Origin of the sequence: Burkholderia sp. D-99, from assembly GCF_011605345.1 — a bacterium.
Classification (GTDB): domain Bacteria; phylum Pseudomonadota; class Gammaproteobacteria; order Burkholderiales; family Burkholderiaceae; genus Burkholderia.
In genome coordinates this window covers 1-115097 of sequence record NZ_JAAOXM010000005.1, presented here as the reverse complement: position 1 = coordinate 115097, position 115097 = coordinate 1, and the positions used below count along the sequence as shown (strand labels likewise).

Genomic DNA, 115097 nt, shown 5'->3' with positions numbered 1-115097 from the left:
AAGTACGCCTCGTCGCGGTATCCGTAAGCCCGGCGGTTGATGACCTTGATGGTGTCGTTGATGCCTTCGACGACGCTGGTATTGAGCGGATGGCGGCAGCGAGTCACGATTCCGTGCCAGTATTCATGCAAGCGCTCGGCAAACCTTTGCAGGGCGGCAATCCCGCTTTGCCGAGCCTGTTCGAACCATTGCCCCCAGGCTTTTTCCGCCCTGGCTGGCTTTCGGTAGAACCAGAGCCGCTTGAGTTCGTCGCACAGCACTTGGACGCAAAGCAGCGATTGATTGGCGGCCGGCAGTTCCTTCAGGTGCGCGGCCTGCTCGGGCTTCAGGTTGGGGCGGTTGCGTAGCAACAGCCAGCGGCTGGACTTCAGAACCTTCCGCGCCGGCTTGTCGTGCCGGAGTTGATTGGCCTGATCCACCCGCGCTCGGTCGATCGCTTCGCGCCCGTCGATGAACCTTCAGTACGCGGGCCTGGTTCGATACCACCCCCGCGTACTGCGTCTTCCATCGGTAATACGTCTGCTCGGAGATTCCCGGTTGCCGAACCCGATCCGCCACTGACATGCCCGGCTCGGCCTGCTTGAGCACGGCCATGATCTGCTCCACCGAGTATTGCTCGCGTTTCATCGCCAACCTCCCGTTCCTGTCGGGAAAATTGCCTCCGAAACATTAACGCTCGAGTGTGCCCAGGATTTCCGGAGCAGATCAATCGCCACCAACGGCCCCCCACCCCAATCAATCGTCCGGCGTGCAGACCCGAATCCGGTGGCCATCCGGGTCCAGCGCGACGAAGGTCCGGCCAAACACTGCGTTCGCCGGCTGCTGCTCGATCGTCACGCCGATTTCGCGCCACGCGTCATGCAATGCATCGACCTCGGCGGCGTCCTTGACGATGAACGCCAGTTCGGTGCGCTGCCCGGTGCCGGCGCTGACGAAATCCGGCGCCTGCGTGGACCACAGACCGAGCGTCAGTCCGTTGTCGAAGCCGAACGCCACATAGGTCGGAAACTGCGCGAACGGCGCCTTCCCGACCAGTTTCTCGTAGAACCGGGTGCTTTCGGCCGGATCCTTGACATAGAGCAAGATCAGATTAGGTGTAGGCATCGCATGACTCTCCTGTTTGAGGGTTGAACACTGATCAACGCCAGACGAGCTTACGACACGCTCGCGTCAATTTCTGGCAGCATCAAACCTTTTCGGAGGCATGCCGATGGCCCGATCCGAACGTTTGCTCGCGCTGTTGCAGGCGCTGCGATGCCACCGTCAACCGGTCAGCGGCCAGGCGCTCGCGGACGAACTCGGCGTCAGCGTTCGCACCATCTACCGCGACATCGCGAGCCTGCAGTCGCAGGGCGCGTCGATCGACGCGGCCGCGGGCATGGGGTACGTGCTGCGCTCCGGCTACATCCTGCCGCCGCTGATGTTCTCGGAGGATGAAATTGAAGCGCTCGTGCTGGGATCACGCTGGGTCAGCAAGCGCGCGGACGCACAGCTCGCGTCCGCCGCGACGAACGCGATCGCGAAGATCGCCGCGGTGATTCCCGACGCACTGCGCGATTCGCTCGATTCGAACGCGCTGCTGGTCGGCCCGCGCGACGCGAAGTCCGACGAAGCCATCGACATGGCCGCGATCCGCCGCGCGATCCGGCTCGAGCACAAGCTGTCGTTCCACTACACCGACGGCCACGGCGAGCAGTCGCTGCGCACGGTGTGGCCGATCGCGCTCGGGTTCTTCGAGGACGGACGCATTCTCGTCGCGTGGTGCGAGCGGCGGATGGATTTCCGTCACTTCCGCACCGACCGGATGACCGACCTCGCGTCGCTCGGCCAGCGCTACCCGCGCCGCAAGCAGACGCTGCTCGCCACCTGGCGCAAGACGGTTGCCCACACCGAGACTGCTCGCCGCTGACAGAATCTGACAGTCCCCGTCACTATGATCGAGACTCGACATTGACGAGGAGGACCATGATGAGCCACGCCGAATTCGATTCGTTCTTTGCGGTGCGCACGAAAGCAGCAGAAGCCTATGTCAGCGGCAATCCCGAGCCGCTCGACAAGCTGGTGGTCAAACAGGGGGACGCGACCTTCCACAGCCCGCGCGGCGACAGCCTGTCGGGCGCGGCCGAGGTGGGCGCGCGCTATATCAGCGACGCGCAGATCTTCCAGCCGGGCGGCAAGAGCCGCCTCGACATCCTGCAGCAAGTGACGGACAACGAACTGTCCTTCTGGACCGGCTACCAGGTCGTCACCGTCCAGCTGAAGGGACAGCAACATCCGGTCGACATGCGGATCCGCGTCACCGAAGTGTTCCGCCGGACCGGCGACGACTGGAAGCTCGTGCACCGCCACGCGGACGTGCCGCCCGCGCCGGGTGGCAGCGCCTGAGCCTAGCCGTCGGGCAAGTCGGTCGCGCGGGGTAGCCGGGTCCATTCGAGCAGGCGCAGCCGGCGGTCGCCCGTCAGCGACCGCCCGTAGAGCTTGAGCGTCGCGCCGCTCAGCTCGATGCGCCTGACCTGCTCCGTGCCGATCCACGACGCGTCGGGTGCGATGGTGATCCGGTGCACGACCTCGTCGCCATCGCAGCGCCAGGTGCCCGCATAGCTCATGTAGCGTGGCACCGCCGCCGCGCCGGGCTCGCCGTTCGCCTGTCCCATCATCGCGACCGACATGTAGCCGTCCGGGTCGTACACCAGCAGGCCCGTCGGCGCGTCGCCGAGCGGACCGGGGCTGACCCCGTCCGCCTCGACGGTGACGAAGGCGGCAAGCCGCCACGCGCCGGCAAGCCGTGCGTCCATCGTGTCCGCCGTCATGCGGGCACCCCGCTGCGCGGCTCGACGCGATGACCTGCGCCGCCGAGCATCCGTTCGAGCGCGTTCGCGCCGACCTCATGCGGCGAACCCGCCTGAATCGCGCTGGCGGCATCGAGCCGCGCCAGCTGCGCGACGTCGAGCGCGATCGACAGGCTGTCCAGGCACGCGTCGAGCTGCACGCAACTGCGCGGCCCCAGCACCGGCACGAAGCCCGTCCGGCACGCGCGCGCGCGCGCCAGCGTCCACGCAAGCGCGACCTGCGCCGGCGCGTGCCCACTCTCGCTCGCGATCGCGAGCACCGTATCGAGAATGCCGGTGCGCTGCGCGCTGTCCTCGAACCGGATGACGCGGCCGCCCCAGTCCGTGAGGCGACCCTTCCGGTCCTGCCGGTATTTCGCGGTCAGCAGCCCGCCGCCGAGCGGCGACCAGCTCGCTACACCGATCCCGAGGCTCGCCGCCATCGGCAGCAGTTCGCGTTCGGCCGAACGCTCGACGAGACTGTACTCGGTCTGGATCGCGGCGACCGGCGCCCAGCCGCGCAGGTCCGCGATCGCGGCGGCCCGCGACACACGCCACGCGGGAAAATTGGACAGGCCGATATACAGCACCTTGCCCGCGCGGACCAATGCGTCGAATGCGTAAAGGATCTCCTCGACCGGCGTGACGCCGTCCGGGAAATGCACCCAGTACAGATCCAGGTAATCGGTCCGCAACCGCTTGAGGCTCGCCTCGACCGCGCGCGTCATGGTCTTCGCGCTGTTGCCGGTATCGAGCGCGTGCGGCGCCGGCGACGCGCCGTAGCCGAACTTCGACCCGACGACGAACAGGTCCCGCCGCCCCGTCAGGAACTCGCCGACGATCGACTCGGCCTCGCCGTACTGATAGCAATCCGCCGTGTCGATGAAGGTGCCGTTCGCGTCGGCGAAACGCTCGAGCATCGCGAGTGCGTCGGCGCGTGACGCGCCCCCGCCCCAGGATGTGCCGAAATTGGCCGTGCCCAGCGCGCACTCGGAAACGCGCAGGCCGGTCCGCGCCCCCAATGTCGTATGACGCATGCGATGACTCCGGTTCAGGGTCTTGGCCTGTCTGTCTAGGTAGGAATGCCGGCGCGCTTGATCGCGGGGTAGACGATGCCGAGTGCGCGCATCTGCTGGTACGGATTCATGAATTCCCGTTCGAGCTTGATCTTGCCGTTCTCGAACAGGAAAGAATGAATGAAGTGGTTGACGTAGCGGCCCGGCGGATAGCCGGGGAACAGGATCTGCCCCTCGCCGTCGCACTCCACCCAGAACCGGTTCGGATCCTGGGTCTCGTAAATCTCGACATTCGTCCACTCCCAGTCCGGAAAGCACTTCAGCGACCATTCGCCGTGCGCCTTGAGGCCTTCGTGACCGTGCGACGCGACGGGCTCCAGCGTGTCGTTGGTCCACAGGCCGGCGCTGCCGTCCGGCGCGAACAGCTGATAACGCGTGAGGCGCCCTTCGCCCTTGCGGCTCATGTAGTCCTCGACCACCTGACGGTTGCGGCGGCGCAGTTCGGCGTCGCGTTCGAATTGTCCGGCGTCGGTCTGGATGTCGCTCATGGTGGGATCCTTCTAGTTGAGGTGAGAGGAATGGGCAGCCGGCGCGGACGCGCCGTTCGCGGCGCTTGCCACCAGCGCGACGATGTCGTCGACGCGTCGCGCCTCGTGAAAGCGCCGCAGGTCGAACTTGATCTGGAACGTCGCCTCCAGGCTGAGCAGCGCGTTCAGCGAATTGAAGCTGTCCCACGCGTGGGCCGCCAGCACCGGGTTGGCCTGCAACGCCGCCTCCGGCTGATTCAGGATTTCGCTCAGCACGCGCAACACGGCTGGCTCGAACGATACGGCTTCACTCATGCGGACACCTCGTGGTCGGAAAGGATGTGGATCCATGCTGGCGTCGGCGCGAACGCGCCCGACAGCGGCAAGGCGAAACAATCGTCACGGCTGGGCGCGAATCCGCAGGTGGGCCAGAGTTCGGCCGCCACCGCGTTGCGGGGCGACGCCACGTAACGTCCCTCGAGCGTGTGCGCACCGGCCTCGCGGGCGCGCGCGGCGAGCCAGCCGACGATCGCGACTTCGATGCTCCGGCCCAGCACGCGGCAGCTCAGCACGAAATTCGTGACACGCCAGGCCGACGCGTCGCGCGTCCCCCACACGGCGCCGACGATGCCGTCGTCACCGAACCGGTCCCGCGCGCTGAACGAATAGACGAAGTGGCCGGGATCGTTCGCCATCTGTTCGAGCTGCGCGTCGTCGTGGCGCTCGCCCGTCAGGTTGAACTGGTTGGTACGCGCCGAGAGCTGCGCGATCCGCGCGATCGTGAAGCGTTCCGCAGCCTTCGGCACGAGCTGAATGCCGAGCGCATGCAGATAGTCGTCGCGCGACGCGAAGCCGTTCGAATACTGCTGGCGGTCGCTGCGCGCGCGATACAGCGCCGGCCGGTTGCGATCCGTGTCGGTCAATGCGAGGCTGTCGAACCACCCGCCGCCCAGGAGCGTATCGGCGAGCAGCGCCGGATCGCAGTCGGCGGCGACGAGCGCCACCTCGGGCCATTGCGCGGCGACCTCGCCTCGCTCGAACGCCGAGTCGTCCATGAACACGAACGCATCGGGCGCAAGGTCGAGCGTCTCGCCGATCGCGTGCAGGCCCTGCGATTTCGGCGCCCAGTTCACCGCGCTCGCCGAGAAGTCGCCCGGCCGCAGCACCATCTCGGGATGCGACGCCAGCACGTCGTCGACCAGCGCCGCATCGTTCTTGCTGAGCAGGGCCAGCACGACGCCCTGGCTGCGCAGGCGCGCCGCCGCGGTCTGCAGCGCGCGATAGCCGCTGCCCGGATACAGGCGGCCCAGTTCGATCCGCTCGGCGCCCAGCTCGCCGACCACGCCGCCCCACAGCGTATTGTCGAGATCGAGTCCCAGCCCCTTGCGCGACAAGCCGAGCCGCGCCTGCACGTAGCGCCGGACTTCGTTCGCATGCAGCAGCAGCGCGTCGTCGCTGAACGACAGATGCCCGTAGTGCATCAGGCGCGCGTCGCGCAGCGGCTTCGCCGCGTTCGCCAGCAGGCTGACCAGATCGATCACCGCGACCCGCTCGCTGTCCTCCGCGAGCCCGAGGATCGCAGCGTTGACCAGGCACCACGCGCGGCTGAGCGCCGTGCGCGCACGCCAGCTGATGACGCTGTTGCGCAGCGTGTCGGGAAGCGGCAGCGTGTGCAGCACGAACGTGGCGCGCGACGCATCGGTCAGCGCGAGCACCTGCGCGCGCAGCGTGTCCGCGCGCGACGCCAGATGCGCGGCCAGCCCGTCGGCGTCCGCCGGATTCCAGTCCTCCGGCATGAAGTACGCCTCGTCGATCAGGCAGGTCACGAGATCGGGATCGCTACCGTCGAGACGGCCCGTCGCGAGCGCCATCTCGAAGCCGCCATACGGATTGACGTGCACGCGCGCCTGCACGCCGATCCCGGCCAGCCGCGCGGCCAGCAGGTGCGGATAGTTGCCGGTCGTGCAATTGGCCAGCACGGTCACGTCGATCGTCTTCGGCCGCGGGCCGCCCGCGGGCAACCCGGCGACGAGCTTGCCGGCCGCGATCGCGCGCAGCGCGTCGGTCACGCCGAGCAGCGCCGCGCGCGTCGGCGCGTCCGGCGGCTCGCCCCGCATCGCCGCGTCGCGCAACGCCGCCATCCAGTCTGTCGAAACGTTCATCGTTTCCCCTTGTCGCGCCGTCACGCGCGCAGCAGCGTGCAGCACCAGTGCATGCCGGTTGACATGCCGCACATCGCGACGATGTCGCCGTCGCGAATCTCCCCTCGCTCGACGTGTTGCCCAAGCGACACCAGATGGTCGGCCGCGCCCATGTGACCGAGCACGCCCGCGAATGCGAAATTGGTGCGTTCGACCGGCACGCCGATCTGCTTGCCGAGCGCCTCGATCGCGCCGGGCCGCGCGTCGTTGATGTAGATCAGGTGATCGACGTCGCGCCGCGTCAGCCCGCTCCGCGCGCAGGCCGCATCGACGGTCTCGGTCAACCAGTCGTTGCGGTGGTCGAGGAAGACCTTCAGGCGCGACGCGTCATTCTTGAAATGACGATGCACGCTCTCGTAGCCGGACTCGTTCCGGCTCGACCAGCCCGCGGGCGGCACCGGCGTCTTCGTGCCGCCGTACTCGCCGCGGAACAGGTCGCAGTACTCGGGCAGCGTGAAGTGCTCGGTCGCGAGCCATTGGCAGCGGGCATGGCCGCGCTGCAGGACGGCCGCGACCGCGCCGTCGCTATGCACGCAGTTGTTGATGTTCATCCGGTTGCGGTGATGCTCGCCGACCCGGTTGACCACCACGAACAGCGCCCTGTCCACCTCCGGTTGCAGCGCGAACGCCCCCGCGATCATGCCGAACGGGCGCAGGCCGGCGCTGCAGCCCTCGTTGTTGAACACGAGCGTCTGCGTCCGTTCGAGGTCGAGCATGCGCGCGAGCGCCGCCGCGGAATCCCAGTACATGTACTCGGGCATTTCCGCCGACCCGAGCACCACGAGATCGAGATCCGACGCGCGCAACGACGCCCGCTCGAGCGCCTGCCGTGCCGCGCGTGCGGCGAAATCGAGCGCGAACTCGTCGTGACGCGCGCGGCGATAGGTCGTGCATCCCCACTGCAGCACGCGCTCCGGATCGGTCACGTAGTCCGCCGCCGTCTCAGCGACGCTGGTTTCCTCGCCGAACGCGTAGCCGAACGCGCGGATCCCGAACCCGGCGCCGGCGGCGCTCATGCGACCTCCCCGGCGAGCGCGCCGTGCGCGACGGTCGCATCCGCCGCGCGCCAGCGCAGCAACTCTCCGCGCGCGACGATCGTCGCGCTGCCCGACACCTGGATCGAATCGACACCGGCGGACGAGCCGTCGACCCGGGCGGACATGATCGACAGACGGCCCATTTCCACGCCCTGCCAGATCTCGATGGCCTGCCCGAACCCGATCAGCCCGTGACGGATCAGGTGCCACGCGAGCGGCCCGGCCGCCGAGCCCGTCGCGGCATCCTCGGCGACGCCGTACGCCGGGGAAAACATCCGCATCCGCCAGTGCCCGCCGCTGCCGGCGAAGCAGTTCGCCGCCATGTCCGGCAACGTGGCGAGAATCCGCAGGTCCGGCTTGACAGCCGACAGCGCGTCGATGTCCGGCAGGCCGACGAACACGTGGCGCGGTCCGTTCCGGTACAGCTCGACGGGCAACGTCGACGACGCGAGGCCGAGCCCTTCGAGCAGGGTTTGCGCATGCTCGTACGGTTCCCAGGTGGGAATCGGCTGCTGCATCGTGGCCGAGCGGATCCGGCCGTCGTCGGTGCGCTCGAACGCGAACGGCACGGTACCCATCGCGGTCTCCATCCGGAGCACCGGCTGAGCATGGGTCTCACCCAGCACGATCGCGGTGCCGAGCGTCGGATGGCCGGCGAACGGCAATTCGTTGACGGGCGTGAAGATGCGCACGTGGACATCGCCGTCCGCTTTCGGCGGAAAGACGAAGGTGGTCTCCGAGAGATTGGTTTCACGCGCGATGCGCTGCATGTCGGTCGCGTCGAGCCCGGACGCATCGACGAACACCGCGACCGGATTACCTTCCAGCGGCCGATCGGTGAACACATCGGCAATGACATATCGACTCGTCTTCATCTGTGCTCCGCGTCAGGGTTGAAGTCTGCGGCTGGTCCAGCCGTTGGCCGTCGCGTCGTAGCGCAGCCGGTTGTGAAGCTGATCGGGCGATGCCTGCCAGAACTCGATGATCGTCGGGCGCAGCGCGTAGCCCAGCCAGCCGACCGGCCGCGGAAACGGCATGCCGGCATCGATGAGGCGCTGCGCCTTGGCGCGCAGTGCCTGCTCGTCGTCGAGCGTCTCGCTCTGCAGCGACACGCTCGACATCGGGTACGTGACGGGCGAGCGCTTCGCCCACAGCGCGTCGGATGCCTCGATCGAGATGGAACCGATCGGCCCGGACACGACGATCTGCTGCTTCGTCTCGCGCCAGTACAGCACGCCGCTTGCCCAGCCGAACGCGGCGATCTCCCGCCCCTTCTGGCTGCCCGCGTGCGTGGTGAACAGGAGTCCGTCAGGACCGACGTCCAGCACCTGGACCATGCGCGTCGACGCGTGGCCTTCCGCGCCCGTCGTGGCGAGCGCCATCGCGCCCGGCTCCAGCACGCCGCTCGCCCTGGCCGAGTCGAGCCACGCACGCAGGACCGGGATGGGCTCGTGCGGCGGATCCTGGAAAATGGCACCGTCCGGCTGGGACGCGGGGGTATCGAGTCGTTGATTCATGAAAGAGTCGTCCTCATGCTGATCGCTTCGGTCAAGACTCCGAACAGACGCGGCAGCGTCTGCCGGAAATAAAAGTGGCCGCCGGGCAGGCTGTGATGCGCGAACGGCGCAGTCGTATGCGCACGCCATGCCGGCATCTCGAACTGCTCCGCGTCGCCCGCCAGCGCGGTGATCGGACAGTCGAGCGGCGCGTGCTCGGCTGGCCGATAGGTGACGAAGATCTCCAGGTCCGCGCGCAGTACCGACAGGCTCTGCCGCAGCAGCGCCGGGTTCTGCCGGATCATGTCCGGCAGCGGCCCCCAGCGCCCCTCGATCCAGGCCTGCAACGCGTCGTCGTCGAGCGTATGCACGTCCTGCACCGTGTCGATCCGCGGCGGTGCCGGCGCGGACGACACGAACAGGTGCATCGGCGCGGGCATGCCGGCCGCGTGCAGCGCGCGGGCCACCTCGAACGCCATCAGCGCGCCGAGGCTGTGGCCGAAGAACGCGAACGGCGGTTCGAACGACACGTGCTCGACGATCTGCCGCACGGCCTCGTCCATTCGGCGCAACGGGGCTTCGAGCGCGCGTGCGCCATGCCCGGGCAACTGCAGCGCGATGCAGCGCAGCGACGCCGGCGTCCATCGCGCATACTCGCCAGGCGCGCTGCCCGCGTGCCCGAAACAGTAGAGCCGCGCGCCGTCGGCGGGCCCGCCCGCCGGCGAGACGAGCCAGCGCCCGGCGCGGCGTCCGGCGACATCCTTTGCGTCCGTCATTTGCGTACCTCGGCGTCGGCCAGCCGGACCAGCTCCGCGAGCTGGCGCGGCGTCTCGGCGTCGTAGAGCGCGAGCGGATCGAGCGTGACCTGGAACAGTGCGGCGATGCGCTCGAACAGGGTCGCCGCGATCAACGAATCGCCGCCCAGATCGAAGAAGCTGTCGTCCGCGCCGACCGCTTCCATGCCGAGAATCTCCGCGTACAGCCGCGCCAGGTCCGCTTCGAAATCCCGCGCCGGTGCGTGGGCGTCGGCCGTGCTCGCGGCGACGGCCGGCGCGGGGATGGGCGCGGGGATAGGCGCAGGCGTCGCGGCCCGCGCTTCGTCCGCGTCGACCAGGTAGCGCGCCCGCTGGAACGGATAGGGCGGCAGCAGCACCCGCCGCCGCGCCGCGCCGTGCACGCCGCGCCAATCGACCGGCAGCCCCGCACACCACACGCGCCCCAACCGCACCAGCAGCTGCGGCGGTGCCGCCGCCACCGCCGCGTCGGCACGCGCGCCGTCGTCGGCGGGCGCACCCACGACGTCGATGGACACCACGCCCTGAGTGCCGTCCTCCGACGCGCGCACATCGGGCAGGCCATACGCGCACCACGACCAATGATGCGCATCCACCCGTTCGCCGGGTTCGAAGACCCGGTCGTGCCCGGCGAACGACAGGCGGGTGCGCGTCGGCGCGGGATGGATGTCGCCGAGCCTCGCGTCGAACGCCGCCGGCCCTGCGCCGCTCGCCTCGATCAGCGCGACCGCCTGCGCGACGGACAGCACGCCCGCGCACACCGCCGCGGCCCACGCGCCCGCACGCTCGCCGACGATCGTGTCGGGCTTGACGCCCCACGCCTCCAGCATCCCGGCCACCGCGTGCTGGACCGCGAAGCAGCGCAGTTCCGGCGAAGTCTCGCGACCCGACGGCAGGCAGGCGTCGACCGCCTCGCGCAGCGACGGCTCATACGCGAACAGACGCGCCGTCTCGGCCTCGTCGAGCGAGCCGGGAAACCGCAGCACCACGTGCGGCGACACAGCGGGCACGGCCTCGCCACCGCCCGCCCCGGCACACACCGCGGTGAGCGCGGCAAGCGCGTCCTCGCGATCGCGCGCGACCACGAAGGTGCGCAGTGCGAGTGCCCGGCGGCCGGTCTGCAGCGTCCACGCGACATCCGCGAGCGAGGCGGACGGATGCGCGTGCAGGTAATCGATCAGCCGGTCGGTCGCCTGTTCGAGCGCGCGCGGCTGCTCCGCCGATACCACCAGCAATTGCCACGGATGCCCGGGCGGCGACGCCGGCTGCGGCGGCGCTTCTTCGAGCACCACGTGCGCGTTGGTGCCGCCGATGCCGAACGAACTGACGCCCGCGCGGCGCGGCTGCGAGGTGCGCGGCCAGTCCTCTGCCCGCGTCGCGACGCGAAATGGCGTGGCGGCGAAATCGATGTGCGGATTCGGCTGCTCGAAATGCAAGCTGGGCGGGATCCGGCCGTGCGAGAGCGCGAGCGCGGTCTTGATCAGGCCCGCCATGCCCGCCGCGACATCCGCGTGTCCGATGTTGCTTTTCACGGACCCGATCGAGCAATAGCCGCTCGCGTCGGTGTGCTCGCGAAACGCGCGGGTCAGCGCCGACAGTTCGATCGGGTCGCCGAGCGCGGTGGCCGTGCCGTGCGCCTCGACATAGCCGAGCGACGCGGCGCTGACGCCGGCCGTGCGCAGCGCGTCCCGGATCACGCGCGCTTGCCCGTCCACGCTGGGCGCGGTGAAGCCGATCCGCCCCGCGCCGTCGTTGTCGACCGCACTGCCGCGCACAACCGCGTAAATCACATCGCCGTCGGTCAGCGCGTCGTCGAGCCGCTTGAGCAGCACGACGCCCACGCCGTCGGTGCCGACCGTGCCGTCGGCGGACGCGTCGAAACTCCGGCACACGCCCTGCTTCGAAATCACGCCGCCCGGCGTGTACGGGGTGAGCTTCGACGGCACGTGCACCGACGCTGCGCCGGCGAGCGCCATGTCGCAGTCGTCGGCCAGGAGCCCCTGGATCGCGACGTGCAGCGCGACGAGCGACGACGCGCAGGCGGCCTGGACGGCGATCGACGGACCGCGCAGATTCAGCTTGTAGGCGACCCGCGCGGCCATGTACTCGGGTGCGTTGCCGAGCAGGATTTCCCAGTCGCCCACGGGTGGCAGGCGATGCAGCTGGGACCGCACGACCTGCGCATAACCCGTGTCCGCGCCGCTTGCGTAGACGCCGATCCGCCCGGCGTAGCGGTCAGGATCGTAGCCGCCGCCTTCCAGCGCCTCCACAGCGCATTCGAGAAACACGCGGTGCTGCGGGCTCAAGAGACGCGCTTCACGCTGCGACACGCGGAAATACTCGGCGTCGAACCACTCGGGCCGATCGAGCAGGCCGTGCGCGAGCACGTCGTCGCCGTCGCCCGGATAACGGGTGATCGTGTCCCGGCCCTGGATCAGGTTGTCCCAGAACGCCGCCACGCCGTCCGCGCCGGGAAAGCGGCACGACATCCCGATGATCGCGACGTGTTCGCGGGTGCGCTCAGCCGGCGTGGTCATGGGCGGGCTCCTGGGGAATCTGGTCGACGTGACGCGCGAGCGCGCGCACGGTCGGGTGCGAGAACATGTCCAGCAAGGCCACCGACTTGCCCAGACGGCGCGCGATATGCTCGCCCACCACCGACAGCAGGATCGAATGGCCGCCGAGGTCGAAGAAATTGTCCTGCGCGCGCACCTCGGGCACTTCGAGCACCTCGCGCCAGATCTCGGCGATCACGGTCTCGGTGCTCGGTGACGCCGGGTTGCCCGTTTCCGGGACGGGTGACGGCATGGCTGTGCCCATGCGGGATGAGTCTTGCCCCATACAGTTCTCCGGTTGATCCTGCTGCGCGACGCCGGCGGCCCGCTCACGCCGGCGGGATGTTGTAGTTGAGCCTGAATACGTTGCGCGGATCGCGCTCGCGCTTGAGCGCGCGCAACCGCGCGAAATCCGCCGCGTCGAACGCGCTGCCGACCAGTTCGACGCTGCTCTCGTGGCCATAGATGAAATTGAGCGAGCGGCCGAGCGCGCGCGGCCGCAGCGCGTCGTAAAACGGCTGGTGGCGCGCGGCCGCAGCCGGCGCGTCGGCCGCGCCGACGGGCGACAGCACCCGCGCGACATAGCGCGCGCCGCGATGCCCGACCGCGTTCGCGACCTGCGGTGCGCGTCCCGCCGCGCCGCCGAGATGGCGGATGTCCACCACGCACATCGGCCAACCGGGCGGCGCGGCGACCTCGGCCGCCGCCCGCAGGATCGCGTGATCGAGGTCGTCGATCAGCAGGTTGTTGCCGTAGTACGCATGCGGCATCGGTGGATCGTCGTAGATGCCGCCCGCTTCAAGAAACGAACGCTCGCGCACCGTGTCGATCAGGCGTGTGCCCAGCGCCCTGAACGGCGCCACCAGCTGCTCGCCGACGGCCGGCGGCGCGCCGCACGCGAAGCGGACATGCGCGACGAAGCGGCCGCGCAGGGGCGCGGCGAAGGCCGCCAGGTCCGGATAGGCGCACAACCCGACGGACGCGGTCATCTCCTCTGGCGCCGTGCGGGTCCAGTCGGCGAAGCACGCGAGCACGTCGTCGATGTACGCGGTATCGAAAACCATCCCGCCGCCGAACAGCGTCGCGCGCGGCACGAGCGCGACCTCCATGCGCGTGACGACGCCGAAATTGGCGCCCGCGCCGCACACCGCCCAGAACAGCTCGGGGTCGTCCGTCGCGCTGATCCGCCGCAGCTCGCCGTCCGCGGTCACGAGCTCGACCCATCTGACGTGATCGGCCGTATATCCGTACTGGCGCGCCAGGATGCCCATCCCGCCGCCCAGCGTGTAGCCGATCGCCCCCACGTCGGGCGCCGAGCCGCTGAGCGGCGCGAGTCCGTGCGGCACCGCCGCGGCGATCACCTGTTCCCAGCGCGCACCCGCGTCGATCTGCGCGGTCCGCGCGAGCGGATCGATGACCACACCGCTCATGCGCGCCGTGTTGATCAGCACGCCGCGTTCCGTAGTTCGCGGCCGGCCGTGTCCGGTCGCCTGCACCCCGACCGGCAGGTCGTCGCGCAGCGCCTGAAGGACGCCATCGCGCACTTGCGCCGCGTGCGTCGCGCAGGCGATCAGCGCCGGCCGGTAATGGAAGCCCGTCTGGAACCCGGCCATCGCTTCGACGAACGCCTTGCTGCCCGGCACGAGAAACGTGCTTGGGTTCCGCTCGTCCTGAAGCGCGCTTGCCGATTGCAGTGGTTCACTCATGTCGTCGCTCCGAGGTGCGCGGCGCGCGCGGCGTCAGCCGCGGATCACCGTCTTCGCCCGCATCAGGAAATCCGCCAGGTAGCCGTCGTGCGGCATGCCGGTGCCGGTCCAGTAGGTCGGGTGATCGCCGATATGGACATTGCTGATCGTGGGTTCCTCGACCAGCGCGTCGATCAGGCTCGCATCGTCTGTCAGCACGGTCAGCACCAGCGTGTCGCGCAGCGGCGCGAGGCCGTCTTCACGTGACCACGGTGCGATCCACACGCACGGGAACGGCAACTCCGTACCCATCGCCTCCGCGTTCGGATCGTCGAGCTGATGCACGGCCGGTCGCAGCACGGCGCTGCCGTCGCCGAGGTCGTGGAGCAGGTCCTTGCCGCCCAGCCACGCGTGCGCGCCGGCGGCTTTCGCCTCGACGTGCTTCGCGAGCGTACGCGCGGCGCCCAGCGGCTGTACCGGCAACGCCGCGTGCTCGTGCTCGGGCGGCAGGTTTGGCAGCGTCGACAGCCGTTCGGCGAGCGCGCGCGCGAGCGGCGTCGGGTCGCCCTCGACCAGCACGGCCGTCGCGTTCACGCAGCCGGTGCCGCCGTGGTGGCTGATCGAATCGACGATCAGGTCCAGGTGCGCGTGCCAGTCGACGTTCGCCGTGACGAGGATCTTCGAGCGCCCGGGCCGCAGCGACAGGACCTTCGGATCGTTGGCGTACTGACGGATGATCTCGTCGCTGCCGTAGGCCAGGTCCGCGCCGCGCAGCATCGCCTGCGCGGCGTCGTGCTCCGACGGCAGCAGCATCACCTGGTCGTTGCCGAAACCTGCCTCGCGCAGTGCGGCGACCAGCCGGAACGGCGTGAACGGTTCGCGCCGCGACGGCCGAATCGCCACGCGATAGCCGAACGCCAGCGCTTCCGGCCAGATCGTGTGCGTGCCCGGATGATTACCGGCGGCGTGCACCGACAGCACGTTGCCGCGCCGCGCCCAGACGCCGCGCCCCGTGCGCGTGAGCGGATGGCGCCAGTCGATCACGGCGCCCGCCGGGCGCGCATGCTCGATGCTCGCGAAGATCTGCGCGGTACGCTGCGCGAGCACCTGCGTTGCAGCCCGCACCACCGGCGCGGGAATGCCGCCCACCCGGCTCACGAGCCGCTCGTGCTCCGCGATCGACAAACCGCCCGGCGTTCCCGTCGCGAACAGCGCGCCGGCCTGCGCGATCGCACGCACCCGCGCGTCGACCGGCATCGGCGCGGCCTTGCGCAGGCTCGTCATCGCCCAGCCGACCATCACCGGCGGCACGATGCCCAGGTCGGCCACCACGTCGCCGGACACATCCTCGATCGCGAGGTGCTGCTGCGCGCCATACAGTCCGTCCGGCCCCATCGGCGACAGCATCGGCCGAACGGCGGTCAAGGTTTGGGTTGCGGTTTCCAGCATCAGTAAACCCCTTCGATCACGGCTTCGCTCTCGAAGCGCGCGACGGGCGCGATGTTTGCGACTGCGTCGCCGATCCGGCCGTGGCGCGGCGCGATACGGGTCGCGAGATCGCGCTCGAGATTGTTCGGCAGAAACATCGCCCGGCTGACATGGGTCGTCACCACACGTCCGCGTTCGCCATACGGCACCGGCTCGCGCGTGTCCGGATCGACGACCGCGAACGTCACGTAAGGCGCGCTGGTGTCGAACACGCAGGTATCCGAATCATCGTGATTCGCGCGCTCGCCGGCGACCCCGAGAATCATCGTGTTGCCGTAGTGCCCGTAGAGCTTGAGCGACGGGAAGATGCTGTGCTGATACAGCGCCCGCGTCTCCGGGTCGAGCTGCGTGCCGCCCCAGCGAATCGCCCGCACCTTGCGATTGACCAGCTCGATCAGCTCCTCCCGGCGCACGACCCGCTCCAGCAGCGGCGGCGTGATCGTCAGCACGCCGATGTCCTGCGTCTTGAGGATATCGGCCGCCTGATCGACGACGTGCTCCGCGTAGGCATCCGCCTCCGCGCCCTTGCCGGCCGCGATCAGCTTCTTGACCCAACGCGGATCGACGTCCAGCGTCAGCCCGCGCACGCCGTAGGTCGTCGCCGATTCCTGAAACAGCCGTCCGACGAAATGCGGCCCCGACGGCGTGAAGCCCAGCCAGTTGGTGCCGCGCGGAAACGCGTGCTCGGCCAGATTCGCGTTACTCCACGCGACCATGTAATCGAGCCACTCGCGCATGCACACCACGCGCTTCGGCTTGCCGGTCGTGCCGCCGCTCTCGAAGATGCCCGCCAGGTCCGGTCGGTCGCCATAGCCGCGCGGAATCAGGTCCTCGACGGGCGTCGTGCGCCATTCGCTCGCGACGTCGGGAAAGCGGCGCAGGTCCGCGAAGCCACGCACGTCGTGCAACGGATCGAAATCGAGGCTGCGCGCGCGCTTGAGCCAGAACGGCGTCCCGGTCCGTTCGCTGAAATGCCACTGCATCGCGGCGCGCACCAGCTCGTCGGGATCGGGCGAAAACGCCGTCGACAGCGCGAGTACGTCGTGTGCCATCAGCGTGTCTCCTTCGTGGCCGCTTCGGCCAGCCAGTGAAGCGTCCGGTTCTGTTCGACCAGCGCCTCGACGTCGAACGTCACGCGCGTGCTCGGCGGGTAGCCGATCAGCTCCAGCGCGCGATTCGGCGGCAGCGGCTGACGGATTGCGTCGGGCGAATCCCACAGCACCACCGCACCCCACAGGTTGTTCGCGGGATCCGAGATCCAGGCCTTCGAGCGCATGCCCTGGATCGCCTCCCACGGCGCAACACCTTCCTCCTTCAGGTATTCGCGCAGCGATTCGATGGTCTGACTCGATTGATCCAGGTTCCACCAGCTGATCGTCGCTTTCATTTGACAAGTATCCTTTTCAGGTTCGCGCTCAAGATGTCCACACCGCGCTGGGTCAGCAGCGACTCCGCATGGAACTGGATCGACGAGAAGTACCGGCCGCGCAGCCCATGCACCTCGCCCGACTCGACATCCCGGCAAACCGAGATCGGCGTGCCGTCCGCCAGCGCGAACACGTCGTGGTCGCACTTTGCCGAATAGGTGTTGTAGAAGCCGACCCGTTCGCGGTCGCCGAAATAGTCGATCTCGCGCTGCACACCCTGATTGGGGATCGCGCGCTGCGCGATCTCGAGTCCCAGCTCCAGGCACAGGATCTGGTGGCTCAGGCAGACCGCGAAAAACGGGATCTGCTTGCGCAGCAGATGACCGATCGTGCTGCGCATGTTCGCGATGCGCCGGTCCTGCGTGCTTCGCGGGTCGCCCGGCCCCGGCCCCATCACGACCAGGTCCCAGTCGCGCTCGAACGCGTCGCGCTCCTCGCAACCGCGGGTCGTCACGTCGAGACCGACGGCCGACAGCTGCTGGGACAGCATCGCGGTGAACGCATCCTCCGCATCGATCATCAACACCTGGCGGCCGCACAATTCCGGATCCGGGCGAATCCGCTCTTCGGCGCCGGCCAGCCAGAACCCGGAGATCCCTTCATTGCGCTGGTTCAGCGCCGCGCAGACGCGCGACTCCTCACCGAGCCGCTGCCGGCCGCCCTGGCCGAGCGCGGCCAGGAGTGCCATCGCCTTGGCGCGGGTCTCCGACGCCTCCGAGCGCGGATCGGAATGTCGGACGATCGTCGACCCGACGCCGATGCGTGCACGGCCGTGCGCGTCGATGTCGGCGGTGCGGATCTGGATCGCCGAGTCGATCGAGAAGCGCGCGTCGGCGTCCCGGCCGATCAGTGCCACGACGCCACCGTAGTAGCCCCGACCCGCGGGCTCGTGCTTCGCGATCACGCGGCAGGCGTTCTCGATCGGACTGCCGGTGACGGTCGGGGCGAACAGCGTGTGCAGCAGGATCTCGCGCGGATCGCTCGACGTATGCCCTTCGATGAAATACTCCGTGTGCGCGAGCCGCGACATTTCCTTCAGATACGGACCGATGACCCTGCCGCCCTGCGGGCAGAAGTGCGCCATCATCTTCAGTTCCTCGTCCACGACCATGTACAGCTCGTCCTTCTCCTTCGGGTCGGACAGGAACGCCATCACGCCGTCGAGCGTCGGGCCCGACGCCGGGTAACGGTAGGTGCCGCTGATCGGATTCATCGTGACGACGCCGCCGCGCAGGCTGATGTGCCGCTCGGGGCTCGCGCCGATGAAGGTGCGGTCGCCCGTGTGCACGATGAAGGTCCAATGCGCGCCGACCTCCTGCTCCACCAGCCGGCGAAACGCGGCCAGCGCCACCCGCGTCGAGTAGCCGCTCAGCTCGGTGACGAACGTGCGCCGGATCACGAAGTTCGAGCCCTCGCCGCGCCCGATCTCGTCGGCGATGACCTCGCGCACGATCGCCGCGTACGCGTCGTCGTCGATGTCGAATTCGCCGTGCCCGGGGACGACCGCCGCGTCCGGCAGGCGCTTGAGCGCCTCGACGACATCGACGTGCTCGCGCCGCCGGACCGTCATGGCTCGCAGGCGTTCGCCGTCGTCGCGGCACGCGAAGCGGCGCTCGCGCAGTTGGCAGTACGGTACGAGCAACAGCACCTCGTCCCCGGCGTCCCCGCCATCCGGCAGCGGGACCGACGCAAGGGTCTCGTACTGTTTCAGGTCGCCCGCCAGCACGTCGAGCGTCCCGCTGCAGTCGGGATCCGAACGCAGCAGCAACGCGAACGCGCCGTGGTTCGCATGGCCGGACACGATGTCGTCTAGCAGCGATGAGTTCACGCGATGACCTCCCCGGTGGTGAGCACGACCGCGCAGCAACTGGCCGCGTAACGAAGCGCCATCAGATGGCGGTCGAGCGAGAAATCCGCGATCGCGTCGGCAACCAGGAAGGTCTCGATGTCATTCGAATAGGATTCGATCACCGTCGTCAGCACGCCAATGTGCGCATAGACACCGCAGACGATCAGCTGGTCACGCCCCGCGTCGCGCATGCGCTGCAAGAGATTCGACTTGAAGAACGCGCTGTAGCGCCACTTGGTCAAAACCCAGTCGTCCGGCTCGGGCGTCAGGCCGTCCACGATGTTGCGATCCTCGGGCGCCACCTGCATGCCGGGGCCCCAGAAGTCGTTCAACAGGCCCCGCTGCTCCTGGGTCATCCCGCCTGGCTGCGCGGTATAGGCGATCGGCACGCCGGCCGCACGACAGTGGCGGAGAATGGCCGCCGCGTTGTCGACCAGCGCGGCGCCGGCGCCCGCCGACGGAATCCGGTGGACAAAGAAGCGCTGCAGGTCGTGCAGCAGCAGCACGGCGCGGCGCGGATCGATCCGCCATTGCGCGATATTGACCGGCAACTGCGACGCAACCGGCATCGCATACGATTCGATCACGGGAATCCCGGGCCGGCTTGCCTGCCCCGCGAGCGGCGCATCCGCCTTCGCGGCCGCGGCCTTGGGCCGCGCGGCGGCCAGCGCCTCCAGGTACTGCGCCAGCGCGTCGAGCCGGGCGCCGTCGGGCGCCGCGCGATCCGATGCGTCGCCCGCGTCGCGGCGTCCGTGCGTATCGACGCGCGCGCCGACGGGCCGCGCGCCCAACATCTGCTCGATACGCGCCTCGACCGCCTCGACCAGGCCCTCGGGCACGCGCCGGACGAACGCGTCGGAAGACGGTGCGATCACGATCACCGGCGCCGGGTCGTGCGCGGCGCGCGCGGAGGGATCGAGCAGCTTCGACAGCGCGTCCAGCCCGTTTTGTGCGCGCGCCTCCCATGTCGCCAGCGTGTCGCGGCCGCGCACCCCGGCCCGCGTGCCGTAGATGTTGCAGAATCCCGACTCGCGCAGCATCTGTTCCTCGACCAGCGCGATGTCGAAACCGTTCGCTTCCAGCGTCGCACAGATACGCTCCCGTGCCGGGGCCGCCTGCCCGTGCACCTCGACGACGATTTGCCGGACCTTCGCCCAGTCGTGCGCATCGATGCCGTCGAAAATCGCCTCCTCGCACTTTTCCGCGTCGATCTTGAGCAGGTCGATGTGGTCGATACCCAGCTCGCGAATCACGCTGGAAAGTGAACGCAGCTTGCAGTCGTAGGTCTGCTGCTCGAACCGGTGTTCGAGCAACGCATCGACATACCCGCTGACATCGCGGCCACGCAACCGATCATCGGCAGCGAGTTCGTTCGACACGATGGCCCTGAGCGCCGCGCGGTCCGCGTCGTCGGCATGGAATCCGGAGAACACCGACGATTGCGGATAGAACGTGAAGGTCGCGTCGCGGTCGGCCTCCGCCACGCCGGCCTCGATCGCGGTCGCGCCGGGCGCGTGACGTTCGAGATTGGCGCGCAGCGCGCGGAAAGTCACCGGAGACGGCTCGAACGCATAGATCCTCGCCCCCTCGCAATGCCGGCTGACGAACAGCGAGAACATGCCGATGTTGGCGCCGATGTCGAACACGACGTCGCCATCGTGCAGTTCGATGCCGTTCTTCAGGTAGGTCTGTTCGACAAAGATCTCGTTGTACAGGTAGCGGCTCTCGTACGCCTTCAGATGCGCGATCTCCATTCCGTTCGGCAATCTGTAGTACTCAAGGTCGCCGGCATCCGAAGTCGGCCGGGGCGCCTCGGCGCGCAGCGGCGCGACGTCGACCAGGTCCTCGACGCGCACCAGCACGAAGCGATGCGCGCGATCGCCCGCATCCTGTCCGTCGTGCTCCGCGCGAAGCGCATCGAACGCCGCGCCGAGCGGCGCGACGACGACCTCCCGGTGCGCGCCGGCGCGCGCGGCGTCGGCCAGGAGCCGGGTTTGCAGGAGGTCATGGTCGAAGTTCGAACAGATGACCCAGTGTTCTTTCTCGGCAATTGAGGCTGTCACGTCTGTCTCCGATTGCTGCGCCACGCGCTTGAATACCGCGGACAGGGTCCGCACGATTCATCGGGCATACGGGGGTACCGGGCGGCGTGGATGCGCCGCCCCGTAATTCGTCGATCCGCTCGGCGTGCTTGCGTGCGCGCCTGCTTCAAGTCGCGATCAATCGTGTGTTCGATCCGATCGCGCTCCGCGTTATGCGGATCGCATGTGGGTGAGCCAACAACGACTTCATCATTGCATGACGACCTCGTCGCGTGCGCAGCGCCGCGCCGACCACACTATGAATTTCGATAGGGGGTGGTCATGCACGGCCGCGTACGCGCACATTTCGACGCGTCGTCACATGCATGACATCCGCTTGATTCATCGCGTCGCTCCATCGCGATGCGTGTCTTGTTTCTCCTGTAGCCATTGATAGGTAGACGCGAATGCGAGACGCCCCCGTATGCACGAATGGCTGGCACAGTGCGGAACTGCCATTCCGGAACCGATGCTCGTACAGCCCGTCAGGTGTGCGTATCTTTAGGTAAATCGTCGAGGAGCGCAGCATGGATATGTGGTCGCCTGAGAGAAAGAGCGCAATTCGTCTTCCCGCCCCCGCCGAGATAGCCGCCGCGCTTCCCGACTTGTCGCGCGCGCGCGCCGTGGTCGAACGTGGGCGCAGGGCCATCGAGGCCATACTCGACGGACGCGACACGCGCCTTGTCGTCGTGGTCGGGCCTTGCTCCATTCACGACCCGCGCGCCGCGCTGGAGTACGCGGCGCATCTCGCGCAGGCACGCACGCGTTTCTGCAACCATCTGGAAATCGTGATGCGCGCCTACTTCGAGAAGCCGCGCACGACCGTCGGCTGGAAAGGCTTGATCAACGATCCGCATCTCGACGGCAGTTGCCGGATAGAGATCGGCCTCACGGTCGCGCGCGCGCTGCTGAACGAAATAAATCTGCTGGGCGTGCCGACGGCGACCGAATTCCTGGACCCGTTTACGCCGGTCTATCTGTCCGATCTGGTTGCGTGGGCAGCCATCGGCGCGCGCACCACCGAGTCGCAGACGCACCGGGAGCTTGCGTCGGGCCTGCCCATGCCGGTCGGCTTCAAGAACGGCACGGACGGGAACGTCCAGATCGCCGTGGATGCAATCATCGCCGCGGCGCGCGCGCATCACTTCATGTCGATCGATGCGCACGGCGCGGTCAGTACCGTCTCGTCGCGCGGCAATCCGTACGGACACGTGGTGCTGCGAGGCGGAAAACAACCCAACTTCGATACCGCGAACATCCGCGAGGTGCACGCGCTGCTGTCGAGCGCCAACGTGAAACCGCGTCTGTTCGTCGATGCGAGCCATGGGAACAGCCGGCGCCAGTACCGCAATCAGATCCCGGTCTGCGAGGACATCGCCATGCAGATCGCGTCCGGCAGTCGGCATATCGCAGGCGTGATGATCGAATCGCACCTTGTCGAAGGTCGTCAGGATCCCGGCAACGGCAAGGCGCTTGAATACGGCAAGAGCATCACGGATGCGTGCCTGTCATGGCCGGACACCGAACGCGTGCTGGAGCAGCTGGCCGGCGCAGTCGGCACGCGCCGGCCGGCGCACGCAATCCGGGACGACAGCCTGCACGCGGGCCGCCAGTCGAGCGGCGAGATCAGCGTGTGACGAACGCGCCACGCTGACGGCCGCGCGGTCGGATACGCGGGCGTCACGCGCACCGGTCGGGCGCCGGTTACCCGTCGCGCCCGCACTGTGGTGCCCGCGCATCGCTCATCCAATCAGGCCCAGACGCCTCGCGTGATCCGTCGCCTGAATCTTCGTCGACACGCCCAGTTTGCGCTTCGCGTTCTGCAAGTGGAACTGCACGGTGGCACCCGTCACGCCCAGGATCGCGGACAGCTCGATCACGGTCTTGCCGGCCGCGCTCCACTTCAGTACCTCGATCTCGCGCGGCGACAGTTGCGTCCTGTTGCGGGTCGCGTCCGAGTTGTCGATCAGATCCTGCATCTTCGAGATGAAGAACTCGGTCAGCAGCAAAAGATAAGGCTGCAGTTCCGCGGCCTCGGCCATCGTGACCGGCTCGCCGTTGCGGGCGAGCGACAGCATCATGAAGATGCCCCCCCTCGCCCACCCGGGTTGTGACAGCCCCGCCTTCAACCCGAACTGCTGCGCTTCGGCCCAGAGGTGAGGCGTCTTGCGAAACATTGCGTCGCCCCATATGACCAGGCTGCGACTGCGCGCGCCGATCCGGATGGTCGGATCGATCGCCGCGTAATTCCTCTGCACGTAGCGATCGAGCCACGCCTGCGGATAATTGGAGACGATTCTCACTTCATCCTGCGACGTGACGATCATCCCTTTCGCGCCGCCGGCTACGTAGTCGAATCCCAGGTGATTCCCGAAACGGATCATCTGATGCAGCAGATTTTTCTCCGTTACGACCTGACCAAAGCCGGCGAACACATCGCGCCACCACATCGTTAGATCGATATTCATTTCTCAGCGCTCCAAACTTTCGATATCGACCCCCGCCCCTTCGGTTGCGGCTAACGAAAGTTTGTTGTGAATGGGTATCGGCGCGCGAACCGTTCGTCATCGTGGACGAAGCTGGCATCGTCGCGGTGAGAAACACGTGAAGCAAGCTGTCGCCGAGCGGCCGTTTCAGGAAAACGGCACCGTCGCCGCGCGGCGCACGTCACGGCATCAGGTCGTCTCCACCCGGCAGCACGCGGCGTGCGCCTGAACGGGACACTCTCGGTCGGGTGGCTTCGCGCTCGGGTCGCGCATCTCATGCGGATCGGCAGGACTCGGTTTCATCATCGCCAGATGTCAGATCAAGGTTGAGGAAAGACTCGATGGAGCAACCCGCCCGCAAGAGCCAGCCAGTGGCTGATCCTCACTCGCGACGGTCAGCGCACACGAACAATCGGCAACGCGTGCGGAGCATGCGGAAACGCGTCCTGATGTGGGATCGGGCCGGTCGAATGGTGCTGCGCTTTATGTGATGCGCATGAATCGCGCGCATCCTCGCACCGATTCGATGAATGGAGATTCGATAAATGGGGGCGTGATTCGGAATCGATTATTTCCTGTCCTGATTCCCAGAATCCGGGCATCCGTTGCGAATCCGCCAAAGCCCGAATTCTTTCATATATATAACAAGATGCCTGCCACCTCCGCGTGAAGCCCAGCGAATCAACCTCATCAAACCAGACTATCCCTCGTTACCAACACCAGAATTGATTAAATAGAATCAATCACATCCATCGTGCAGCACACCGACCACCCCGTTGACGAGGTAATTCAGTCGCTCACGCGACGATCAGGCCGGAAATTCGACAGTCCGACGTAAGTTCACTAATTTTTCGGGAAAGAAGCAGTTTTTATATCGGGTCGGAACTTCTGCCCGTTATTTACTTATCTGTTTTTCAAATAAAAGAGCGGCTTGCTTCAGATCAAGCCGGATAATACGTTTCTTTAGGTTGCAAAAAAATGAAATAGAGTAATCAGTCGAATTGTCCGCATCATTCTCGCGGTATTACCCAGATCGAACCAACATCCTCGATTGAACACGCGATTGTCAGATATCGGCGCTTCCATTGCGCACAGGGCCGACGGAGATTCGACTGTTCCGAAAAACGGCATGGCGCGCGCGGGTGGCCCTCGCTAGGACGCGATGCGGCCAGCCGGATTCGGTGACGCCGGCATCGAATCACCGAAGGACCGGCGAGCGGGGTGAGCTGTCCCTGCCGATGACGCAACGACGAAATCGGATAGATGAATCGTGATCGCCGCGTTCGACTTCGTTCGTTCCTTTGAAATCCTCTACATCAGTGCCTTGAAGTCAAGATCGATCAAGCGCGTCAGGACGCGTTTCGCCGACGCGCGTTTCACACGCAAGCATGACCCATACCGATGACACGATGGAACGCGGAAGCCGCGCGGCAGGAATCAGTTCACCGAACGCGCAGATATCATGGTCCGCCAGCGTCCGCTTACGTTCGTTGACACGAACCGGATCGAAATCACGGGAAACGACATCCTCTTTCGCAGGGGCGAGCACATCGCAATCGATCAGCAAGCGCTTCCACGGCCGGTTACGTTCGCCCCACCGAGTCATTTGCTGGATCGTTACCAACATCTCGATCGCTTGCCGGTTGTGACCCACGTCTGAAATCGCGGTAAGCAGCGGCGGAACGTTCGATGCAAACACGCCTGCGATCCTGTGTGTCCGGAGGGTCGGCATCACATTTGTTTATCGCAGTCCGAAGTAACCTACAGCTATCGTTCGCCCCTTCTTGCCGCGCTTTGTGTTGACGATCGCGAACCACGCATCGAATGCGCGTACCGGCAGCCCGCCCCTAGACAACCGCGATTCTTCCCGTTGCCGGTCATGGAAGTCGGAGACCATGGGAAACGTCGTCGCCATGATACGGACGGCCCGCATGGTCTCCTCCCTGCCCCCTCTTCGTTCAATTGCCGGGCGCCAGGTCGTTGGCAAACCGGTTCGTATAACCAAGCGTACCGACACCGCCGATGGAGTTGCACGTCGACGACGCGGCGCCGGGCGGACAATCGACGTCACGATCGAACGACCAGAAGTGGACACCCACGAGACCATTCTGTTTCACGAACTGCGCAACGGTGTCCGCATCCGCCGGCGTAAAGGTTTCGCCGCTCACATCGTTGCCGCCGATCATCGGCGTCAGCTCGATCTGGTTGTACGGCACACCCCAGTGATCGTGCAGGTTCATCGCCGCCTGGATCGCCGACTGTCCCATCTGGCAGGTGCCGTTCGCGACCACGCAGTTCCCCGCCCCCGCCGACCCGTAGTCCATCGTCATCAGGTCGATGGTGTAGTTCTTCAGCCCATACGTCTGGATCGCCTGCATGACCCAGTCGCCATACACGTTGAAGCTGTCGGGGGCGCTGGCGCCCCAGGAGCTGGCCGTGGTCGCGCCCTGCTGGGAAGGGGCCAGTGTCGCGAGCGTAAAGCTGAAGCGCAGGCCGGGATAATTCTGCTGGGCGACTGCCACGCGCTGGACGAGATCGTTGATCACCTGTTGTGTCTGTCCGCCCTCGATATCGAAATCGATCCCGATGAGGTTGCTCGATGCATAACGATTGATGAAAGCTGCCATGCCCGCATCCGTCCCGCACGTGAACATGCCGGCCGCACCGCCGGTGGAAATCACGTAATTCACGTTGGCCGCGGTGAAAAGCGGCACATTGGCGGCCGCCATCGCGCCGCCGTCGACGCCCGCCCAGTTCTCGCTGCCGCATTCACCGGTCGCAAACGCGAGCGTCATCGTACGGACACTGGCTGGCAGCACCGACAGCACCGGGCTCAACTGACCGGTGACGTTCGACGAGATGACGTTCGTGTTCCAGTTCATCGAAATCGTCGCGTCCTTGTACGGGCTATAAACGAATGCCGGCGCCGTGCCGGTACCCGTCCCGGCTGCCGCGGCAGCGCCCGTGCCGAAAGAAGACCATGCCAACAAAAGCGCCAGCGCGCCCCTCAAGGTCGACCGCTTCATGATTCCGGATTGGTTGCTCTTCATTTTCATGCCCTCATCGTGTTTTACGCATTACCGGCACCTGTCTTTCACGCCATACATGCCGGGGAACATTTCAGGAAGACGCGCTCCGCCCACACGGACGTAACGGAAACCCGCCACGTCACATGGGCGGCAAGCGTCTGCACCATTGCTACGGACTACCGAATCAACATCGTGATCAGATCGGCCTTGGGGCTCCCCCACCCGGTGACCAGGTCATAGCCTTTCACCGCCGAGTAACTGCCTGCGGCACCACTCGCAACATCGTGGAAGGTGGCCGCATAGGCGGGCGTCAGCGCGCCGTTGACCTGGTTCTGCGCGTAAATCAACGGATTGAAGTACCCGACGGGCGCCTTCCCGGACGCGGCGGCCTGCTGGTTCGCCAGCGCGACGAAGCCTGCCCACATCGGCGCGGCGAAGCTGGTTCCGCCGTACTCGTTCGCGGTGCAGCCGGCCTGGTTGGCACACACGTAGAAGGTAAAGTCGGCGTTGGCGGAGACGTCCGGTCCGTTGCGATAGGCCGTGGAGCCACGGTTGCTGGAATTGACCACACCGCGGATCTTTTGCCAGGACGGAATTGCGATCTGCGCGGGAGAAACACCGCCGCCGCTGTCGCTCCACGCCGTCTCGGCCTTCCACGCGCCTGCCGCCGAGCCCGTCGTCAGACTGGTCCCGCCGACGGAAATGACGTAGGCGCTGTCCGCGGGCCATGCCGCATTGCTGGTCGACCAGGTCGCGCTGTCGCCGGACGCCGCAAAGAACGATTGCCCCTGGGCAGCCATTTTTTCGAAGTACGGATCCAGCGTGGACGGATCGGCCGGCGTCCAGCCCCACGAGCAGCCGATCGCCGTCGGCAACGGATTGCGGGTCGTCATCGCGGCGAGGATGGCCGTGTCGGCGGAACCGACGAACATCGTCAGGCTCGCGAGCCCGGGCGCCATGGCGATGGCCTGGGTCATGTCGAGCGTCTGCTCGCCGTCATCGCATCCGCTTGGGTCGCAGGACGTAGCGGTCCCGTCGGTCGAGACGAGCGTGATCGGAACATGGTTGGTTTGCCCGACGTTGCTGAAATAGGTGTCGAGGTCGGCCAGCTCCGTGCCCGCGTATTCAAGCAAGCCCAGGTGTTGCCCGGCGCCCGTCAGGCTGGCGCCGCCATAGTAGGCCGCGCGCATGTCGCTTCCGAGGAACGACGCGGACGGCCCCGACCCGGTCGTGGCTCGAGGCGCGATGGCGTCGGGGCGGATGGCGCCCGCTTTCGCATAGTCAGTCTTCCTGACGAACAACGGATGCGGAATCGAATAGTTGTCGAGCCCCGACACGTGCCAAAGCGGAACCCCCATCGAGGTGGTCGGTTCACGATCGGGGCCGAAGAAGAGCCGGCCCTCCGTCGGATGCCGGTAGTAACGCAGCTTCAGGTTGAACGCGGCTTCGATCGCCGATACGGGCCCGCTCACCTGGATATCCATGCCGTCGCGACTGCCGCCCTTCAACGTCAGGCCGTGATCGACGAGATATTGCACGGTCGACGCGTAGTCCGCCCGGGTCGGACCGAATCGCGCGGTGAATTCGGCCGGCGTCAGGTAATGACGGAAGTTCGGACTGCCCGGGCTGGTGACATCCGCGACGAATGCGTCCAGGCCTGCCCGGTCCCGCAGCGGAAGCACCACGTCGAGCAGCATCTGCCGGTCCGCCGGAACGGCGCTCGCGGGCGCCGCCAGCGCGACGCCGGTTTCCGCCCGGACGTGGCGGGTCAGTACCTCTGCTGCATGGGCCGGCACCGTCGCGCCAAGCAGGGAGAGCAACGCGAATGAAAGCGATACGACATGTGGCATACGGCCGGTTTCATTTCTCGAACGCCGCCTCTCCGTCATTCCGATCTGGTTCATGATTTCCCCTTTCGATTGACAAAGCTCCGCCCAGGTCGAATTCAAAAGAAATCAACCTTACAAATTGTCATTTGAAGACAAATTTCGATATTGATTCTGTTTTTATATCTACGACGGAAAACGCTACGACTTCGGTCAATGCTGATGAAGCATGTCGCACGCCACTTTCGCGCAACACCGGAAGTCCGTCACAACACGATGCAAGTGGTATCGTGACGTCGTCACGCAGGCCCGAGATAGCGGGCCTGCCGCGCGGCGGCGGATACCGATATTTCGGCGGTCAATGTAGTAAAGCTTCAGTCCGACGCCCGCACTTCGATTTGTTATACTACATAATCATCAGGCATCAACCCTGGAATCGATTATTTCCGCCAATATCGAAACCCGAAAATATTCACGCGATCGCATTGCCATATTGCAATTGTCGCCATTCGACAAATTAACCGGATATCTCGCAGCCATTTGGCTGATTGTTCAAATCAACGAAATTCAGACGATGCGATCGGGCTTCATCGTATTGGCGACCGACCCGCGATGACGTCAGGTTGCCGTCCTTGATTCATCCACCGAACCCGGAGGCCGAACATGACTGTCGATCTCACCACCCAAGCGTCGACCCGCACCGCCCAACTGGTCACCCGGGTGTACGCGAGGCTCCTGCTGGTCGGCTTCGCGCTGGTGCCTGCCTATCTGATCGCCTACCTGTACTTCTTCCAGGACCCGTCGCTGAAATTCGAGAATCACGCCTTTCACGAACTGGCGATCGCGGCCGCCACGCTCGAAGGCGTGTTCGTCACGTATGTCTGCTGGCGCTGCCATCGCCTGTCGGGTGAGCCGTTGCTACGCTGGCTTACGCTGGGCTTTCTGGGCTTTTCGCTCGTCTATGCGTTGCATGGCTTGTTCACCGGCATGGCGCATCACAATATCTGGCTGTTCCTGCTGTACGGACCGGCATCGCGCCTGACCATGTCGATCCTGATCCTGGTCGGGCAGCTCACCTATAGTCACAAGGCCGACAGCGCCACAACCCGCGCCGATCCCCGCACCTGGTTACCCTGGCTCGCCGTGTTCGGACTCGTCGACGTCGCGGTCGCCGTGATCGCCTTCTCGCCGGTGGCCGGCCACCTGTGGGTGCGCCTGTCGATGGAAGGCGGCGCACTGCTGCTCTCGAGCGTGAACGTCGTTGCACTGGTCATACGCCGCATCCGCTCGCCGCTGATGACGATCTACGGCATTTCGGTCACGTCGTTCGCGCTCTCCTCGCTCGCCTTCATCCTCGGGCGGCCGTGGAATCACATGTGGTGGCTCGCGCATGCGATTTTCGCAGCCGGCTTCTTCCTGCTCAGTTTCGGCGTGGTGCAGGCCTTTCAGACGACCCGTTCGTTTTCGAAGATCTACAGCCAGGCAGAACTGTTTGCCCGGTTGAGGGACGCGATGGCCAGGACGGAGCGCGCGCTGCAGGCGCTTCAACAGACCAACGAAAAACTCGAGCACCTGGCGGCCACGGACCCGCTCACGGGCGCGGCCAACCGGCGGCAATTCATCGAAAGCGTGGAAGCGGAAATCAACCGGGCAAAGCGCAATGGCGCGCCGTTCTCGTTGCTCGCGCTCGATCTCGACCACTTCAAGGCGATCAACGACAGTTACGGGCATCAGGCGGGCGATCAGGTGTTGCAACGCTTCGTCGACAAATGCGCCGATGCGATCCGGCCGTACGATGGCGTTGCGCGGGTGGGCGGCGAGGAATTCATGGTGCTGCTGCCGCAAGCCGCGCTGGACACCGCCCGGTCGATCGGCGAGCGCATCCGCGCGGCGATCTCCGGCGCGCCGTTCGAAGCAGGCGTCGGCGAACCGATCAAGGTCACCGTGAGTGTCGGCGCCTCCGAATTCGGCCGGGACGGCGAGACGATCGACGCGATCCTGCGCAAGGCGGACGAACGCCTGTACCGCGCGAAGCATCAAGGTCGCAACCAGGTGGTCGCCGGGTAAGCCGGTTGCCGTGTCAGCGCCGTCCACCGCGTCCGTGATACGCGTTCTTCAATTCATGACGCCCCGGGCATCGCCGGGCGCGTCATGTCGCGGCCGTATCAGAACGGGCTGCGTGTCGTATCGCCATTGGTGAACACCGCGTCGACGACCTGATAGAACGCCATCGCCGTATCCGCGACCTCCCAGACCGCAAGGATGACGTGGTAGCCGCTACGCATCGGCAGCCGGCATGAGTGAATGGTCGGCTGCTGTGGCACCAGGTTTGCGTTCGGGTCCCAGTATGGCTGGCCGGGATTCTGGATCGTGCAGAACGGCGTGGGCTCGAACTGCGCGCGCGTCAGCTTTTCCGACGGGTTCCAGTCGGCGCGTGTAATGAAGTAGTTCCAGCGACGCGTCTTGTGCACGGCGCTGAATTCCCATTTGAAATTCTGCACCGCGCCCGGTCGTAGCGGGATCTTCTGCCAGCGGCCCGGCGACTGCTCGTTCAGCACGGGCAGCGGGCCATTCGTGCTGGCGCCGGCGATTTCGCCGTCCTTCGGTGGTGCGGCATTCTTCGCGTCGTCCGGCGCGAACGAATCCGACAGGCCGCTTTGCGTCGCGGGGAAGAACTTGCCGTTCTCCATCGCGTTCGCGTGCCAGGCGTCGACAGGGCAGTTCGGATTCTGGCCTTGCGTGCACAGCACGATGCGCGAAGGCGGTTCGGTCAAACGGCCGTGCGCGTGAGCACCGGCCGCCGCGACCAGCAGCGCCACGCCGGCCAGCGAGCGTGGCATGACGGAAGCAACGTACCTGCGGATGATCTTGTTCATGAGCCCTCATGGCATTGATGTCGAAACGGATATGCGCACATCGAGCCTGTCGCAAGATCCCGGGCAGGGATTCCTGGCGACGCGTCGTCGCGCACGCTGATCGGCAAAAGCGGCGGTCGGATGAAACCTCGGCAAGCGATGATCGATCGCCATGCTTCCTGACAAATCACTTTCACCGATTCGAACCTTATCCGCGAAAATCGAAAAAATAAACTTCCCTCATGAGTAATTTTTTGATTCGCGACATCGAAACATCCATTTTCAGGATGCTTTGTTCGTCAGCCCTGATGCAACGCGGATTTTGGTGTTTGACGATCGTGAATGATCGATCTCGATATTTCGCGTTTGGAGGGCGCCGGCATGATCGTCTTCATTGTTCAATAATTTTGTTGGTTTAATTGAATTGAACTCGCGAACAATCGTAGACCAAATCAAGATTGCCACCGATTGCGCAGTAAAGATGTCACGTCGCCAGCCGTCGTCGAGCGAGAGATGCGAAAACCGGCGAATTCAAGAGGTTGTGCGCCGCGCATCCGAGTTAGAGTTGCCACCGGGCGGGCGCCGCGAAGATCGGTGCCGACTCTCCCGTAGCGCGGCTTCAGCTCCACCAGTCGTGGTCACACGATGTGCGGGATCCGCACTCGATAGCGGCTAATCACGCGCAGCGCAGCCTTGTGCTCATTTCCCACGGCATCGGAACGCTGAACGGATACCGTGTCACAACACGGCCCAACCAATCTCCAAATGCTTCCTCGCAGGCCCCCCTTGATTTCGATGCAATTCGATATCCGGGAATCGTCAATTTCGGGTTGAAAATCGCACCCGATCACCTATGCTGAATTTCGCGTGAAATGCGATGCGCCGGACATGGCGAAGCAAAATATTCCCGCAATTGACGCGCCTTTTATTCACTATTTTTAACCCATATCTGGAGAGAACATTATGACTGCAGCGTCGCGCGTTCTGACTTCCCGGGGTGCGGAAATTGAAGTGAGCGTCCTTCGCGAACAAGGCGCCTTTCACGTTACCGCCGTTGCGTGCGGTCATTTCGCGGCGCTCGACCGGCTGTCGCTACCGGTCAGCCAGATGCAGCTGCGCGGCTACGGCAGGAGTGTCGCGCAGGACCGGCAGGCCACGCCGGCGCTGAGCGACTACGTCGCCGATCTCGACACGGTCACGGCCGCCGGAGCGAACGGGAAAACCGTGCTGTTCGGCTACTCCCATGGCGGTTATTTCACGACGGCGTATGCGCTGGCGCATCCCGACCGGATCGGTGCGTTGATTCTGGTCGAGCCGGCGCTCTACACGCCGAAGGAAGACCTGCTCGAGCGTGCGCGGAAGGCCGCCGCGGGGGACAAGGCGGGCGCGGTCGAGCGCGTGCTCCGATACGTCGATCCGACCGTCGGACTGGTGCAGGAGCGTGCGACGCAGGTCGTTCAATCGATCGTCACCAACATCAACAGCGACAACCTGCTGGCCCACGAATTCACGATTCGCGCGGAGAACCCGATCTCCGACGACAACCTCGCCCAACTGCGGGTTCCGGTCCTGCTGATCGGCGGGACCGACAGCCATGTGAACTTCATGGTCAAGCGCGCGGCGCAGGCGATTCCTTTCGCATCGGTGCTCTGGGTGCAGGGCGCAACCCACCTCGACCTGCAGGGCGACAAGCATGCCGACGCGATCTCGGGCGCCGTGGAAGCCTTCCTGAAAAGCGTCGGGTAAGCGGCGACGACCCGCTCCGTGCGACCGGCCGGTCCGCACCGGTCGCGCGCGGGCGGCTTAGCGCAGCGCGCCGAGCACGACGCCGACGATCCGGTCGACGCACGCGTCGAGCGATTCATTGCCGGTGTCGACGCGCACTTCCGGATGCGGCGGCGGCTCGTACGGCGACGAGATTCCCGTAAAGTCCGTGATCAATCCCGCACGCGCCTTTCGGTACAGGCCCTTGACGTCTCGCTGTTCGCAGACCTGAAGGTCGCAGTCGCAGTGGACCTCGATGAAATCGCCCGGTGCGAACAGCGCGCGCACGGTCTCGCGATCCCCCTGGAACGGCGAAATGAATGCGGACAGGACGATCACGCCGGCATCGACGAACAGCCGGGCGACTTCGCCCGCGCGCCGGATGTTTTCCGTGCGGTCCTCGGCCGAAAAGCCCAGGTCGCTGCACAGGCCATGCCGGAGACTGTCGCCGTCCAGTACGTAGGTTCGCTTGCCGGCAAGGTGCAAGCGCTGCTCGACCGCCACCGCCAGCGTCGACTTGCCCGCGCCCGACAAGCCGGTCAGCCAGATGGCGAGCGCCCGGTGCGCCTGCTGTCGTTCGCGGTAGCGACGGTCGATCGATGGCGTTTGCGATCCGGTTTCACCAGCAGAATGCAGCATTCTCATCAATTGAAATCTCCCCAAAGTGTGTCAAGCGAGATAGCGGGCACGCGATGTCCCGTGCGAAGTCAGCGAGCGACAGCGGTGGCGCTGTCGGCGGGCGCAGCCGACCAGCCGCCCCCGGTCGCCCGGATCACGTCCACGGCCGCGAGCAGGCGCCGGGTCTGAGTCTGCGCGGCGGCGCGGTCCGCGGCGAGCTGGCTGCGCTGCGCGTCGACGACGTCGAGGTAGGTGGCGATGCCGCGCTCGTAGCGGGTCAGCGCCACCTGGTAGGCGCGCGAGGCCGACTCCTGCGCGGCTTTGCGCGCGTCGGCCTGCAACGCGTGCTGCTCGACGTCGGACAGCGCATCCTCCGTTTCGCGCAGCGCCTCGAGCAGCTTGTTCTGGTGATCGGCGAGCGCTTCCTCGTAGCGCGCCTTCGCCGCCGCGAGGTTCGCGCGATTGCGCCCGCCGTCGAACAGCGGCAGCGTCAGCGCGAGCGGCCCGAGGTTGAACTGGGTGGAATCGCCGTTCGTCAGTTCCCGCAGGTTGCGCGACGCGTAGCCGAAATCGCCGGTCAGTTGCACGCCTGGATAGAACGCGGCCTCCGCCACGCCGATCTGGGCATTCGCGGCGCGCAGGTTCGCGACGCTCGCGCTCAGGTCCGGCCGATGTCCGAGGAGTTGCGCCGGCAGGCCGACCGGGATGCGCGGCGGCGCCGGCAGCGGCGCATTCGCGCTCGCGTCGAGCGGCCGCGACGGCGCTTCGCCGACGAGCACCGCCAGCGCATGCTCGAGCGCATCTCGCTGGCGAACCACCTCGTGCAGTTCCGCCTCGGCATTCGCCTCCTCCACGCGCGCGCGCGACAGGTCGAGCTCGTTGGCGAAGCCGGTGCGAAAGCGCGCCGCCACCAGCTCGCGCGTTTCCCTGCGCGTCGCGAGCGCGCTTTCGAGGATGCGTTGCTCGGTTCCTACGCCGCGCCACTGCCAGTAGACGCGGCCGACCTGAGTGGACAGCAGCAGCGCGACGCCGGCGTAGTCGGATTGCGCGGCGCGGAACTGCGCATCGGCCGTTTCGACGACGCGCCTGACCCGGCCCCACAGATCGATCTCGTAGGTCATCGACAGGCCCGCGGCGACGTTGTTGCCGAGGATCAGCTGGCGGCCGAATACGATCGCCTGCTGCGTGTTGAGGGAACTGCGCATGCGCTGCGCGGACGCATTCGCGTTGATCGCCGGCAACTGCTGGGCGCGGGCGACGCCCAGCAGCGCCTGGGCCCGCAGCAGCCGTTCGGCGCCGGCTTTCAGGTTCGGGCTGTTGCGAAACGCGCGTGCCTCGAGCGCGTTCAGCGCGGGGTCGCCGAACACGGTCCACCACTCGTCGGGCAGCGGCACGGACGTCGCCTCGGACGCCGCATGCCGGTAACGCGCCGGGGTGGTGTCGGCGGGTGCGACGAAGTCCGGGCCGACCGTCATGCAACCGGACAGCAGGACGAGCATGGCGGGCCACGCCAGGGAAGTGAGTTGTCTCGACATGAAAATGACTTGGCAAGCGTTGGAGGCACCGGAAGCGCACGCAGCGGCGGGCCGCTGCCGTGCCTGCCGGGGCCTGTTGTTGGCGGAACAGGCCCTAGCGGGACGTGCCGGATCGGGACGGCGTCTTGTGTGCGTCGGCGAACCAGACGATGCCGATGCAGGCGAACAGCAGCAGGCCCATGATCAGGAAGCAGTCGTTGAACGCCATCACGTAGGCATCGCGGCGCACCCCCGCATCGATCAGGCGCGTCACGCGCTCGTCGGCCAGCGGCCACGGATCGTCGCCGCGCGCCAGCAACGTGCGCGTGAGCTGCCCGATGCGGAGCAGCGTTTCGGGCTGCGCGGGCGAGATCCACTCGACCAGCCGCGACGAGTGGAAGTGTTCCCGCCAGGTCAGCAGCGTCGACAGCACCGCGATGCCGACGGAGGCGCCGAGATTGCGCGTCATGCTGAAGAGCGCCGACGCCGACGCGGTTTCCGTCGGCGCCACGCTCTTCATCGCGAAGTTCGCGATGATCAGCATGATGAAGGGCTGGCCCAGCGCGCGAACGATCTGCGACATCATCAACTGGTCGTATCCCGTGGTGGCGTCCATGGTCGTGTTCATCAGGCAGGACACGCCGAACAGCAGGAAGCCGAACGCGCACAAGAGGCGGTTGTCGACGCGGCTCGCGAGCGCGGTGACGATCGGCATCACGAGCAGTTGCGGCAGACCGGCCCACATGATCACCTCGCCGATCTGCATCGGCGTGTAGCCGGCGATCCGGCTGAGAAACATCGGGATCAGGAACGACGAGCCATACAGCGCGACGCCAGACACGGCCGACAGGATCGCGGCGACCAGGAAATTGCGCCGGCCGTAGAGGCCGAGATCGACGAACGGTTCGCGACGGAAGTGGTCGTTCACGATCCACGCCAGCACCCCGGCGAAGGCCAGCGCCGCGCAACCGATGATCAGCGGCGAGTCGAACCAGTCCTTGAGGTTGCCTTCCTCGAGGAACACCGTCAGCGCGCCGAGGCCGACGGCCATGCAGCCGATGCCGGTCCAGTCGGCGTGCCGGAGCAGCCCGGGCCGCGTCTCGCCCGGTTCGAGCCCGTAGACGATGCCGGCGACGAGCAGCAGGCCGGGAAGCCAGTTGACGTAGAAGATCGACTGCCACCCGTAGCTTTCGCTCAGGTACGCGCCGAACGTGATGCCGAGCACCGGCGCGAGCGTGCCGGTCAGCCCGAACATGCCCATGCCGGCGGCGCGGCGCGTCGGCGGCAGCCGCGTCATCAGGAGCGTCATGGCCATCGGAATCATGCCGCCGCCCGTGAACCCCTGAAGCGTGCGCAGCACGATCATGCTCTCCAGGTTCCAGGCGAGGCCGCACAGGCTGGACGTCACCAGGAACGCGACGGCCGTGCCGATCAGGTAGTTGCGCACGCCGAACACGCGGCCGAGCAGGCCGGTGAGCGGGATCACGATGATCTCGGCCACGAGATACGACGTCGAGATCCACGAGCCCTCTTCCGGGGTCGCGGACAACGCGCCGAGGATGTCCTTGAGCGACGCGTTGGTGATCTGGATGTCGAGAATCGCGATGAACGCGCCCATCATGCTCGCCAGGACCGCGATCCAGGTTCGCGCGTCGACATGCTCCGGCGATGCTTGCGTGCCGCGCACGCCTGTGGAAACCGTGTTCATGGCCGTCCGTGTCAGCGTGCGTCGGCGAGCCGTACCGGCCCGGACTGATCGACGCGCACCTCGACCCGCGCGGACATGCCCGGCACGAGACGCCCCTTCAGCGCCGCCACGTCGGCCGGCGCCAGCGCGATCTTCACCGGTATCCGCTGCACGATGCGCGTGAAGTTGCCGGTCGCGTTGTCCGGCGGAAGCATCGAGAACTGCGCGCCGGAGGCCGGCGAGAAGCTGTCCAGCGTGCCGACCAGCGGACGGTCCTTCAGCGCGTCGACGATGACCGCGACCTGCTGCCCGGGATTCAGGCGCGTCAGTTGCGTTTCCTTGAAGTTCGCGGTCACCCAGACCTTGTCCTCCACCACCGCCGCCATGTGCTGGCCCGCCTGCATCGCGATGCCGACCTCGACGATCCGCTTGCCGATCCGCCCGGCCGCCGGCGCCCGCACCGTGTGGTACTCGAGGAATTGCCGCGCGTCCTTGAGCTGGGTCTGCAGCACGCGGATCTGCGCCTCGTCGACGTCCCGGGTGGCGGCGACCGAATCGACCTGCGCAGCGGCGGCCTCGACGGCCTTGCGGCGCGCGTCGACATCCGCGGCGGCACTGGCCTGGGTGGCCACGGCCGCGTCCAGCTCGGACCTGGCGACGGCCTTCATCTGTTCGCCGTACAGCTGGCGATAGCGTTCGGCGTCCTGGTTGGCGCGCCGCAATTGCGCCTCGGCCTGCTTGAGCTGCGCGCCGGCGCCGCCGACCTGCGCGCGCATCTGGACGACCTGCGCATCGTCGCGCAGCACCTGTTGCGTCGCGCTGTGGATCTGCGCCTCGATCTGCTCGATCCTGGTGCGCTGATCGGTCGGGTCCAGCTCGGCGATCGGGTCGCCCTCGCGCACGAACTGGTTGTCGGTCACGAACACGCGCGACACGACGCCGTTGATGCGCGGCGACACGATGTGCACGTGGCCCGTCACATAGGCATTGTCGGTCTCGACGTAATGCGCGCCGCGCCACGCCATGCGCGCGGCAACGCCGAGCGCGACGAGCACCAGCGCGCCGGCCAGCCAGACGACGCGATGGCTGCGCCGCGTCGGCGCGGCTGGATTCGGGCGATCCTGTACGACAGACATCTTCATTCTCCGATGGTGAGTGGCGATGCGCGGTCACCCGACCGGGCATCGCCATATGTGAATCGATCGTCTTGCGGGGCTGCGGCGAGCACGGCCAAGGTGCCCACGTACGCGAGCGCCGGCGGCTCGTCGAGCACGAGGAAATGGCAGGCGCGCACGGGCGGTGCCGCGCCGTCGTCCAGCAGCGCGAATGCGCGCGCGTCGGCGCCGACGCGCAACCGGAAGCTGTCGAGGCGTCGCCTCAGGCCCTCGCCGGTCGCCTTCAGGTAGGATTCCTTGGCAGTCCAGAGTCGCGCGAATGCGCGCGGATCGCGCGGCGTGCCGCCGCGTTTCGCCAGTGCGGCCGCCTCGAACGCGTACAGCCGCCATGCGAGCCTGTCGTAGGCGGCGCCGTCCGGCGCCTCGAGATCGAACCCCACCGGGCACTCGCCGAGCGCTACGCCCCCAAACGGCCCGCTGTGGGACAGATTGAAATGCAGCCGCGGATGATCCGGCAGCGCCGGCTTGCCGTGCGCGTCCGGCGCGATGACGAGCGTGTGCGAAGCGACGCCCAGCCATTCCGCCAGCAGCACGCGCAGCGCAGCGTGGTGCCGCGCGTACGCAGCCTGCCGCTCGAGCGGCAGGCGCCGCATCCGTTCACGCTCGCGCGCATCGAGCAGCGCCGCGCAACCGCGATCGTCCCAGTCGCCGTGCGCGACGGACCACACGCGGCATTCGACGGACGCCTGCGGCGCATCCGCGCGCAACCGGCGCGCCGGCACGTCGCGCCACAGCCCGCATGCATGCAGGTGCTGCGTATCGGTGTGCCAGCGGGACGCGTGGGCAACCGGGCTCATGCCGCGCGCCAGTGCCGGCAGGCGGCCCGTTGCTCGGGCTCCGGCGCGGCGGCCAGCGCCAGCGCGCCCTGCAACGGCGCGTCGCCGCCGTGCGGCGACAGCCGGATCTCGGGCATCGCGAGCGGTCGCTTGAGGAAGGTCGCGCCGAGCGCGCGTGCGACGGCGTCGGGCAGCGCGGGAAAGCGATGCACGAGCCCGCCGCTCAGCGTGATGCAGGTGCTGTGGAACAGCTCGACGAGATTGGCGCTGCATGCGGCGAGCGCGTCGGCTGCGCCGTCGAGCCAGCGCGCCGCGGCAACATCGGCCGGGTGCCGCTCGGCGAGGCGCTCGAACGCGCGGCCGGATGCGTAGGCCTGCAGGCAGCCGTGCCGACCGCAACTGCACAGCGCGCCATGCGGATGCACGAGCAGATGGCCAAGCTCGCGGTCGCGCAGCACGTTGCCGTCGACGCAGATCCCGCCGCCGACGCCGGTGCCGAGCGAGAAATGAACCAGGTTGCGCGCGCCGAGCGTCCACGCGTCGGCGAGCGTTGCCGCCGTGCCGTCGTCGCACCACACGATCCGCTCGCGCGCGAACGGCGCGAGCGTCGCGACGACCGGCGCGCCCTCCCACGCGGGACGATTCGGCCAGCGCTCGACCCGGCCGTCGCGGTCCAGGTTCGGGGCGCTGGCAATCGCGATCGTGGCGGGCCGGCCATGGACGGCGCATTGCCGCTCGAGATACGCGGCAAGCGCCGCCAGCACCTCGCCCGGCGCGGGATGCGTGTCGAGCCCGACGCGGTGCTCGAACACCGTGTGCGAGCCGTCGCGCGCGGCCAGCGCGATCTTGCTGCCGCCGATGTCGATGCCGAGCCGCATCATCAGAAGCGCGCCGCGCCGTCGACCGGCACCACGGCACCGCTGACGTAGGACGCCTCGTCGGACGCAAGAAACACGACGGCGGCCGCCACTTCGTGCGCGTTGCCGAGCCGGCGCAGGCCGATCTGCTCCGTCACGCGCGCCTCATCCTGCTCGGTGTAGTGCGACTGGCCGGCGCTCGACAACGCGCCGGGCGCGACGACGTTCACCGTGACCCCGTGGCCGCCGACTTCCTGCGCGAGCGAGCGCGCATAGGCGTGCAGTGCCGCCTTCGACGCCGCGTACACGCCCTGCCCGGCCAGCCCGCGCTCGCCGGCCGTCGAGCCGATCAGCACGATGCGGCCGCTGCGCTGCCGGAACATCGGGCGCAGCACGCCGCGGCACAGCTGGGCGACCGCCTTGAAATTCAGGTCGAGCAGGCGATCGCAGTCGTCTTGCCCGGTCAGCAACGCCGATTTGCGCAACGTGGCGCCGGCCGCGCAGACGAGCACGTCGATCCGGCCATGCGATTTCAGTATCTCGCCGATGGTGGCCGTGACGTCGTCGGCGCGCGTGACGTCGAGCCGGACCGGATGGATTCGCGCCGCGACCGCTGCATTCGCGCGCGTCGCGTCGAGCCCTTCGGGGTGCGTGAAATGGCAGGCGACGACCGTCGCACCCTGCGCGGCGAGCGCGCTGCAGATCTGCGCGCCGAGGTAACCCGAGGCGCCGGTGACGACGCAGATTTTTCCGTGGAGATCGAACATGTGTCTATCCGAAATTGACGTGCCGGTACGGCGACGGGGGGCGCCCCGTCAGGCGCCGATGGACGGGGCGCCCGCCGGCGCATGCAGCGGCGACGGCGCTTCGTCGCCGGCCCGCTGGGGCTTGCCGAATGCGGTCGGCAGCGAGACCGCCAGCGCCTGGCCGTCCATGATCACGAGCGGCTGGCTCACATACGGCTCGTCGACGTAGCGATCGAGTATCGGCGCGCCGTGTGCGTCGTAGCGGTCGATCACGCACAGCCGGTGCAGCACCGCGCCATTGCTCCGATGCGCGGGCCACTCGGCGGGATCGAGGCGGCACGCCGCGTGCAGCATGCCGAGCAGCAGCGGGTCGAACGCAACCCATTCGCCGTCGATGCGGAACTCGGTCCAGTAGTGCCCGGTCGAGAACGGCGTGGCCAGCAGCAGTCCGAAGCATTGCCGCGCGTCGAGGCCCTGCTCGTGCGCCTGCTGCAGCATGCGCTTCGACGCGCCACCGCATTCGCAGACGCGATGCTGCTCGATGAAGCCGACGTCCCACCGGCACGCTTCCGGCAACATGAAGAAGCGATAGCCGGCCCATTCATCCAGTAGCGCCTTCACCGGGCCCGCCGCGTAACGGGCGTGCTCCGCGATCGGCATGTGCAGCACCTCAAGCGGATCGGCCGTCGCGCTGTCCGCGTCGATCGGAAGGACCTTCACGGTGGCAGCGTCGATCCGGTGGCTGGCCGCCAGCTGCAGCGCCCGCGCCCACGTCCGCATCGCCAGCCGCTGGATCGACGGCAGCCCGAGGTGCAGCGCAAGGTTCGACAGATCGAACGGGTCGTAGCGGCGCGCGCCCTCGGCGCCCACGCACGGCAGGCCACGCTGTGTCAGGTCGTCGAGCATCGCGGGAGGCATGCCGTAGTGGCGCGCGGCGGTGTCGGCGTCCGTGTCGAAGCGCCGCACGCTTGCCGGAATCGCCGTGATCAGCCCGAGCAATTCCTGAGTAAGGTCATTGGTATTTCGCATAGCAGTCTTGCCGGCACGGCGGCAGTCGATCGTTCTAAAGGTGGGTCCGTCAGGCAGACGACGTTTGAAAGAGACGTCCGTTCGCGCGAACGGGGCGTGCCCGATCGCTTTGTTTCATCTTTCGCTGCGTTTTATTTGATTGTTTCTTTGATTTAAAAAGTCAGCACGGATTCGTCTTGTATTTACTATTCCGCCGAGACTGGATTACAAATTCCTGTTGCGAATAATAACAGTGCATGAATATAATTCACAGACACATCAATGAAATTCATGATGAACCGGCGAACGCCAGGATGACGAAAAATTCATCCTGGCCTGATCCGCCAAATATATTGACAAATGACTGAGAGAGCCGTCCGCGTCCGGCTGGACGACGGATGCGTGTTTGCCAGAGGAGGGGTAATGGCCGAGAGCCTTGATTTGCAGCTTCGTGACCTGTATATACGCGCGTTGCGACTGCATCGCCGGGCGGAGACCTTGCCGCCCGATGGGCTTCTTGCCGCCCTGTCCATCGATTCCGTCTCGATGCTGGAGATCAGCATCGGCGTCGAGGCGAAATACGGCATCGAAATAGACCCGGACGATCTGTCCGCGAACCTGCTGGATTCGTTCGAGGTGCTCGCGCGATATATCACGGATAAGCAGGCCGCCTCCACGATCGGCTAGGCGCGCGATCGCGTGCCCGGCTAAATAATCGACGATTACCCGTTCAATTCCGATTAATTCGGAATTGCGATGCCGCTCGTCCATTTAAATTTAATCCACGCATTTGAAGCGGAAACCGATTCCAGCACATCTAATTCAGCCGGTCATTTACAAAAATGGCATCAATCGATGATTCGGCTGGTTTCGGCAATCGGTTGCGCAATTCGACTCGTTGGTCCCCTCTCTAAACTGGAATGCTCATGTCGACAACCCTCGATCATCGCGACACGCACTGGAAGGATCTGGCTGGCTCCTATGACGCCATCATGGCCAAGGTGCCGCAGATGCACGATCTGTTCGCGGAAATCGTGCGCCACCTCCCGGTCGATGCCGGCCGCATCCTCGATCTCGGCGCGGGCACGGGCAACTTGCTGAAGGCGGCCGCGACGGCCCGGCCCGACGCGCAACTGATCGCGCTCGACCCGGCCGAGCCGATGCTCGACATGCTGCGGACGAAATTCGACGGCCAACAGGACGTCGCGTGCATCGTCGGCTCGGCGCATGCGATCGACTTGCCGGACGGCTCCGTCGACGCCGTGGTGTCCAACTATGCGCTGCACCACCTGACCCACGACGAGAAGCGGATCTGCGCGCGTGAAGTGATGCGCGTGCTGCGGCCGGGCGGCAAGTTCATCTATGGCGACCAGCACTGCCGGATGATGGGGGGTCCTGACGATCCCGCGTGGGTCGCGGACATGTTCTCGCTGCTGTCGGACAAGGCGATGCACTACCTGCGTACCGCGGGACTGGCGCGAATGCTGCTGCAGATCGAACTGATGCCGAAGTTCCTGCGCGCCGACGGCGAGATGCCGGTGCCGGTCGACTACTGGCTCGAATGCCTCGACGCGGCGGGCTTCCCGCCGGCCACCGTGGTCAAGATGGTGCCGGCTGAATTGCTGAACTGCGTGATCGTGGCGGTCAAGCCATGCTGAGTGCGCGCAACGCAAGCGAGGCGGCGGGCGTCGCCGTGCTGGGCGCCGGCGTGGTCAACCCGGTCGCCGCGACGCTGGAGGGCTTCTCGGACGCCCTGTCGAACACACGCGCGCGCGTCGGCGTGCTCGACGGCATGCCGATTCCCCGCGGCAAGGCGCTCGCGGGCCTCGTGAGCGACGCGGCCTTCGACGGGCCGGAGAAGGCGTTCCGGATGGCGCACGCGGCAATGGCGCAGGCGATCGACGCGAGCGGGCTCGACCTGTCCGCGCTCGACGACGTCGGCGTGATCCTCGCGACGATGGGCGGCGAAAGCCATGCGGCCGAGCAGTGCTACGCGACGCTCGATACGTCGTCGGCCATCGACGACGCGGCGCGCGCGGCGCTCGGCGCCTATCCGAACGGCGTGCTCCTGCAACGCCTGTGCGCGAGCTTCGACGTGCTCGGGCCGCGCTTCGTGATCAGCAACGCATGCGCGTCCGGCAACATCGCGATCGGACTCGCGCTGGATTTCCTGCGGGCCGGCAAGTGCAAGGCGATGATCGTGGTCGGCGTCGAAGTCATCAAGCCCAGCATGATCTGGGGTGCGGAGCGCGCCGGCTTCGTCGGCACCCGGCTCGCGCCTTTTCATCCTGATCGCGACGGCGCGATCCTCGGTGAAGGCGCCGCCGCGCTGGTGCTGGCCGAGCCGGCGCTGGCCGGCCAAGCGCCCGCGCTCGGCTGGGTCGACGGCTTCGGCAGCGTGTGCGACCGCGGCGCGGCCCCGATCACGCTGGCCGAAGACGGCTCCGGCCTGTATCGCGCGATGCAGCTCGCGCTCGACGACGCCGCGCGCGGCCGCGAGCAGCTCGACTACGTGAACGCGCACGCGCCCGGCACCCGCATGATCGACGCGATCGAATGCGGCGCGATCGCGCGACTGCGCGGTATCGGCGAGCCGGTGCTCGTCAACTCGACCAAATCGATCACCACGCATCTCGCGGGCGCCGCCGCGATCACCGAAGTCATCGCCACGCTCGTGCAGATGCGCGACGGCTTCGTGCACGGCAACGCCGGCCTCGATCGCCACGACGACACGCTGGCCTTGCGCCCCGTCGGCACGGCGAGCGTACGCCACGCGTTCGCGTTCGGCCTGTCGAACGCGTGCGGCGGCGGCGGCTTGAATACGAGCGTCGCACTGTCGTCGGCCGCGAACGGGCAGCCGCGCCGCCACGCGTTCGCGCCGCGTGCGGACGCGCCGCTCGTGATCACGGGCAGCAGCGCGATCGCGGCCGACGGGTTTTGCTGGCGGCCGGTGGGCGAGGACGGCCCGCGCCCGGCCGCGCGGCTCGGCGAGTTCGACATCTATCGCCACTACCCGGTCGAATCCAACTACCACTACATGAACCGCGCGGCCCAGCTTGCCGCCGCGTCGAGCGCAGACGCACTGCGCCGCGCCGGCATCGCGCCGGACACGCTGCCCTGCCCGGACGATCGCTTCGCGGCGATCTTCGGGAGCTGCGTCGGCGGTTCCCCGGAAGCCAGCCGCGTGATGTGCGACGGCTTGCGGACGAATCCGGCGGCCATCACGCCGAGCATGTCGCTGGACCACGGCATCCACCTCGGCGCCGCGCTCGTGTGCCGGCATTTCGGCCTGACCGGCACGACCTATACGCTGACGGGCTCGCGTCGTTCGGGGCTTCAGGCGCTCGAAGTCGCGGCGCTGTCGATCCGGGCCGAGCGGGCCGACGCGGCGCTGGTCGCCGGCTACGACGCATGGGATCCGCTCGAAGCGGCGCTCGCGCCGCATCTGCCCGGGCGGGCGGAACCGGCCGACGCGGCCGGTTCGCTGGTGCTGGAAACCGCCGAGCGGGCCGTGGCGCGTGGCGCGCGGGTGCTGGCGCGCCTGCTCGACGTGCGCACGCTGAGCGGTCGCGACGCGGCCGACGGCGCACGTCCGGCGCTTGCCGAACGGCTCGGCCGCCATCTCGCGCAATACGCGCCGGACCGCGTCTATCTCGCGGCGCACGAGGCCGGCCGCTACCTGCCGCTGCTCACGCGCGCGCTGGATGTCTGCGGCCACGCGCCGGCCTGCCTGGCGCTCGGCGACGGCTCGCCGGACCCGCGCGCCGCGCTGTCGATGCTGGCGATCGACGACGCGATCGCGCGCGGCGCGACGTCGGCGATCGTCGCGCCCGGCGCGGACGGCACCGTGCTCGTCGCGATCGTCGCCGCCACGGAGAACGCGCAATGAGCGCCGTCGAGCATCGGATCGACGCCCATGCGGCCTTGCGCGCGCCGTCGGGCAATCCCGCCATGTTCTGGGCGATGGCCTACAAGATCAGCGACATCCTGATGACGCTGACGGAGACCGGTGCACTGGCGCGGCTGCAACAGGCGCCGGCCACGGCCGAGGCGCTCGCGGCGGCGGGCGGTTGGCGCGCCGCGCCGCTCGCGCAGTTTCTCGAGCTGCTGGCGACGGTCGGCGTGCTCGAGCGCAGCGGCGCCGCGTATTCGCTGCCGTCCGCGACGCGAGCCGTGCTGCCGGTCGTGGCGATGGAATCGCGGTTGCGCCGGTGGCATGCCGACCACGGCTCGCTGCGCGCCGCGCTCGAGACCGGCGTGACCGAACGCCCGCTCGAACAGATCGACGACGCGGCGTTCCTGACCTGCTATCAGCAGGCGATGGCGGCCTCCGCGCGTGCCCTCGCGCTGCACGTCTACCGCTACGCGGCGATGCCGGCCCATGGCGCCATCCTCGATATCGGCGGCGCGGACGGCGCGCTCGCCGGCGAGCTGGCGGCGCTGCTGCCGCACACCCGTTATTGCATCGTGGACCGTCCCCCGGTCGCGGCCCTTTTCGACGCGCGCGTCGCCGGCATGGCCGATCGCGAACGCTTTCGCTTCGTCGCGGACGACATCACCCGGCCGCAGGCACTGGGCACCGAAATCGCCGCGGCCGACGCCGCCATCGTGTCGAACGTGCTGCACCTGCTGAGCGACCGCGAGATCGACGCGCTGCTGGACGCGCTGCGCGGCGGGCTGCGCAGCGGCGCGCGGCTCGTCGTCTACGACCAGTTTCTCGATCCCGCCTGCTTCAGCGCCGCTGACCTGATGACCGTCGACTGGGCCTGCGTCGGCGCCGAGTTCGCGCTGACCGACCGCGACATGTGCGAACGGCTCGTGCGGCACGGCTTCACCGCGGTCGCGAGCCGGCGGTTCCCGCTCGTTCCCGGCGCGCTGGTCTGCGCGTCGGCGCCATGAGGTGCGCGCCATGCACGAGCCGATGACGACGGCAGGCGCAACGCACGACGCCGATCCCGCCGAATTCGAGGACGTGACGCTGCTGCCGCTCGCGATCACCCAGGTCGACGCGACTTACGGCTGCGCGGCCGGGTTGACGCCCGACGGCCGGTGGCTGAGGCCCGAACCCGTGTACCTGGCCGACGTGGCCGGCGACGCGCCGCACTACGCGTACGGTCGCCCCGTGCATTGCCGGCTGGCGCCGTCCCGCGGCACGGACCGGCGCCCGGAGGATCGCGAGCGCGTCGCATGGCTGCCCGAGGCGCAGGCCGTCGGCGACTGGGACGCGTGCCGGCTGGAGGCCTGGCTGTCGTCGCACTGCGACGCGAGCGTCGCGGCCGGGTTCGCCGGCGCGCGCAGCGCCGCCCTGATCGAGGCCACGCCGGAGCGTATCGAGCTGCTGCGCACGACGCGCCAGCGGCATCTCGTGAAGCTCGCGTTCCGCGACGCGGCCGGCGAATCGCACGCGTGGATCGTGCCCGATCTCGCCTTTGCGCAAGCCGTGACGGCGATCCTGCGCGATGCGCCCGACAGCGCCGCGCGCGCGGGCCGGCTCGTCGAGTGCCTGGGCGCGACGCGCATGTTCCTCGCGATCGTCCTGACCAAGCCGCTCGGTCATGCGCGCGGCGTGATCCGGGGCTGCCAGCCGCTCGTGAGCGGCGTACACACGTTCCCCCCGTACCGGGATGGCTTCGCCGCCCTGTACTGGGAAGGCGCGGCACCCGCCGCTTTTGAAAACCGTTCCACACCCGAGGTGAAGTGATGCAGCTTGGCTATGTAATCGTCTATACGAACGATGTGTTGCAAACGGTGGCGTTCTACGAGCAGGCTTTCGGCCTGACGCGCCGCTTCGTGCATGACAGCAATCAGTACGCCGAAATGGAAACCGGCGACACGACGCTCGCGTTCGTCTGCGACGAGCTCGCGGCGACCAGCGTGCCCGTCCAGTACCGCAAGAACCTGGCCGGCGAAATGCCTGCCGGCATCGAGGTGGTGCTGGTCAGCCCCGAGATCGAGGCGGCCTACGCGCACGCGGTCGCCAACGGCGCCACGCCGGTCAAGACGCCGATCGAGAAGCCCTGGGGGCAAAAGGTCGGCTACGTGCTCGACAACAACGGTGTGCTGGTCGAGCTGGCGACGCCGCTTCGCTGATCTCCCGACGCGAGGCACTCGCCATGCACCACGATCCCAGGCAACTGCAGGCGCCGGTGATGCTGGCCGCCCCTGATCCGAACGCGATCAGCTTCCGGGCGATGTTCGGCGGCGTGATGGCGTATGCGAACGGCAAGCCGTTCGCGTCGCTGTCCAACGTCGGCCTCGCGATCAAGCTCGATCCCGTGCACCACGCCGCGCTGCTGCAAGAGCGCGGCGCGCGGCCGCTGCAGTACGAGCCGACCAGCCCGCCGAGCCGCCAGTACGTGCTGGTGCCCGACGCGATGCTGGACGACACCGCGCGCCTGAGCGTGTGGCTCGCGCACTCGATCCGGTTTGCCGGCCAGCCCGGCAAGCCGCCCCGAAAACGATGACGCTCCGGCCGCCGCGCGCGGCGCCGGACACCTTAAACCTTCACCATGGAAGCGCGGCACGCGCCGCGCCACAGTCGATGACGACATCGAATGCGCTCAAACTGCTGGTACTCGGCATCGACGGCGCGTCGGCAACGGTCCTGGACGATCTGATCGCGCGGGATCGGTTGCCGAATTTCAAGGCGTTGCGTGCGCGTGCCGCATCGGGCGTGCTGCAGTCGACCTTTCCGCCGCATACCGCACCCGGCTGGGCGTCGATGTTTACCGGCGTCGAGCCGGGCGAGCACGGGGTCTACCAGTTCTGGTCGACCCAGGCCGGCGATTACTCGGCGCGCGGCATGAACGTCGCCGACTATGGCCGCGAACCGGTATGGCGCACGCTGGAACGCCACGGCTACCGTGTCGGCGTCTACAACGTGCCGATGACGCATCCGCCCGCGCCGCTGCGCGACGGCTACATGGTGAGCTGGCCGCTGTCGAAGACGCTGCGCTATACGGAGCCGCCGGAGCTGATGAGCGAGCTGGCCGCCGCGGGCCTGCACTATCACTCGGACATCGTGACGATGTACCGCGGCCAGGACGACTACGTCGAACGTGCGAGCCGCTTCATCGACGATCGCGCGCGCACCTGCCTGCACCTGCAGCAGCACCGCCCCGTCGACGCGCTGTTCGTGGTCTTTACCGAGATCGACCGCGTGAGCCACTACTACTGGGGCGAGGACGCACACCCCGGCCCCGACGTGGAGCGCATCTACGCCGACGTCGACCGCGCGCTGGGCACGCTGCTCGAGCTGGTGGACGACGACACGCTGTTCGTGGTGGCGTCGGACCACGGCTTCGGCCGCTGCGATGCCGATTTCAACGTGCACGAGCTGCTGGAGCAGCACGGCCTGCTGGCGACCGAATTCGCACCGGCGGGCGCCGGCGGGCAACTGGCGAACGACGACGCGACGCAGCGCGCGTGGTTCGACTCGCCGTTCCATTACCGTCGCACCGTCGCGTGGGCGCAGACCCGCTTCTACATGCCGACGCCCGGCTGCTTCGGCCTGAACGCGAACCTCAAGGGCCGCGACGCGCACGGCACGCTCGATGCCGACACGCTGCCGGACGCCGAGCGCGCGTTGGCCGACGCACTCGCAACCGTCGTCGACGCGCACGGCCAGCCCTGGTTCCGGCTGGAAAAGCGCGAGCACGTGTATCGCGGCGCGCGGCTGGCGGACGCGCCCGACTACCTGCTGATTCCGCGCGACTTCAGCGTGATGCCGACGCCGAACCTGACCGGAACGATCTGGAGCGAGCCCGCGCAGCGCGGCGTGCACCGGCCGGACGGCATCGTGTTCGTCGCCGGCCCGGCGTTTCCGCGCGGCGCGGCGCTGTTCGCCCGCATCGAGGACATCTACCCGACCCTCCTCGCCCATCTCGGCCTGCCGGTACCCGATCGTCTCGACGGCCACTGGCTGGTCGAACCCGGCGGCGATGTCGCCCGCGAGGCGGCGCAGCAGCACGCCGGCGGCCGGCGCATGACCGACGCCGAATCGGCGTTCATGGACAGCCAGCTGCAACAGATCGGCTATTTCTGACATGCCGGCTGCGCTTCACATCAAGCCCGTGATTCCGCTGATTCCGTTCGCCGCGCCCGGCGACGAGGACGGCGACCCGCTGCGCTCGGCCGTCGACTTCACGCATCCGCGGCCGATGCGGGTCTGCTTCCCGGTGCTGCTGGACGGCGATCTCGTGGTCAGCTCCGAGCATCTCGGCGTCAGTTATCTCGTCGCGATCCTGCGCCGCCTGAGCATCGACTGCCGCATCGTCGAGGTGCCGGCGGGCGGCGCCGGCGATGCCGCCGCGATCGAGCGGATCCGGGCATTCCGGCCGGACCTCGTCGGCCTGTCGCTCACGACCGTCAGCATCTCGCATGCGACGGCGTTCGGCCATGCGCTACGCGCGCGCCTCGGGCCCGCCCCCGCGTTCCTGGCCGGCGGCCCGCTCGCGACCTCGCTCGGCTCACAGCTGCTGCGCAATCCGAACTGGTCGTTCCTCGATGCGCTGGTGCGCGGCGAAGGCGACGTGCCGCTCGTGCGCTATGTCGAAGCCCTCTGGCAGGACAGCGACTTCGCGAACGTGCCGGCGCTGAGCTGGCGGCGCGCGGCCGACGACTGTGTCGACAATCCGGTCGGCCATACGGTCGTCGAGCTCGACATGCTGCCCGAAGCGATGCGGGACCAGTACGAGACGAACGACGGCCGCCTGTCCAGCATGCGGGTGGCGACGACGCGCGGCTGCAGCGGCAGCTGCACGTTCTGCAACGCGCCGCATGCGGGCAACAAGATCAACGGCGGGAAGCTCTGGCGCACCCGCTCGACCGGACGGATCCTCGACGAAATCGAGCGGCTGCACCGCCAGTACCGGGTCGACACCTTCGAGTTCGTCGATTCGACGTTCGAGGATCCGGGCGGCGGCACGCTCGGCAAGCGCCGCATCGGCGCGATCGCGCAAGGCGTGCTCGATCGCGGGCTGCACATCCACTACAGCTGCTGCACGCAGGCGCGGAGCTGGCACGAGGCGGATCGGCCGCTGCTGGCGCTGCTCCATCGCTCGGGGCTCGAAAAAGTGCTGATCGGCATCGAATCCGGCTCGCAGCGCGGCCTCGACCGCTGGAACAAGAAATCGACGGTCGAGGACAACATTCGCGCGATCGGGCTGTTGCGCGGCGCCGGCATTCACGTCGAATTCGGTTTCATCGCGTACCACCCGTGGTCGTCGTTCGACGAGATTCGCGCCAACAACGCGTTCCTGCACCGCTTCCTCGGCCAGCATCTGCGCCGCTATACGACGCCGCTGGAGCTCTACCCCGGCGCCAGCGTGCTCGACACGTTGCGCGAGGAGCGGCTACTGCACGACGACTACGCGCTGTCGCTCGACCCGTTCGCGTACGACTTCCAGGATGCGCGCATCGCGGCGCTGGCCGCGTCGATGCCGCTGCTGTTCAGGAAGGACGCCGCGTCGACGGACGGTGCGCTGCCGCCCGTATTCGAATTCGAGCGAAACGATCCGGCCTTCAGCCTGCGCCTGTCGCGGTTGAAGCGCCGGGCCGCGACGCCGGCCGGCGCGCGTGCGATTGCGGCGGCTGAAACCGGAGTGCGCGTGCTGCGCGACGCGCTCGCCGAATTCAACCTCGCGCTGATTTCGCGGCTGACGCTACGCGCCGAGCAGGGCGCGCTGACCGAAGCGGACGTGCTCGCCGAGCGGCCGGCCGTCGACTCGCGGTATCGCGCGGCGCTCGACGCGCTGCGCACGCTCGACGCCGAGCTCGCCGCCGGGTGGCGGTCGGCCGGCTCCCGACCATTCCATTCCCAACCCGACGAGGCGGTCCGACCATGAATCCACTCGCGCATGAACCCGACGTCGCCAGACAGCTGCTCGGCAACGACCTCGTGATCAACGAGAACGCGTGCAACCTCAGTTGCGAATACTGCCTGACCGGGCAGAGCAACCTGAAGGCGTCGCACGAAGGCAAACTGATCTTCCAGACACCGACGATCGCTCGCTACGCGCAAGGCAACGATCTCGGCACGCGGCTCGACACGATCGTCGAGCGTGTCGACGAAGCGCTCGCCCCGCCGTTGCTGAAGCTCACCGGCGGCGAGATCTTCATCGTCAAGGGAATCATGGCGTTCATCGAGAAGATGGCGCCGCGCTATGAAACGCTGATCGTGCAGACCAACGCGCTGCCGCTGACCGATGACAAGATCGAGCGGCTCGTCAAGCTCGGCAACATCACCGTGCAGGTGTCGCTCGACAGCAGCGACTACCACGGCAACAGCTACCGCGTGCAGTCGGAATCGATTCATTCGATGGTGCTCGACCGGATCCGCCGGATCGTCGAGGCCGGCCTACCGCTCGAAATATACGGTGTGCTGAACGATCGAAGCGCGCCCTACCTGCGCGCGCTGGTCGAGTGGTGCGGGCAGTTTCGCGAGAATCCGCCGCAGCTGTTTCCGTTCCCGGTGCGCGGGCCGGACAGCGAGCGATTCCAGGTGCGTCCGGACCAGTACCACCACATCGACGCGCTGCCGTCGATGCTCGCGGAATTCGCGCACGTGCTGCCGCCGAAGCCCTATCTCGACCGGCTGATCGCGTTCTATCGCGACGGCGTGCGCTCGTGGCGCTGCCACCTGCCTCGGCTCGTCGTGTCGACGTTCGACGACGGCGTCGTGACGCCCTGCCCGAACATCTGGTTCCACAAGATGGGCGACCTGACCACGGACAACTGGGAAGCGGCGCTCGATCAGGTCAACCGCACCGGCTTCTACGAACTGCTGCTGGGCGAGCGCCCGCGCCTCGACGCGTGCAAGGGCTGCTTCACGCCGTGGGACACGCTCAGCCTGTATTTCGAGGACCAGATCACGCTCGACGAGCTGTGCCGCGCGCCGTCCTATGCGCCGCCCGGCGTGCGCCGCCTGCTCGAAGCCAAGAAGGCCCACTATGTCGAACGCTGAATTCATCGCGCGGCCCGCGCCGCCGGGCGACGCGTCGTTCGAGCAGGTGGCGGCCCGCCATGCCGGCACGGCGACGCTCGCCGCGTGGCGCGACGCGCTGGCCGCCGAGCACGGCATCGGCACGCGGGCGGTCGTCTACGTCGACAACACACTGCCGCATGCCGCGCTGCTGTTCTTCCTGCTGGCGCACGGCATTTCGCCGCTCGTCCTGCCGGCCGACAGCACGGCCGACGAGGCGCGCGGCTACGCGCGCGAAATCGGCGCCGACACCCTCTGGCGCCTGGCGGACAGCCAGTCGCTGACGATCGAGCGCATCGCGGCCGCGCCGGCGCGCACCGGCGACAACCCGCCGGAAAGCGGCTTGCACCTGCTGACGTCGGGCTCGACCGGCCGGCCGTCCGTCGTGTTCCGTCCGGTCGCGAGCTGGCGGCAGGAAGCGCGTCGCTACATCGACCTGCTCGGGCTCGCGCCCGAGCATCACGTGCTGCTCGTCGCGCCCGTCTACCACGCATACGTGCTGGGCTGGCTCTGGGCCGCCGCCGATGCGGGCTGCGCGCTCGAGATCTGTGCGCCGACCCAGCTCGGCCGCACCGTCGACGCGCTGCGGCAGCGCGCCACGCATTGCGCGCTCACGCCGTTCATCGCGTCGCTGCTGGCGCGCCGCGCCGGCAGCGGTGCGCGCCCGGCACGGCTGCGCGTGGCGATGGCGGGCGCGGGGCCGGTCGACGCGCCGCTCGACGCGCAGTTCCAGGCCGCGTTCGGGCTCGGGTTGTCGCGTAACTACGGCAGCACCGAGACCGGCGCGCTGTTCGCGGGCATCGCGCCGCTGCCGCCGCTGTGCATCGGCCGACCGATGCCGGGCCTGCGGATCGCCGGCAAGCCGGGCGACGCGTCGGCCTTCCCGCTGGTGATCGAACTCGAGGACGGGCGCCTGCATCCGACCGGCGACCTGGTGAACGAAGGCGAGCACGGCTATCAGATCGTCGGCCGCGAAACGGCCGCGATCCGCCGCGGCGAGGCATGGATCTCGCCGTTCGAGATCGAAGCGGTGCTGCGCGAGTGCCCGCTCGTCGAGGATTGCCAGGTGCGCAGCGTGAAGTCGCGCCGCGGCGACGGCAACGACCACATTCTCGCGTCGATCGTGCCGCGCCCCGGGCTCGCCTGGGACGCGGGCGCGGTGCGCCGGTTCTGCCGCGAGCGGCTGCGCGAGAACAAGGTTCCGGACGTGTTCGAAGCCGTCGACGCCATCCGCCGCACCGCCAACGGCAAGGCCGCGCGCAGCCCGGTCTACCGCTGGGCGGCGCCGGAACGGCTGATCGAGGCAGCCGGCGCGTACAAGCGCTCCGCGCTGCTGTTCGCGTTGTGCGGCTCGGGCGTGCTCGAACGGCTCGACGGCGTTGCGAACGTCGACCAGCTCGCGTACGAAAGCGGTCTGCACGCCGACGCGCTCGGCGAGCTGCTGTCGGTCGCGGCGCAATGCGGATTGCTGAGCGACGCGCCCGACGGCGCGCCCGCGCCGCTGCCGGACGCGGTGGCCGACCTGGTGCGGCTCGAAGCCGACGCCGCCGGCAGCTGGAACCGCGCCGAGGATCTGCGCGCGATCCTGCAGGCGGGCCGGCGCGCGCGACCGCTCGCAACGCATGCGCCGTCGCAGGCGTTCATCGCGCGTTACCAGCGCGCGATGAACGGGCCGCACAAGCAGCGCGCCGCGCTGTTCGCGATGCGGCGCCTCGCGGCACTGCATCCCGGGCCGTATCGCGTGCTCGACGTCAGCGCGACGTCGGGCGCCTATTCGGCGCGCCTCGCGGCGCAAGGCCTGGTGCGCGACGGCCGATGCGTGCTCGTCGGCGGGCTCAATGCGGAACCGGCGCCGGGCGTGCGTTGCTGCTCGCTCGACGACGCGTGTGCCGGCGCCGGCGACCTCGACGTCGTGATCCTCGACAACGCCGTGCACCACCCCGACGTCGCGTCGAACCTGCTGCGGCTGGCGGAGCGCTTGTCGCCCACGGGCGTCGTCGTCGTCGACGAACTGTTCCTCGGCGACGGCGCGGGCGCCGCGATCGGCGTCGACTGGATCACGCACGGCGGCACCTGCCATCCCACCGAATCGAGCATCGACCTGCTGATGCTGAACCTGGGCTTCCGGAAACAGGACGTCATGAAGGACGACGCCACGGTTTCCCATCGTGTGAACTTTTACTCAAGGACCTGAGCCATGCAAATTTCCGAACGCCTGATCAACGTGTTCTCCGCGGTCACGCAACGCGACGTGACGCTGGACTCGCTGCGGGACAAGAACCTGATCGAGACGCTCGGCCTGAACTCGGTCGATGCGCTCGAAGTGCTGATTCGCGTCGAAGGCGAATTCGGCATCCAGATCGACGACGAAGACCTGTCGATCGACCTGGTCAGCTCGGTCGACACGCTCGAGCAGTACATCCGCAACCGGCTGCCGGCGGCCACCGCATGAAGCGGCACACGCACCGCGCCCGCCCGGGGAGAACGGCATGCTGAAATCCCTCGCCTGCATGGACGTCCTCGCGAACGATGCCTGGGGCGACGATGCGGTCACCGTCGTCTCGGGCCTGCCGCGCTCCGGCACGTCGATGCTGATGCGCGTGCTCGCGTTCGGCGGCATCGAACCGTTGACCGATCACATCCGCGAAGGCAACTCGCGCAATCCGCACGGCTATTTCGAGTGGGAGCCAATCAAGGAGCGGCACGGTTACGTGAACTGGATCGACAGCGCGGCCGGCAAGGCCGTCAAGGCGGTGTCGCGCTTCGTGCGGCACCTGCCGGCCACGCGCTGCTATTCGATCCTGTTCCTGCACCGGGACCTCGACGAAATCGTGCGCTCGCAGCGCGACATGGCGCTGCATCACTCCGACGCGTCGTGGGACGACGCGGCGGCGGAAAAGCTCAAGGACGTATACCGCCGCCATGTCGACGAAACGCTCGCGTGGATCGACGCGCGGCCGAACATGCGGCTGCACACGCTGCACTACGAATCGATGCTGGCCGCCCCCGCGCCGGAGATCGACCGCATCCAGGCGTTCCTCGCGCCGCGCCGGCTCGACACGGCGCGCATGCTGGCGGCCGTCGACCCGACGCTGAACCATGCGGCTTCGCCGCGGGAGGCATCGCATGCTTGACACGTTGTCCGCGGTCATCTTCGATCTGGACGGCACGCTGATCGACAGCAAGGACGTGATGCGCAGCGCGTATTTCGCCGCGTACGACGAGGTGGTCGGCGACGGCTCGCCGCCGCCGTTCAGCGAATATTGCCGCTATCTCGGCCAGAGCTTCCCGAACATCATGCGCCAGATGGGGCTGCCGCTCGAAATGCATGCGGCATTCAAGCGCGAGAGCATCCGCAACATGCATCGGGTGCGCGTGTTCGACGGCGTCATCGCGATGCTGGAGACGCTGTCGCTGCACCGCGTGCCGATGGCGATCGCGACCGGCAAGGATCACGCGCGTACCGTCGCGCTGCTCGATCACCTGCGGCTCGACGGCCATTTCTCAATGGTGCTCGGCAGCGACGACGTGCCGAACCAGAAGCCGGCGCCCGACATGGCGCTGCGCATCGCCGACGTGCTGGCGCTCACGCCGGCCGACACGCTGTTCGTCGGTGACGCGGCCGCCGACCTCGAATGCGGCGCGCGCGCCGGCATGAAGACCGCGCTGGCCCTGTGGGACCATCCGCCGGCGCACGTGCTGGCGATGCCCGTCGACGTGCAGCTCGCCGCGCCGGCCGATCTCCTGTCACTGCTGAGGATGCCCCAGTCATGCGCACTCTCCTGATGATCAACGGCCCGAATCTCGGCCGGCTCGGCAGCCGCAAGCCGGACATCTACGGCACGGCCACCCTGCACGACATCACGCGGCGCCTCGAGGCGCTGGCCGAGGCCGGCGGGTGGTCGGTCGTCGCGTTCCAGAGCAATCACGAAGGCGAAATTATCGACTGCCTCGAGGCGCGCCGCGACGTGGACGCGCTGATCCTGAACCCCGGCGCGCTGATGATGAACGGCTGGGCGTTGCGCGACGCGCTCGAGGATTTTCCGGCGCCGTGGATCGAAGTCCACCTGTCGAACATCTGGAGCCGCGAGAGCTTTCGCCATACGTCCATCCTCGCACCGCTCGCGGCCGGCGTGATCGCCGGCCTCGGCAGCGAAGGCTACCTGCTGGCCGCCACCGGGCTGATGCGCGGCGCCGGCCGGCCGGCCGTCGAACCGGCCGCGCGCCCCTGATCTCCTGTCCCATGAAAGCACTCATCATCATCGCCGAAGGCATGGACCCGGTCGTCCTCGAGCAACAGGTGCAGCGCGGTCACCTGCCGTGGTTCGCGGAACGCCTGCGCGCGTCGCACTACCGCCGCCTGGATTGCGGGCCGGTTCCGTACGAGCCGAGCAACCTGGCCACCGCGTTCTCAGGCGTCAATCCGGGGCGCCACGGCTGCTTCTCGTACTGGAGCACCCGTGGCGACGGGGAACTGCCGCGCGTGCTCGAGACGGGCGACGTGAAGGCCGCGCGCGTGTGGGAATGGCCCGAGCTGAGCGACCTGCGCTTCAGCGTCGTGAACGTCCAGCTGACCCATCCGCCCAAGCCGCTGAACGGCCGGCTGGTGACGTACCCGATGTCGTATTCGCTGAACGCCAGCTATCCGCGCAGCCTGCTCTCCGACCTGCACCGGCGCGGCATCCGCTACGCGCACGACGTGACCCTGTTCTACACGGGCCAGCCGTTCGACGCGTTCGCGCAGGATGCGTGGCACGTCGCGTCCGCGCAGCTCGACACCGCGTTCGAGCTGGCGGCGGACACCGACGTGATGATCGTCAACCTCACGCTGATCGATCGCGTATCGCATTTCCTGTGGTACGAGATGCGCCAGGACAATCCCGCGCAGCGGCCGGTGGTGCTGCAGGCGTACGACTTCGTCGACGCGGCCTGCCGGCGCCTGCAATCGCTCGAGCCCGACGCGACGCTGGTGTTCTCCGAGATCGGCTTCGGCGATCTCGACGGCTTCCATTCCATCGACGCGGCGCTGCAGGCCGGCGGCCTGCAGGTGCTCGCGGGCGACGGCCAGGTCGACTGCGCGCGCAGCCTCGCGATGGAAACGGTGCAGGGCTCGCACGGCATCGCGCTGCGCGGCGACCTGCTGGGTGGCCACGGCGCCCGCGACAGCGAAGTCGACGAGGTTCGCGCGTTCCTGCAGGCGCTGCGCTTCGACGACGGCACCCCGGTGCTCGCGAGCGTGCATCACCGCGACGAGCTCTACGTCGGCGACCACCGGCATCTCGCGCCCACGCTGATCGTCAAGCCCGCGAACCCGAAGCGCCCGCCGCTCGGCGATCCGCGCTGGGCGCGTCACGTGCGCCGGACCGCCCAGTCGGGCTGGCACCGGGACCAGGGCTTCGTGCTGGTCGACAGCGCGCACGCGCTGGCCGACCCGGGCGGCGACGCGCAGCTGCAGCAGATCGCCCCGACGATCGCGCATCTGCTCGGTCGCGCGCCCGCGCCCCAGTGCGAAATGGGCACCTTGCTGCAATGACGAACCGGGGGCGGCGCAGCGCGGCCACCCCAATCTCCCGCAATCTTCCGGAACTCATCCTCATGAAACTTGCAATCGACGGCGGCACCCCGGTCAAGACCGGCGCATTTCCGGCCTGGCCGCACTACGACGAACAGGAAGAAGCCGCGCTGCTGCGCAGCCTGCGCCAGGGCCAGTGGTGGCGCGCGACGGGCCAGGAAAACCTGCGCTTCGAAGAGGAATTCGCCGCGCATCACGGCTGCGAACACGCCGTGACCGTCACGAACGGCACGGTCGCGATCGAGCTCACGCTGCTCGCGCTCGGCATCGAACCGGGCGACGAAGTGATCGTGCCGGCTTTCACGTTCATCTCGACGTCGATGGCCTGCCAGAAGATCGGGGCGGTGCCGGTGCCGGTCGACGTGCTGCCGACGACCTACTGCATCGACCCGAAGGCGATCGAGGCCGCGATCACGCCGCGCACGCGCGCGATCATCCCGGTCCACATGTCCGGTCATTTCAGCGACATGGACGCAGTGCTCGCGATCGCCGGCAAGCACGGGCTGGCCGTCATCCAGGACGCCGCGCACGCGCATGGCGCGCGAGGCCCCCGCGGCCTGCGGATCGGCGAATGGGGCACGACCGCCTGCTTCAGCTTCCAGAACTTCAAGCTGATGACGGCCGGCGAAGGCGGCATCATCACCTGTCCGGATGCCGCGCTTCGCGAGCGGATCTTCCTGTACAGCAATTGCGGCCGGCCGCAGAACGACCGCGCGTACCAGCACACCGTGGTCGGGACCAACGCGCGCATGAGCGAGTTCTCGGCCGCCGTGCTGCGCACGCAGCTCGCGCGCCTCGATGCGCAGACGCAGACCCGCGAGGCGAATGCCGCGATCCTGCGCGACGCGCTCGCCCGCATGCCGGAAATCCGCCAGCAGCAGCACGGCGAGCATGCGACCGTCCATCCGCACTACATGACCATCCTGACCCTCGAGCGCGATCGGCACGGCCGCTCGTTCGATCGCAACCGGGTGGTCGACTGCCTCATCGCCGAGGGGATCCCGGCGTTTCGCGCGTATCAGGCGCTGTATCGCATCCCGAGTTTCTGGATGCCGCCGGCGCCGGCGACGACGCACGACGCACTGGTCCAGGCCTGCCCGACGACCGAGCACATCGCGGCGAACGGCATCTGGATCCACCATCGCGCGCTGCTGGGTTCGCGGGAGGACACCCTGGCCATCGCCGAGGCGCTCCGCAAGGTACTCGACGGCGTCAACGCGTCGTGACCGCGATGCGTACGGCGACGATCGGCGGCGGCTGGGTCGCCCGCACCGTCTGGCTCCCGCTGCTCGAGGAGGCCGGCGCCACGCTCGCGAGCGTCGTCGATCCGTCGGCAGACGCGCGCGATGCGGTGGCGGCGCGCTTTCCAGGCATCCGCGTACATCACGCGCTGGACGACGCGGCGCTGGACGGCTGCGATCTCGCGCTGGTCTGCTCGCCGAACGCCCATCACGTCGAGCACGCCGCGTTCGCGCTGGAGCGGGGCTTGCACGTCATCGTCGACAAGCCGGCCTGCTTCAGCCTCGCCGAGGCCGAGTTCCTGATCGGCCTCAGCGAACGGCGGCAGCGCGGGCTGTGGGTCACGTCGGCCTCGTCGCGACGCGGCGATGTGCGCAGCCTGTACGAGCACGCCCGGCACGGCGCGCTCGGGGCGCCGCATTGCCTCGACGTCGGCTGGCGTCGCCGCGCCGGCATTCCGCGCCCCGGCTCCTGGTTCACGCGTGCCGGCAGCGCGCTCGCCGGATCCGGCGGCGACCTCGGCTGGCATCTGCTCGAAGTCGGTCTCGGCCTGCTCGACTATCCGCTCGTGCAGGCCGGCTTCAGCCACCAGGTCATGACGGCCGGCGACCCTGCGGCCCAGCTGGCCGCGTGGCGCGGCGACGACGCCACGGCGCCGGACGCCGAGCTCAGCGTCGACACGCAGTTGTTCGGCTGCCTGCTCGCCGACACGGGCGCGGTCGTGCGCGTGTCGACCGCGTGGGTGTCGCATCGCGAACACGATGAAACCGTGATCCACGCATACGGCCAGAACGGCGAGCTGGCATTGCGCTGCACGTTCGGGTTCAGCACCAACGGCGTGCGCGAGCCCACCCTGACGCTGACGCAGGACGGCGCCGTGCACGCGCTTGCCTGCCCTTCCGAGGAGCGCATCGCGCCGTATCGGGCCTTCGTGCGCGACGCGCTGACGCTCGCCGGCCGCGCAGCGGCGGGCGAGCGTGCGGCGCTGTCCGCCGACTACCGGAAGCTGCGCTCGCTCGGCTCGGCGATGGCCACGCTTTACCCGCCGGCCGCGCGGGCCGGTACTGCCGGCCCGGCCACCGAACCGGCGCGGGCCGGCGAGGTCGTGGCATGAGCCTGAGCGTGATCGTTCCGGCGCATAGCAAGGCCCCCCGGCTGGCGCTGACGCTGGCCGGCCTCGCCGGCCAGTCCGGGTGCGGCGACGTCGAGCTCGTCATCGTCGCGGACAACGCGACGCCGGCGGTCCGGCAGGTGATCGCCGCCACGCCGGCGGCGCGCGTCGTCGAAACGCCCGGCGTCGGCCGCGCGGCGGCCCGCAACGCGGGCGCGACCGTCGCACGCGGCGAATGGCTGGTGTTCGTCGACGACGACATCCTCGTGCAGGCCGACTTCCTGGCCTGCCACCGGTCCGCGCAGGTGGAGCAGCCCGGCCTCGTGCACGGCGGGCTCAGGGAGCTGATCGGGCTGTTGCGCGTCGACGATCCGTCGCTCGGCGGCCCGTCCTGCCCCCCGATCGACGCGGCGGCGTTGCGCGCCGGATGCTGGTCGCCGGGCGCCGCGCGCGCCGTCGCCAATCCGCTCGAACAGGCCGCCGAGCACGCCGAGGCGGCCCGCTGGCCGTGGCTCGCGTGCGCCGGCGCGAACCTGTCCGTGCCACGCGCGACCTGGCTTGCCGGCGGCGGCTTCGACGAGGCCTACGGCACCCGCTGGGGGATGGAGGACATCGATTTCGCGTTCCGCCTGTGGGCGTCCGGGGTGCCGGTGCGGCTCGCGCCGCAGGCGCGCGGCTACCACATGTCGCATTACAACGCCGCGCGCTGGGACGAGCACCACGACAACCTGCGGCGGTTCCAGCAGCGCGCGGCCTGCCCGGAGGCGGACGCGCTCGATGCGCTGCTGTCGCCGGCCGGCTCGGTCGAGCGCTACCGTCAGCGCGTCGACCAGATCAGGCAGCGCGGCGTATCGCCGGCGTAGGCCGACAGCGCGTCGATGAAGCGCGCGCGGCCGCCGAACAGCCGGATCACCTGGCTGCGATAGCAGAGGCTCGCGTCGACCCACGCCGGCCAGTCGCATTCGAGCGCGACGGGCATCGCCGCCAGCCCGAGCGCGCGAACCTGCTCGGCGAGCGTGGCGGCATGCGCGGGCGCGTAATACGGAAACTCGGCGTAGTACGCGACGGTGTGCGGCAGGCGCCGCGCGAGCAGGTGGGCGATGCAATGGTCGACGTGGCCGCCGAAGCCGAGCGGCGCGATGACCTGGTCATCCGGGCGCAGCAATGCGCGCAGGCGCGCTTCGAGCGCGTCCGGTACGGCGGGTGCGCCGACGCTGCCGGGCGCCGCGAATAGCGCGTCCGGCGCCGGGCATTCGAATTCACCGGCCGGCGACGCGCGCAGTGCGGCGTCCCGGTGGCCGAGGCCGATGCGCGCGCACCCGAGCATGGCCGCGGCGCGCGCGTCTTCGTCGCGCCGCGCGGCGACGCCGCCGAACGCGCGCCAGCGGTGCGCCGGCTCGGTCAGGCGCGCGGCGACGGCGGGCTCCGCGTCGCCGTCGCACAGCGTGACGATCGTGACCTCGCGGTCGCGGCGCCACGCCGGCACCGCGCCGCCGAGCGACCACACGGCGTCGTCGAGATGGGGCGACAGCAGCACGAGGCGGCCGTCAGGAACGAGTCGGGCGGTCGAGTTCATGCGGGATCGAGTGGAGAACGAACGATGCAATCCGGATGGGCTTTGGCGTCATGGCGGTCATGCGTGCGCTGCGTGCGCCATGCCGTCGGCCAGCGGGATGAAACCGTCGAGCGCTTCGATGCGCGCGATCCACGCGCGCAGGCGCGGATACGGGTCCAGCGCGAACCCGCCCACCGGCGCTTGCGCGAGGTACGTATGGCAGGCCACGTCGGCGATCGACGGCTGCGCGCCGAGCAGGAAATCGCGGCCCGCGAGATGCTGCTCGAAGAATGCGCACAGCCGCTCGGACAGCGCACGCGCGCGCACCAGATCGTGCTGCCCGCCGAACAGCGCGTGACGACGCAGCACGGCGGGGCCGAACGCGAGCTCCCCCGCCGCGAGCGACAGGAAGCGCTGCACGGCGCCGGGCGGCGCGTCCGCGCCGCGCCAGTGACGCGCGCCGTAGCGCTCGGCGAGGTAGACGAGGATTGCATGGGAGTCCGACAGGACGAGCGCGCCGTCCTCGAGCACCGGCACCTGACCGAGCGGATTGAGCGCGAGAAAGGCCGGCGTGCGGTGCTCGCCGCGCAGCAGGTCGACTTCGATCGTCTCGATCGGGAGCTTCAGCAGCGAAGCGAACAACGCGACGCTGTGCGAATGGCCGGACAGCGAGAAACGATGGAGACGAATGGATGGTTTTGAATGCATGACTTCGGGCAAGTGAATACGGCAATGAACAACGCGGCGGCTGCGCGACCGACCCGGGCGCATCCGGCCTTCCCGGCCTTTCCCGCAACGACCGCTTTTTTTTAACGACACGAGCATAGTTCTTTCGAGGCTGACCATGCAATTAATCGATATGCGAAATGCGCCGCTCGAGCGTGAATATCATTTCGAGCTGGACTCGCGCGTCACCGATCCCGCCCGCTTCAAGGTCGCGTTCGTGATATTCCTGGAGGGCGACCTCGTGATGTCGCCGGAGCATCTCGGCGTCGCCTACATGGCGGCGGTGCTGCGCCGCGCCGGCTTCACCTGCGTGATCATGGAAGTGCGGGACGACAAGGACGCCGCACTCGACACGCTTGCCGCGTTCGCGCCGGACATGACGTGCTTCACGCTGATGAGCCTGAACATCGTGACGTTCGGCGGCTTCTCCGAGCAGGTCCGCGCGCGCCTGCCCGGCACGCGCATCGTGTGCGGCGGGCCCGCCGGCACCTATGCCGGGGTCGACGTGCTGCGCAACTGCCCGCACACGGACATCGTCGCGGTCGGCGAAGGCGAGCCGACCATTTTCGAGCTGGTGCAGCGGCTGTACCTGAACCTGCCGCTCGACACCTGCCCGGGCATCTGCTTTCGCAACGCAGACGGCGAACCTGTGCAGACCCCGTTGCGGATGATGATGCACAACCTCGACGACCTGCCCTTCCCGTCGCGCGACCAGCTCGAGCTGCACGGCGGCAAGCTGGAGTACATCCGCATCAGCACGAGCCGAGGCTGCGTCGCGCGCTGCACGTTCTGCAGCGCGCCGCACGCGGGCAACAAGATCCAGCCGGGCAAGGGCTGGCGCGGCCGCTCGGCCGCGTCGGTGCTGGACGAGCTCACCCATCTCGTCGACACGTACCAGTTCCGCACCTACGACTTCATCGATTCCACCTTCGAGGATCCGGACGGACGGCGCATCGGCAAGGGGCGAATCCGGGAGATCGCGAACGGGATTCTCGATCGCAAGCTCGACATCTACTACAACGTCTGCATGCGCGCGGAAAACTGGACCGACGACGATGCCGAGCTGCTGCAGCTGCTGTTCGAGTCCGGCCTCGAGAAGGTCAACGTGGGGATCGAGTCGGGCACCACCGAGGAGCTCGCCCTGTGGCAGAAGCGCGCGAGCGTCGAAGACAACGAGCGGATCATCCGGCTGCTGCGCGAGCACGGCATCTATCTCGCGATGGGATTCATCCAGTTCCACCCGTACTCGACCGTCGACACGTTGCGTCGGAATGCCGAATTCCTGCGCCGCAACAACGGCCACAATCTGCGCCGGCTCACCGAGCGGCTGGAAATCTATCCGGGCACGCCGTTGATCGGCAAGATGGAGCACGACGGCCTGCTGAACGCGGACTACTGGCAATCGCTCGACCACTATGGCTACCGCTACCAGGATGAAGCGGTGGCGAAGCTGGCGCATCACTTCGCGTCGCTCTACAACAACGACGACTATCACGAGCGCGGCGTCATCACCGATCAGTCCGCCGTGTTCGAATTCGAGACCTTCAACGTGGTGCTGTCGACCTTCCTGTCGCGCACCCAGCGGCGCTTTCGGCACACCCCGTCGGTCGTCGAGCTGATCCGCGAGTTTCGCTCGGGGTTGTACGCGAAGCACAAGGAGATGTCCGAGTTCAATTTCGCGTTCTTCACGTCGAGCCTCGACGCGGTGCTGGCGGACCGGCTGGATGCGGAAACGCACCGGCGCGACGTGGCGGATGTCGAGCAGTATTTCCGTTCCGCGATCGACGAGATCCGGACCCGCCAGTTGCGGCTCGGGCGGGCGCTGCTGCGGGCGGGCGCCGACCTGAGCCAGATCACGTCGACCACCGACACGCGAAACTTCCCGATCGCAAAAACGTATACTGGCGGCGGCATGCCCTGCTGGTGATACGGGCCGCTGCCCCATTACCGACCGACTTCACGATGAATCCCGCCAAGGTAGACCGAACCCGCGTCGTCAAGCTGACCGACCTGCCCAATATCGGCCCGGCGTCCGCCGCCGACCTCGTGCAGATCGGCATCGGCCGCCCCGCCGATCTCGTCGGCCGGTGTCCGTTTTGCCTTTACGACGAGCTGTGCATGCGCACCGCGACGCGCCACGACCCGTGCGTGATCGATGTGTTCATTTCCGTGACGCGGTTCATGGCGGGCGATCCGCCCGAGCCGTGGTGGGCCTTCACCGACGCGCGCAAGCGCATCATGAGCGGCGCCTCTCCCGCCGCCTGCGACACGCCCGCCGGCCTGCCGTGCGATGTGTGCGGACGGCGGCCGGGCTGAGCCGGACGGCCGCCCGCCAGGGGGCGCGCCGCCTGATCGCCACGAACCGGCGGCGCGCGCGCCGGTAGCGAACGAGCAGGTCGGCGCCGAGAGACGCTTGCGCGGGTTCGATCGCATCCCCCCGTGCCGGCGTCGCCCTCAGCTATGCAGCGCGTGCCCCAGCGCCCGCAGCCGCAGTCGCAGTCGCAGTCGCAGACCAAAATAAAGTCGTCACCGCTTGCGAAGCAAAGGTGTCGCCGAACCCAGCGTCGCGAAGACCAATGTCAACTCACCTGGAGCGCTGACAGCCGCCACCAAGCTCATCTGATTGGCACTGCGAAACATCACTGCCGATTGGGGGCGTGCTGCTCATGACTGGAAGGCGGCTATGAACCAGTTCGCCATCCTTTACGAGGATCGATTCATTCGATCATCCGCGTGAATCTCAACCTGCCTTGAATACGGAACTCCTGCCCCCCCTCTCCTCCCGCTTCCTGGTAGCGGCGCAGCCACTTGCGAAGCGTTGGCCTGGAGATGCCACAACGCGTGCATACGAGACCGGCGTTGCCGGTCTCTTGATCCATGCGTACCCAACGTAATCGCATCGAGATTTCGCGTTCCATCGTCCCGTATTAGTTGAAACGATGTCCGCGAATCACACATCTCGAGCGACACAACCTCCCGATCGCCGGCGAAAATTACGCGCCCAGCAAGACCATTGCATGGACGCGCGAAAGCGCCTGCTGCCACTCAACGCTGTTGCGCGTAGCGTCACCGTTGTCGAGCAGCGGTTTGAGCAATGCGAGCAGATCCGACGACCGGGACGTTTCTTCCGGCGTGGTCACATCCGAAATCAGCCGGCCGGCTTCGTACATCGAATCGCGTGTCTTCCGGTCGGACGTCTGATTCAACGACGCCGCCTGCAGCACACCGCGTTTCGTTGCGATCTGCACTGTGCTGCTGGCGCTATCGTCGATTTGCACGTAGCGATAGTTCTGCGACAAGCGCGACGACGTCAGTACCGGTTCGCCGCCGCCCGACAGCGCCCGATGGTAGCTCGCGCTCAAATGGGACTGCTGACGCTGCATGATCTGTCCGTCGCGTTGCGAGCCGGTGAGTTGCGTGGTTTGCGATACCTGATAGGAAAACGAGTCGACTTCGCCGGGATGCATCGGATTCGGAGACGTCGTCGCATTCTTGATCGATGCGCTGAAATCACCGAGTCCCGTCAACATTGCCTGATTCGCCTGCTGCAGCGCTGGCGCATAGGCTGCACCCGGCAACACTTGCCCCGACGGCGTCCCGTAGTCCGCGTTCATCTGCGCGAAGCCGTCTTCGAACATCGACATCAGCGCCGCATTGCCGTGCCCTCGCGAATTCGCCTGATCGAACTGCTGCAGATAGCTGGCAACGGACGCAGCACGTTGCGAACTCGTCCCCCAAAGCGCCGAATTGCTCGTGTCGACGCTGACGTCGATGACCCCTTCCGCACTCTTGATGCTCAAGCTTCGAGAGGCGCGACTTTGCGAATAGCTGGCCGAAATGTTCGCGCTGCCGTCGTTGGTGACGTTGTACTGAAAGTTCACGGAAGCGAGCGCCGACGTGTCGAATTGCGTCAGGCCGCTCAGGTCGAGTTTTGGCGGCGTGGCACCCAGACTGTCGATGGCCCGCTGAAAACCATCGGCAAGCTGGGCCACGGCGCTGCGTTCGCTGTCGCTGAGTTTGCCGCTGCTCGTGATGCTGGCCGAGAGGCTGCCGCCCCCGCTGTCGAGCTCGATGTCGACCGTCACGCCGCTGTTCGTTTTAACCGTGAGGTGGATCTTGCCGTCGGGTCCTTGCAGCGACGGTAAACCAATGCCGCCGGTCATGCTGACCGACTGCGAAAAATCGCTATCCGTCGTCTTGAAACGATCGAGCAGCGCACTGCCGACACCGGAGAACTGCGCCGTCATCGTCCGCGAGGTGGTGTAATTGCCCAGCATCCGGAGTGTCACGGCGTCGCCACTGTCGTTGGCCGTGGCGACTGTCGGCGCAACGCCGGCCAGCGTCCCGTCCGGCGTATAGGTTTCAAGCACCGCAACGCCGAGGGAGGAAGGAATCGTGACAATGGTCGACGGCGAAGACAGCGCCGCACTCTGCCGGTCGATTGCGTTCGCCGATCCGGCGGGGACAGGGCCCGCAGAATCCGCGAGTGGAGCAAGCGCAGCGGTCGTGGCGACGTTCAGGGACGATAGAGTAGACATGGCTTTCCAATGCGTTCTTGTTACCCGCTTGTAGTGCGGGCGCGCTGGTATTACGGAATGCTCAGACTGCTTTATCGTCAGACGAATCGGATTCTTTAGCCCGATCTTTCGTTTTGTCTATCGGATCAGGCATGAAATTCAGAGCGGAGGTCCCAGCTTCGGTCGGAGAGAGGCCCGCCGCTTCGTTCCGCAAGAAAAATGCTTCTACGATGTGAGGCTAGCCCAATTTCGGTCCCGGATCGCCCAGGGCCGCCTTTCTTGCCGGGTCAGGTGGACTCGATTCGCACCCATGCCTCGTCGAATATAAATAGACCCTAGCAGGCTGTTGAAAAGCGCCTCGTTTTGGCGACCGGGACGCGGTTTGATCGAAGCGCAGACGACGTCGGCGCCCCTGTGCCTCGGCTTTTCACTGCCGAGCGGCATGGGTGAGGAAACGGCCGGCCGCGTCGAGCTCACGCGCGCCGTGCGGCCGCTCATCGATGTAGCGGATCTCGCGCGCCGGGCGCAGCTCGATCGCTACGACCTGCAGGTGCTCGCGCGCGCGAACGCGGCCAGCAAACTCATGGTTTATAGGCGTTGATCAGCAAGCGTCGTCTCTGCCGTCAGCTTCGGCATCTTCAGCAGCTTCGCTTTGTAGTCGAACAGATTGTTCTCGTCGATGTCGAATCGACGCAGCCAATCATCGCTCTCGGCGGTCGTATCAAAGTATGGAGCGGCGGCTCCCATCAAGCCGCGCTGCAAACGCCACACTGTCGTAGCTCGAACGGCCTTCAGCACATTGTTGAGGACCACATAGTTCGCCGGCGCGACCGGCGGCCCCTTCCCTGCCTCATCTGCTGCGCCACCCGACTCGGGTTCAGGGCCGGCTTGAATCACGACCCCGCCGTTCATGTCGTATAGCGCGAACCAGTTCGGCGGTAGCTCACTTCGTAAAGCGGAGATCCCGCCTACCTGCTCCAACATCGCCTTATCCACACATGTGAGCCAGGACACCGTTTTCAGTTTGGTTCTCAGGTGCGTCGCGTTGAGTAGCGGATTGCCAACGTCGAGTGCAATGTAACGCCGCGCCAACCAGTATTCCGTCGGTGTGTTGGCTTCGGCTTCCGTCAGGCTCAGATTCACTGCGAACCCGGCGTAGCCGTTGTAGGCGTTCAACCGTTTCGCGAAGTCGACGAAAAGCTGCTGAAACACACGAGGATGGGCGACCAGAAACGGCGCGGGAACCGAGAAGGTCAGCGCGCTGGCGCCGGCCTCCGGTATCGCTTCCTCGTACTCCAGGATTCCGAACACGCGGAACTCCCACAGTCCAGCATCGTCAGCTTTTTCGCCAGACGACACGTAGGCCGTGACACCCTCGTCGCCCCTCGCGCGAAACACCTTCGGGTCGACCTGGCCATCCTTCAGCTGCACGGGCTTCCGGCCGTCTTGCGTGAGCCAGCGAAGACGCGGACCCGCGTAAGCGGCATACGCCGCGAAGCAGTTTGCAATCTCGCCCTGCACGGCCTCCTGATACGCGTTCGGAAAAAACAGCGCCGCGCGCACGACCATCGCCGCACCGACGTAGTCGTGGCGTTGCTTGGGCAGGAGCATGCCCCCTTTCAACAGGGCATCAGTCTGGGCATTTTTCGCCCACTCGATCAGTGCTTGTTCGTCCATGATCATCAGAATAGCGGAATCAGGTTCGGCGATGCTGGAGGCGCAGCGCCGTCTGGCGGCCGCGGGCCGAAGACATTGCGCGCACGCTTCGTCACGCCCTCGAACTCATCGAACGGGCTCCAGGGCGCCGCTTTCGACGCGCCATCCGTGGCGTCTCGAGGCACGGGCCCAAGCACCGGGTACTCGCTGGTCTTTTCCTGCTTCTTCCCATCATCGTCAGGACAACCGCAATCCTCCGGCGTCAGCAGGACCGCAGAGGCGTGCGGGCCCGCGATATCTTCGTCCTGCTTCTGGTGCCGCGTTGAATACGTGTCGCCCTTGAACTTCATCTCGACCACTGCATCGAGATTATCCTGCGTGGGCTCCTTCGCGGGATCCTTCACGATCACGACGTCCGGGATACGCACGTTGCCGGCACCTCGTTTGCACTCCCCCTCCCAGTTGCCTTTGATCCATTGTGGCAGCCAACCATAAGTCTTGTTCGGGGTGCGCGGGCTCATGATCGGTGTTGGTGGCCGAACCGTCATAAGGTACTTCACTTCAGCCTTGTAGATGCTGGTCGTGAAATTGGTGTCTTCCTTTTTCAGTTGCGTAGCAACGCAGATCTGTCGGAGGTCCTTGTTGTCTACCGACTTCGCCGGGCCGTTCTTGCATGTGCACATGAGGCTGCACAGCTTCGCCTGGTCCTTGGGGCGCAGCTTCGAATTGAGGTAGACGGGACTGGTTTCGCCTTTGTCTGGCGCCGTGCCTCCAATCGACCACTTGCTCACGTTTCGGTACTCCCCTCGCCGTGAAACGTGATCGAAGTCGGCTCGTCAGACTCATGCCACTGCGTGAAGCCTTGCGAGTCGGTCTGGCCGGAGATTGTGGAACCGCCGGGGGTCTGGAAGGAGTAGGGATGATTCGGAACGGGACTGCGCGTTTCGCTGTTCAGGACTTGAAATCAGCCACGGTACCGATCGGTCGCGCTCGAATCCTGCTGCGGCACGACACTCTTTCCGCCGCCGATCCCGCCCGCCGCACCGGACACCTGCTCGACGTGCGCAGATCCCAGCGAGGCGATCAGCGACGCCCCGCAGGCCGTCTTGTCCCCTTCCGTCGCGACAGGCCGACCTCCAAAGGTCATGCTTCTCACCTTCACGTCGACGATCGGATAAACGCCGCCACATTTCGGACACGCCACCATGTCGCCAAGCAGCGCGACGGGTTTGCCGAACATCATGTTCGTTGATGTACAGGCGATTACGCGTCCACCATGCGACGTCGTATCGCCTTCGCGAATAAACGCGTAGGTCATAGACAGCCCTCGGTTTGTTATGTCGCATGAATTTAGCATTGTTTCGTCGCGACACGCCGCGAGGAGGCCTCGGGCCGACTGTCAAAGTTTGTTAGCAGGTCACGGTCGGCCAGCGTAATATCGCGCAGCGGCGGCGATCTCGTCCGGCGTCATCTGCCGCGCAACATTGCGCATCTGCTCGCTGATGTCGTTGTGCCGTGCGCCCGACGAAAATGCCTGCAACTGCGTCTTGATGTAGGCCTCGGGCTCGCCTTCGAGCCACGGCCCACCGACCTTGTTGTCCATCCCCCCGTGGCACGACGCGCATGGTGCGATGTTGCGGAGCGGTGCGCCGCTCGCGACGATCTTCGGCGGATTCGCGGCAGGCTTCGTTACGGCGCGCGGCAGGTACGAGTAGTACGCCGCAAGATCGCGCATATCCTGATCGGACAGATTCGCGGCCATCGACTCCATCGCCGAATTCGTGCGCGCACCCGTCTGGAAATCCTTCAGCTGCTTGTAGACGACTGCCGCATACTGGCCCGCGAGGTTCGGTGAATCCGCGTCGCTCATCCCTCGCGCGCCGTGACACATCGTGCAGCGCATCGCGAGCGTCGCGCCGCGGCCGATCGACAGGCTGTCCGTCTTCGACATCATCTGCGGCGTGATGACGACAGTGCTGGTCTTGATCTTCGACGGCTCCGGCTGCGAGGCGAGCCACGCCCGCGGGACGCCGGCCGCGCTGCAGATCGCATTCCAGATCCCCTGGAACTGCGCATCCTTCTGCACGGACGGCAACCAGACGAAACCGATCAGCACCGCCGCGGCCACCGTGAACAGCGTGAGCCCGACACTCACGGTAAACCAGCGGTTGCGAAGCGAAAATAGGCGTTCCGTGCTCATCGTTGCGTCCCCAAGTAGATGGCCGGCACCGACGGCTGCTTGAGCGTCATCAACTGTGCGATCGGGTAGCCGTAGTTGACGACCGTGAGGCCGATCATCAGCGCTATCCACAGCCCGAAGCTGTTGAGCGCGATGGGCAGCTTCTTCGGCTCGTGCACGGCCGAGCTGAACGTGAACTCGGCGGGGTTGATCTTCGCGCCGCGATGTCCGCGTATCAGCACGACAAAGAAGAGCACCGCCGACGCGACCAGGATCAGTGCACCGATCACCGACAGGATCACCCAGATCGCTTGCGGCGCAAGCGCGGGATCGCTGTAGTCGTAATAGGCCATGCGGCGCGGCATGCCGAGGATGCCGACGTAATGCCACGGAAACGTCGTGACGATCATCCCGACGAACCACAACCAGAGCTGCGTCTTGACGAGACGCGCGCTGCCGAGCGCGCGGCCCGTCAGATACGGCCACAGCTCGTATGCGATCGCGAAGTACATGATGACGACCGCGCCGCCGAAGATCAGGTGGAAGTGGCCCGTGATCCACTGCGTATTGTGAATCGTCGAATCGAGCTGGTAGCTCATGTTGATGAGCCCGCCCGCGCCGCCGAAGCCAAGCATCACGAAGGAGAACGCGACGGCAAGCATCATCGGCTCGTGCCACGGCAGTGCGCGCAGCCAACCGAACGCCCCCTTGCCGCCTCGCAGCCGCGCGGCGATCTCTACCGACGCGCATACCGTGAACACGGTGAGGAGCGTCGGCACCGCGACGATCGCCGTGAACACCGACTGCAGGAACTTGAAGCCCGAGCCCACCTGCGGATCGGCGAACAGGTGGTGAATGCCGATCGGCATCGCACCGACGAGAAACAGGATGAACGAGATGCGCGCCATGCCGTCGCTGTACAGCTTACCGCCGATCGCGCGCGGCACGAGTGTGTAGTACGCGATATACGCCGGAATCAGCCAGAAGTACACGATCGCATGCAGTGTCCACGAGAAGAACACGCGGGCGAGACCCGCGTCGATCGCCGTCTTGAGTCCGACCGCGACCGGCAGGATCTGGAACAGGATCTCGATCGCGGCGCCGATCGAAGTCCAGCCCCACAGATACGCGCCCGCGACGTTCGCGAACATCGCGAGCGGGATCGGCGCGCCCGGATTCGCCTTCTTCCATGCGTACAGGTTCACCGACGTCAGCGCGACCCAGATCCACGAACCGACGACGACGAGGACGACGCCGAGGTAGTAGAACGGGCTGCCGATCATGGGCGGATAGAACGTATAGAGGACGGAAGACAGCCCGAGCGAAACGGGCGTCATCGCGACGACCGAGCCGACTGCGATCAGCCCCAGGCCCACCCACGCCCACTTGCGGCCGACCAGCGGCATCTTGAGCGCGAGCTCGTTGATCGCATAGCCGAAACCCATCGCGATCAGCGTCGGGAATACATAGCCCATCACCGAACCGTGCGCCGTCACAGAGCGATAGTAGAGCTCGGGGTTGCCGAGCCATGGATGCAGCGGACTGCGCGCGAGCATCTGCCATGCGCCGAGCAGCAGTGCGACGCCGAAGACCGCGAACGCGAGCCAGAAATGCGCGAGTACCAGTCGATTATTCTTTAACACAGCTCAGTCTCCGCGCGCCGGACGCCAGTTTGTCGAATTCCGCACGATCAATCACCTTGACGTGCGCCCACATCCCCTCGTGGCCGGTTCCGCAATATTCATGGCACGGCATCAGGTGCTCCGTTGGCTTGTCGAAGGTCGTCCTGAACGTTGCGATGTAGCCCGGCTCGAGCATCGAATTGATGTTGGTGTCGGTGATGAGGAAGCCGTGTACGACGTCCGCGCTCGTCGCGCGAAACGTCACCGGCGTGTTCGCCGGCACCAGAATGCACTGCGGCGTGAACGAGTATTGCTGGCCGATCACGCGCACAGTTACCGAGCCGTCCGGCTCGCGCGCGGTGCCGAGGTTGCTCTCGATGAATTCGCCCGAGACGTGCAGCGTCGTCGGATCGACCGTTTCGACGCGCGACGGCGGCATCATGGCCCAATGCAGGCCGGTGTACACCATCATGGCGACGAGCAGAACCATCAGGCCGACGGCCAGAATCGCCCATCTGCGCTCGATCCGGGCCGCGAGCTGCGCGCCGTCGAGACGGTCTGGCAAAGGTTGTTTTGACATGGGAACCCGGTTACTGGATCACGCCGCGGGGCAGGAAAACGAAAAAGTAGAAGGCAAACCACAGTGCGATCACGATCGCGGTTGCGGTGCCTGCGAGCGCGAGCGCGCCGTGCGGACCCGCGCGAACAATCTCGTCAACCGCATCGTCGTGCGGTTCGGGAGCGTCGCCGGGCCGTTGGAAAGTGTCGCTCATGATGTCCTCAATAGAGCGGAGCCGAACGCAGCGCATTGGCTTCCTTCGCGGAAACCGGCGTACCGCGGTTGCCCCAGGCGGTCCGGATGAAGGTCGTCACGGCCGCCACCTCATCGTCCGACAGCGACTGGGCGAAAGGCGGCATGCCGTAGGGTTCGGGGTTCTTCGCGGTGCCGGGCGCGTATCCGCCATTCAGCACCATGCGGATCGGATTGACTGCGGACGTCATCTGGATCGACTGGTTGCCCGCGAGCGGCGGGAATGCCGGCGGCTTGCCGAGGCCGGACTTGCCATGACAACTTGCGCACTGGGCGTCATAGATCTTCGCGCCGAGCTTGTTGAGTCGCGCCTGCTCCGATGCGGGCATCTTCGTCGGCGGCAGGGACACGGATTCGCTCCCGCGTTGCGGCAGCGACTTCAGGTAGACAGCCATCGCACGCACGTCATCGTCGGACAGGTGCTGCAAGCTGTTGTAGACGACCTCCGCCATCGGGCCATACACCGTACCGCGATGCGACGCGCCCGCCTGCAGGAGGTCGGTGATTTCGGCGATGTTCCAGTTGCCGAGCCCTGCTTCCTTGTTCGACGTGAGCGACGGCGCATACCACGCCTGCATCGGTATCAGCCCGCCTTCGAACGCGTTCGCTTCCGAGCTGCCGCCAAGCGCATTGATCGCGGTGTGGCACATCGAGCAATGGCCGAGCCCTTGCACGAGATACGCGCCGCGGTTCCATTCGGTCGACTTCGTGGTATCCGGCTGATACTCGCCTTCCTTGAAGTACAGCGTGCGCCAGCCGATCAGGAGTTGCCGGTTGTTGTACGGAAAGCGCAAGTCGTGTGACCGGTTCGCGAGCTTCACGGGCGGCACCGAGCGCAGGTACGCGAAGATCGCATCGGAATCCGCGCGCGTCACCTTGGTGTACGCGGCGAATGGCATTGCCGGATACAGCAGCGAGCCGTCGCGCGACCGGCCGGTGTGCATCATCGAGTAGAACTCGTCGGCCGTCCATTTGCCGATGCCCGTTCCGTCATCGGGCGTGATGTTCGGCGAATACAGCGTGCCGAACGGCGTCGGCATCTCGCGGCCGCCCGCGAAGAGCTTCTCGCCCGGTACCGTATGGCACGCGATACAGTCGCCCGCACGCGCGAGATACTCGCCGCGCCGGATGGTCGCAGCGTCGTTCGACGACTGAGCGAATGCCGAGCCCGCGACGGCGACCAGGACGCCGGTGAATGCAAGCGCGCTGCGCAATTTCACAATCAATTGCTTGTGCACGGAGGTCTCCATTAGCGGGGCTCGCTGCCGCATGCGAGCGGCATCACGAGCGAGCCCACGGGCGCGGGCGACGGACTGGCTGGCGCGGGCCGCGACGCGAGCCACGCGGAGATCGCAGTCACATCGGTGTCGGTGAGCCGGGATGCGACCTCCTGCATGCAGTTGGGCGCGATCGATGTACGCGTTCCGTACCGCCAGGCACCAAGCTGCGCGCTCAGATAGTTCGCGTGCAGGCCGAGAAGACCGGGAACAGCAGGCTCCATCCCGGTGAGCGCCGCCCCGTGGCACGACACGCACGCGGGAATCTTGCGCGCCGGGTCGCCCGACTTCACTAGTTGCTGCCCTCGCTCCAGCACCGCGGGCGCGAAGGTGGGCACTGCGATAGCAGGGAATGGCGGCCGCTGGCTCGCGAAGTGGTCGGCTATCCGATGCAGGTACGCGTCGGGCAGGTACGCAAGCAGGTAGTTCATCGGCGGGTACTTGCGCCGGCCATCGCGAAACGCGACGAGCTGGTTGTACAGGTAGCCGGCCGGCTTGCCCGACAGGCGCGGGAAGTAGTCGTCCGACGTCCCCTCCCCCTGGCGGCCGTGACACGCGGCACAGGCCAGCACGCGTGCCTCCATCGAATCGGGCGCGCGTTCCGTCTGCGGTTCCCGAGAGAACGCCGGCTGGCTCAGCAAACCGCACAGCACGGCAAGTACTGCGGTGGATCTCAAAGTCACTGTCATCTTCTCGGACAAGGCATCCCGTTCCCGCTATCACGCGAGCCGCCCCTGCGAATCTTTGGCGCGAACGAGTACGTCGCTGGCACCATTGCCTTCGTTGGTCTCAAGGGAACCGGTTATTCAAATTTTGATCGGCGTGAGGTTCTCACGAGCGCCACCGATTCGTCTTGATTCACGTCAATTGATTACACGGATTGAAAATTCGCGCGGAACGACTTCCGAATATCAGGACACGACATCGCGCAGCGGATCATTGATCGCCCGACTAGGCCAGACCTGACAGTGGCGGGTAAGGCAGGCACCAGGGGGAAAAGCGCGGCGACCTGCCGTAGACTAAAAGAAAGATGTCACCGAGCCCAGCGTCGCGAAGACCAGTGTCAACTCCCTTGGAGCGCTGACAGCCGTCGCCCCGCATTGTTCGGAACCTGAGTTTGAACCGACAATCGTGCTGTAGCGATAAGGTTCCTTTTATCCCGCTGCCGCGTCGATCGGGCTTTGGAGCGACGCGCTACAGCGGATAGCAGTTCTAGGCGACGCGAGCGACTCTGAACGACGGTGGATTCGATCGGTCGGCATTCTTACAAAGCAGCCATTCGGACGAGGGTTTGGTGACCGCCCCGCGGGCAATGCCAGCCGGCTTGACGACGACGCGTAAACCTTTGGACAACGTAAGCAACACACAGCCAGACGCATTCGCCTGCACATCGTTCGCGGTTGCGGGACCGGACACGACCGGCAGCGCGCTGATCTCTTCAGTCGCATGATTTCTCTCATCTGAGTCGATGAAATCAGCTTCTGCGGCGAAAACGTCGTCCCCGCGCTCTATTCTCTGACCATGTTGGATGTGTGTCGCAATACGAATGGGACGACCGTGCATGTTCAATACTCTGAAATCGAATGGATGTGGCGATACAATCATGATTGCCCAAACATGGGTCCGTCCGGCATGGCGCTGAAACGGCGGTTCATGGCCGCAACAGACACTCTATTTTTGACTTGCGTCAAAAGCGACGGATTACCGTTTGCTAGATATCCCTGAAATTCTATCCCGGACTATTGCAGCCACAATGATCGGTTAGAATTTCCGAGAAATTTTCAGTCTCTCGGCTGTCTCATTGGATTTGGCTATCGGTAGGACTCTACACGGCAGGGGCGCCACTGTGTATATCGCAGAAATTCGAATCGAGAACTTCCGGCTGTTTGGTGCCAATAACAAAGCGCTCTTGCTACCACTGTCCCCGGGACTTACGGCATTGGTCGGCGAGAACGATGCCGGCAAGACAGCGGTCATCGACGCGCTACGTTTGGTGGTCGGCACGCGTGACCAGGACGTGCTGCGGGTGGATCCACTTGATTTTCATCAGCCTACCCCCGGTGGTCCAAGTGCCGATGAAATTATCATCCGTCTGACTTTCAAAGGCCTCACCACGGCGGATCGAGGTGCGTTTGCCGAATTCCTCACATATGAGACGGTAGCCGGAGCGACCAATACCGTGCTGATCGTGACCTGGGTTGCGAAACGCAACACCAAGGAAGGCAGCTCACGCCGGGTGCTTCCGCCTGAGTGGCGGACGGGTGCCAAGGGGGACGGCCCCTTGCTCGATCTGGGGGCACGATCGCTGCTGACGGCGACGTATCTGCGGCCGTTACGCGACGCCGAGCGTGCCATGAGCTCTGGCCGAGGATCGCGACTATCGCAGATCCTCCAGCACACCACGGAAATCCGCGACACCGGAAACTCTTTCGACAAGCTGGCCGATCCACCACCCGACCCGACGACGTTGAGTGTGCTGGGCCTTGGCGACTATGCTACTCATCTGCTTGCGGAGAGCGAAGGCATTAGGCAGGCTCGAAAGCGGCTCAATGATGAGTACCTGAAGCCCCTCTCGTTCGCTAACGATATGCTGAATGCGCGAATCGGCGTAGCAGGAGCGCAGGAGGACAGCCTCAGATTGCGGCAGCTACTTGAGAAGCTTGAGCTGGTACTGACCGCGTCGTCTGACGCCGAAAGTGCGCACAGTCGTGGACTCGGCTCAAACAACCTGCTGTTCATGGCGTGCGAGCTCCTGCTTCTCGCTACTGAAAGCGACGGGTTCCCGTTGCTGCTGATCGAAGAGCCCGAGGCGCATCTCCATCCGCAGCGGCAGTTGCAACTTATGTCGTTCCTGCAGGCACAGGCAAAGAAGACGCGTGCCGATGGACAGCGCATCCAGATCATCGTTACAACGCACAGTGCCAATCTCGCGTCGGACCTACAACTCGACAAGCTCGTACTGATTGAAGGCGGACGGGCTTTCCCTCTGTGTGAGGGTAAGACCAAGCTCAGCGGATCAGACTATCGATTTCTCGAGCGCTTCCTCGACGTGACCAAGGCAAACTTGTTCTTCGCGCGCGCAGTAATGATCGTCGAGGGGGATGCCGAGAACATCCTCCTGCCCGTCATAGCGAGGTTACTTGACCGCGATTTCCACCATCACGGTGTCTCCGTGGTTAATGTCGGCGGTGTTGGGCTCGGCCGATACGCACGCATATTCATGCGCGAAGACGTCGAGAAGGATGGGGTCATTAACATTCCCGTCGCCTGCATCACCGACATGGACGTGATGCCAAACAATGCGCCTTGGATCGTGGGCAAGCTGGAGGACGGGCAGCCGATCCCTCCAAGACCTCCCTCAAAGCGGCAATGGCGGATTAAGGACGATTTTCCGGGCGAACACCTTGAACAGCGGCGAGCCGAACGCAGGAAGAAGGCCTCAGGCCAAAAGGTCGAGACGTTCGTCGCTAACGAATGGACGCTTGAATTTGACCTCGCATTCCACGGTCTCGGCAAGCACGTCTATCGCGCAGGGACACTGGCGTTAGCCAATGACCGCCTCTCTGCCGGCACTGCCGAGCAGGCCGTCATCCTCGCCGCCGCCGATGCAGCCTATCAAGCGCTGATCGATGCGGGTCATGATCCATCGACGCTCGCCTCACATGTCTATGCGCTGTTTGAGGCTGATGGGGCCTCAAAGGCGATCGGCGCGCAATATCTTGCCGAACTGCTGGAAAAGGAGGCCGCGGACAATAACCTAGATGCCAATAGCTTGCGCGCATTGCTGCCGCCCTACATCGTTGCCGCTATCGAGCATGTCACCGGGCCTTTCGCACCGCCGCTCGCAGGCGGCGCGGCCGAAGAGCCGGGCGCGGTAGTAATGGCGCCGGCACCGGGGGCCTGAGTGATGTACGACGATCTAGTCCGCGAGGAAGACGTTACCTGGGCAGCGGAATTGATGGGGCTTGGCCCCACCGGATTTGCGGCTATCGAGGGTGATGACAGCCGACTCCGAGCAATGCTGCGACTCGACACAATCGACTTCGAGGCATGCCCGGGAAGTGGCAAGACGACTTTGTTGGTCGCAAAACTCGCAGTTATAGCGATGCGCTGGCCAAGCCGTCAGCAGGGCATCTGCGTGCTGTCGCATACCAATGCCGCGCGCAACGAAATCAGCGCGAAGCTCAGCAGTTCGGCGGCGGGTGTCTCCTTGACACGCTACCCGCACTTCGTCGGCACGATCCACGCGTTTGTGAACGAGTATCTCGCGCTGCCTTGGCTCCGGTCGAAAGGAGTCGAAGTGCGCTGCATCGATACCAGGATTGCACTTGCGAAGCGGTGGAACCTGCTACCCGCGAATCGGCGCTGGGCTTTGCAGCAGGCAAATCTGAGCGAAACCTGCCTGATTTACGACCAGACTGACTATGGCGGGGGCAAGACAGGCCGTTTCGGACCGCAGACGCCTACATATCAAGCGATCATCGATGCGCGTCGCCAGTCGAGCGAACAGGGATATTTCTGCTTCGACGAAATGTTCGTATGGGCCTGCGAATTGCTTGATCGGCATCCTGAGACGATTCCAGTGCTACGTCGGCGCTTTCCGCTGGTATTCATCGACGAGGCTCAGGACAACAGTGAGGCACAATCGGCGCTGCTGCACCGCATCTTTTGCAGCGGCGACGCGCCGTCGCGCCGTCAGCGTTTCGGCGACTCCAACCAGGCCATCTACGGAAGCACCAGCGAGAGCGGCGCCACGACGGACCAGTTTCCAGGCGCTGTTGTACATCCGATGCCACGAAGCTACCGTTTTGATCAGAATCTTGCGGACCAAGTGAAGGGATTTGGGGTTACGCCGCATGCGCTAATCGGCGCCGGTCCACCGGATCACCTCAGCGCCGATCCTAAGGCGTCGGCAATCTTCCTTTTCGATGACGGGTCGGTCCAGAGAGTGCTGGAGCGCTATGGCCAGCATCTGCTGGATAGCTTCGACGCGGCTGTACTGGAAAACGGAGTGTTCACTGCAGTGGCTGGGGTTCACGAACCCGGGGGCGACGATCGCATCCCGCGAGCGATGGGACACTATATGCCCGGTTACGACCCGGCATGCGTTCGGAAGGAGTCCACGCCGAGCAGCTTCGCCCAATACCTTGCGCGGGCTCGTTTTGAGATGGCTGGCAGCGGAAACACGGATAGGCTTATCAACGCCGTGGCGGCGGCGCTCCTCACTGCCAGCGAGCTTGCCGGCGCCCCATATGGGGCGAGCGCACGAAAATCGCCTCATCGCCGGGTGGTCGAGATGCTTGGCGATAGCGATGCAAGAGGCGAATATCTCGCATTGCAAGAGATCATCCTGACGCACCAAGGCGATATCACCCCTGCGCTCTGTGCGGCGGCAGCACAAGCCCATATCGAGGCAGTGATCCGGCAACTGAGCGGCGCAGAGGTGCTTGGGGAGGATGTTGCCACCTTCTTAGCACCGCCGCAGGCTCAGGCCGTAGCTGAGGCCGAAGCTGCAATCGCCGCGCGCACCGATAATTTGTTTGCTTATCCGCCCTACGCACCACAAGTACACATTCGGCTGAGCTCGATCCATGCGGTGAAGGGCGAAACGCACACGGCGACGCTCGTCCTCGACAGTTTCTACCACGCGCATCATCTAAGCGAACTCAAGCCATGGTTGCTGGGCACGAAGTCGGGCGGCGTTTCGACAAACGCCAGGGGCCGCCAAGTCCCTGAAGGCCCGAGAATGCTCGGGCGGCTCAAGTTACATTACGTCGCGATGACTCGCCCGACCCATCTGCTGTGCTTGGCGATGCGAAAGGATGCGTTTGGGCCTGGGGAACTCGACACGCTGATGGGTCGAGGTTGGACTGTCATTGATTGCTGCTCAGATGCGCAGGTACCAGTCTAGGCGTACAGCTATGGATTTTTTACGGACCTGAGACAATTTCGGCGTGAAGTGCAAGCCGAATGGCGTCGAGCCCTATCGTTATCTGGTCTGGCTTTTCGCGAGTTACCGCTCGCCGCAACCGCCGACGACTGCGCGGCGCTCATGCCATGGAATTTGTTCACCGATTTGCGTTGAGTCCTCGTCCCCGATCGGCAGCCCCGAGCAGCCTTGTTCGCGATCGGGAGACTATCCACTGAACTAACGCAACTTACAGCCGAGGTCGGCGTTCAGCCACGTCAGCCCAACGATCAGCGCGACGAGCGCTCCGGGGGTCCTACATGTTCCTCATCATGTTCTCCACTGTCTCTCAAAAGACCGCGCCGCATCCGTACCAAAGCGGGAAGGAGACCGCCCTCGCCCGGTTCATCTGGCCCGTCATCGCGTGGACACTGCCCGTCAACCTACGTGATGTGCCTCTGGTCGGCTTGATCAAAAAATATGAAAGTGGGACGCTATAAGGTCTTCGTTTTTGCAATCGTCCGCTGACGGATTTCGGCGGCAAAGATATTTTCTGTTTTCACTAAATGAGTCGGATCGCCATGAGCAACGTCAGCAAGACGGAAGATCTCACCATCCGCGCTCTACTATGACGACGCAACCCAGGTAGTCAACGCTGGCGAGTCCCGGCGTCACGTCCACCGGACGATAACCATGAAAGGAGGCGATATGGGTTTGGCCAAGACTGCATGGATGGACGCACAGGAGCGCGGCTGGTCGGCACCCGATACCTACGTGTGTGCCAACTGCGTGGACGACGCCTATCTCAAAGCGCTGATTCAAGACAACGCCGGTTCTAACACCTGCGATTACTGCGAGCGTCAGGGCACTGAATACATTGCTGCCGAGGCTGAGGTGGTGATGAAGGCGATATTCGACACGATACACACTTACTACTGCGAACCCGCCTCAGGAGGAGTACCTTACGATGGCGGTTTCATCATTCCATCGATCAGTATCGATGACGTATTGGATCAACTTGATTTCAGCGGTCATCCTGATTTTGTGGATGCTGTAATCGAGGCTGAAGCAAACGGTGACTATTTTGTCCCCGCTGCTGACGGCCACTGGGCCGGCAGTCACTTGCATGAAATGCTTTCCGGTGCCTGGAAATTGTTCTGTTACACGGTCAAGCACGAGACGCGCTTTCATTTTGCCAATACCCCGCGTGAAGCGGAATCGCCTTATGACATTGACATCGCCGATGTGCTCCCGGCGATTGCTGAACATCTGCGCCCAGCCATTTTCACGCTCGCGGCAGGGACGGAGGCGTACCGTGCCCGCATACGTCATCGTGGCCAGACGTGGGAGCCAACCGCCGATCAGATAGGCCCACCACCGAAGGCATTTACGACCGCAGGACGCATGAATCCTGCCGGCATCCCCTATCTCTATATATCGTTTGACAAGGCCACCGCCCGGCGTGAGATCGGTGTCCCGGAGCGATCGAGTCGGACCGTCTTCACGGCCGCATTTACCTTGACAAGGCACCTCACAGTCATCGATCTGACTGCGTTACCCTCTATGCCGTCGGTGTTCGACCTAGAACAGAAGGATGCGCGCGAGAAGGCCTTGTTCATACACGAATTTGTCGAGACCATCAGTGTCCCCGTCACCAAGGACGGGCGCGAGCACATCGACTATGTTCCCTCGCAGGTGGTCTGCGAGTACCTCGCCCAAGTGTTTGACGCTGGAAAAGACACCAGGTTGGCTGGCTTGATCTACCCCAGTGCCGTCAAAGCAGGTGGCAAAAATCTCGTCGTGTTTCCGGAGGATCGTTATCTGGCTACCTATCATGGAGTGCAGTATGTCCGGGCTGGCCGCTGACCATGCGCACACACTCTGCCCCATATCTGCGGCAAGCACTGACATGACAGAATCCGAATACCTCGCTGCGGTGAATGCAGCAGTTGCCCGCTGGCTGCTTGATCGCAAAGGCGAACCTCTTACGGCAAAAGCCTATACGCAAGCGGAGCCTGCGCAATGCCACGCGAACGCGGATGCCTACGTCATCCAACACGGAGGTCAGGTCGTACGCGGGTTCCTGATGCTGCATCCCGACGAATGGACCGTAGTCTGGGTTATGCCGCACTCCGTCGTCAGGACAGCGACAGGTTTAGTCGATGTCACTCTGAAGAGCGCGGAACTCCGCGGCTTGGCGTTCTTTTCCTTCGAAGGCGATTCGGAAAGATTCATGGACTGGGCGAAACGGTATCCCCAAGAAAGCCGCTCAATCGTGCAATCTCAGTAGCCCAGACATTCGTCCTGATGATGTCGGCCTGTCATCACGACTCGCGCTTTTCGTCGAGCCGTGCACGTGCCGCCGCGATTGATTGATGCAGCTTCGCCTGTAGCGTCTCGCGCGGCGGGAGCACCGTGAGGTACTCGGCGACGTGAATACCGCTTTTGCCGAGCTCGAGCAATTCAATTTGTTCTTGTTTTTTGCCAGCACACAGGATGATGCCGATCGGCGGCGCTTCATCCGGCTCCTGCTCGTGCTTCGCGAGCCAGCGCAAGTACAGCTCCATCTGACTCTTGTACTCGGCCTTGAAGGAACCGAGCTTCAGTTCGATCGCGACAAGGCGTTTGAGCTTGCGGTTGTAAAACAACAGGTCGAGATAGAAGTCGTCGTCGTCGATCAGCAACCGCTTCTGGCGCGCGACGAATGTAAAGCCGGCACCTAGCTCCAATAGGAATTGTTCCATCTCGCGCAGGATCGCATCTTCGAAATCGCGCTCGAGGTAGTGATCATTGAGGCCGAGAAAATCGAGTATGTACGGATCTTTCAGCACGAGGTCAGGCGTCATCTGTTGCGCGTCGCGGAGGTGCGCCACTTCGCGCCGAATCACTTCGTCGGGTTGCCGCGACAGCGCACTGCGCTCGAACAGCATCGACTGCATCCGCTCCTGCAGCTGCCGCGACGACCAGCGCTCCAGACGGCAGAGCTCAATGTAGAAGTCGCGCTTGAGCGGGTCGTCTACGTACATCAACATCTTCAGATGGGTCCAGCTCAATTCTCTCCGCAGTGCGGAGAGAATTGGTTCATCAGGAAACACCTCGGCCGCGCGGATGCAGTGACGCAATTGCTGCTCGCTCCAACCCCGGCCGTACTCGCCTCTCAGTTGTCGTGCGAGCGCGGCGAGGATCTGTTGTCCGTAACCCGCGCGCTCCCCGCCCAGCACATCATCTCGAATGCGACGACCGACCTGCCAATAAAGGAGGGTCAGTTCCGCGTTGACGGCCGCGGCCGCCTGGGCGCGCGCCGAATCAATCATGCGGCGGATGTCGGTCAAGAGGGATGCAGGGACGAGTTCGGTCATCTTGTTAGGAATGGAGGAATCGGCGGGCCGGCGCGCGCCAGCAGCGCCCACGTTACCGGAATCTGAGCAACGGCGGAACCCTGCCGGGCGCGCCCCAATTCTCTCCGCACCGCGGAGAGAATTCAGCCACCTGCCCGCTGGGGCCCTCGCCTCTCACCGCGCTAAATGTGGGCGCTCGCAATTGAGCTTCAGCACCGCCTGAGACGAAGCCGCCTCTCCAGCCGCCCCGCCCTGATCGAAGAACCTCCAGGCCCGCGTGTGACGCAATGCCCAATGAACCCGCCCACCGACGCGTCGTCGCCCGCGCCAGAAATACCGGGGCGCCGGAACGGTGACGGCACCGCTTTTCGATCGCCGCGGCGGGAGCGCTCAATTCCCCCTAGGGCGGTGTGCCGCGCACGCGGGCGCTTCGCCTACGTCCCAAAATGAAGGGGAACATAGCCCTTGCTATGTTCCCCTTCATTCCGCCGGATCCTGCCTCGACATGGACCACTTCGGCGGAGCGCATCGTGCCCCTCTTTTACTGCACAACCGCGCACGTCCTAACTCGCCCCCTGAAATTTCTACGCAAAAAACTGTCAAACTTCCGCGTCCACACGCGCACTACGCGTCGATCGCCCTAGCTTGCAAACTCATCCGTCTATCAATGCGCATCAGACGCGCGGTGTGATTCGCGACCGCAGTCAAACAACGCACGTGTCCCGGTCCGATTCGATCGGCGAGCCAAAGTCCGGATTCGCCGCGCCACTCGGCGCACACTAAAAAGACACTAAAAATCGTGGCACGAACAGGTGCTCGATAAACATCAGCGACTCCCCCGCCCGAAGGCCCTTGCCGGTTGGAGCCCAGACGGACTCCACCGCACCCCAACGTAACACCCCAACCTTCACGATTCATTTAACTTTCCGTGAGGACTTCGACACCGGCCGCTGACTACGATGGGCGCATATTTCCAGGACCTGCTGCCAGGAGCCCATCATGCCTACCCGCAGACATCTGCTGTTCGCCGGCGCCACCGGCCTCGCCGCGCTTGCGACCCTGTCGTCCGTCGGCCGCCGCGCGCTGGTCGGCCGCGCGTTCGCCGCGTCGCCAGCCACCCCGCAGACGGCCGCCCCGCGGATGGCCGCCCCTTTCGAAGTCACCCTCAGCGACGCCGAATGGCATCGCCGGCTCACGCCTGCCCAGTACACGGTCCTGCGCGAAGCCGGCACCGAGCGGCCGTACACCAGCCCGCTGAACGACGAGCACCGCCAAGGCACGTTCGCGTGCGCCGGCTGCGACCTCGCGCTGTTCTCGTCGGCCACCAAGTTCGACAGCCATACGGGCTGGCCGAGCTTCTGGAAGCCGCTCGACCACGCGGTCGCCACCAATACCGACGCGTCGTTCGGGATGATCCGCACCGAAGTGCACTGCCGCCGCTGCGGCGGCCATCTCGGCCACGTGTTCGACGACGGTCCGCAGCCGACCGGCCTGCGCTACTGCATGAACGGCCTCGCCCTCGCCTTCCACCCTGCCGTCGCCTGATCCGGCCCCACTCCTGACCGACTGGAGAACGCACCATGCTGCTCATCGTCCTTGCCTACCTCGGCGGCGTGCTCACGATCCTGAGCCCGTGCATCCTGCCCGTGCTGCCGTTCGTGTTCGCGCGTGCCGACCAGCCGTTCGTGCGCACCGGCCTGCCGCTGCTGGCCGGCATGGCGTTCACGTTCGCCGTCGTCGCAACGCTCGCGGCCGTCGGCGGTGGCTGGGTCGCGCAAGCCAACCAGGCCGGCCGCTGGGTCGCCATCGTGCTGCTCGCGGTATTCGGCCTGACACTGCTGATGCCGCGCCTCGCGGAGCACCTGACGCGCCCGCTGGTCGCCGCCGGCAACCGGCTCACCGGCTTCGCGCAACGCGACGGCCGCCCGGCCGGCCCCGCGTCGTCACTGCTGCTCGGCGTCGCGACCGGCCTGCTGTGGGCGCCGTGCGCGGGCCCGATCCTCGGGCTCGTGCTGACCGGCGCCGCGCTGCGCGGTGCAAGCGTCGGCACGACGCTGCTGCTGGTCGCGTATGCGGCCGGCGCGGCGACGTCGCTCGGCGTCGCGCTCGTGATCGGCGGCAAGGTGTTCGCCGCGATGAAGCGCTCGCTCGGCGCCGGTGAATGGATCAAGCGCGGGATCGGCGCGGCGCTGCTGGCCGGCGTCGGCGCGATCGCGCTCGGCCTCGATACGGGCGCGCTCGCCCAACTGTCGACCGTCACGACGGGCGGGCTCGAGACGAAGCTCGTCGACCGGCTCGGCGGGCATTCGAACAGCGCGCCGGCGGCGATGGCCACGGCCGGCGGTTCGGCGGAAAACGCGGCAGAAAGCGCGGCGGACAGCCCGGCAAACGGCGCCGCGAACGGTTCAGCCGGCGCGATGATGGCCGCGACAGCCGATGCCGCGCAGGCCGGCGGCGCAATGATGCGCGCGGTGGATACGACGCATGCGCCTGCCGCGCTGCCCGTCGAAGGCACGCTGCCGTCGCTCGACGGCGCGGTGCAGTGGCTGAACTCGCCGCCGCTGACGGCGGCCGCCCTGCGCGGCAAGGTGGTGCTGGTCGATTTCTGGACGTATTCGTGCATCAACTGCCTGCGCACGCTGCCGTACACGACCGCGTGGGCGCGCAAGTACGCGCCGTACGGGCTCGTCGTGATCGGCGTGCACGCGCCGGAGTTCGCATTCGAGCGCGACATCGGCAACGTGAAGAAGGCCGTGCACGACCTCGGCATCGACTTCCCGGTCGCGATCGACAACCGCTTCACGATCTGGCGCGCGTTCAACAACGAATACTGGCCCGCGCACTACTTCGTCGACGCGCAGGGGCGCGTGCGCCGCCACCACTTCGGCGAAGGCGAGTACGCGGAATCGGAGCGCGCGATCCAGTCGCTGCTCGCCGAGGCCGGCCATCCGGAAGCGCTGAACGTGCCGCTCGGGCTCGCCGGCGCGCCCGCGAAGGGTGCGCTCGCGGCAGCCGACAGCGCGGACGTCCGCTCGCCCGAGACCTACGTCGGCTACGCACGCGCCGAGGATTTCGTGTCGCCCGGCGGTGTGGTGCGCGATGCGGCGTACCACTACGCCGAGCCGGCCCGTCCCGATCTCAACGACTGGGGCCTCGCCGGCATGTGGCGGGTCGGCGCCGAACGCGCGACGCTCGCGGCGCCGGCCGGCCGCATCGTCTACCGCTTCCATGCACGCGACCTGCACCTGGTGCTCGGCCCCGGCGGCGACGGCAAGCCGGTGCGCTTTCGCGTGACGCTCGACGGCGCGGCACCCGGCGATGCGCACGGCAGCGACGTCGACGCGCAAGGCTACGGCACCGTGACCGGGCAACGCCTGTACCAGCTGGTGCGGCAGCCCGGCGCGATCGCCGATCGCACCTTCGCGATCGAGTTTCTCGATCCCGGCGTGAATGCGTATGCGTTCACGTTCGGCTGATCCCGGCCGGAGGTGGTGCACCAGCGCCGCCTCCGGGCCACCCGCTTTCCATTCCGCCTTCCGAAGGAGCCCACCGTGAACATCACCTCTCCCCGCGGCCCCGCGCCGCAACGGCGCACGGCGATGCTGCGCCGCATCGGCGCCATCGTCGTCGCGGCGCTCGCCGTGTTCGGCTACCAGCGCATCGTCAACTCCGCCGAACCGATGCGCACCGTGCCCGCGCCAACGCTCGACGAAACGCCCGGCGCATCGCACGACGAGACGGCCGTGTTCGCCGGCGGCTGCTTCTGGGGCGTGCAAGGCGTGTTCGAACACGTGAAGGGCGTGAAGCAGGTCACGGCCGGCTACGCGGGCGGCGCTTCCGAAACCGCGCACTATGCGCTCGTCGGCTCGGGGCTGACCGGGCACGCGGAATCGGTTCGCATCGTCTACGACCCGACGCAGATTACGTACGGCCGGCTGCTGCAGGTGTTCTTCTCCGTCGCGCACGATCCGACCGAGCTCAACCGGCAGGGCCCCGACGAGGGGTCGCAATACCGGTCGGCGATCTTCCCGACCACCGCGCAGCAACGCGCGGTCGCGACCGCGTACATCGCGCAGCTCGGTACCGCGCACGTGTTTCCGGCGCCCGTCGTCACGCGCGTCGAGAACTACAAGGGGTTCTACCCGGCCGAGGCCTATCACCAGAACTACCTCGAGCTGCACCCCGATGCGCCGTACATCGCGTACAACGACATGCCGAAGATCACCGGGCTGAAGCAGTACTTCCCGACGCTGTACCGCACCGACGCGGTGCTGTGGCGCGATGCGCGCTCGTGACCGCCACGCGGCCGCGCGTCGGGGTGAAGGGTTGACGGGGTAACGCCCGCCGTGCGGCCAAGGCCCGAGCGGCCGCGCACGGCCGGCGCGCCGCGTTCGGCCCGAATTGCGCCGCATCAACGAAACCGCGGCCGCCGTGCCGGGGCAAACCCGCATCGCGTCCGCCGCGACAGGCAACTTCGCGTAGACTGCTCCAGATCCCCGCCGCGTCATGCGGCGGCCGGAATCCCACTCCAGCACGGAGAAGTCACGCATGCGAGCAGTGCCCTTCCCAGACAGCGGCACCCTTGGAGAACCCTCTGCCGGCGCGGTCGTGCGCGATTTGCGCCGCGTGCCGATTCATCCCGATCACTGGTATCCGCTCGCGTGGTCGCGCGAGCTGAAACGCGGCAAGACACTCGGCGTGCGCTTCGCCGGCGATCCGATCGTGCTCGTGCGCACCGAATCCGGCGCCGTGTACGCGCTCGAGGATCGTTGCGCGCACCGCCAGGTGCCGCTGCACGCGGGCGTCGTGAGCGGCGAGACGCTGCGCTGCTGCTATCACGGCTGGACCTACGCGTGCGACAGCGGCCGCTGCGTCGACGTGCCGTACCTCGGCCGCGAGCGCTTGCCCAACGGCGTGCGCGCGTATCCGTGCCGCGAAGCGCACGGGCTGATCTTCGTGTTCCCGGGCGACGCGACGCTCGCCGACGCGCGGCCGTTCCCCGCGCTCGAATCGGCGGACGACCGCGCGTTCAAGACGCGCCGCTTCGGCCGCGAGGTCAAGTGCCACTACTCGTTCATGCACGAGAACCTGATGGACATGAACCACCAGTTCCTGCATCGCAAGCAGATGGGGCAGATGCGTGCGCGCTCGGTCGGCCGGCGCCGCGGCGACGACTGGGTCGAGGTCGACTACACGTTCGCGCGGATGGAAGGCAAGCAGCCGGTCGGCGAGGCGCTCGTGTTCGGCGCGAGCAAGAAGCCGGGCGAGCAGGCGGACAAGAGCGTGATGACGGTGCGTACCGGCTATCCGTACCAGACGCTGCAGATCCGCTCGAGCGAAGGCACGCTCGTGATGGACCTGTGGATCGTCTACGTACCGCTCGACGCCGAGCAGCGCACCAACCGCACGTTCGGACTGCTGTCGATCCACAAGCCCGGCATACCGTTCGCACTCGATCTCGCGTGGCCGCTGCTCGTCTGGTTCACCGAGCGCATCTTCCGCGAGGATCGCTGGATCGTCGAGCGCGAGCAGGAAGCACACGATCGCCAGGGCGCCGACTGGAACCACGAGGTGTTTCCGGTCATCAACGAACTGCGCGACCTGCTGCGGCAGTGCGGCGCGCGCACGGTGATCCCGATCCGCGAAGCGCGCGACGGCGCGTGACGCGAGCGGCGCGCCGTCGCGCGCCGTTACAACCGGAACGCGCCCGGCAGCAATGCGTGGGCCGTCGTGACCTCGACGGCCCCTTTCAGGTTGGCCAGGATTACTTCAATGTCGGGCGTGCCGATCTCGATGATCACCTGGCGGCACGCGCCGCACGGCGCGATCGGGCCGTCCGTGTCGCCCACGACCGCGAGCCGCGTGAAATCCCCCGGGCGATACCCGGCCGCAATGGCCGAAAACATCGCCGTGCGTTCCGCGCAATTGCAGAGTCCGTAAGACGCGTTCTCGACATTGCAGCCGTGAAAAATCGTCCCGTCGCGCGCCTGCAGCGCCGCGCCGACCTTGAAGCGGGAATACGGCGCATACGCGCGTTCGCGCGCCGCCTTCGCCGCTTCGATCAGTTCGTGTCGTTCCATCTCGTCGTGCCTCCGATTGTGTGTGCCGGGATGCATCGTCACGGTCGCATCCCGGCCGTCACGACAAGCCCGTGACGTGAAGCGATCGCCGGTGTCCGCGCCGTGCGATCGGTCAGCCGATCTGCTGATAGAGGGTCGGCGGCACGTCGCCCGTCTCGCCCAGCACGTAGCTGCGCTGGATCGCATCCACCGCATGCGCGGCGGCAGCGGCGTCGCGAGCATGCACGAAACCGAGCGGCTGGCCGGCTTCGACACGCTGCCCGATCTCCGCGAGCGCCGTCAGGCCGACGCTGTAGTCGATCGCATCCGCCGCGCGCGTGCGGCCGCCGCCGAGCGCCACGACCGCCAGCCCGAGCGCGCGGCAATCGACCCGCTGCACCACGCCTCTCGCACGCGACGGAACCGGTACGATCACCTCCGCCCGCGCAAGATGACGCGCGGGTGCATCGATCAGGTCCGCGGGGCCGCCGAGCGCCGTGACCATCCTCGCGAAGCGTTCCGCCGCCGCCCCCGAATCGAGCGCGTGCTGCAACTTCACGCGCGCCGCCGCGACGTCGCGCGCCAGCCCGCCGGTGACGAGCAACTCCGCCGACAGCGCCATCGTGACGTCATGCAGGCGCGCCGGGCGCGACTTGCCCGTCAGGTAGTCGATCGCGCACGCCACTTCGAGCGCATTGCCCGCGCACGGCGCGAGCGACTGGTTCATGTCGGTGAGGATCGCGGTCGTCTTCATGCCGGCGCCGTTGCCGACGTCGACGATGCTGCGCGCGAGCTCCGCCGACTCCCCGGCGGTCGGCATGAATGCGCCGGAGCCGACCTTGACGTCCATCACGAGCCCGTCGAGCCCGGCCGCGAGCTTCTTCGACAGGATCGACGCGGTGATCATCGCGATCGATTCGACGGTCGCCGTCACGTCGCGAATCGCATAGATGCGCATGTCGGCCGGCGCCAGCCGCGCCGTCTGCCCGATGATCGCGACGCCGACGTCGCGCACCGTGCGGCGAAACGCGTCGGTATCGGGCGTCACGTCGTAGCCGGGAATCGCGCTCAGCTTGTCGAGCGTGCCGCCGGTATGGCCGAGCCCGCGCCCCGAGATCATCGGCACGTAGCCGCCGCACGCGGCCACCATCGGCCCGAGCATCAGCGACACGACATCGCCGACGCCACCGGTCGAATGCTTGTCGATCACCGGCCCGCCGAGATCGAGCGTGCGCCAGTCGAGCACGTCGCCCGAGTCGCGCTGCGCGAGCGTCAACGCGACACGCTCGTCGGTGCTCAGGTCGTTGAAATACACGGCCATCGCGAACGCGGCCACCTGGCCCTCGGTCACGCTGCCGTCGGTCACGCCGCGCACGAATGCGACGATCCCGTCGCGATCGAGCGGCTGCCCGTCGCGCTTCCGGCGAATGAATTCCTGCGGTAAAAACATCGTTGCCTCTCCTCGATCGGTCGGAGTCTACTGCTCGGTTCAATGCAGCGAGAAGAACAGGCCCGCAATCGCGGCGCTCATCAGGTTCGACAGCGTCGCGGCCGTCAATGCGCGCAGGCCGTGCCGCGCGACTTCCGAGCGGCGCTCGGGTGCGACCGCGCTGAAGCCGCCTGCAAGAATCGCGATCGACGAAAAGTTCGCGAAGCCGCACAGCGCGAACGACACGATTGCGAGCGTCTTCGGGTCGAGCACCTGCAGGCCCGCCGCCGCGACGTGCTCGCTGCCCTTCAGGTACGGCGACAGGTCGCCGTACGCGACGAACTCGTTGAAGATCAGTTTCTCGCCGATGAAGTTGCCGGCGAGCATCGCGTCGTGCCACGGCACGCCGATCATCCACGCGAGTGGCGCGAACAGGTGGCCGATGATACCCACCAGCGTGATCTGCGGAAAGCCCGCGAGCGCGGCCACGCCGCCGACGATGAGGTTCATCAGCGCGATGAGCCCGACGAACGCGATCAGCATCGCGCCGACGTTGATCGCGATCCGCAGCCCGACCGACGCGCCGGACGCCGCCGCCTCGATCACGTTCGCGGCGCGCTTGTCGTCGAAGTCGAGCCCGTCGACCACGACGCGGCTCGGCTCGACCGTCGGAAACAGCAGCTTGCCGAACAGCAGCCCGCCGGGCACCGCCATGAACGATGCGGCGAGCAGGTATTCCATCTTCACGCCGAGGCCGGCGTAGCCGACCAGCACCGAGCCCGCGACCGACGCCATGCCGCTCGCCATCACTGTGAAGATCTCGGCGCTCGTCATGTTCCGCACGAACGGCTTCACGAGCGCGGGCATCTCGCTCTGCCCGAGAAAGATCGTCGCGACGGCCGAGCACGCCTCGATGCGGCTCACGCCGAGCACCTTCGCCAGTGCGGCGCCGAGGATCGCGACGATCCACTTCATCACGCCGATGTAGTACAGCACCGCGATCAGCGCGGTCACGAAGATGATCATCGGCAGCACGCGCAGGCCGAACACGAACCCGCCGTCGCCGAACAGCTGGAACATCTTGCTGTCGACCAGCCCGCCGAACACGAACGCGATGCCGTGATTGCCCATGTCGAGCACGCGATTGACGCCGTTCGCGGCCGCCGCCAGCGCCGTGCGGCCCGACGGCACGAACAGCACCAGCGCGCCGATCGCCAACTGCGTGCACAGCGCGGCGACCATGGTCCGGCCGCTCACCGCGCGCCGGTTGTTCGACAGCAGATAAGCCACCAGCAGCAGGAACAGCATACCCAGGAGACTGCGCAGAATATCCACCTCGTACTCCTTGCTCTCAATGTTGTTTGAATGTTCGGCGGGCGGCGCGGCACGCCGGCGCATCGCCGTCGGTGGATATTACTCGCCGGCATGCACGTCGACAACGCAAACAAAATGGCCGCGTCCGAGCGGCGTCGCGTGTGTCGTCGACTTGCTCAGTTCTTCTACGTACCGGGAGATCGGCAAGACGGGATCACGCGACGATCCGTCCCAAATACTGAGAGAGTTGACGGGATGCGGAAAAGCGGAAGGATCGGGCGGAAGCAGTGCCCGCATGCGTGTGAACGCAGGCTCAAGCGCGCGGTGCGTGCCGTTCGACCCGACACGCCCCGCACGATACGCAACGTTCAGCCGGCTCGCTCGACCGGATGTGGTTCGCGCAACCGGTTCGCGATCCGCGCGGCCTCGTAGTAGCTGGCGGCCGGCGGGCGCTTCAGGTAGCGTCCCGCGCCGCGCACGGCGCGCAATTCGCCGTCGGCCCATGCGAGTGCGCCGCGCGTGAGCGTGTGCGTGGCGACGCCCTGCACCGTCATCCCCTCGAACACGTTGAAGTCGACCTGCTGGTGATGGGTCTTCACCGAGATCGTCTTCGTCGCGGACGGGTCCCACACGACGAGGTCGGCATCGGCGCCCACCTGCACGGCGCCCTTGCGCGGATACAGGTTGAAGATCTGCGCGGCGTTCGTCGACGTGATCCGCACGAACTCGTTCGGCGTGATGCGGCCGTGATTCACGCCGTGATGCCACAGCACCGACATGCGATCCTCGACACCGCCGCAGCCGTTCGGGATCTTCGTGAAATCGTCGCGGCCCATCGCCTTCTGCGACGCGCAGAACACGCAGTGGTCGGTTGCAGTCGTATGCAGTTGCCCCGCCTGCAGCCCGCGCCACAGCGCCTCGCGATGCTCGGCCGAGCGGAACGGCGGGCTCATCACGTGTGCGGCCGCGCGCGTCCAGTCCGGATCGCGATAGACGGCCTCGTCGATCACCAGGTGGCCCGGCAGCACTTCGCCGAACACGCGCAGCCCTTCGCTGCGCGCGCGCGTGATCGCATCGACCGCATCCTTCGACGACACGTGCACGATATACACAGGCACGCCGAGCACCTGAGCGATGCGGATCGCGCGGTTCGCGGCCTCGCCCTCGACCTCCGGCGGCCGCGACAGCGGATGCGCCTCCGGCCCGGTCATCCCGCGCGCGAGCAGTGCTTTCTGCAGCTGGAACACGAGCTCGCCGTTCTCCGCGTGCACGGTCGGCAGCGCGCCGAGTTCGAGCGAACGCGAGAAGCTGTTCACGAGCACCTCGTCGTCGGCCATGATCGCGTTCTTGTACGCCATGAAGTGCTTGAAGCTCGACACGCCATGCTCGCGCACGAGCGTACCCATGTCGCGATGCACGCTCTCGTCCCACCATGTCACGGCCACGTGGAAGCCGTAGTCGGCCGCCGCCTTCTCGGCCCAGCCGCGCCATTCGCGGAACGCGTCCATCAGCGGCTGCTTCGGGCTCGGGATCACGAAGTCGATGATGCTCGTCGTGCCGCCCGCGAGCCCGGCGGCCGTACCCGAATAAAAATCGTCGCTCGCGGTCGTGCCCATGAATGGCAGTTCCATGTGCGTATGCGGATCGATGCCGCCCGGCATCACGTACTGGTCGTGCGCATCGACGACGCTCGCGCCGGCCCGCGCGTCGATCTGCTCGGCGATCTGCAGGATCGTGCCGCCGTCCTCCGGGGCTGCGCAGAGCACGTCGGCGCGATAGGAGCGGTCCGAATCGACCACGGTGCCGCCACGAATCAGGATTGCCATTGGGTTGCCTCCTCGTTGACTGTCGGTTGCCGCATCACACACGTCACATGCATCGCGCGCGTCATGCGCTTGCGATCTGCGCGCGCTGTCCGGCGCGCCACTTCATCCAGGTGCCGTACACGCACGACGCCAGCACGAGGCCCACGAACCACGCGTACGTGTAGAGCGTGTTGAAGAACGCCGGCACGTTCGGGAACGACGCCGGAAATGCCGTGTGCAGGAAGCCGGGCAGGTTCGGCAGCACGCCGACCGCGAGCGCGGCCAGCGCGGCGGGGTTCCAGCCTCGCGCGTAACTGAAGCCGCCGCGTTCGTCGAACAGCGCGCGCGTGTCGAGCCGCGTGCCGCGAATCAGGAAGTAGTCGACCATCAGGATCCCCGCCACCGGCCCGAGCAGCGCCGAATAGCCGACGAGCCAGGTGAAGATGTAGCCTTCCGTCGTCGCGAGGATCTTCCACGGCATCATCACGATCGCGATCGTCGCGGTGATCATCCCGCCCGTGCGGTACGAGATCGCCTTCGGCCACAGGCTCGAAAAATCGTACGCGGGGCCGACGAGATTCGCGGCGAGGTTGCAGCACATCGTGTCGAGCGTGAGGATCACGAGCGCGATGCCCACGCCGACGCCCGTCATCCGGCTCGTCAGGTCGATCGGATCCCAGATCGCGTTGCCGTAGATCACGACGGTCGCCGACGTCACGACGACCGACACCACCGACAGCAGCGCCATCGGCAACGGCAGCCCGATCGACTGTCCGATCACCTGGTCGCGCTGCGAATGCGCGAAGCGCGTGAAATCGGGAATGTTCAGCGCGAGCGTCGCCCAGAAGCCGACCATCGCGGTCAGGCCCGGCCAGAAGGTCGCCCAGAACAGCCCGGCCTTCTTGCCGCCCGCCGCGAACTGCGACGGCGCCGACAGCATCGTGCCGAAGCCGCCTGCCTTCGACGTCGCCCACCACACGAGCGCCACGCACATCACGACCTTGATCGGTGCGGACCAGCTTTCGAGCCAGCGGATCGAATCGGTGCCGTGCCAGATGAAGTAGAGCTGCAGCGCCCAGAACACGAGGAAGCACGCGAGCTGCCCGCCCCCGATGCCGACGACCGGCAGCGCGGCGCCGTGCAACGCGTTGCCGGTCAGGATGTTCAGCAGCGTATAGATCGCGCTGCCGCCGAGCCAGGTCTGGATCCCGTACCAGCCGCACGCGACGATCGCGCGCAACAGCGCCGGCAGTTTCGCGCCCTGCGTACCGAACGACGCGCGCACGAGCACCGCGTACGGAATCCCGTGCTTCGCGCCCGCATGGCCGATCAGCAGCATCGGCACGAGCACGATCAGGTTGCCGAGCAACACGGTCGTCACCGCCTGCCACGGCGACATGCCTTCCTGGATCAGCCCGGCCGCGAGCATGTACGACGCGATGTTCATCACCATCCCGACCCATAGCGCCGCGAAGTGATACCACTTCCACGTGCGCTGCGCCGGCGTGGTCGGCGCGAGGTCGTCGTTGTACAGGCTGCCGCCCTGCGCCGCGGCGCTATCGGGATCGGCGGGATTCGCTGCGTGATTCATCGAGCGTACTCCACGAAAACGTCAGCGCCGGCATCGTGCGATGCCGGCCCGGGTGGAACGAAAGGCAGCGGTGCAGGATGGCCTGCATCGCCGGACGCCGGTCAGGCAGCCTTCTTCGCGTGCTTCTCGGGTGCCGCCGCCGCGCTTGCACTCGCCCCCGCATCCGCGCTCGCCGGATTGTTCGGATGCGTGGTCCAGTTGGCATAGTCACCCGAATCGACACGCTCCATCGTGATGCATTGCTCGACCGGACACACATGCATGCAAAGATTGCACCCGACGCATTCCGAATCGACCACTTCGTAGTGGCGCACGCCGTCCTTCTCGCGCGTGATCGCCTGGTGCGACGTGTCCTCGCACGCAATATGGCACAGCCCGCACTGGATGCAGCGGTCCTGGTCGATGCGCGCCTTGATGTCGTACTTCAGGTTCAGGTATTTCCAGTCGGTCACGTTCGGCACCGCGCGGCCGCGGATGTCGTCGAGCGTCGCGTAGCCTTTCTCGTCCATCCAGTTCGACAACCCGTCGGCCAGATCCGACACGATCCGGAAGCCGTAATGCATCGCGGCGGTGCACACCTGCACGCTGCCGGCGCCGAGCACCATGAACTCGGCCGCGTCGCGCCACGTCGAGATGCCGCCGATGCCGGAGATCGGCAGGTTCGGCGTTTCCGGATCACGTGCGATCTCCGCGACCATGTTCAACGCGATCGGCTTGACCGCCGGCCCGCAATAGCCGCCGTGCGTGCCTTTGCCGTCCACGGTCGGCATCGGCGCCATGTGGTCGAGATCGACCGCGACGATCGAGTTGATCGTGTTGATCAGCGACACGCCGTCCGCGCCGCCCTTGTACGCGGCGCGCGACCCCATCCGGATATCGCTGATGTTCGGCGTGAGCTTCACGAGGCACGGCAGCTTCGTGCCTTCCTTCACCCAGCGCGTGACCATCTCCACATACTCGGGCACTTGCCCGACCGCCGCACCCATCCCACGCTCGCTCATCCCGTGCGGGCAGCCGAAGTTCAGCTCGACCGCGTCGGCGCCCGTATCCTCGACGAGCGGCAGGATCCATTTCCAGTCCCGCTCGTTGCACGGCACCATCAGCGACACGATCAGCGCGCGATCCGGCCAGTCGCGCTTCACCTGCGCGATCTCTCTCAGGTTCACGTCGAGCGGACGGTCGGTGATCAGCTCGATGTTGTTCAGCCCGGCGATGCGCTGGCCGTTCCACTGCACGGCGCCGTAGCGCGAACTGACGTTGACCACGTGCGGATCGAGCCCGAGCGTCTTCCACACGACACCGCCCCAGCCCGCCTCGAATGCGCGGTTCACGTTGTAGGCCTTGTCGGTCGGCGGTGCGGACGCCAGCCAGAAGGGATTCGGCGAAGTGATGCCCGCGATGGTGCAGCGAAGGTCGGCCATGTTCGGCTCCGTGAGAGTGGGGTCGTGTTCGTTGTGCTCGTGGTGCGTTTGGCGCGTCGTGCTATCACGCGGCCTTCGCATCGCGCTGCGCGAGCGCCGCGTCGATCGACGCGGCCGCACGCTTGCCGTCCTGCACGGCCTGCACCGTGAGGTCGACGCCGCCCGTCGCTGCGCAGTCGCCACCGGCCCACACGTCGGGCCATGCGGTGCGCCCGTCCGCGTCCACCGCGATGCGTGCGCCGTCCGCCGTCAGCAGCGCGGCCGCGATGCCGTCCGGAACCAGCGTCTGGCCGATCGCCTTCAGCACCATGTCCGCGTCCACGGTGAAACGCTCGCCCGATGCCGCCTCGAACTCGACACCCGTCACCTGCCCGTTCGCGCCCGCCATACGCACGGGCTTCGCGTGCGTGACGAGCGTGACGCCGCTCTTCTGCGCGAATTCGCGCTCGGCCCACGTCGCGCTCATCGCGTCCACGCCGCGCCGGTACACCATCGTCACGCGATCGGCGCCGAGCTTGCGGCTTTGCACCGCCGCATCGATGGCCGTATTGCCGCCGCCGATCACGACCACGCGCCGCCCGACCGCCACGTTCTCCAGCGCGTCGGCCTGCCGCACCTGCTCGATGAAGTCGACCGCGTTCATCACGCCGGCCAGTTGTTCGCCGTCGATCGCGAGCGCCCGCACGCCGCCGAGGCCCATCGCGAGAAACACCGCGTCGTGCTGCTCGCGCAGCGCGTCGAGCGTGATGTCGCGGCCGAGCGCAACGCCGGTCTTCAGCGTGATGCCGCCCACCGACAGCAGCCACTCGACTTCACGCTGAGCGAAATCGTCTACCGTCTTGTACGCGGCGATCCCGTATTCGTTGAGACCGCCGGCCTTCGGGCGCGCATCGAACAGCGTGACGCGGTGCCCGGCGAGCGCGAGCCGGTGCGCACACGCGAGCCCGGCCGGGCCCGCGCCGACCACCGCGACATGGCGGCCCGTGTCGGGCGCGCGCGTGAAGCGCACCGCGCCGGTTGTCATCGCCCAGTCGGTCGCATGCCGCTGCAGCGCGCCGATCGCAACCGGCTGCGCATCCTGGTGGTTGCGCACGCATGCGCCTTCGCACAGGATCTCGGTCGGGCACACGCGTGCGCACATCCCGCCGAGCGGGTTCGCCGACAGGATGTCGGTCGCGGCGCCCTTCAGGTTGCCGTTGCCGATCTTGCGGATAAAGCTCGGGATGTCGATCTGCGTCGGGCAGGCCTGCACGCACGGCGCGTCGTAGCAGTAGTGGCAACGGCTGGCGGCGGCCGCGGCGGCAGTCGGATCGAGCAGCGGCGCGATATCGGCGAATTCGCACGAGAGTTGCGTGGACGACAGGCGATGCGCGGCGATATCGCCGGTTGGCTTGGTGGTCATACGCGTTCCTTCGACTGGGTGGAGACAAAGCCGTCCCCGCCGGCTGCGAATGCACAGTCGGGGCGGTCATCATTATCAGGAATGCTTCAGGTCAGGCGATACGCTGCCTGCCGGTTGCTACAGTCTCTGCGTCATGAAGCCGGCTCGCAGGCGCGCGACAGCATCGCGTGCAGCAGCACGTTCGCGCCGGCCTCGATCCATGCGGGCGTCGCGTCCTCGATCTCGTTGTGGCTGATCCCGTCGACACACGGCACGAACACCATCGACGTCGGCGCGACCTGCGCGAGATAACACGCATCGTGCCCCGCGCCCGACACGATGTCGCGATGCGAGTAGCCGAAGCGGTCGGCCGCACCGCGCACCGCTTCCACGCAGGCGGCATCGAACGCGACCGGCTTGTAATAGAAAATCTGTTCGAGCTGGGTCTCGAGCCCGATGTCGGCTGCGATGCGCGCCACACCGTCGCGCAATGCAGCATCCATCTTCGCGAGCACCGCGTCGTCCGGGTGACGGAAATCGACGGTGAAGAACACGCGGCCGGGAATCACGTTGCGCGAGTTCGGGTAGACCTGCATCATGCCGACCGTCGCGCAGCCGAACGGCGCATGATCGAGGCCGATCCGGTTGACGAGATCGACCACGCGCGACGCACCGAGCAGCGCGTCGCGGCGGCGCGGCATCGGCGTCGGCCCCGCGTGCGCTTCCTGGCCGGTGAACGTGATCTCGTACCAGCGCTGCCCCTGCGCATCGGTCACGACGCCGATCGTCTTGCATTCCGCTTCGAGAATCGGCCCCTGCTCGATATGCAGTTCGAAGGCCGCGTGCAGCTTGCGCCCGCCGCACGGCACGTCGCCCGCATAGCCGATGCGCGCCAGCTCCTCGCCGATCGTCTTGCCGTCCACGTCCTTGCGCGACAGCCCGTATTCGAGCGGGAATACGCCCGCGAATACGCCGGATGCGACCATCGCGGGCGCGAAGCGCGAACCTTCCTCGTTGGTCCAGATCACGACCTCGACCGGATGCTCGGTCTCGATGCCGTGATCGTTGAGACTGCGAATCACCTCGAGACCGCCGAGCACACCGTAGATGCCGTCGAAGCGGCCGCCCGTCGGCTGCGAATCCGCATGCGAGCCCGTGACGACCGGCGCCGCATCGGCCACGCGGCCCGCGCGGCGCATGAACACGTTGCCCATCGTATCCACCGTCACCGTGCAGCCGGCGGCCTTCGCCCAGCCGACGATCAGGTCGCGGCCGGCCTTGTCGAGATCGGTCAGCGCGAGGCGGCACACGCCGCCCTTCGGCGTCGCGCCGATCTTCGCGACTTCCATCAGGCTGTCCCACAACCGCTTGCCGTCGACCTTGATCGACGTGTCGAAAGCTGCCCGCTTCACTGTTTCCGATACCGCGTTCATTCGTATCGCTCCTGTGGGGTCGGTGATGTCGTCAGCCCGGTCTGTGCCGGTGCGTGCCATGCCTGTTTCGGGGCAACACCGCCCAAGCGCGGTGCATGCCCCGGTCGTTCGCGAAGTTCGTCCGACGAATCGCGCCGAGAGGTTTCCGCCGCGCGTCGAATCCTGTCCGATTGGACAGGTTTTAGACGATCAAAATGACCAAATCAATGTCTTTCTTGCGTGAATGAATAGAGCGAGAAACGTGCCATCGCAACGCAGCATCGCGATCGATGCGCGAAGCCCGCACACGTGCGTTCGATACGGATCAGCGGCTAGAATGAAGCCCAACGCGGCACGCCCGCCGCGCGAGGGCAACGATGAGACATGACGAGGCGGCAACCGAAGCCACCGACAGCGACGAAACGCCCGCGCCTTTGCGGCGACGCAAGGCGCACATCCGCGAGTCCAACGAAGCGCACCTGCTCGCCTGTGCGGAGGCCGTGTTCGCGGAACGCGGCCTCGACGGCGCGAGCACCGCGATGATCGCGGAGCGTGCCGGCTTGCCGAAAGCGAACCTGCATTACTACTTCCCGACGAAGCTCGCGCTGTACCGCCGTGTGCTCGAGGATCTGTTCGAGGACTGGCATCATGCGGCCGGCTCGTTCGAGGCCGACGACGATCCGGTGGAAGCGATCGGCGGCTACGTGCGCGCGAAGATGGCGCTGTCGCGGCGGCGCCCGCTCGGCTCGAAGGTCTGGGCCAACGAGATCATCCAGGGCGCGGAGCACATGCAGGACATCCTGGCGGGGCGCGTGAAGCCGTGGTTCGACACGCGCGTGAAGGTGATCGACGGCTGGATCGCGCGCGGGCTGCTCGCGCCGATCGATGCGCATGCGCTGATGTACCTGATCTGGGCGACCACGCAGCACTACGCGGATTTCGATGCGCAGATCCGCGCGCTGAGCGGCAAGCGTACGTTCACGCAGAAGGCGTTCGACGAGCGGACCGAGCAGGTCGTGCAGCTCGTGATTCGCGCCTGCGGTGCCGTGTCGCCGCACGCGAAGACGTAGGCCAACGCGAAGCGCAATTCACTGAAAAAATGCGGGCGAAGGGCAACGCGCAGATTCAGCCTGCGCGATGCCTTTCGCCCGCGGCGCGATACGGTCAGCGTGCCGTATCGCGCGTGTGCGTCGTTACGTGCGTGCTACGCGTCAAACCACGCGCTCGATCGCGATCGCCGTCGCCTCGCCGCCGCCGATGCACAGCGACGCGATGCCGCGCTTCATCCCGTACGTTTCCAGCGCGGCCAGCAGCGTCACCATCACGCGCGCACCCGATGCACCGATCGGATGGCCGAGCGCGCACGCACCGCCGTGCACGTTGACCTTCTCGTGCGGCAGGTCGAGATCGCGCATCGCGGCCATCGGCACCACCGCGAACGCTTCGTTGATCTCGAACAGGTCGACGTCGCGCAGGTTCCAGCCGGTTTTCTCCGACAGCTTGCGCAGCGCGCCGATCGGCGCGGTCGCGAACAGGCCCGGCTTGTCCGCGAAGGTCGAATGCCCGACGATCACCGCCTTCGGCGTGAGGCCGAGGCGCTCGGCTTCCGAGCGGCGCATCATCACGAGCGCGGCCGCGCCGTCCGAAATCGACGACGCATTGGCGGCCGTCACCGTGCCGCCCTCGCGGAAGGCCGGCTTCAGCGTCGGGATCTTGTCGAGCTTCGCGTTGCCCGGCTGTTCGTCGATCGACACGACGGCTTCGGTCTTTCCGGCCTTCACGGTCACCGGCGCGATCTCCGACACGAAATGCCCTTCGGCGATCGCGCGTTGCGCGCGCGTCAGCGACGCGATCGCGAACGCATCCTGTGCCTCGCGCGTGAACTGGTACGCCTGCGCGCAGTCCTCGGCGAACGTGCCCATCAGGCGGCCCTTCTCGTATGCGTCTTCGAGCCCGTCGAGGAACATGTGGTCGAGCACCTGCCCGTGACCCATGCGCATCCCCGCGCGCGCCTTCGGCAGCAGGTACGGTGCATTCGTCATGCTCTCCATCCCGCCCGCGACGGCCACCGCCGCCGAGCCGGCGAGCAGCAGGTCATGCGCAAACATCGCGGCCTTCATCCCCGAGCCGCACATCTTGTTGACCGTGGTCGCGCCCGCGCCGAGCGGCAGTCCGGCCTTCAGCGCGGCCTGCCGCGCCGGGGCCTGGCCCTGGCCCGCCGGCAGCACGCAGCCGAACACGATTTCATCGATACGCTCGGCCGGCACATTCGCGCGCTCGAGCGCCGCGCGAATCGCTACCGCGCCGAGGTCGCTCGCGCTGGCTGCCGCCAGGTCGCCCTGAAAACCACCCATCGGCGTACGCGCCGTGCCAACGATTACGATCGGATCCTGAGTCGTCATGATTCGCTTCCTCCAGTGTCAGCGCGGTGCCATGCGCAACGCGCCATCGAGACGGATGACTTCGCCGTTCAGCATCGTGTTCTCGGCGATGTGGCGCACCAGCGCCGCAAATTCTTCCGGGCGGCCGAGCCGCGGCGGGAACGGCACGCTCTTGCCGAGCGCGTCCTGCACGTCCTGCGGCATGCCGGCCATCATCGGCGTCGCGAAGATGCCCGGCGCGACCGTCACCACGCGAATGCCGAACCGCGCGAGCTCGCGCGCGATCGGCAGCGTCATGCCCACCACGCCGCTCTTCGACGCCGCATACGCGGCCTGCCCGATCTGCCCGTCGAACGCCGCGACCGACGCGGTGTTGACGATCACGCCGCGCTCGCCTTCCGCATTGGCATCCTGCTTCGACATCGCTTCGGCGGCCAGCCGGATCATGTTGAACGTGCCGACCAGATTGATCGACACCGCGCGCGCGAAACGGTCGAGCGAATGCGGACCGTCGCGGCCCACCACCTTCTCGCCCGGCGCGACGCCCGCGCAGTTGACGAGCGCGTCGATGCGGCCGAACGCGTCACGCGCGGCGGCGACGGCCGCCTGGCCGTCGGCTTCGCTCGTCACGTCGGTCTTCACGAAGCGCGCCGCCGCACCGAGTTCATGCGCGAGGCCCGCGCCGGCCTCTTCGTTGACGTCCAGCAGCACGGCCTTGCCGCCTTCCGCGACCACCATGCGCGCCACCGCGGCGCCGAGGCCCGAACCGGCGCCCGTGATCAGAAAAACACGATCCTTGATATCCATTCGCAGTCCGTACAGGTTGTGTTCAGGGTTGAGCGACCTTCTCGGCTTCCATCTTGCGCAACACGAAGCGCTGGATCTTGCCGCTCGGGGTTTTCGGCAGCGCGTCGACGAAGTCGATCGCGCGAGGATAGGCGTGAGCGGACAGCCGCCGCTTCACGTGCAGGCTCAGTTCCTCGGCCAGCGCCGGCGTGCCGTCGTAGTCTTTCGACAGCACGACGAACGCCTTGACGATCTCCGTGCGCTCCGCGTCGGGCACGCCGATGACGGCGGCCTCGCTCACGGCCGGATGCTCGATCAGCGCGCTTTCCACGTCGAACGGGCCGATCCGGTAGCCGGACGACGTGATCACGTCGTCCGCGCGGCCGATGAAGCTCACGGTGCCGTCCGGCTCCAGCTCGACGTTGTCGCCGGTCCGGTAATAGCCGCCCGCGATCGCCGGCGTGTCCTGCTGCCAGTAGCCGTGGAACCACAGCAGCGGCGAGCGAGCGATGTCGATCGCGAGGTTGCCGGGCTCGCCGGGGCCGAGTTCGCGGCTCGCTTCGTCGAGCACCGCGACGCGGTAGCCGGGCATCGCGAAGCCGGCCGAACCGGCGTGGACAGTATGCGCGAGACCGTGGTGATTGTTCACGACCATCCCGAGTTCGGTCTGGCCGTAGTGATCGTAGATCGGCGCGCCGAGCGCCGCGTCGAACCAGCGCACGACTTCCGGATTCAGCGGTTCACCTGCGCTGCTGACCACGCGCAGCTTGCCCTTCAGCCGCGCCGCCGCTTCCGTCCCGGCCGCCATCAGCATCCGGAATGCAGTCGGCGAGCCGGCGAGGCTCGTGATCCCGAGCCGTTCGATCACGTCGTAGGTGCTGTCGACCGTGAAGCTGCCTTCGTAGAGCGTGGTCGCGTGGCCGAGCACCAGCGGGCCCGTGATCGCGTAATAGAGCCCGTATGCCCAGCCCGGATCGGCGATGTTCCAGAACCGGTCGCCCGCACGCAGATCGACCGCCTCGCGCATGTACGCGCCGAACGCGAGCAGCGCGCGCAGCGGCACCGGTACGCCCTTCGGCAAACCCGTCGTGCCCGACGTCGACATCATCATGAACAGGTCCGAACCCTTGCGCAGCACCGGTTCGAACGTATCGGGCTGCGCATCGAGCGCCGCACGGAAATCGATGTCGCGTTCCGGCAGCGTCTCGCCCGGCGCGCGCACCGTCGCAACGGGCGGGCAATCGGCGATCTCGTCGAGCTTCGCGCGATTCGCGACGTTGGTCACGACCAGGCGCGCGTCGCTCATGCGCAGCCGGTGCTCGATCGCCTTCGGGCCGAACGCGGTGAACAGCGGCTGGTAGACGGCGCCCGCGCGCCACGTGCCGAGGATCGTCGCGACGAGTTCGGGCGTGCGCGGCAACAGGCCCGCCACCACGTCGCCCGGCTTCACGCCCTGCGCGACCAGCAGGTTCGCGACGCGCGCCGACAGCGCCTTCATCTGCGCAAACGTGTAGCTGCGGTGCTGGCCGCCGGCGTCGATCCAGTCGAGCGCGATCGCGTCCGCGGATGCGTGCCGGTCGCAGCATTCCACGCACGCGTTCAGGCCGCGCTCCAGGTCGCCGTGCAGTTGCTGCGCGGCGGTCTCGATACTGAATCGGGCCACGGCGTCGGCGTAGGCCGGCACCACCCGGGCGGTAGCTCCATCAGGCATGCGTGTCTCCTGTGCGTTATGGCCGCCGGCGAGCCAGGGGCGCGACGGGGATAGTTCGATAGTAGACAGCCCGCACATTGCAATCAATGACAAACGGAATCTAGAATCGTGATCGCTTTTGCCATGTCGGGAGGATGCAGGAAAATGGGGCCGCAGATGATTTCGCCGGATTTCGTCGACGACGCGCTCGCGTGCCTGCGCCGGCAAGGCCTTCCAACGGCGCCCGTGCTGCGCGCCGCCGGCCTGCCGGCCGCCGTGCGCGAGCCCGTCACGCCGCAGCAGTACGGCAGGCTGTGGCTCGCGATCGCCGGCACCCTCGACGACGAATTCTTCGGGCTCGCCGCGCGCCCGATGCGGCGCGGCAGCTTCACGCTGCTGTGCCATGCGGTGCTGCACGCCGGCACGCTCGACAAGGCGCTGCGGCGCGCGCTGCAGTTCCTGCGCGTGGTGCTGGACGAGCCGCACGGCGAGCTCGTCGTGGCCGACGGACAGGCGCAGATCGTGCTGACGCAGACGGGCGCGCCCTACCCGGCGTTCGCGTACCGGACGTTCTGGCTGATCCTCCTGGGCGTCGCATGCTGGCTGATCGGCCGGCGCATCCCGCTGCAGCGCATCGACTTCGCGTGCCCGAGCCCCGACCAGCGCAGCGACTACCACCAGTTCTTCGGCGTGCCCGTGCATTTCGACCGGCCCGACAGCCGGCTCGCGTTCAACGCCGCCTACCTCGCGCTGCCGACGATCCGCTCCGAGCAGGCGCTGAAGACCTTCCTGCGCGGCGCGCCCGGCAACCTGCTCGTCCGCTACCGGCACGACACGGGCTGGGTCGCGAAAACGCGCGCGCAGTTGAAGACACTGCCGGCCGCCGAGTGGCCCGACTTCGATACGCTGGCCGTGCGCCTCGGCACGACGCCCGCGACGCTGCGGCGGCGTCTGCGCAGCGAAGGGCAAAGCTTCGCGGCCATCAAGGACGAACTGCGCGGCGCGCTGGCCCAGTCGCTGCTGCGCGGGCACGCGCTCAGCGTCGCGGAGATCGCGGTCGAGCTCGGCTTCACCGAGCCGAGCGCGTTTCATCGCGCGTTCCGGAAATGGACGGGCACGAGCCCCGGCGCATTCCGGCGGGACGTGCACGCGGCGGCGGTGGAGCCGGCGGGGGCAAGCGGATGATGCGGCGAGCGGTCGTCAACAGGTGTGCACGGCCGACACGGAAACACTCACGCGACGCTGATACGATGCGATCTGCCGACTGCCGTTCGATATCGATGAACGACAGCAACCACCCGACCCACCACGACCGCTCCCGCTCCGATGCAAGCAATCGTCTTCTCCGACACAGAACTGGCCGACCTGCGCGCGCACGGCATCGTGCTGTTTGCCGACCGCGTGATCTTCGACGCTCAGCCGCCGATGCCCGCCGACCAGATCGCGGCCGTGCAGGCACGCTGTCACGGCGACCTTCCTCCCGCGCTGCTCGAGCTGTGGCGCACGACGGCCGGCGGCAGACTCGACTACGACCTCACACTGGAGATGAACGGACACATCGAAGCCATCAGTTGGGGGGAGCTGTTCTACAACGGCAGCAACGGCTACCGCGACCTGGAAGGCTGGATCGACCACGAACTCGAACTGGCCGAGGAAGCCGCCGAGGAGAATTCACGCCCCTGGAGCGGCAAGCTCGACGTATTGCCGTTCGGCGGATTCGAATATTGCGACCGCATCTACATCGTGACGCAACCCGACGCAAAAGATCGCGGCCACGTGCTCGCGTGGAAACAGGGGCTGCCGCCCGCGTGGCGCGGCGCGATGCACGAGGACGGCCTCGCGACAGTCGGGCCGGACCTGTACGCGGCATTCGGCGCACTGCAGCTCAATGCAGATCCGCTGGAACCCTGCGACAGTGGAACCGGCATGACGTTGCTTGAGTATGTCGATGAGCGCCGCGCCGAACATGGCCTGTCGGAGCCGCTGGCAGACAAGCTGATCGCGTTCTATCGCCGGGCCATGATCGACTGGCGCACACCGCTCGCCGACGGCACGCTCGCCGCCCGGCCAGCGCTCGCGCGCCAGGCGTTGCGAGACGCGATCGACCACGACGACACGGCACTCACCATGCAACTGGCGCCGCTCGTCGCGAATCTCGGCACGGCGCTCGCCGGCAGCTCGATCCCGACCGACTACGCGCTGCGGCGCAAGAAGTTTGCCGCCGCCACCGCGTTGCTCGAATCCGGCGCGCCGGTCGCACCGGATTCGCTGGAGTCCGCATCCGGCAACGTGCCGGTCGCGCTGATGCGCGCACTGCTCGACGCCGGCGTACGACCCGATGCCGACGCGATGGCACGCTGTGTCGCCGGCGGCGGCGCCGACAGCGCGCGCCTCATCGGCGCGGCACTGGCGGCACAAGGCGTTGATGCGGCCGCCGCCTACCGTACGGCGAGTGCAACGCTGCTGCGCAAGTTCACTGCCGACATCGCCGAGGTCCGCAAGGGCAAACTGAACCACTACCTCGGCCTCGAAGGACTCGAAGCCCACGCCGAACGCCTGCGGACATTCGCGCTGTAACGTGGCGCGGACTCACCGGGAAACCCCGTCAACGCTCGCGGCAACACCCGGCAGCGGCCGCGAGAACAGCTTGCAACCCGCGTAGTAGACGAGCGACGTCAGCGAGAGACCAACGATCCACGACACGTCCGCGCCGCCGAGCCGGCTCGCCAGTTCGCCCGTATACAGATCGGTCGCCATGAACGGCGCCTGCGCGACGATGCCGATGAAATACGAACCGACGGCGATCGTATTGAAGCGTCCGTAGATGCCGCCGTCCTGCCGGAAGAACGAATCGACGTCGTACTCGCCATGACAGACGAGGTAGTAGTCGACGAGGTTGATCGCGGTCCACGGCACGAGCACGTACAGCAGCAGCAGGATGAAGTTCGTGTAGCCGGCGAGGAAATTGTCCTGCCCGAACAGCGCGATCGCGAGCGCAATGGCGCACAGGACGATCGCGGTGATCGCCCGCGCACGCGCCTTGCCCGACCACGATGGAAAGAGCGTCTGCAGCACCGTGATGGCCGACAGCGCGCCGCAATACAGCTCCATCGCATTACTGGCCGCGATGCCGAACGACAGCACGACGATCACGAGTACGCTGATCCCTTGCGTGAGTCCCGTGAGGCCCCCCACCACATTGCCGTCGGGCGTCGCAAGGCCAACCAGGCAGCCGAGCAGCATCGGGAAGAACGAGCCGAGCACGCAGCCCCAGTAACTCGACCAGAACGCCGTGCGCGGCCCGGTATCGGGCGGCAGGTAGCGCGAATAGTCCGACACGTAAGGCGCATAGGCGATCTGCCACAGCGCGGCGACCGACATCGCACCCAGGAAGCCGGACAGGTTCAGCGAATGCTTCGAGAACGTATCGGCGGGCAATCCATGCACGAAAATGATCCACACGAACGCCAGCACGAGTACGCTGCCCGAGCACCAGCTCAGCAGTCGCGCATACGCGTGGATCAGCTTGTAGCCATAGATCGATCCGAGCAGGCTGATCAGGCCGATCACCACGACGCCCGCATCGAGCGGAATTCCGACGCCCAGGCTGTGCAGCGCCTGCCCGCCGAACACGCAGTTCGACGCGAAGAAGCCGACATACATCACGACGACCAGCGCGACCACGAGCAGCGCGCCGAACGACCCGAACTGCCCGCGGGTCTGGATCATCTGCGGCACGCCGAGCTGCGGCCCCTGCGCGGAATGCAGCGCCATGAAGACCGCGCCGATCAGGCTGCCGACGAGCGTGGCGAGCGCCGCCCACCAGAACGGCTGCTTGAACACCGTGGTCGCGAGCGATCCGGTGACGATCGTCAGCATCATGATGTTCGACCCGAACCAGATCGTGAACAGATCCTTCGCGCTGCCGTGCCGCTCGTTCAGCGGAATCGGCTGGATGGTGCTTTCCTCGAGATGAGCAATGGACTCGCCCTGACTCATTTCGTCTCCTTGTTCATGTTGTGGTGTTCGCGGGTTCGGAGGCTGAGCGGTGAATCGGAATGCCTGGCCCACGCGAAGCGTGCGCTCCGCAATGAGCCATCTATTTATTTGCATTCCTCATCAATCGGCAGTCGACAACACATCGCTTTATAGGACCGCCGTCTGCGACACCCAATCCTCAACGTGTCAGGTAGCGGCTCCGGTGGCTGTACGAATCCGGCCTACCTCCGAAGCGGAACCCTTGGTTCGGTGCGCTCCCGCCCGTCTGTCGCCGGACGAAAGCGCGTCGCTCAACGGTCAGCAGTCGATCCCGAGCACTTCACGCGCGGTGGCATCCACGGCCTTGCGCATCGTGTCGACCAGTTCATCGATTTGCGTGTGATCGATCACCAGCGGCGGCGCAACGATGAGGCGGCCATTCGTCGAACGCACGATCGCGCCGAGTTCGAACCCGACCGTCCGGCTGTGCCAGGTCAGGTCTGCCTCGTTCGCAAAGCGTTCGCGCGTCGCCTTGTTCTTCGCGAACTGGATCGCGCCGACCGCGCCCACGCCCTGGATCTCGCCGACGAGCGGATGGCCGTCGAATGCATCGCGCAGCGCCTTCTGCAGGTACGGCCCTGTGTCGGTCTTCGTCCGCTCGACGAGGCCTTCGCGCTCGAGCACGTCGAGGTTGGCCAGCGCGACGGCGGCCGCGACCGGGTGCCCGGAATAGGTCAGCCCGTGCGCGTAGACGCCGCCCTTGTCGACCAGCGCATCGCCGACGCGCCGGCTCATGATCAGCCCGCCCATCGGCACGTAGCCCGAGGTCAGCCCCTTGGCCATGCAGATCAGGTCAGGTTCGAAGCCGAAGTGGCGGTGCGCGAACCACTCGCCGGTACGGCCGAAACCGCCGATCACTTCGTCCGCGCAGAGCAGCACGTCGTATTGACGGCAGATGCGCTCGATTTCCTGCCAGTAGCCGTCCGGCGGAAAGATCATCCCGCCCGCTCCCTGGAACGGCTCCGCGACGAACGCGGCGACGCGGTCCGCACCGATCTCGAGGATCTTGCGCTCGAGCGACAGCGCCGCCTGCTTGCCGAATGCCTCGGGGCTCAGGTCGCCGCCATTCGCGTACCAGTACGGTTCGTCCACGTGCGTGATGTTAGGAATGGGCAGGTCGCCCATTTCATGCATGAACGCCATGCCGCCCAGTGACGCGCTGCCCACCGTCGACCCGTGATAGCCGTTCACGCGGCCGATCAGCACCTTCTTCTCCGGCTTGCCCATCACGTCCCAGAACCGCCGCACGGTGCGAATCAGCACCTCATTCGATTCGGATCCCGAATTGGTATACACCACGTGACTGAAGCGATTGCCGAGCAGCGCGAACAGCCGCTCCGACAGTTCGATCACCGACGGGTGCGTGGTATGAAAGAACATGTTGTAGTAGGACAGTTCCTTCATCTGCCGCGCGGCGGCATCGATCAGCTCCGGTCGCCCATAACCGACGTTGGTGCACCAAAGCCCGGACATGCCGTCCAGGTAACGGTTGCCGTCGTTATCCCATAGATGGACACCTTCGCCGCGCACCATCACACGCGCGCCTTCCTGGTTCAGCGCCTTCTGGTCGACGAACGCATGCAGGTGATGCGCGGCGTCGCTGCGTTGATAGTCCTGCGTCGTACGATGCGGAAAGTTGGGCGCATTCATGGGCGAGTCTCCGGTTCGTTTTGTGAATGAAAAGCGTTGTCGTGGTGCGCGGCGCAGCCGCGTGCGGCCCGCCGCGTCGAATCAGTAACTGATCCAGGTTGTCTTCAGGCCCGTGTACTTGTCGATCGCATGAAGCGAAAGATCGCGGCCGAAGCCCGACTGGCGGAACCCGCCGAACGGCGTCTGCGCACTCAGCGCATCGACCGTGTTGACGGACACCGTGCCGGCCCGCAGCCGGCCCGACACACGGTGTGCGCGTGACAGGCTGCCGGTCCAGACCGACGCGGCAAGGCCATAGATCGAGTCGTTCGCGAGCCGGACGCCCTCGTCCTCGGTGTCGAATGCCATCACCGACAGCACCGGCCCGAAGATCTCCTCGCGTGCGATGGCGTCGTCGTGCTTCACGTCGATGAAGATCGTCGGTTCGATGAAGTAGCCCTTGCCGTCGACCCGCGGCGCGCCTCCGCCGATCGCGAGCGTCGCGCTATCGCGGCCGCGTGCGATCCACTCGCGCACGCGCCGATGCTGCTGCTCGTCGACGATGGCCCCCATGCCGCTCGCCGGATCGAGCGGATCGCCCGGCATGAACGCGGCGGCATGCGCAATCAGCCGGTCGACGAACGCATCGTGAATCGAACGCTGAACCAGCAGCCGCGAGTTGGCGGAACACACCTCGCCCTGATTGAAGAAAATGCCGAAGCATGCCTTGCGTGCAGCGAGGTCGAGATCGTCCGCATCGTCGAAGACCAGGTTCGGGCTCTTGCCGCCGCACTCGAGCCACACCTGCTTCATGTTCGACTGCGCGGCGTACTCGAGGAATTTCTTGCCGACGGATGTCGATCCCGTGAATGCAAGCACGTCGACGTCGGGATGCAGGCCAAGCGCGCGCCCCGCGGTCTCGCCGTAGCCCGGCACGACGTTCAGCACGCCCGGCGGCAGGCCGGCCTCGAGCGCCAGCTCCGCGAGACGCAAGGCGGACAGCGGCGATTGTTCCGCCGGCTTCAGCACGACGCTGTTGCCGGCCGCCAGCGCCGGCGCCACCTTCCACGCGACCATGTCGAGCGGGAAATTCCACGGCACCACGGCGCCGACGACGCCAAGCGGTTCGCGCGTGACGACCGCGAGGTTGCCGGGGTCGGTCGACGCGACTTCGCCATGCAGCTTGTCGACGGCTTCGCCGTACCAGCTGAACAGCCCTCCTGCGGCCGGTACGTCGATGCTGAACGCGTCGGCCACGCGCTTGCCCATGTTGAGCGAGTCGAGCAGCGCGAGCTCCGCACCGTGCGATGCGATGAGTTCGCCAAGCCGGCAAAGCACGCGCTTGCGCTCCGCCGGTGCGCAGCGCGACCAAGCGCCGGATTCGAACGCGTGACGCGCGGCACGCACCGCGTCATCGACATCCGTTGCATCGCACGACGCCACTTCCGCGATGACGGCCTCGGTAGCCGGATTGATTGCGGCAAACGTCCGGCCGCTCCGGGCCGGCACGCTGCGGCCGCCGATATGCGCAAGCGTTCTCGGCACGACTTGCGCCGCGAAACGTCTCCAGTCCGCGTGCTGATGGTTTTCTGCTGAAGTTGGGTGCATTCAAGACTCCGTTTTGACGACCAGGCGTATGTGCGTCGTTCTCCGCCTGAACTCGACCCGACGAAAGACGCCAGCGGGCACGTCCGATGCCCATGACCGCCGTGAATCGCCGCAGTCGTCCGGTTGGCAAACTGTCGGTCATCAAAAAGAGATTTGAAAGAACAGTTTTTCTTCTCATTGAAGAGGTTATTTCTATTCATCCTGCGGTCGTGCAGTGGGTTTTCCTGCCACGTCGCGATCCCGGTGCCGTTTGTTTGCGTGCGATCTCATCGGCTTTTCAGTGCGATGCGACGTGACACCCCCTGCGACACCGGGCCGGCACGACATTGCGCCCCGACTCGCCCGGCCACATACTGGTCGGCCTGTGCGAACAAGGATGCGTCGATGGTGAATGTCGATCAGGGCGCCGCTTCGATCTTCGGCGTCATCGGAACTACCGTGTCGCTGCTGGCGGCGATTCCGTACGCGCTTGCGATCTACCGGCGCACCGTTCGTCCGCATCTGTTCACATGGCTCGTGTGGTCGGTCGTCACGGCGATCGCGGCTGCCGGCCAGTTCGCCGCAGGTGCGGGGCCGTCCGCGTGGTGCACGGCGGCGATTGCCGTGACATGCTTTCTGACGCTCGTCGCCAGCATGTTTCGCGGCGAACGCGGCTGGACACGCGTCGACTGGTTTTTCCTGGTCGCGGCGCTGTCGGCCATTCCGCTGTGGATGCTGACTGACGATCCGACGATTTCGATCTGCCTGGTGACGCTGATCGAGCTTGCCGGCCTCGGCCCGACCGTCCGCAAGACGATCCGCGATCCGTGGAGCGAGAGCCTCGCGTATTTCGCGCTGTGCGTGCTCAAGTACGCACTGGCGTTGCTGGCGTTGAGCACATGGGGTGTCGCGGTCGCGTTCTATCCGGCCGTCAACATCGTTGCGTCGATCGGCATCTGCGCGGTGATGCTTGTCCGGCGTCAATCGCTGGCGAGCACGCGGTAGGCTGTACCCGTCGATGCGGTAAGTTGCTTGCTGCCATGGCTCGCCGGTATGAGCGGAACCACAAACCTTCAGAGATGATGCGAGGCCCAGAAATGAATGCAATCCGTACGATCATCGAACCCAGCGAAGCCGCGCTTCGCGCCGCGATGCTGGCCAACGATGTCGAAGCACTCGATGCGTTGCTGGACGACGATCTGGTGTTCACCGTTCCGACCGGCCAGGTCATCTCGAAGGAAGACGACCTGGCCGCGCATCGCGCGAAGCTGCTGCGTCTCGACAAGCTCGAGGTGCAGGAAACGCGTGCATGCGCGATCGGCGAGATGATCCTGACCACGACGAAGGCGATACTCGCCGGCCATTTCGACGGCACGGCGTTCGACGGCGTGTTTGCCTATACTCGGCTGTGGCGCCGATCGCGCGCCGGCTGGCGCGTCGTCGCCGGACACGCATCGCATGTCATGTAGCTGCGTCGAGCTCGCCTCCCTTCGAGTCGGCAAGCCGCGAATCCGGAGTGGTTGAGTCGATGCGGGCCGGACGATACCTCGACGAAGGTGTCGACCATGACAGGAGACGAGATGCACAAACCCTTTACCGTACGTGCTGCCCGTACTGCGGACGCGGGCGAGCTCACGCGTCTGGCTCGCATTTCGAAGGCACACTGGGGCTATCCGAAGGACTGGCTCGACTTGTGGCAGAGCGATCTCACGATTGCGCCGGAGACGATCGACGGGTCGATCGGTTACGTCGCGGAATCCGGAGAGGCAATCATCGGGTTCTGGGTCAGGGCGTCATCGGAATCGGATCGCCCGACTCCCGGATGGCTGTTCGTCCATCCCGACCACATGGGTCGGGGTGTCGCCCGTGCGCTGTGGGATGAGGTCCGCAGGGAAAGCGCCGCGAGAGGGATCAGGAGCTTTGTGATCGAATCCGATCCCAATGCGGTTCCGTTCTATCTGGCGCTCGGGGCTGAAAAAATCGGCGAAAAGGAATCGAGCACCGTCCCGGGCAGGTTCTTTCCGATCTTGCGGATCACGATCTGATTCTGATTCGTGAGGAAGAAGGAGGCGATATGGCTCACCGGGCCGCGCTGGAGAGAATCGTGGCGGCGACGGGAGTGAGGTATGTGCTGAGGTCGCCGCTCGACCTGATCACCATTGTCGTGGACAGCGGGTGGCTGGATGTTTGAATGGTGGTCTCGGCCCACGCCGGCTAGCGGTGCGCGGCCAGGCCGATCGGGCCGACCACCTTTTGCGCCATCCAGTAGATGGCAATCCTGGAGAAGCGGCACCCCGGCCCCAGCTCGAGCTGCAGCCAGGCCGCCCATCCCGATCCTCCGCGCATTTCCGTCGCCGAAATGCAAAAACCCCCGCCTTTCGGGCGGGGGTTTCTGGCTTAGGGAGCCTGACGATTACCTACTTTCACACGGGAATCCGCACTATCATCGGCGTAGAGTCGTTTCACGGTCCTGTTCGGGATGGGAAGGGGTGGGACCGACTCGCTATGGTCATCAGGCAAAGAGGGTTGTTGCGCTGCTTCGCAGCACAACCAATCTTGGAAGAAGCAGTAATTTAGGTTGTGTGTATCACACACGAGAATCCAACTTGTCGCTCTGGATCTTGCGGCCGGTGCTGTCGCACGGCGCCGATCTACAAGGCAGACTTGTTATAGGATCAAGCCTTACGGGCAATTAGTATCAGTTAGCTGAACGCATTACTGCGCTTACACACCTGACCTATCAACGTCCTGGTCTCG

General features: G+C 66.5%; 100 protein-coding genes, 2 rRNA genes and 5 pseudogenes (1 of these 107 running past the window's edge). 43 read left to right on the top strand and 64 right to left on the bottom strand.

All coding sequences use genetic code 11. The features are described from left to right. From HAV18_RS20305 to HAV18_RS20295, 3 genes and pseudogenes are all read right to left on the bottom strand, one after another. Window positions 1–446: pseudogene (locus HAV18_RS20305) on the bottom strand (transposase); its annotated part reaches 43 nt to the left of the window's first position; the annotation flags it as partial. 10 nt (window positions 447–456) lie between these two features. Continuing rightward, window positions 457–627: pseudogene (locus HAV18_RS20300) on the bottom strand (transposase); the annotation flags it as partial. A 108-nt stretch (window positions 628–735) separates the two neighbouring features. Further along, a complete protein-coding gene (locus HAV18_RS20295; protein ID WP_166959026.1) occupies window positions 736–1104 on the bottom strand; it encodes a VOC family protein in 369 nt (122 codons plus the stop codon). Between the two features lie 106 nt (window positions 1105–1210). Between HAV18_RS20295 and HAV18_RS20290 the strand changes: the two genes are divergently transcribed. After that, window positions 1211–1909: a YafY family protein gene (locus HAV18_RS20290; protein WP_166959024.1), complete on the top strand. Its 699-nt coding sequence runs from the start codon at window positions 1211–1213 to the stop codon at window positions 1907–1909. Window positions 1910–1968: 59 nt separating this feature from the next. Then, the gene (locus HAV18_RS20285; RefSeq protein ID WP_166959022.1) at window positions 1969–2385 is read left to right on the top strand and encodes a nuclear transport factor 2 family protein; all 417 of its coding nucleotides are present in this window, start codon (window positions 1969–1971) and stop codon (window positions 2383–2385) included. A 2-nt stretch (window positions 2386–2387) separates the two neighbouring features. Here the strand turns inward: HAV18_RS20285 and HAV18_RS20280 are convergent, their stop codons facing one another. The 17 genes from HAV18_RS20280 to HAV18_RS40200 form a co-directional block, all read right to left on the bottom strand. Then, the gene (locus tag HAV18_RS20280; protein WP_166959020.1) at window positions 2388–2810 is read right to left on the bottom strand and encodes a lipocalin-like domain-containing protein; all 423 of its coding nucleotides are present in this window, start codon (window positions 2808–2810) and stop codon (window positions 2388–2390) included. Beyond that, the gene (locus HAV18_RS20275; RefSeq protein WP_166959018.1) at window positions 2807–3865 is read right to left on the bottom strand and encodes an aldo/keto reductase; all 1059 of its coding nucleotides are present in this window, start codon (window positions 3863–3865) and stop codon (window positions 2807–2809) included. Before HAV18_RS20275 ends, HAV18_RS20280 begins: the two co-directional genes overlap by 4 nt. A 35-nt stretch (window positions 3866–3900) precedes the next feature. Continuing rightward, window positions 3901–4392 (bottom strand): PhzA/PhzB family protein, encoded by a 492-nt coding sequence (locus HAV18_RS20270; protein WP_166959016.1) that lies wholly within the window; start codon window positions 4390–4392, stop codon window positions 3901–3903. 12 nt (window positions 4393–4404) lie between these two features. Next, a complete protein-coding gene (locus tag HAV18_RS20265) occupies window positions 4405–4686 on the bottom strand; it encodes an acyl carrier protein (RefSeq protein ID WP_166959014.1) in 282 nt (93 codons plus the stop codon). Then, the gene (locus tag HAV18_RS20260; protein ID WP_166959011.1) at window positions 4683–6533 is read right to left on the bottom strand and encodes an HAD family hydrolase; all 1851 of its coding nucleotides are present in this window, start codon (window positions 6531–6533) and stop codon (window positions 4683–4685) included. Before HAV18_RS20260 ends, HAV18_RS20265 begins: the two co-directional genes overlap by 4 nt. A 20-nt stretch (window positions 6534–6553) precedes the next feature. Continuing rightward, the gene (locus HAV18_RS20255; RefSeq protein WP_166959009.1) at window positions 6554–7588 is read right to left on the bottom strand and encodes a 3-oxoacyl-ACP synthase III family protein; all 1035 of its coding nucleotides are present in this window, start codon (window positions 7586–7588) and stop codon (window positions 6554–6556) included. Then, window positions 7585–8484 carry a PhzF family phenazine biosynthesis protein gene (locus tag HAV18_RS20250; RefSeq protein WP_166959007.1) on the bottom strand — a complete coding sequence of 300 codons (900 nt, stop codon included), beginning with the start codon at window positions 8482–8484 and terminating at the stop codon, window positions 7585–7587. Before HAV18_RS20250 ends, HAV18_RS20255 begins: the two co-directional genes overlap by 4 nt. Window positions 8485–8496: 12 nt before the next feature. After that, window positions 8497–9126: a pyridoxal 5'-phosphate synthase gene (locus HAV18_RS20245; protein ID WP_166959006.1), complete on the bottom strand. Its 630-nt coding sequence runs from the start codon at window positions 9124–9126 to the stop codon at window positions 8497–8499. Beyond that, window positions 9123–9881, bottom strand: coding sequence for a thioesterase II family protein (locus HAV18_RS20240; RefSeq protein ID WP_166959004.1), 759 nt, complete (start codon window positions 9879–9881; stop codon window positions 9123–9125). Before HAV18_RS20240 ends, HAV18_RS20245 begins: the two co-directional genes overlap by 4 nt. Continuing rightward, the gene (locus HAV18_RS20235; protein WP_166959002.1) at window positions 9878–12436 is read right to left on the bottom strand and encodes a type I polyketide synthase; all 2559 of its coding nucleotides are present in this window, start codon (window positions 12434–12436) and stop codon (window positions 9878–9880) included. Before HAV18_RS20235 ends, HAV18_RS20240 begins: the two co-directional genes overlap by 4 nt. Continuing rightward, window positions 12420–12707 (bottom strand): phosphopantetheine-binding protein, encoded by a 288-nt coding sequence (locus tag HAV18_RS20230; protein ID WP_208102046.1) that lies wholly within the window; start codon window positions 12705–12707, stop codon window positions 12420–12422. Before HAV18_RS20230 ends, HAV18_RS20235 begins: the two co-directional genes overlap by 17 nt. Window positions 12708–12783: 76 nt before the next feature. Continuing rightward, window positions 12784–14160: an FAD-binding oxidoreductase gene (locus HAV18_RS20225; RefSeq protein ID WP_166958998.1), complete on the bottom strand. Its 1377-nt coding sequence runs from the start codon at window positions 14158–14160 to the stop codon at window positions 12784–12786. A gap of 33 nt (window positions 14161–14193) precedes the next feature. Then, window positions 14194–15564: an aldehyde dehydrogenase family protein gene (locus tag HAV18_RS20220; protein WP_208102045.1), complete on the bottom strand. Its 1371-nt coding sequence runs from the start codon at window positions 15562–15564 to the stop codon at window positions 14194–14196. 23 nt (window positions 15565–15587) lie between these two features. Next, complete coding sequence (locus HAV18_RS20215; protein WP_166958996.1) at window positions 15588–16679, bottom strand: AMP-binding protein; 1092 nt, start codon at window positions 16677–16679, stop codon at window positions 15588–15590. Then, entirely contained in the window at window positions 16679–17014 is a 336-nt protein-coding gene (locus tag HAV18_RS20210) for a hypothetical protein (protein ID WP_166958994.1), read from the bottom strand. The genes HAV18_RS20215 and HAV18_RS20210 overlap by 1 nt, the downstream gene beginning before the upstream one ends. Beyond that, complete coding sequence (locus HAV18_RS20205; protein WP_347814774.1) at window positions 17011–18882, bottom strand: anthranilate synthase family protein; 1872 nt, start codon at window positions 18880–18882, stop codon at window positions 17011–17013. The genes HAV18_RS20210 and HAV18_RS20205 overlap by 4 nt, the downstream gene beginning before the upstream one ends. After that, window positions 18879–20966 (bottom strand): isochorismatase family protein, encoded by a 2088-nt coding sequence (locus HAV18_RS40200; protein ID WP_166958992.1) that lies wholly within the window; start codon window positions 20964–20966, stop codon window positions 18879–18881. Before HAV18_RS40200 ends, HAV18_RS20205 begins: the two co-directional genes overlap by 4 nt. 545 nt (window positions 20967–21511) lie before the next feature. On the opposite strand from HAV18_RS40200, the gene HAV18_RS20195 reads away from it, so the two are divergent. Continuing rightward, the gene (locus HAV18_RS20195; protein ID WP_166958990.1) at window positions 21512–22621 is read left to right on the top strand and encodes a 3-deoxy-7-phosphoheptulonate synthase; all 1110 of its coding nucleotides are present in this window, start codon (window positions 21512–21514) and stop codon (window positions 22619–22621) included. A 105-nt stretch (window positions 22622–22726) separates the two neighbouring features. On the opposite strand, the gene HAV18_RS20190 is transcribed toward HAV18_RS20195, so the two are convergent. The 4 genes from HAV18_RS20190 to HAV18_RS20175 all read right to left on the bottom strand — a co-directional run bounded on the left by HAV18_RS20190 (window position 22727) and on the right by HAV18_RS20175 (window position 28403). Then, the gene (locus tag HAV18_RS20190) at window positions 22727–23452 is read right to left on the bottom strand and encodes an autoinducer binding domain-containing protein (RefSeq protein ID WP_166958988.1); all 726 of its coding nucleotides are present in this window, start codon (window positions 23450–23452) and stop codon (window positions 22727–22729) included. A gap of 1348 nt (window positions 23453–24800) precedes the next feature. Next, window positions 24801–25169, bottom strand: a complete 369-nt coding sequence (locus HAV18_RS20185) for a hypothetical protein (protein WP_166958986.1) — start codon at window positions 25167–25169, stop codon at window positions 24801–24803. A 259-nt stretch (window positions 25170–25428) separates the two neighbouring features. Then, on the bottom strand, window positions 25429–26526 hold the full coding sequence (locus HAV18_RS20180; protein ID WP_407062434.1) for a glycosyl hydrolase: 1098 nt from the start codon (window positions 26524–26526) through the stop codon (window positions 25429–25431). A 149-nt stretch (window positions 26527–26675) separates the two neighbouring features. Beyond that, window positions 26676–28403 carry a protease pro-enzyme activation domain-containing protein gene (locus HAV18_RS20175; protein WP_166958984.1) on the bottom strand — a complete coding sequence of 576 codons (1728 nt, stop codon included), beginning with the start codon at window positions 28401–28403 and terminating at the stop codon, window positions 26676–26678. A gap of 585 nt (window positions 28404–28988) precedes the next feature. Here HAV18_RS20175 and HAV18_RS20170 point away from each other — a divergent pair. Next, window positions 28989–30392: a GGDEF domain-containing protein gene (locus tag HAV18_RS20170; protein ID WP_166958982.1), complete on the top strand. Its 1404-nt coding sequence runs from the start codon at window positions 28989–28991 to the stop codon at window positions 30390–30392. A 98-nt stretch (window positions 30393–30490) separates the two neighbouring features. Here HAV18_RS20170 and HAV18_RS20165 read toward each other — a convergent pair whose 3' ends face one another. Then, window positions 30491–31165: a lytic polysaccharide monooxygenase auxiliary activity family 9 protein gene (locus tag HAV18_RS20165; protein WP_166959723.1), complete on the bottom strand. Its 675-nt coding sequence runs from the start codon at window positions 31163–31165 to the stop codon at window positions 30491–30493. A 1026-nt stretch (window positions 31166–32191) separates the two neighbouring features. Between HAV18_RS20165 and HAV18_RS20160 the strand changes: the two genes are divergently transcribed. After that, entirely contained in the window at window positions 32192–32926 is a 735-nt protein-coding gene (locus tag HAV18_RS20160) for an alpha/beta fold hydrolase (RefSeq protein WP_166958980.1), read from the top strand. 57 nt (window positions 32927–32983) lie between these two features. Here HAV18_RS20160 and cysC read toward each other — a convergent pair whose 3' ends face one another. The 8 genes from cysC to HAV18_RS20120 all read right to left on the bottom strand — a co-directional run bounded on the left by cysC (window position 32984) and on the right by HAV18_RS20120 (window position 41346). Then, a complete protein-coding gene (cysC, locus tag HAV18_RS20155) occupies window positions 32984–33589 on the bottom strand; it encodes an adenylyl-sulfate kinase (RefSeq protein WP_208102044.1) in 606 nt (201 codons plus the stop codon). A 62-nt stretch (window positions 33590–33651) separates the two neighbouring features. Then, window positions 33652–35097 (bottom strand): efflux transporter outer membrane subunit, encoded by a 1446-nt coding sequence (locus HAV18_RS20150; RefSeq protein WP_243771731.1) that lies wholly within the window; start codon window positions 35095–35097, stop codon window positions 33652–33654. 94 nt (window positions 35098–35191) lie between these two features. Beyond that, a complete protein-coding gene (locus HAV18_RS20145; RefSeq protein ID WP_166958978.1) occupies window positions 35192–36784 on the bottom strand; it encodes a DHA2 family efflux MFS transporter permease subunit in 1593 nt (530 codons plus the stop codon). 11 nt (window positions 36785–36795) lie between these two features. Then, window positions 36796–37899 carry an HlyD family secretion protein gene (locus tag HAV18_RS20140; RefSeq protein ID WP_243771730.1) on the bottom strand — a complete coding sequence of 368 codons (1104 nt, stop codon included), beginning with the start codon at window positions 37897–37899 and terminating at the stop codon, window positions 36796–36798. Between the two features lie 2 nt (window positions 37900–37901). Continuing rightward, window positions 37902–38735 (bottom strand): 4'-phosphopantetheinyl transferase superfamily protein, encoded by an 834-nt coding sequence (locus tag HAV18_RS20135; RefSeq protein ID WP_166958974.1) that lies wholly within the window; start codon window positions 38733–38735, stop codon window positions 37902–37904. Then, window positions 38732–39595: an ROK family protein gene (locus HAV18_RS20130; protein WP_166958972.1), complete on the bottom strand. Its 864-nt coding sequence runs from the start codon at window positions 39593–39595 to the stop codon at window positions 38732–38734. The genes HAV18_RS20135 and HAV18_RS20130 overlap by 4 nt, the downstream gene beginning before the upstream one ends. After that, window positions 39595–40338, bottom strand: a complete 744-nt coding sequence (locus tag HAV18_RS20125) for an SDR family NAD(P)-dependent oxidoreductase (RefSeq protein WP_166958970.1) — start codon at window positions 40336–40338, stop codon at window positions 39595–39597. The genes HAV18_RS20130 and HAV18_RS20125 overlap by 1 nt, the downstream gene beginning before the upstream one ends. A 48-nt stretch (window positions 40339–40386) precedes the next feature. Beyond that, complete coding sequence (locus HAV18_RS20120) at window positions 40387–41346, bottom strand: transglutaminase domain-containing protein (protein WP_166958968.1); 960 nt, start codon at window positions 41344–41346, stop codon at window positions 40387–40389. 402 nt (window positions 41347–41748) lie between these two features. On the opposite strand from HAV18_RS20120, the gene HAV18_RS20115 reads away from it, so the two are divergent. From HAV18_RS20115 to HAV18_RS20025, 19 genes are all read left to right on the top strand, one after another. Beyond that, window positions 41749–42012 carry an acyl carrier protein gene (locus HAV18_RS20115; RefSeq protein ID WP_166958966.1) on the top strand — a complete coding sequence of 88 codons (264 nt, stop codon included), beginning with the start codon at window positions 41749–41751 and terminating at the stop codon, window positions 42010–42012. A 239-nt stretch (window positions 42013–42251) separates the two neighbouring features. Beyond that, window positions 42252–42983: a class I SAM-dependent methyltransferase gene (locus tag HAV18_RS20110; RefSeq protein ID WP_166958964.1), complete on the top strand. Its 732-nt coding sequence runs from the start codon at window positions 42252–42254 to the stop codon at window positions 42981–42983. Continuing rightward, entirely contained in the window at window positions 42977–45214 is a 2238-nt protein-coding gene (locus tag HAV18_RS20105) for a beta-ketoacyl synthase N-terminal-like domain-containing protein (protein ID WP_166958962.1), read from the top strand. Before HAV18_RS20110 ends, HAV18_RS20105 begins: the two co-directional genes overlap by 7 nt. Continuing rightward, entirely contained in the window at window positions 45211–46224 is a 1014-nt protein-coding gene (locus tag HAV18_RS20100) for a methyltransferase (protein WP_166958960.1), read from the top strand. Before HAV18_RS20105 ends, HAV18_RS20100 begins: the two co-directional genes overlap by 4 nt. A gap of 10 nt (window positions 46225–46234) precedes the next feature. Beyond that, on the top strand, window positions 46235–47026 hold the full coding sequence (locus HAV18_RS20095) for a hypothetical protein (protein WP_166958958.1): 792 nt from the start codon (window positions 46235–46237) through the stop codon (window positions 47024–47026). Then, on the top strand, window positions 47026–47415 hold the full coding sequence (locus HAV18_RS20090; RefSeq protein ID WP_166958956.1) for a VOC family protein: 390 nt from the start codon (window positions 47026–47028) through the stop codon (window positions 47413–47415). The genes HAV18_RS20095 and HAV18_RS20090 overlap by 1 nt, the downstream gene beginning before the upstream one ends. 23 nt (window positions 47416–47438) lie before the next feature. Beyond that, window positions 47439–47789: a TfoX/Sxy family protein gene (locus tag HAV18_RS20085; protein ID WP_166958954.1), complete on the top strand. Its 351-nt coding sequence runs from the start codon at window positions 47439–47441 to the stop codon at window positions 47787–47789. A 77-nt stretch (window positions 47790–47866) separates the two neighbouring features. Then, window positions 47867–49369: an alkaline phosphatase family protein gene (locus tag HAV18_RS20080; RefSeq protein WP_166958952.1), complete on the top strand. Its 1503-nt coding sequence runs from the start codon at window positions 47867–47869 to the stop codon at window positions 49367–49369. Window position 49370: 1 nt separating this feature from the next. After that, complete coding sequence (locus HAV18_RS20075; RefSeq protein WP_166958950.1) at window positions 49371–51170, top strand: B12-binding domain-containing radical SAM protein; 1800 nt, start codon at window positions 49371–49373, stop codon at window positions 51168–51170. Beyond that, the gene (locus HAV18_RS20070) at window positions 51167–52288 is read left to right on the top strand and encodes a radical SAM protein (RefSeq protein ID WP_166958948.1); all 1122 of its coding nucleotides are present in this window, start codon (window positions 51167–51169) and stop codon (window positions 52286–52288) included. Before HAV18_RS20075 ends, HAV18_RS20070 begins: the two co-directional genes overlap by 4 nt. Next, complete coding sequence (locus tag HAV18_RS20065) at window positions 52275–54500, top strand: fatty acid--CoA ligase family protein (RefSeq protein WP_166958946.1); 2226 nt, start codon at window positions 52275–52277, stop codon at window positions 54498–54500. Before HAV18_RS20070 ends, HAV18_RS20065 begins: the two co-directional genes overlap by 14 nt. A gap of 3 nt (window positions 54501–54503) precedes the next feature. Next, window positions 54504–54758, top strand: a complete 255-nt coding sequence (locus HAV18_RS20060; RefSeq protein WP_166958944.1) for an acyl carrier protein — start codon at window positions 54504–54506, stop codon at window positions 54756–54758. Between the two features lie 37 nt (window positions 54759–54795). Next, window positions 54796–55440 carry a sulfotransferase gene (locus tag HAV18_RS20055; RefSeq protein ID WP_166958942.1) on the top strand — a complete coding sequence of 215 codons (645 nt, stop codon included), beginning with the start codon at window positions 54796–54798 and terminating at the stop codon, window positions 55438–55440. Continuing rightward, window positions 55433–56092 (top strand): HAD-IA family hydrolase, encoded by a 660-nt coding sequence (locus HAV18_RS20050; protein ID WP_166958940.1) that lies wholly within the window; start codon window positions 55433–55435, stop codon window positions 56090–56092. The genes HAV18_RS20055 and HAV18_RS20050 overlap by 8 nt, the downstream gene beginning before the upstream one ends. After that, window positions 56077–56538 carry a type II 3-dehydroquinate dehydratase gene (locus HAV18_RS20045; RefSeq protein WP_059713106.1) on the top strand — a complete coding sequence of 154 codons (462 nt, stop codon included), beginning with the start codon at window positions 56077–56079 and terminating at the stop codon, window positions 56536–56538. Before HAV18_RS20050 ends, HAV18_RS20045 begins: the two co-directional genes overlap by 16 nt. Before the next feature lie 11 nt (window positions 56539–56549). Further along, complete coding sequence (locus HAV18_RS20040) at window positions 56550–57839, top strand: alkaline phosphatase family protein (RefSeq protein ID WP_166958938.1); 1290 nt, start codon at window positions 56550–56552, stop codon at window positions 57837–57839. A 62-nt stretch (window positions 57840–57901) separates the two neighbouring features. After that, window positions 57902–59104 carry a DegT/DnrJ/EryC1/StrS aminotransferase family protein gene (locus HAV18_RS20035; RefSeq protein ID WP_166958936.1) on the top strand — a complete coding sequence of 401 codons (1203 nt, stop codon included), beginning with the start codon at window positions 57902–57904 and terminating at the stop codon, window positions 59102–59104. Between the two features lie 5 nt (window positions 59105–59109). Then, window positions 59110–60231 (top strand): Gfo/Idh/MocA family protein, encoded by a 1122-nt coding sequence (locus tag HAV18_RS20030; RefSeq protein WP_166958934.1) that lies wholly within the window; start codon window positions 59110–59112, stop codon window positions 60229–60231. Further along, entirely contained in the window at window positions 60228–61091 is an 864-nt protein-coding gene (locus tag HAV18_RS20025) for a glycosyltransferase family 2 protein (RefSeq protein WP_166958932.1), read from the top strand. Before HAV18_RS20030 ends, HAV18_RS20025 begins: the two co-directional genes overlap by 4 nt. Here HAV18_RS20025 and HAV18_RS20020 read toward each other — a convergent pair. Both HAV18_RS20020 and HAV18_RS20015 read right to left on the bottom strand, forming a co-directional pair. Beyond that, window positions 61046–61804 carry a PIG-L deacetylase family protein gene (locus tag HAV18_RS20020; protein ID WP_166958930.1) on the bottom strand — a complete coding sequence of 253 codons (759 nt, stop codon included), beginning with the start codon at window positions 61802–61804 and terminating at the stop codon, window positions 61046–61048. The genes HAV18_RS20025 and HAV18_RS20020 overlap by 46 nt on opposite strands. Window positions 61805–61861: 57 nt before the next feature. Then, entirely contained in the window at window positions 61862–62491 is a 630-nt protein-coding gene (locus HAV18_RS20015; RefSeq protein ID WP_166958928.1) for a glutathione S-transferase family protein, read from the bottom strand. Window positions 62492–62627: 136 nt separating this feature from the next. Here HAV18_RS20015 and HAV18_RS20010 point away from each other — a divergent pair, with 136 nt between their 5' ends. The 3 genes and pseudogenes from HAV18_RS20010 to HAV18_RS20000 all read left to right on the top strand — a co-directional run. Continuing rightward, on the top strand, window positions 62628–64436 hold the full coding sequence (locus HAV18_RS20010; RefSeq protein WP_166958926.1) for a B12-binding domain-containing radical SAM protein: 1809 nt from the start codon (window positions 62628–62630) through the stop codon (window positions 64434–64436). Window positions 64437–64471: 35 nt separating this feature from the next. Beyond that, window positions 64472–64825: a helix-hairpin-helix domain-containing protein gene (locus tag HAV18_RS20005; RefSeq protein WP_166958924.1), complete on the top strand. Its 354-nt coding sequence runs from the start codon at window positions 64472–64474 to the stop codon at window positions 64823–64825. Window positions 64826–65111: 286 nt separating this feature from the next. Beyond that, window positions 65112–65246, top strand: a pseudogene (locus HAV18_RS20000) (IS256 family transposase); the annotation flags it as partial. Between the two features lie 34 nt (window positions 65247–65280). Here the strand turns inward: HAV18_RS20000 and HAV18_RS19995 are convergent. Next, a pseudogene (locus HAV18_RS19995) lies at window positions 65281–65409 on the bottom strand (helix-turn-helix domain-containing protein); the annotation flags it as partial. Window positions 65410–65502: 93 nt separating this feature from the next. Beyond that, window positions 65503–67047 (bottom strand): hypothetical protein, encoded by a 1545-nt coding sequence (locus HAV18_RS19990; RefSeq protein WP_166958922.1) that lies wholly within the window; start codon window positions 67045–67047, stop codon window positions 65503–65505. Window positions 67048–67408: 361 nt separating this feature from the next. On the opposite strand from HAV18_RS19990, the gene HAV18_RS19985 reads away from it, so the two are divergent. Next, the gene (locus HAV18_RS19985) at window positions 67409–67627 is read left to right on the top strand and encodes a hypothetical protein (protein ID WP_243771729.1); all 219 of its coding nucleotides are present in this window, start codon (window positions 67409–67411) and stop codon (window positions 67625–67627) included. Here HAV18_RS19985 and HAV18_RS19980 read toward each other — a convergent pair. From HAV18_RS19980 to HAV18_RS19935, 10 genes and pseudogenes are all read right to left on the bottom strand, one after another. After that, window positions 67615–68709 carry a type VI immunity family protein gene (locus tag HAV18_RS19980; RefSeq protein ID WP_243771728.1) on the bottom strand — a complete coding sequence of 365 codons (1095 nt, stop codon included), beginning with the start codon at window positions 68707–68709 and terminating at the stop codon, window positions 67615–67617. The two genes, HAV18_RS19985 and HAV18_RS19980, sit on opposite strands and share 13 nt — an antisense overlap. Further along, window positions 68709–69473: a VRR-NUC domain-containing protein gene (locus HAV18_RS19975; protein WP_166958921.1), complete on the bottom strand. Its 765-nt coding sequence runs from the start codon at window positions 69471–69473 to the stop codon at window positions 68709–68711. Before HAV18_RS19975 ends, HAV18_RS19980 begins: the two co-directional genes overlap by 1 nt. Beyond that, window positions 69470–70000 (bottom strand): annotated as a pseudogene (locus tag HAV18_RS19970) (PAAR domain-containing protein). Before HAV18_RS19970 ends, HAV18_RS19975 begins: the two are co-directional and overlap by 4 nt. Window positions 70001–70099: 99 nt before the next feature. Next, window positions 70100–70882: a cytochrome c gene (locus HAV18_RS19965; protein ID WP_166958919.1), complete on the bottom strand. Its 783-nt coding sequence runs from the start codon at window positions 70880–70882 to the stop codon at window positions 70100–70102. Further along, a complete protein-coding gene (locus HAV18_RS19960; RefSeq protein WP_166958917.1) occupies window positions 70879–72504 on the bottom strand; it encodes a cbb3-type cytochrome c oxidase subunit I in 1626 nt (541 codons plus the stop codon). Before HAV18_RS19960 ends, HAV18_RS19965 begins: the two co-directional genes overlap by 4 nt. Continuing rightward, window positions 72491–73048, bottom strand: coding sequence for a cytochrome C oxidase subunit II (locus HAV18_RS19955; protein WP_208102060.1), 558 nt, complete (start codon window positions 73046–73048; stop codon window positions 72491–72493). Before HAV18_RS19955 ends, HAV18_RS19960 begins: the two co-directional genes overlap by 14 nt. A 25-nt stretch (window positions 73049–73073) precedes the next feature. Next, entirely contained in the window at window positions 73074–73256 is a 183-nt protein-coding gene (locus HAV18_RS19950; protein ID WP_166958913.1) for a hypothetical protein, read from the bottom strand. Window positions 73257–73263: 7 nt separating this feature from the next. Further along, window positions 73264–74544 carry a cytochrome c gene (locus tag HAV18_RS19945; RefSeq protein ID WP_166958911.1) on the bottom strand — a complete coding sequence of 427 codons (1281 nt, stop codon included), beginning with the start codon at window positions 74542–74544 and terminating at the stop codon, window positions 73264–73266. Beyond that, complete coding sequence (locus tag HAV18_RS19940; RefSeq protein ID WP_166958909.1) at window positions 74544–75260, bottom strand: c-type cytochrome; 717 nt, start codon at window positions 75258–75260, stop codon at window positions 74544–74546. Before HAV18_RS19940 ends, HAV18_RS19945 begins: the two co-directional genes overlap by 1 nt. Window positions 75261–75783: 523 nt before the next feature. Continuing rightward, entirely contained in the window at window positions 75784–76134 is a 351-nt protein-coding gene (locus HAV18_RS19935; RefSeq protein ID WP_166958907.1) for a hypothetical protein, read from the bottom strand. A gap of 283 nt (window positions 76135–76417) precedes the next feature. On the opposite strand from HAV18_RS19935, the gene HAV18_RS19930 reads away from it, so the two are divergent. The 4 genes from HAV18_RS19930 (at window position 76418) to HAV18_RS19915 (ending at window position 82769) form a co-directional block, all read left to right on the top strand. Further along, window positions 76418–78475, top strand: coding sequence for an AAA family ATPase (locus HAV18_RS19930; protein ID WP_166958905.1), 2058 nt, complete (start codon window positions 76418–76420; stop codon window positions 78473–78475). 3 nt (window positions 78476–78478) lie between these two features. Further along, entirely contained in the window at window positions 78479–80482 is a 2004-nt protein-coding gene (locus tag HAV18_RS19925; RefSeq protein ID WP_166958903.1) for a UvrD-helicase domain-containing protein, read from the top strand. A gap of 705 nt (window positions 80483–81187) precedes the next feature. Continuing rightward, on the top strand, window positions 81188–82345 hold the full coding sequence (locus HAV18_RS19920) for a HEPN-associated N-terminal domain-containing protein (protein WP_166958901.1): 1158 nt from the start codon (window positions 81188–81190) through the stop codon (window positions 82343–82345). A gap of 43 nt (window positions 82346–82388) precedes the next feature. Beyond that, window positions 82389–82769, top strand: a complete 381-nt coding sequence (locus tag HAV18_RS19915) for a hypothetical protein (RefSeq protein WP_166958899.1) — start codon at window positions 82389–82391, stop codon at window positions 82767–82769. 34 nt (window positions 82770–82803) lie between these two features. On the opposite strand, the gene HAV18_RS19910 is transcribed toward HAV18_RS19915, so the two are convergent. Next, entirely contained in the window at window positions 82804–83838 is a 1035-nt protein-coding gene (locus HAV18_RS19910) for a YhcG family protein (protein ID WP_166958897.1), read from the bottom strand. A gap of 978 nt (window positions 83839–84816) precedes the next feature. Here HAV18_RS19910 and msrB point away from each other — a divergent pair. The 4 genes from msrB (at window position 84817) to HAV18_RS19890 (ending at window position 89481) form a co-directional block, all read left to right on the top strand. Continuing rightward, window positions 84817–85362 carry a peptide-methionine (R)-S-oxide reductase MsrB gene (gene msrB / locus HAV18_RS19905; protein WP_166958895.1) on the top strand — a complete coding sequence of 182 codons (546 nt, stop codon included), beginning with the start codon at window positions 84817–84819 and terminating at the stop codon, window positions 85360–85362. A gap of 35 nt (window positions 85363–85397) precedes the next feature. Further along, entirely contained in the window at window positions 85398–87293 is a 1896-nt protein-coding gene (locus tag HAV18_RS19900; protein WP_166958893.1) for a cytochrome c biogenesis protein DipZ, read from the top strand. 123 nt (window positions 87294–87416) lie between these two features. Then, on the top strand, window positions 87417–88112 hold the full coding sequence (msrA, locus tag HAV18_RS19895) for a peptide-methionine (S)-S-oxide reductase MsrA (protein WP_166959708.1): 696 nt from the start codon (window positions 87417–87419) through the stop codon (window positions 88110–88112). Window positions 88113–88365: 253 nt separating this feature from the next. Then, window positions 88366–89481 carry an aromatic ring-hydroxylating dioxygenase subunit alpha gene (locus HAV18_RS19890; RefSeq protein WP_166958891.1) on the top strand — a complete coding sequence of 372 codons (1116 nt, stop codon included), beginning with the start codon at window positions 88366–88368 and terminating at the stop codon, window positions 89479–89481. Window positions 89482–89507: 26 nt separating this feature from the next. On the opposite strand, the gene HAV18_RS19885 is transcribed toward HAV18_RS19890, so the two are convergent. From HAV18_RS19885 to HAV18_RS19850, 8 genes are all read right to left on the bottom strand, one after another. Further along, window positions 89508–89897, bottom strand: coding sequence for a cytidine deaminase (locus HAV18_RS19885; RefSeq protein WP_043185533.1), 390 nt, complete (start codon window positions 89895–89897; stop codon window positions 89508–89510). A 112-nt stretch (window positions 89898–90009) separates the two neighbouring features. Continuing rightward, window positions 90010–91326: a thymidine phosphorylase gene (gene deoA / locus HAV18_RS19880; RefSeq protein WP_166958889.1), complete on the bottom strand. Its 1317-nt coding sequence runs from the start codon at window positions 91324–91326 to the stop codon at window positions 90010–90012. Window positions 91327–91365: 39 nt separating this feature from the next. Continuing rightward, window positions 91366–92640 carry a NupC/NupG family nucleoside CNT transporter gene (locus HAV18_RS19875; RefSeq protein ID WP_166958887.1) on the bottom strand — a complete coding sequence of 425 codons (1275 nt, stop codon included), beginning with the start codon at window positions 92638–92640 and terminating at the stop codon, window positions 91366–91368. Window positions 92641–92987: 347 nt separating this feature from the next. Further along, window positions 92988–94445 (bottom strand): dihydropyrimidinase, encoded by a 1458-nt coding sequence (gene hydA / locus HAV18_RS19870; RefSeq protein ID WP_166958885.1) that lies wholly within the window; start codon window positions 94443–94445, stop codon window positions 92988–92990. A 61-nt stretch (window positions 94446–94506) separates the two neighbouring features. Further along, window positions 94507–96015, bottom strand: a complete 1509-nt coding sequence (locus HAV18_RS19865) for an NCS1 family nucleobase:cation symporter-1 (protein WP_166958883.1) — start codon at window positions 96013–96015, stop codon at window positions 94507–94509. A 101-nt stretch (window positions 96016–96116) separates the two neighbouring features. Next, the gene (gene preA / locus HAV18_RS19860) at window positions 96117–97436 is read right to left on the bottom strand and encodes an NAD-dependent dihydropyrimidine dehydrogenase subunit PreA (protein ID WP_166958881.1); all 1320 of its coding nucleotides are present in this window, start codon (window positions 97434–97436) and stop codon (window positions 96117–96119) included. A gap of 64 nt (window positions 97437–97500) precedes the next feature. Further along, window positions 97501–98838: an NAD(P)-dependent oxidoreductase gene (locus tag HAV18_RS19855; RefSeq protein WP_166958879.1), complete on the bottom strand. Its 1338-nt coding sequence runs from the start codon at window positions 98836–98838 to the stop codon at window positions 97501–97503. 131 nt (window positions 98839–98969) lie between these two features. Then, complete coding sequence (locus HAV18_RS19850; protein ID WP_166958877.1) at window positions 98970–100250, bottom strand: Zn-dependent hydrolase; 1281 nt, start codon at window positions 100248–100250, stop codon at window positions 98970–98972. 356 nt (window positions 100251–100606) lie between these two features. Between HAV18_RS19850 and HAV18_RS19845 the strand changes: the two genes are divergently transcribed. Further along, entirely contained in the window at window positions 100607–101299 is a 693-nt protein-coding gene (locus HAV18_RS19845; protein WP_166958875.1) for a TetR/AcrR family transcriptional regulator, read from the top strand. A gap of 141 nt (window positions 101300–101440) precedes the next feature. Here HAV18_RS19845 and HAV18_RS19840 read toward each other — a convergent pair whose 3' ends face one another. From HAV18_RS19840 to HAV18_RS19830, 3 genes are read right to left on the bottom strand one after another with little or no spacing between them, the layout of a single operon-like run. Beyond that, entirely contained in the window at window positions 101441–102631 is a 1191-nt protein-coding gene (locus HAV18_RS19840; protein WP_166958873.1) for an acetyl-CoA C-acyltransferase, read from the bottom strand. Window positions 102632–102649: 18 nt separating this feature from the next. Beyond that, window positions 102650–103417: a 3-hydroxyacyl-CoA dehydrogenase gene (locus HAV18_RS19835; RefSeq protein WP_166958871.1), complete on the bottom strand. Its 768-nt coding sequence runs from the start codon at window positions 103415–103417 to the stop codon at window positions 102650–102652. A gap of 22 nt (window positions 103418–103439) precedes the next feature. Next, window positions 103440–105107, bottom strand: coding sequence for an acyl-CoA synthetase (locus tag HAV18_RS19830; RefSeq protein WP_166958869.1), 1668 nt, complete (start codon window positions 105105–105107; stop codon window positions 103440–103442). Window positions 105108–105251: 144 nt separating this feature from the next. On the opposite strand from HAV18_RS19830, the gene HAV18_RS19825 reads away from it, so the two are divergent. Both HAV18_RS19825 and HAV18_RS19820 read left to right on the top strand, forming a co-directional pair. Further along, on the top strand, window positions 105252–106271 hold the full coding sequence (locus HAV18_RS19825) for an AraC family transcriptional regulator (protein ID WP_166958867.1): 1020 nt from the start codon (window positions 105252–105254) through the stop codon (window positions 106269–106271). A 141-nt stretch (window positions 106272–106412) separates the two neighbouring features. Beyond that, complete coding sequence (locus HAV18_RS19820; RefSeq protein WP_166958865.1) at window positions 106413–107663, top strand: SMI1/KNR4 family protein; 1251 nt, start codon at window positions 106413–106415, stop codon at window positions 107661–107663. 12 nt (window positions 107664–107675) lie between these two features. On the opposite strand, the gene HAV18_RS19815 is transcribed toward HAV18_RS19820, so the two are convergent. From HAV18_RS19815 to HAV18_RS19805, 3 genes are all read right to left on the bottom strand, one after another. Further along, window positions 107676–109085: a cytosine permease gene (locus HAV18_RS19815; RefSeq protein WP_166958863.1), complete on the bottom strand. Its 1410-nt coding sequence runs from the start codon at window positions 109083–109085 to the stop codon at window positions 107676–107678. A gap of 297 nt (window positions 109086–109382) precedes the next feature. Further along, entirely contained in the window at window positions 109383–110774 is a 1392-nt protein-coding gene (locus HAV18_RS19810) for an aspartate aminotransferase family protein (protein WP_166958861.1), read from the bottom strand. Between the two features lie 81 nt (window positions 110775–110855). Further along, complete coding sequence (locus HAV18_RS19805; RefSeq protein WP_166958859.1) at window positions 110856–112361, bottom strand: aldehyde dehydrogenase; 1506 nt, start codon at window positions 112359–112361, stop codon at window positions 110856–110858. Window positions 112362–112453: 92 nt separating this feature from the next. On the opposite strand from HAV18_RS19805, the gene HAV18_RS19800 reads away from it, so the two are divergent. The 4 genes from HAV18_RS19800 to HAV18_RS19785 all read left to right on the top strand — a co-directional run bounded on the left by HAV18_RS19800 (window position 112454) and on the right by HAV18_RS19785 (window position 114385). Next, window positions 112454–112657, top strand: a complete 204-nt coding sequence (locus tag HAV18_RS19800; RefSeq protein ID WP_166958857.1) for a hypothetical protein — start codon at window positions 112454–112456, stop codon at window positions 112655–112657. A gap of 88 nt (window positions 112658–112745) precedes the next feature. Then, the gene (locus HAV18_RS19795) at window positions 112746–113345 is read left to right on the top strand and encodes a hypothetical protein (RefSeq protein ID WP_166958855.1); all 600 of its coding nucleotides are present in this window, start codon (window positions 112746–112748) and stop codon (window positions 113343–113345) included. 92 nt (window positions 113346–113437) lie between these two features. Further along, the gene (locus HAV18_RS19790; protein ID WP_166958853.1) at window positions 113438–113809 is read left to right on the top strand and encodes a nuclear transport factor 2 family protein; all 372 of its coding nucleotides are present in this window, start codon (window positions 113438–113440) and stop codon (window positions 113807–113809) included. Window positions 113810–113920: 111 nt separating this feature from the next. Continuing rightward, window positions 113921–114385 (top strand): GNAT family N-acetyltransferase, encoded by a 465-nt coding sequence (locus HAV18_RS19785; protein ID WP_208102043.1) that lies wholly within the window; start codon window positions 113921–113923, stop codon window positions 114383–114385. 359 nt (window positions 114386–114744) lie between these two features. On the opposite strand, the gene rrf is transcribed toward HAV18_RS19785, so the two are convergent. Both rrf and HAV18_RS19775 read right to left on the bottom strand, forming a co-directional pair. Then, a 5S ribosomal RNA gene (gene rrf / locus HAV18_RS19780) occupies window positions 114745–114857 on the bottom strand. Window positions 114858–115011: 154 nt separating this feature from the next. Further along, window positions 115012–115097 (bottom strand): 23S ribosomal RNA (locus HAV18_RS19775); the annotation flags it as partial.

Bases quoted from the DNA above. Each gene is read 5' to 3' on its own strand.
- HAV18_RS20295 (WP_166959026.1), bottom strand. From the start codon at position 1,104: ATGCCTACACCTAATCTGATCTTGCTCTATGTCAAGGATCCGGCCGAA.
- HAV18_RS20290 (WP_166959024.1), top strand. From the start codon at position 1,211: ATGGCCCGATCCGAACGTTTGCTCGCGCTGTTGCAGGCGCTGCGATGC.
- HAV18_RS20285 (WP_166959022.1), top strand. From the start codon at position 1,969: ATGAGCCACGCCGAATTCGATTCGTTCTTTGCGGTGCGCACGAAAGCA.
- HAV18_RS20280 (WP_166959020.1), bottom strand. From the start codon at position 2,810: ATGACGGCGGACACGATGGACGCACGGCTTGCCGGCGCGTGGCGGCTT.
- HAV18_RS20275 (WP_166959018.1), bottom strand. From the start codon at position 3,865: ATGCGTCATACGACATTGGGGGCGCGGACCGGCCTGCGCGTTTCCGAG.
- HAV18_RS20270 (WP_166959016.1), bottom strand. From the start codon at position 4,392: ATGAGCGACATCCAGACCGACGCCGGACAATTCGAACGCGACGCCGAA.
- HAV18_RS20265 (WP_166959014.1), bottom strand. From the start codon at position 4,686: ATGAGTGAAGCCGTATCGTTCGAGCCAGCCGTGTTGCGCGTGCTGAGC.
- HAV18_RS20260 (WP_166959011.1), bottom strand. From the start codon at position 6,533: ATGAACGTTTCGACAGACTGGATGGCGGCGTTGCGCGACGCGGCGATG.
- HAV18_RS20255 (WP_166959009.1), bottom strand. From the start codon at position 7,588: ATGAGCGCCGCCGGCGCCGGGTTCGGGATCCGCGCGTTCGGCTACGCG.
- HAV18_RS20250 (WP_166959007.1), bottom strand. From the start codon at position 8,484: ATGAAGACGAGTCGATATGTCATTGCCGATGTGTTCACCGATCGGCCG.
- HAV18_RS20245 (WP_166959006.1), bottom strand. From the start codon at position 9,126: ATGAATCAACGACTCGATACCCCCGCGTCCCAGCCGGACGGTGCCATT.
- HAV18_RS20240 (WP_166959004.1), bottom strand. From the start codon at position 9,881: ATGACGGACGCAAAGGATGTCGCCGGACGCCGCGCCGGGCGCTGGCTC.
- HAV18_RS20235 (WP_166959002.1), bottom strand. From the start codon at position 12,436: ATGACCACGCCGGCTGAGCGCACCCGCGAACACGTCGCGATCATCGGG.
- HAV18_RS20230 (WP_208102046.1), bottom strand. From the start codon at position 12,707: ATGCCGTCACCCGTCCCGGAAACGGGCAACCCGGCGTCACCGAGCACC.
- HAV18_RS20225 (WP_166958998.1), bottom strand. From the start codon at position 14,160: ATGAGTGAACCACTGCAATCGGCAAGCGCGCTTCAGGACGAGCGGAAC.
- HAV18_RS20215 (WP_166958996.1), bottom strand. From the start codon at position 16,679: ATGGCACACGACGTACTCGCGCTGTCGACGGCGTTTTCGCCCGATCCC.
- HAV18_RS20210 (WP_166958994.1), bottom strand. From the start codon at position 17,014: ATGAAAGCGACGATCAGCTGGTGGAACCTGGATCAATCGAGTCAGACC.
- HAV18_RS20195 (WP_166958990.1), top strand. From the start codon at position 21,512: ATGGATATGTGGTCGCCTGAGAGAAAGAGCGCAATTCGTCTTCCCGCC.
- HAV18_RS20190 (WP_166958988.1), bottom strand. From the start codon at position 23,452: ATGAATATCGATCTAACGATGTGGTGGCGCGATGTGTTCGCCGGCTTT.
- HAV18_RS20180 (WP_407062434.1), bottom strand. From the start codon at position 26,526: ATGAAAATGAAGAGCAACCAATCCGGAATCATGAAGCGGTCGACCTTG.
- HAV18_RS20175 (WP_166958984.1), bottom strand. From the start codon at position 28,403: ATGAACCAGATCGGAATGACGGAGAGGCGGCGTTCGAGAAATGAAACC.
- HAV18_RS20170 (WP_166958982.1), top strand. From the start codon at position 28,989: ATGACTGTCGATCTCACCACCCAAGCGTCGACCCGCACCGCCCAACTG.
- HAV18_RS20165 (WP_166959723.1), bottom strand. From the start codon at position 31,165: ATGCCACGCTCGCTGGCCGGCGTGGCGCTGCTGGTCGCGGCGGCCGGT.
- cysC (WP_208102044.1), bottom strand. From the start codon at position 33,589: ATGAGAATGCTGCATTCTGCTGGTGAAACCGGATCGCAAACGCCATCG.
- HAV18_RS20150 (WP_243771731.1), bottom strand. From the start codon at position 35,097: ATGTCGAGACAACTCACTTCCCTGGCGTGGCCCGCCATGCTCGTCCTG.
- HAV18_RS20145 (WP_166958978.1), bottom strand. From the start codon at position 36,784: ATGAACACGGTTTCCACAGGCGTGCGCGGCACGCAAGCATCGCCGGAG.
- HAV18_RS20140 (WP_243771730.1), bottom strand. From the start codon at position 37,899: ATGTCTGTCGTACAGGATCGCCCGAATCCAGCCGCGCCGACGCGGCGC.
- HAV18_RS20135 (WP_166958974.1), bottom strand. From the start codon at position 38,735: ATGAGCCCGGTTGCCCACGCGTCCCGCTGGCACACCGATACGCAGCAC.
- HAV18_RS20130 (WP_166958972.1), bottom strand. From the start codon at position 39,595: ATGATGCGGCTCGGCATCGACATCGGCGGCAGCAAGATCGCGCTGGCC.
- HAV18_RS20125 (WP_166958970.1), bottom strand. From the start codon at position 40,338: ATGTTCGATCTCCACGGAAAAATCTGCGTCGTCACCGGCGCCTCGGGT.
- HAV18_RS20120 (WP_166958968.1), bottom strand. From the start codon at position 41,346: ATGCGAAATACCAATGACCTTACTCAGGAATTGCTCGGGCTGATCACG.
- HAV18_RS20115 (WP_166958966.1), top strand. From the start codon at position 41,749: ATGGCCGAGAGCCTTGATTTGCAGCTTCGTGACCTGTATATACGCGCG.
- HAV18_RS20110 (WP_166958964.1), top strand. From the start codon at position 42,252: ATGTCGACAACCCTCGATCATCGCGACACGCACTGGAAGGATCTGGCT.
- HAV18_RS20105 (WP_166958962.1), top strand. From the start codon at position 42,977: ATGCTGAGTGCGCGCAACGCAAGCGAGGCGGCGGGCGTCGCCGTGCTG.
- HAV18_RS20100 (WP_166958960.1), top strand. From the start codon at position 45,211: ATGAGCGCCGTCGAGCATCGGATCGACGCCCATGCGGCCTTGCGCGCG.
- HAV18_RS20095 (WP_166958958.1), top strand. From the start codon at position 46,235: ATGCACGAGCCGATGACGACGGCAGGCGCAACGCACGACGCCGATCCC.
- HAV18_RS20090 (WP_166958956.1), top strand. From the start codon at position 47,026: ATGCAGCTTGGCTATGTAATCGTCTATACGAACGATGTGTTGCAAACG.
- HAV18_RS20085 (WP_166958954.1), top strand. From the start codon at position 47,439: ATGCACCACGATCCCAGGCAACTGCAGGCGCCGGTGATGCTGGCCGCC.
- HAV18_RS20080 (WP_166958952.1), top strand. From the start codon at position 47,867: ATGACGACATCGAATGCGCTCAAACTGCTGGTACTCGGCATCGACGGC.
- HAV18_RS20075 (WP_166958950.1), top strand. From the start codon at position 49,371: ATGCCGGCTGCGCTTCACATCAAGCCCGTGATTCCGCTGATTCCGTTC.
- HAV18_RS20070 (WP_166958948.1), top strand. From the start codon at position 51,167: ATGAATCCACTCGCGCATGAACCCGACGTCGCCAGACAGCTGCTCGGC.
- HAV18_RS20065 (WP_166958946.1), top strand. From the start codon at position 52,275: ATGTCGAACGCTGAATTCATCGCGCGGCCCGCGCCGCCGGGCGACGCG.
- HAV18_RS20060 (WP_166958944.1), top strand. From the start codon at position 54,504: ATGCAAATTTCCGAACGCCTGATCAACGTGTTCTCCGCGGTCACGCAA.
- HAV18_RS20055 (WP_166958942.1), top strand. From the start codon at position 54,796: ATGCTGAAATCCCTCGCCTGCATGGACGTCCTCGCGAACGATGCCTGG.
- HAV18_RS20050 (WP_166958940.1), top strand. From the start codon at position 55,433: ATGCTTGACACGTTGTCCGCGGTCATCTTCGATCTGGACGGCACGCTG.
- HAV18_RS20045 (WP_059713106.1), top strand. From the start codon at position 56,077: ATGCGCACTCTCCTGATGATCAACGGCCCGAATCTCGGCCGGCTCGGC.
- HAV18_RS20040 (WP_166958938.1), top strand. From the start codon at position 56,550: ATGAAAGCACTCATCATCATCGCCGAAGGCATGGACCCGGTCGTCCTC.
- HAV18_RS20035 (WP_166958936.1), top strand. From the start codon at position 57,902: ATGAAACTTGCAATCGACGGCGGCACCCCGGTCAAGACCGGCGCATTT.
- HAV18_RS20030 (WP_166958934.1), top strand. From the start codon at position 59,110: ATGCGTACGGCGACGATCGGCGGCGGCTGGGTCGCCCGCACCGTCTGG.
- HAV18_RS20025 (WP_166958932.1), top strand. From the start codon at position 60,228: ATGAGCCTGAGCGTGATCGTTCCGGCGCATAGCAAGGCCCCCCGGCTG.
- HAV18_RS20020 (WP_166958930.1), bottom strand. From the start codon at position 61,804: ATGAACTCGACCGCCCGACTCGTTCCTGACGGCCGCCTCGTGCTGCTG.
- HAV18_RS20015 (WP_166958928.1), bottom strand. From the start codon at position 62,491: ATGCATTCAAAACCATCCATTCGTCTCCATCGTTTCTCGCTGTCCGGC.
- HAV18_RS20010 (WP_166958926.1), top strand. From the start codon at position 62,628: ATGCAATTAATCGATATGCGAAATGCGCCGCTCGAGCGTGAATATCAT.
- HAV18_RS20005 (WP_166958924.1), top strand. From the start codon at position 64,472: ATGAATCCCGCCAAGGTAGACCGAACCCGCGTCGTCAAGCTGACCGAC.
- HAV18_RS19990 (WP_166958922.1), bottom strand. From the start codon at position 67,047: ATGTCTACTCTATCGTCCCTGAACGTCGCCACGACCGCTGCGCTTGCT.
- HAV18_RS19980 (WP_243771728.1), bottom strand. From the start codon at position 68,709: ATGATCATGGACGAACAAGCACTGATCGAGTGGGCGAAAAATGCCCAG.
- HAV18_RS19965 (WP_166958919.1), bottom strand. From the start codon at position 70,882: ATGAGCACGGAACGCCTATTTTCGCTTCGCAACCGCTGGTTTACCGTG.
- HAV18_RS19950 (WP_166958913.1), bottom strand. From the start codon at position 73,256: ATGAGCGACACTTTCCAACGGCCCGGCGACGCTCCCGAACCGCACGAC.
- HAV18_RS19945 (WP_166958911.1), bottom strand. From the start codon at position 74,544: ATGGAGACCTCCGTGCACAAGCAATTGATTGTGAAATTGCGCAGCGCG.
- HAV18_RS19940 (WP_166958909.1), bottom strand. From the start codon at position 75,260: ATGACAGTGACTTTGAGATCCACCGCAGTACTTGCCGTGCTGTGCGGT.
- HAV18_RS19935 (WP_166958907.1), bottom strand. From the start codon at position 76,134: ATGCACGGTCGTCCCATTCGTATTGCGACACACATCCAACATGGTCAG.
- HAV18_RS19925 (WP_166958903.1), top strand. From the start codon at position 78,479: ATGTACGACGATCTAGTCCGCGAGGAAGACGTTACCTGGGCAGCGGAA.
- HAV18_RS19920 (WP_166958901.1), top strand. From the start codon at position 81,188: ATGGGTTTGGCCAAGACTGCATGGATGGACGCACAGGAGCGCGGCTGG.
- HAV18_RS19915 (WP_166958899.1), top strand. From the start codon at position 82,389: ATGACAGAATCCGAATACCTCGCTGCGGTGAATGCAGCAGTTGCCCGC.
- HAV18_RS19910 (WP_166958897.1), bottom strand. From the start codon at position 83,838: ATGACCGAACTCGTCCCTGCATCCCTCTTGACCGACATCCGCCGCATG.
- msrB (WP_166958895.1), top strand. From the start codon at position 84,817: ATGCCTACCCGCAGACATCTGCTGTTCGCCGGCGCCACCGGCCTCGCC.
- HAV18_RS19900 (WP_166958893.1), top strand. From the start codon at position 85,398: ATGCTGCTCATCGTCCTTGCCTACCTCGGCGGCGTGCTCACGATCCTG.
- msrA (WP_166959708.1), top strand. From the start codon at position 87,417: ATGCTGCGCCGCATCGGCGCCATCGTCGTCGCGGCGCTCGCCGTGTTC.
- HAV18_RS19890 (WP_166958891.1), top strand. From the start codon at position 88,366: ATGCGAGCAGTGCCCTTCCCAGACAGCGGCACCCTTGGAGAACCCTCT.
- HAV18_RS19885 (WP_043185533.1), bottom strand. From the start codon at position 89,897: ATGGAACGACACGAACTGATCGAAGCGGCGAAGGCGGCGCGCGAACGC.
- deoA (WP_166958889.1), bottom strand. From the start codon at position 91,326: ATGTTTTTACCGCAGGAATTCATTCGCCGGAAGCGCGACGGGCAGCCG.
- hydA (WP_166958885.1), bottom strand. From the start codon at position 94,445: ATGGCAATCCTGATTCGTGGCGGCACCGTGGTCGATTCGGACCGCTCC.
- HAV18_RS19865 (WP_166958883.1), bottom strand. From the start codon at position 96,015: ATGAATCACGCAGCGAATCCCGCCGATCCCGATAGCGCCGCGGCGCAG.
- preA (WP_166958881.1), bottom strand. From the start codon at position 97,436: ATGGCCGACCTTCGCTGCACCATCGCGGGCATCACTTCGCCGAATCCC.
- HAV18_RS19855 (WP_166958879.1), bottom strand. From the start codon at position 98,838: ATGACCACCAAGCCAACCGGCGATATCGCCGCGCATCGCCTGTCGTCC.
- HAV18_RS19850 (WP_166958877.1), bottom strand. From the start codon at position 100,250: ATGAACGCGGTATCGGAAACAGTGAAGCGGGCAGCTTTCGACACGTCG.
- HAV18_RS19845 (WP_166958875.1), top strand. From the start codon at position 100,607: ATGAGACATGACGAGGCGGCAACCGAAGCCACCGACAGCGACGAAACG.
- HAV18_RS19840 (WP_166958873.1), bottom strand. From the start codon at position 102,631: ATGACGACTCAGGATCCGATCGTAATCGTTGGCACGGCGCGTACGCCG.
- HAV18_RS19835 (WP_166958871.1), bottom strand. From the start codon at position 103,417: ATGGATATCAAGGATCGTGTTTTTCTGATCACGGGCGCCGGTTCGGGC.
- HAV18_RS19830 (WP_166958869.1), bottom strand. From the start codon at position 105,107: ATGCCTGATGGAGCTACCGCCCGGGTGGTGCCGGCCTACGCCGACGCC.
- HAV18_RS19825 (WP_166958867.1), top strand. From the start codon at position 105,252: ATGGGGCCGCAGATGATTTCGCCGGATTTCGTCGACGACGCGCTCGCG.
- HAV18_RS19820 (WP_166958865.1), top strand. From the start codon at position 106,413: ATGCAAGCAATCGTCTTCTCCGACACAGAACTGGCCGACCTGCGCGCG.
- HAV18_RS19815 (WP_166958863.1), bottom strand. From the start codon at position 109,085: ATGAGTCAGGGCGAGTCCATTGCTCATCTCGAGGAAAGCACCATCCAG.
- HAV18_RS19810 (WP_166958861.1), bottom strand. From the start codon at position 110,774: ATGAATGCGCCCAACTTTCCGCATCGTACGACGCAGGACTATCAACGC.
- HAV18_RS19805 (WP_166958859.1), bottom strand. From the start codon at position 112,361: ATGCACCCAACTTCAGCAGAAAACCATCAGCACGCGGACTGGAGACGT.
- HAV18_RS19800 (WP_166958857.1), top strand. From the start codon at position 112,454: ATGACCGCCGTGAATCGCCGCAGTCGTCCGGTTGGCAAACTGTCGGTC.
- HAV18_RS19795 (WP_166958855.1), top strand. From the start codon at position 112,746: ATGGTGAATGTCGATCAGGGCGCCGCTTCGATCTTCGGCGTCATCGGA.
- HAV18_RS19790 (WP_166958853.1), top strand. From the start codon at position 113,438: ATGAATGCAATCCGTACGATCATCGAACCCAGCGAAGCCGCGCTTCGC.
- HAV18_RS19785 (WP_208102043.1), top strand. From the start codon at position 113,921: ATGCACAAACCCTTTACCGTACGTGCTGCCCGTACTGCGGACGCGGGC.